Origin of the sequence: Pantoea sp. F_5, assembly GCF_008631595.1 — a bacterium.
Taxonomy (GTDB): Bacteria; Pseudomonadota; Gammaproteobacteria; order Enterobacterales; family Enterobacteriaceae; genus Pantoea; species Pantoea gossypiicola.
The window spans coordinates 171,839-284,018 of record NZ_VWUO01000002.1; the positions used below are offsets into that span (position 1 = coordinate 171,839).

The 112,180-nt window shown below is 56.2% G+C and carries 102 protein-coding genes and 2 pseudogenes (1 of these 104 only partly in view); 66 read left to right on the forward strand and 38 right to left on the reverse strand.

Annotated features, from left to right (window positions below; all coding sequences use genetic code 11):
* From F3I44_RS03315 to F3I44_RS03335, 5 genes and pseudogenes are all read left to right on the forward strand, one after another.
* On the forward strand, positions 1 to 429 hold the end of the coding sequence (locus F3I44_RS03315) for a ShlB/FhaC/HecB family hemolysin secretion/activation protein (RefSeq protein WP_150019292.1). 1,290 nt of this gene lie to the left of the window's left edge; the window shows 429 of its 1,719 coding nt (coding positions 1,291-1,719); the start codon falls outside the window, past its left edge; it ends in the stop codon at positions 427 to 429.
* Positions 430 to 468: 39 nt separating this feature from the next.
* The gene (locus F3I44_RS03320) at positions 469 to 10,296 is read left to right on the forward strand and encodes a hemagglutinin repeat-containing protein (RefSeq protein WP_150019293.1); all 9,828 of its coding nucleotides are present in this window, start codon (positions 469 to 471) and stop codon (positions 10,294 to 10,296) included.
* The gene (locus tag F3I44_RS03325) at positions 10,296 to 10,679 is read left to right on the forward strand and encodes a contact-dependent growth inhibition system immunity protein (RefSeq protein WP_304621871.1); all 384 of its coding nucleotides are present in this window, start codon (positions 10,296 to 10,298) and stop codon (positions 10,677 to 10,679) included. The genes F3I44_RS03320 and F3I44_RS03325 overlap by 1 nt, the downstream gene beginning before the upstream one ends.
* Positions 10,680 to 10,958: 279 nt before the next feature.
* Positions 10,959 to 11,831: pseudogene (locus tag F3I44_RS03330) on the forward strand (VENN motif pre-toxin domain-containing protein); the annotation flags it as partial.
* A gap of 297 nt (positions 11,832 to 12,128) precedes the next feature.
* Positions 12,129 to 12,494, forward strand: a complete 366-nt coding sequence (locus tag F3I44_RS03335) for a hypothetical protein (protein ID WP_150009685.1) — start codon at positions 12,129 to 12,131, stop codon at positions 12,492 to 12,494.
* A gap of 49 nt (positions 12,495 to 12,543) precedes the next feature.
* Here the strand turns inward: F3I44_RS03335 and F3I44_RS03340 are convergent, their stop codons facing one another.
* Positions 12,544 to 12,777, reverse strand: coding sequence for a SymE family type I addiction module toxin (locus tag F3I44_RS03340; RefSeq protein ID WP_150009683.1), 234 nt, complete (start codon positions 12,775 to 12,777; stop codon positions 12,544 to 12,546).
* Between the two features lie 1,113 nt (positions 12,778 to 13,890).
* Between F3I44_RS03340 and F3I44_RS03345 the strand changes: the two genes are divergently transcribed.
* The gene (locus F3I44_RS03345) at positions 13,891 to 14,454 is read left to right on the forward strand and encodes an Ail/Lom family outer membrane beta-barrel protein (RefSeq protein WP_150019294.1); all 564 of its coding nucleotides are present in this window, start codon (positions 13,891 to 13,893) and stop codon (positions 14,452 to 14,454) included.
* A gap of 417 nt (positions 14,455 to 14,871) precedes the next feature.
* Positions 14,872 to 15,414 carry a glycine zipper 2TM domain-containing protein gene (locus F3I44_RS03350; protein WP_150009679.1) on the forward strand — a complete coding sequence of 181 codons (543 nt, stop codon included), beginning with the start codon at positions 14,872 to 14,874 and terminating at the stop codon, positions 15,412 to 15,414.
* A 132-nt stretch (positions 15,415 to 15,546) separates the two neighbouring features.
* On the opposite strand, the gene mfd is transcribed toward F3I44_RS03350, so the two are convergent.
* Positions 15,547 to 18,990 carry a transcription-repair coupling factor gene (gene mfd, locus F3I44_RS03355; protein ID WP_150009677.1) on the reverse strand — a complete coding sequence of 1,148 codons (3,444 nt, stop codon included), beginning with the start codon at positions 18,988 to 18,990 and terminating at the stop codon, positions 15,547 to 15,549.
* A 227-nt stretch (positions 18,991 to 19,217) separates the two neighbouring features.
* Positions 19,218 to 19,427: a hypothetical protein gene (locus F3I44_RS03360; RefSeq protein WP_013357479.1), complete on the reverse strand. Its 210-nt coding sequence runs from the start codon at positions 19,425 to 19,427 to the stop codon at positions 19,218 to 19,220.
* Positions 19,428 to 19,674: 247 nt separating this feature from the next.
* Between F3I44_RS03360 and lolC the strand changes: the two genes are divergently transcribed.
* The 4 genes from lolC (at position 19,675) to cobB (ending at position 23,795) form a co-directional block, all read left to right on the forward strand.
* Complete coding sequence (gene lolC, locus F3I44_RS03365) at positions 19,675 to 20,874, forward strand: lipoprotein-releasing ABC transporter permease subunit LolC (protein ID WP_150009675.1); 1,200 nt, start codon at positions 19,675 to 19,677, stop codon at positions 20,872 to 20,874.
* Positions 20,867 to 21,571 (forward strand): lipoprotein-releasing ABC transporter ATP-binding protein LolD, encoded by a 705-nt coding sequence (lolD, locus tag F3I44_RS03370; protein ID WP_013357481.1) that lies wholly within the window; start codon positions 20,867 to 20,869, stop codon positions 21,569 to 21,571. Before lolC ends, lolD begins: the two co-directional genes overlap by 8 nt.
* Positions 21,571 to 22,815: a lipoprotein-releasing ABC transporter permease subunit LolE gene (gene lolE, locus F3I44_RS03375; protein WP_150009673.1), complete on the forward strand. Its 1,245-nt coding sequence runs from the start codon at positions 21,571 to 21,573 to the stop codon at positions 22,813 to 22,815. Before lolD ends, lolE begins: the two co-directional genes overlap by 1 nt.
* A 146-nt stretch (positions 22,816 to 22,961) precedes the next feature.
* A complete protein-coding gene (gene cobB / locus F3I44_RS03380) occupies positions 22,962 to 23,795 on the forward strand; it encodes a Sir2 family NAD+-dependent deacetylase (RefSeq protein WP_150009671.1) in 834 nt (277 codons plus the stop codon).
* A 33-nt stretch (positions 23,796 to 23,828) separates the two neighbouring features.
* On the opposite strand, the gene potD is transcribed toward cobB, so the two are convergent.
* From potD to potA, 4 genes are read right to left on the reverse strand one after another with little or no spacing between them, the layout of a single operon-like run.
* On the reverse strand, positions 23,829 to 24,872 hold the full coding sequence (potD, locus tag F3I44_RS03385) for a spermidine/putrescine ABC transporter substrate-binding protein PotD (protein ID WP_150009669.1): 1,044 nt from the start codon (positions 24,870 to 24,872) through the stop codon (positions 23,829 to 23,831).
* Positions 24,873 to 24,883: 11 nt separating this feature from the next.
* Positions 24,884 to 25,657: a spermidine/putrescine ABC transporter permease PotC gene (potC, locus tag F3I44_RS03390; RefSeq protein ID WP_150009667.1), complete on the reverse strand. Its 774-nt coding sequence runs from the start codon at positions 25,655 to 25,657 to the stop codon at positions 24,884 to 24,886.
* On the reverse strand, positions 25,654 to 26,514 hold the full coding sequence (potB, locus tag F3I44_RS03395) for a spermidine/putrescine ABC transporter permease PotB (protein WP_150009665.1): 861 nt from the start codon (positions 26,512 to 26,514) through the stop codon (positions 25,654 to 25,656). Before potB ends, potC begins: the two co-directional genes overlap by 4 nt.
* The gene (gene potA, locus F3I44_RS03400; protein WP_150009663.1) at positions 26,498 to 27,613 is read right to left on the reverse strand and encodes a spermidine/putrescine ABC transporter ATP-binding protein PotA; all 1,116 of its coding nucleotides are present in this window, start codon (positions 27,611 to 27,613) and stop codon (positions 26,498 to 26,500) included. Before potA ends, potB begins: the two co-directional genes overlap by 17 nt.
* Positions 27,614 to 27,926: 313 nt before the next feature.
* Between potA and pepT the strand changes: the two genes are divergently transcribed.
* Positions 27,927 to 29,156: a peptidase T gene (gene pepT, locus F3I44_RS03405; RefSeq protein WP_150009661.1), complete on the forward strand. Its 1,230-nt coding sequence runs from the start codon at positions 27,927 to 27,929 to the stop codon at positions 29,154 to 29,156.
* Between the two features lie 74 nt (positions 29,157 to 29,230).
* Here the strand turns inward: pepT and F3I44_RS03410 are convergent, their stop codons facing one another.
* The 8 genes from F3I44_RS03410 to rluE form a co-directional block, all read right to left on the reverse strand.
* Positions 29,231 to 30,355, reverse strand: a complete 1,125-nt coding sequence (locus tag F3I44_RS03410) for a cupin domain-containing protein (protein WP_150009659.1) — start codon at positions 30,353 to 30,355, stop codon at positions 29,231 to 29,233.
* Positions 30,356 to 30,412: 57 nt separating this feature from the next.
* Positions 30,413 to 31,873, reverse strand: coding sequence for a two-component system sensor histidine kinase PhoQ (phoQ, locus tag F3I44_RS03415; RefSeq protein WP_150009657.1), 1,461 nt, complete (start codon positions 31,871 to 31,873; stop codon positions 30,413 to 30,415).
* Between the two features lie 2 nt (positions 31,874 to 31,875).
* Entirely contained in the window at positions 31,876 to 32,544 is a 669-nt protein-coding gene (phoP, locus tag F3I44_RS03420; protein ID WP_150009655.1) for a two-component system response regulator PhoP, read from the reverse strand.
* Positions 32,545 to 32,648: 104 nt separating this feature from the next.
* Positions 32,649 to 34,019 carry an adenylosuccinate lyase gene (gene purB / locus F3I44_RS03425; protein WP_150009653.1) on the reverse strand — a complete coding sequence of 457 codons (1,371 nt, stop codon included), beginning with the start codon at positions 34,017 to 34,019 and terminating at the stop codon, positions 32,649 to 32,651.
* Between the two features lie 44 nt (positions 34,020 to 34,063).
* On the reverse strand, positions 34,064 to 34,705 hold the full coding sequence (gene hflD / locus F3I44_RS03430) for a high frequency lysogenization protein HflD (protein WP_150009651.1): 642 nt from the start codon (positions 34,703 to 34,705) through the stop codon (positions 34,064 to 34,066).
* A 42-nt stretch (positions 34,706 to 34,747) separates the two neighbouring features.
* On the reverse strand, positions 34,748 to 35,860 hold the full coding sequence (mnmA, locus tag F3I44_RS03435; protein ID WP_150009649.1) for a tRNA 2-thiouridine(34) synthase MnmA: 1,113 nt from the start codon (positions 35,858 to 35,860) through the stop codon (positions 34,748 to 34,750).
* A 42-nt stretch (positions 35,861 to 35,902) separates the two neighbouring features.
* Positions 35,903 to 36,376 (reverse strand): NUDIX domain-containing protein, encoded by a 474-nt coding sequence (locus F3I44_RS03440; protein WP_150009647.1) that lies wholly within the window; start codon positions 36,374 to 36,376, stop codon positions 35,903 to 35,905.
* A 44-nt stretch (positions 36,377 to 36,420) separates the two neighbouring features.
* Entirely contained in the window at positions 36,421 to 37,083 is a 663-nt protein-coding gene (gene rluE, locus F3I44_RS03445) for a 23S rRNA pseudouridine(2457) synthase RluE (protein ID WP_150009645.1), read from the reverse strand.
* A 104-nt stretch (positions 37,084 to 37,187) separates the two neighbouring features.
* Between rluE and icd the strand changes: the two genes are divergently transcribed.
* Entirely contained in the window at positions 37,188 to 38,438 is a 1,251-nt protein-coding gene (gene icd, locus F3I44_RS03450; protein ID WP_013357495.1) for an NADP-dependent isocitrate dehydrogenase, read from the forward strand.
* Between the two features lie 139 nt (positions 38,439 to 38,577).
* Here icd and F3I44_RS23875 read toward each other — a convergent pair whose 3' ends face one another.
* From F3I44_RS23875 to F3I44_RS24235, 4 genes are all read right to left on the reverse strand, one after another.
* Positions 38,578 to 38,739, reverse strand: a complete 162-nt coding sequence (locus F3I44_RS23875) for a hypothetical protein (RefSeq protein ID WP_223811647.1) — start codon at positions 38,737 to 38,739, stop codon at positions 38,578 to 38,580.
* A 433-nt stretch (positions 38,740 to 39,172) separates the two neighbouring features.
* Positions 39,173 to 39,652, reverse strand: coding sequence for a type VI secretion system tube protein TssD (locus tag F3I44_RS03460; protein WP_150009641.1), 480 nt, complete (start codon positions 39,650 to 39,652; stop codon positions 39,173 to 39,175).
* A gap of 239 nt (positions 39,653 to 39,891) precedes the next feature.
* Positions 39,892 to 40,257, reverse strand: coding sequence for a hypothetical protein (locus F3I44_RS24230; RefSeq protein WP_370452824.1), 366 nt, complete (start codon positions 40,255 to 40,257; stop codon positions 39,892 to 39,894).
* 15 nt (positions 40,258 to 40,272) lie between these two features.
* Positions 40,273 to 40,584: a hypothetical protein gene (locus tag F3I44_RS24235; RefSeq protein WP_370452825.1), complete on the reverse strand. Its 312-nt coding sequence runs from the start codon at positions 40,582 to 40,584 to the stop codon at positions 40,273 to 40,275.
* Between the two features lie 522 nt (positions 40,585 to 41,106).
* On the opposite strand from F3I44_RS24235, the gene F3I44_RS03470 reads away from it, so the two are divergent.
* From F3I44_RS03470 to F3I44_RS03490, 5 genes and pseudogenes are all read left to right on the forward strand, one after another.
* Entirely contained in the window at positions 41,107 to 41,304 is a 198-nt protein-coding gene (locus F3I44_RS03470; RefSeq protein ID WP_150009639.1) for a hypothetical protein, read from the forward strand.
* Between the two features lie 214 nt (positions 41,305 to 41,518).
* Positions 41,519 to 41,689 (forward strand): annotated as a pseudogene (locus F3I44_RS03475) (NADP-dependent isocitrate dehydrogenase); the annotation flags it as partial.
* 342 nt (positions 41,690 to 42,031) lie between these two features.
* Positions 42,032 to 42,229: a hypothetical protein gene (locus F3I44_RS03480; protein WP_150009637.1), complete on the forward strand. Its 198-nt coding sequence runs from the start codon at positions 42,032 to 42,034 to the stop codon at positions 42,227 to 42,229.
* A gap of 163 nt (positions 42,230 to 42,392) precedes the next feature.
* A complete protein-coding gene (locus tag F3I44_RS03485) occupies positions 42,393 to 42,590 on the forward strand; it encodes a hypothetical protein (RefSeq protein WP_150009635.1) in 198 nt (65 codons plus the stop codon).
* A gap of 300 nt (positions 42,591 to 42,890) precedes the next feature.
* Positions 42,891 to 43,901: a glycosyltransferase family 9 protein gene (locus F3I44_RS03490; protein ID WP_150009633.1), complete on the forward strand. Its 1,011-nt coding sequence runs from the start codon at positions 42,891 to 42,893 to the stop codon at positions 43,899 to 43,901.
* Here F3I44_RS03490 and F3I44_RS03495 read toward each other — a convergent pair.
* The 4 genes from F3I44_RS03495 to F3I44_RS03505 form a co-directional block, all read right to left on the reverse strand.
* On the reverse strand, positions 43,895 to 44,224 hold the full coding sequence (locus F3I44_RS03495; protein WP_150009631.1) for a DUF1493 family protein: 330 nt from the start codon (positions 44,222 to 44,224) through the stop codon (positions 43,895 to 43,897). The two genes, F3I44_RS03490 and F3I44_RS03495, sit on opposite strands and share 7 nt — an antisense overlap.
* Entirely contained in the window at positions 44,224 to 45,285 is a 1,062-nt protein-coding gene (locus F3I44_RS03500; protein ID WP_150009629.1) for a glycosyltransferase family 9 protein, read from the reverse strand. The genes F3I44_RS03495 and F3I44_RS03500 overlap by 1 nt, the downstream gene beginning before the upstream one ends.
* Positions 45,286 to 45,637: 352 nt before the next feature.
* Entirely contained in the window at positions 45,638 to 45,808 is a 171-nt protein-coding gene (locus F3I44_RS23690) for a hypothetical protein (RefSeq protein ID WP_013357533.1), read from the reverse strand.
* 163 nt (positions 45,809 to 45,971) lie between these two features.
* Positions 45,972 to 46,220: a YqjD family protein gene (locus F3I44_RS03505; protein ID WP_013357534.1), complete on the reverse strand. Its 249-nt coding sequence runs from the start codon at positions 46,218 to 46,220 to the stop codon at positions 45,972 to 45,974.
* A gap of 180 nt (positions 46,221 to 46,400) precedes the next feature.
* Here F3I44_RS03505 and F3I44_RS03510 point away from each other — a divergent pair, with 180 nt between their 5' ends.
* Positions 46,401 to 46,613 carry a DUF2767 family protein gene (locus F3I44_RS03510; protein ID WP_150009627.1) on the forward strand — a complete coding sequence of 71 codons (213 nt, stop codon included), beginning with the start codon at positions 46,401 to 46,403 and terminating at the stop codon, positions 46,611 to 46,613.
* Between the two features lie 20 nt (positions 46,614 to 46,633).
* Here the strand turns inward: F3I44_RS03510 and F3I44_RS03515 are convergent, their stop codons facing one another.
* From F3I44_RS03515 to F3I44_RS03525, 3 genes are all read right to left on the reverse strand, one after another.
* Positions 46,634 to 47,644, reverse strand: a complete 1,011-nt coding sequence (locus tag F3I44_RS03515) for a Ppx/GppA phosphatase family protein (protein WP_150009625.1) — start codon at positions 47,642 to 47,644, stop codon at positions 46,634 to 46,636.
* 22 nt (positions 47,645 to 47,666) lie between these two features.
* Entirely contained in the window at positions 47,667 to 48,224 is a 558-nt protein-coding gene (locus F3I44_RS03520; RefSeq protein WP_150009623.1) for a hypothetical protein, read from the reverse strand.
* Positions 48,225 to 48,285: 61 nt separating this feature from the next.
* Positions 48,286 to 48,615 carry a hypothetical protein gene (locus F3I44_RS03525; protein ID WP_150009621.1) on the reverse strand — a complete coding sequence of 110 codons (330 nt, stop codon included), beginning with the start codon at positions 48,613 to 48,615 and terminating at the stop codon, positions 48,286 to 48,288.
* 214 nt (positions 48,616 to 48,829) lie between these two features.
* On the opposite strand from F3I44_RS03525, the gene F3I44_RS03530 reads away from it, so the two are divergent.
* The 3 genes from F3I44_RS03530 (at position 48,830) to F3I44_RS03540 (ending at position 50,008) form a co-directional block, all read left to right on the forward strand.
* Positions 48,830 to 49,009: a hypothetical protein gene (locus F3I44_RS03530; protein WP_013357539.1), complete on the forward strand. Its 180-nt coding sequence runs from the start codon at positions 48,830 to 48,832 to the stop codon at positions 49,007 to 49,009.
* Positions 49,010 to 49,195: 186 nt separating this feature from the next.
* Entirely contained in the window at positions 49,196 to 49,579 is a 384-nt protein-coding gene (locus tag F3I44_RS03535; RefSeq protein WP_150009619.1) for a hypothetical protein, read from the forward strand.
* A 15-nt stretch (positions 49,580 to 49,594) separates the two neighbouring features.
* A complete protein-coding gene (locus F3I44_RS03540) occupies positions 49,595 to 50,008 on the forward strand; it encodes a GNAT family N-acetyltransferase (protein ID WP_150009617.1) in 414 nt (137 codons plus the stop codon).
* Here F3I44_RS03540 and F3I44_RS03545 read toward each other — a convergent pair whose 3' ends face one another.
* Both F3I44_RS03545 and ldcA read right to left on the reverse strand, forming a co-directional pair.
* The gene (locus tag F3I44_RS03545) at positions 50,009 to 50,671 is read right to left on the reverse strand and encodes an MBL fold metallo-hydrolase (RefSeq protein ID WP_150009615.1); all 663 of its coding nucleotides are present in this window, start codon (positions 50,669 to 50,671) and stop codon (positions 50,009 to 50,011) included.
* 22 nt (positions 50,672 to 50,693) lie between these two features.
* A complete protein-coding gene (ldcA, locus tag F3I44_RS03550) occupies positions 50,694 to 51,617 on the reverse strand; it encodes a muramoyltetrapeptide carboxypeptidase (RefSeq protein ID WP_190285893.1) in 924 nt (307 codons plus the stop codon).
* Between the two features lie 166 nt (positions 51,618 to 51,783).
* Here ldcA and emtA point away from each other — a divergent pair, with 166 nt between their 5' ends.
* Positions 51,784 to 52,413: a membrane-bound lytic murein transglycosylase EmtA gene (gene emtA, locus F3I44_RS03555; RefSeq protein ID WP_150009611.1), complete on the forward strand. Its 630-nt coding sequence runs from the start codon at positions 51,784 to 51,786 to the stop codon at positions 52,411 to 52,413.
* A 10-nt stretch (positions 52,414 to 52,423) separates the two neighbouring features.
* Here the strand turns inward: emtA and F3I44_RS03560 are convergent, their stop codons facing one another.
* Positions 52,424 to 53,380 carry a sugar-binding transcriptional regulator gene (locus tag F3I44_RS03560; protein WP_013357545.1) on the reverse strand — a complete coding sequence of 319 codons (957 nt, stop codon included), beginning with the start codon at positions 53,378 to 53,380 and terminating at the stop codon, positions 52,424 to 52,426.
* A gap of 183 nt (positions 53,381 to 53,563) precedes the next feature.
* On the opposite strand from F3I44_RS03560, the gene F3I44_RS03565 reads away from it, so the two are divergent.
* The 8 genes from F3I44_RS03565 (at position 53,564) to F3I44_RS03600 (ending at position 62,610) form a co-directional block, all read left to right on the forward strand.
* Positions 53,564 to 54,505: a D-ribose ABC transporter substrate-binding protein gene (locus tag F3I44_RS03565; RefSeq protein ID WP_150009609.1), complete on the forward strand. Its 942-nt coding sequence runs from the start codon at positions 53,564 to 53,566 to the stop codon at positions 54,503 to 54,505.
* 2 nt (positions 54,506 to 54,507) lie between these two features.
* Entirely contained in the window at positions 54,508 to 55,107 is a 600-nt protein-coding gene (locus F3I44_RS03570) for a DUF2291 family protein (protein WP_150009607.1), read from the forward strand.
* Positions 55,107 to 56,621: a sugar ABC transporter ATP-binding protein gene (locus tag F3I44_RS03575; protein WP_150009605.1), complete on the forward strand. Its 1,515-nt coding sequence runs from the start codon at positions 55,107 to 55,109 to the stop codon at positions 56,619 to 56,621. Before F3I44_RS03570 ends, F3I44_RS03575 begins: the two co-directional genes overlap by 1 nt.
* 2 nt (positions 56,622 to 56,623) lie before the next feature.
* Positions 56,624 to 57,730: an ABC transporter permease gene (locus F3I44_RS03580; protein ID WP_150009603.1), complete on the forward strand. Its 1,107-nt coding sequence runs from the start codon at positions 56,624 to 56,626 to the stop codon at positions 57,728 to 57,730.
* 183 nt (positions 57,731 to 57,913) lie between these two features.
* Positions 57,914 to 58,744 carry a transketolase gene (locus F3I44_RS03585; protein ID WP_150009601.1) on the forward strand — a complete coding sequence of 277 codons (831 nt, stop codon included), beginning with the start codon at positions 57,914 to 57,916 and terminating at the stop codon, positions 58,742 to 58,744.
* Positions 58,737 to 59,681: a transketolase family protein gene (locus tag F3I44_RS03590; RefSeq protein ID WP_150009599.1), complete on the forward strand. Its 945-nt coding sequence runs from the start codon at positions 58,737 to 58,739 to the stop codon at positions 59,679 to 59,681. The genes F3I44_RS03585 and F3I44_RS03590 overlap by 8 nt, the downstream gene beginning before the upstream one ends.
* A gap of 2 nt (positions 59,682 to 59,683) precedes the next feature.
* A complete protein-coding gene (locus F3I44_RS03595; RefSeq protein WP_150009597.1) occupies positions 59,684 to 61,171 on the forward strand; it encodes an FGGY family carbohydrate kinase in 1,488 nt (495 codons plus the stop codon).
* A gap of 20 nt (positions 61,172 to 61,191) precedes the next feature.
* On the forward strand, positions 61,192 to 62,610 hold the full coding sequence (locus F3I44_RS03600) for an L-fucose/L-arabinose isomerase family protein (RefSeq protein WP_150009595.1): 1,419 nt from the start codon (positions 61,192 to 61,194) through the stop codon (positions 62,608 to 62,610).
* A gap of 119 nt (positions 62,611 to 62,729) precedes the next feature.
* On the opposite strand, the gene F3I44_RS03605 is transcribed toward F3I44_RS03600, so the two are convergent.
* The gene (locus F3I44_RS03605) at positions 62,730 to 63,860 is read right to left on the reverse strand and encodes a mechanosensitive ion channel family protein (protein WP_150009593.1); all 1,131 of its coding nucleotides are present in this window, start codon (positions 63,858 to 63,860) and stop codon (positions 62,730 to 62,732) included.
* Between the two features lie 96 nt (positions 63,861 to 63,956).
* A complete protein-coding gene (locus F3I44_RS03610; RefSeq protein WP_150009591.1) occupies positions 63,957 to 64,691 on the reverse strand; it encodes a flagellar brake protein in 735 nt (244 codons plus the stop codon).
* A gap of 209 nt (positions 64,692 to 64,900) precedes the next feature.
* Between F3I44_RS03610 and F3I44_RS03615 the strand changes: the two genes are divergently transcribed.
* Complete coding sequence (locus F3I44_RS03615; protein ID WP_013357556.1) at positions 64,901 to 65,149, forward strand: GlsB/YeaQ/YmgE family stress response membrane protein; 249 nt, start codon at positions 64,901 to 64,903, stop codon at positions 65,147 to 65,149.
* Between the two features lie 65 nt (positions 65,150 to 65,214).
* Here the strand turns inward: F3I44_RS03615 and F3I44_RS03620 are convergent, their stop codons facing one another.
* Together F3I44_RS03620 and treA are read right to left on the reverse strand one after the other, a co-directional pair.
* A complete protein-coding gene (locus F3I44_RS03620) occupies positions 65,215 to 67,314 on the reverse strand; it encodes a TonB-dependent siderophore receptor (protein WP_150009589.1) in 2,100 nt (699 codons plus the stop codon).
* 191 nt (positions 67,315 to 67,505) lie between these two features.
* Positions 67,506 to 69,191, reverse strand: a complete 1,686-nt coding sequence (gene treA, locus F3I44_RS03625) for an alpha,alpha-trehalase TreA (RefSeq protein WP_150009587.1) — start codon at positions 69,189 to 69,191, stop codon at positions 67,506 to 67,508.
* A gap of 209 nt (positions 69,192 to 69,400) precedes the next feature.
* On the opposite strand from treA, the gene ghrA reads away from it, so the two are divergent.
* Genes ghrA through F3I44_RS03640 form a run of 3 tightly spaced genes read left to right on the forward strand, consistent with a single transcriptional unit; the run spans position 69,401 to position 71,714 of the window.
* Positions 69,401 to 70,342: a glyoxylate/hydroxypyruvate reductase GhrA gene (gene ghrA, locus F3I44_RS03630; RefSeq protein WP_150009585.1), complete on the forward strand. Its 942-nt coding sequence runs from the start codon at positions 69,401 to 69,403 to the stop codon at positions 70,340 to 70,342.
* A gap of 39 nt (positions 70,343 to 70,381) precedes the next feature.
* Positions 70,382 to 71,119 carry a phosphatase gene (locus F3I44_RS03635; RefSeq protein WP_150009583.1) on the forward strand — a complete coding sequence of 246 codons (738 nt, stop codon included), beginning with the start codon at positions 70,382 to 70,384 and terminating at the stop codon, positions 71,117 to 71,119.
* 28 nt (positions 71,120 to 71,147) lie between these two features.
* The gene (locus F3I44_RS03640; protein WP_150009581.1) at positions 71,148 to 71,714 is read left to right on the forward strand and encodes a molecular chaperone; all 567 of its coding nucleotides are present in this window, start codon (positions 71,148 to 71,150) and stop codon (positions 71,712 to 71,714) included.
* 128 nt (positions 71,715 to 71,842) lie between these two features.
* Here F3I44_RS03640 and F3I44_RS03645 read toward each other — a convergent pair whose 3' ends face one another.
* From F3I44_RS03645 to F3I44_RS03660, 4 genes are all read right to left on the reverse strand, one after another.
* Positions 71,843 to 72,208 (reverse strand): helix-turn-helix domain-containing protein, encoded by a 366-nt coding sequence (locus F3I44_RS03645; protein ID WP_150009579.1) that lies wholly within the window; start codon positions 72,206 to 72,208, stop codon positions 71,843 to 71,845.
* Positions 72,209 to 72,242: 34 nt separating this feature from the next.
* Positions 72,243 to 72,551: a type II toxin-antitoxin system RelE/ParE family toxin gene (locus tag F3I44_RS03650; RefSeq protein ID WP_150009923.1), complete on the reverse strand. Its 309-nt coding sequence runs from the start codon at positions 72,549 to 72,551 to the stop codon at positions 72,243 to 72,245.
* Between the two features lie 95 nt (positions 72,552 to 72,646).
* A complete protein-coding gene (locus F3I44_RS03655) occupies positions 72,647 to 74,035 on the reverse strand; it encodes a CoA transferase (protein ID WP_150009577.1) in 1,389 nt (462 codons plus the stop codon).
* Between the two features lie 46 nt (positions 74,036 to 74,081).
* Positions 74,082 to 74,966 (reverse strand): DMT family transporter, encoded by an 885-nt coding sequence (locus tag F3I44_RS03660; RefSeq protein ID WP_150009575.1) that lies wholly within the window; start codon positions 74,964 to 74,966, stop codon positions 74,082 to 74,084.
* Positions 74,967 to 75,138: 172 nt separating this feature from the next.
* On the opposite strand from F3I44_RS03660, the gene F3I44_RS03665 reads away from it, so the two are divergent.
* Positions 75,139 to 75,864 carry a glutamine amidotransferase gene (locus F3I44_RS03665; protein ID WP_150009573.1) on the forward strand — a complete coding sequence of 242 codons (726 nt, stop codon included), beginning with the start codon at positions 75,139 to 75,141 and terminating at the stop codon, positions 75,862 to 75,864.
* On the opposite strand, the gene F3I44_RS03670 is transcribed toward F3I44_RS03665, so the two are convergent.
* Positions 75,852 to 76,415 carry a class I SAM-dependent methyltransferase gene (locus F3I44_RS03670; protein WP_150009571.1) on the reverse strand — a complete coding sequence of 188 codons (564 nt, stop codon included), beginning with the start codon at positions 76,413 to 76,415 and terminating at the stop codon, positions 75,852 to 75,854. The genes F3I44_RS03665 and F3I44_RS03670 overlap by 13 nt on opposite strands.
* A 233-nt stretch (positions 76,416 to 76,648) precedes the next feature.
* Here F3I44_RS03670 and F3I44_RS03675 point away from each other — a divergent pair, with 233 nt between their 5' ends.
* From F3I44_RS03675 to F3I44_RS03825, 30 genes are all read left to right on the forward strand, one after another.
* Positions 76,649 to 78,169, forward strand: coding sequence for an aldehyde dehydrogenase family protein (locus F3I44_RS03675; RefSeq protein WP_150009569.1), 1,521 nt, complete (start codon positions 76,649 to 76,651; stop codon positions 78,167 to 78,169).
* Positions 78,170 to 79,202: 1,033 nt separating this feature from the next.
* Positions 79,203 to 79,799 (forward strand): SH3 domain-containing protein, encoded by a 597-nt coding sequence (locus tag F3I44_RS03680; protein ID WP_150009567.1) that lies wholly within the window; start codon positions 79,203 to 79,205, stop codon positions 79,797 to 79,799.
* 23 nt (positions 79,800 to 79,822) lie between these two features.
* Complete coding sequence (gene tssJ / locus F3I44_RS03685) at positions 79,823 to 80,323, forward strand: type VI secretion system lipoprotein TssJ (RefSeq protein ID WP_150009565.1); 501 nt, start codon at positions 79,823 to 79,825, stop codon at positions 80,321 to 80,323.
* Between the two features lie 5 nt (positions 80,324 to 80,328).
* On the forward strand, positions 80,329 to 81,669 hold the full coding sequence (gene tssK, locus F3I44_RS03690) for a type VI secretion system baseplate subunit TssK (protein ID WP_013357569.1): 1,341 nt from the start codon (positions 80,329 to 80,331) through the stop codon (positions 81,667 to 81,669).
* A gap of 17 nt (positions 81,670 to 81,686) precedes the next feature.
* A complete protein-coding gene (locus tag F3I44_RS03695; RefSeq protein ID WP_150009563.1) occupies positions 81,687 to 82,925 on the forward strand; it encodes a DotU family type VI secretion system protein in 1,239 nt (412 codons plus the stop codon).
* A gap of 3 nt (positions 82,926 to 82,928) precedes the next feature.
* Positions 82,929 to 86,558, forward strand: coding sequence for a type VI secretion system membrane subunit TssM (gene tssM / locus F3I44_RS03700; RefSeq protein WP_150009561.1), 3,630 nt, complete (start codon positions 82,929 to 82,931; stop codon positions 86,556 to 86,558).
* A gap of 14 nt (positions 86,559 to 86,572) precedes the next feature.
* Positions 86,573 to 87,289, forward strand: a complete 717-nt coding sequence (gene tagF / locus F3I44_RS03705) for a type VI secretion system-associated protein TagF (RefSeq protein WP_013357572.1) — start codon at positions 86,573 to 86,575, stop codon at positions 87,287 to 87,289.
* Between the two features lie 10 nt (positions 87,290 to 87,299).
* On the forward strand, positions 87,300 to 88,322 hold the full coding sequence (gene tssA / locus F3I44_RS03710) for a type VI secretion system protein TssA (RefSeq protein ID WP_150009559.1): 1,023 nt from the start codon (positions 87,300 to 87,302) through the stop codon (positions 88,320 to 88,322).
* A gap of 79 nt (positions 88,323 to 88,401) precedes the next feature.
* Positions 88,402 to 88,935 carry a type VI secretion system contractile sheath small subunit gene (gene tssB, locus F3I44_RS03715; protein ID WP_013357574.1) on the forward strand — a complete coding sequence of 178 codons (534 nt, stop codon included), beginning with the start codon at positions 88,402 to 88,404 and terminating at the stop codon, positions 88,933 to 88,935.
* The gene (tssC, locus tag F3I44_RS03720; RefSeq protein WP_150009557.1) at positions 88,932 to 90,431 is read left to right on the forward strand and encodes a type VI secretion system contractile sheath large subunit; all 1,500 of its coding nucleotides are present in this window, start codon (positions 88,932 to 88,934) and stop codon (positions 90,429 to 90,431) included. Before tssB ends, tssC begins: the two co-directional genes overlap by 4 nt.
* A gap of 547 nt (positions 90,432 to 90,978) precedes the next feature.
* Positions 90,979 to 91,461, forward strand: a complete 483-nt coding sequence (locus tag F3I44_RS03730) for a type VI secretion system tube protein Hcp (protein WP_013357577.1) — start codon at positions 90,979 to 90,981, stop codon at positions 91,459 to 91,461.
* A 49-nt stretch (positions 91,462 to 91,510) separates the two neighbouring features.
* Entirely contained in the window at positions 91,511 to 92,002 is a 492-nt protein-coding gene (locus F3I44_RS03735; protein WP_107319558.1) for a type VI secretion system amidase effector protein Tae4, read from the forward strand.
* Positions 91,999 to 92,358: a T6SS amidase immunity protein Tai4 family protein gene (locus tag F3I44_RS03740; protein ID WP_150009555.1), complete on the forward strand. Its 360-nt coding sequence runs from the start codon at positions 91,999 to 92,001 to the stop codon at positions 92,356 to 92,358. Before F3I44_RS03735 ends, F3I44_RS03740 begins: the two co-directional genes overlap by 4 nt.
* A 143-nt stretch (positions 92,359 to 92,501) precedes the next feature.
* Positions 92,502 to 92,876, forward strand: coding sequence for a hypothetical protein (locus F3I44_RS03745; protein ID WP_150009553.1), 375 nt, complete (start codon positions 92,502 to 92,504; stop codon positions 92,874 to 92,876).
* A gap of 89 nt (positions 92,877 to 92,965) precedes the next feature.
* Entirely contained in the window at positions 92,966 to 93,352 is a 387-nt protein-coding gene (locus F3I44_RS03750) for a lysozyme inhibitor LprI family protein (protein WP_223811648.1), read from the forward strand.
* A gap of 23 nt (positions 93,353 to 93,375) precedes the next feature.
* Positions 93,376 to 93,774: a lysozyme inhibitor LprI family protein gene (locus F3I44_RS03755; protein WP_150009549.1), complete on the forward strand. Its 399-nt coding sequence runs from the start codon at positions 93,376 to 93,378 to the stop codon at positions 93,772 to 93,774.
* 389 nt (positions 93,775 to 94,163) lie between these two features.
* Complete coding sequence (gene tagH / locus F3I44_RS03760) at positions 94,164 to 96,023, forward strand: type VI secretion system-associated FHA domain protein TagH (RefSeq protein ID WP_150009547.1); 1,860 nt, start codon at positions 94,164 to 94,166, stop codon at positions 96,021 to 96,023.
* Positions 96,020 to 96,811 carry a PP2C family serine/threonine-protein phosphatase gene (locus F3I44_RS03765; RefSeq protein WP_013357582.1) on the forward strand — a complete coding sequence of 264 codons (792 nt, stop codon included), beginning with the start codon at positions 96,020 to 96,022 and terminating at the stop codon, positions 96,809 to 96,811. The genes tagH and F3I44_RS03765 overlap by 4 nt, the downstream gene beginning before the upstream one ends.
* A 10-nt stretch (positions 96,812 to 96,821) precedes the next feature.
* The gene (locus tag F3I44_RS03770; protein ID WP_150009545.1) at positions 96,822 to 97,799 is read left to right on the forward strand and encodes a hypothetical protein; all 978 of its coding nucleotides are present in this window, start codon (positions 96,822 to 96,824) and stop codon (positions 97,797 to 97,799) included.
* A 16-nt stretch (positions 97,800 to 97,815) separates the two neighbouring features.
* Entirely contained in the window at positions 97,816 to 98,643 is an 828-nt protein-coding gene (locus F3I44_RS03775) for a type VI secretion system accessory protein TagJ (RefSeq protein WP_150009543.1), read from the forward strand.
* Positions 98,633 to 99,208, forward strand: coding sequence for a type VI secretion system baseplate subunit TssE (gene tssE / locus F3I44_RS03780; protein WP_150009541.1), 576 nt, complete (start codon positions 98,633 to 98,635; stop codon positions 99,206 to 99,208). Before F3I44_RS03775 ends, tssE begins: the two co-directional genes overlap by 11 nt.
* 2 nt (positions 99,209 to 99,210) lie before the next feature.
* Positions 99,211 to 101,082 (forward strand): type VI secretion system baseplate subunit TssF, encoded by a 1,872-nt coding sequence (gene tssF / locus F3I44_RS03785; protein ID WP_150009539.1) that lies wholly within the window; start codon positions 99,211 to 99,213, stop codon positions 101,080 to 101,082.
* Positions 101,079 to 102,125: a type VI secretion system baseplate subunit TssG gene (tssG, locus tag F3I44_RS03790; protein ID WP_150009537.1), complete on the forward strand. Its 1,047-nt coding sequence runs from the start codon at positions 101,079 to 101,081 to the stop codon at positions 102,123 to 102,125. The genes tssF and tssG overlap by 4 nt, the downstream gene beginning before the upstream one ends.
* Positions 102,126 to 102,179: 54 nt before the next feature.
* Positions 102,180 to 104,789: a type VI secretion system ATPase TssH gene (tssH, locus tag F3I44_RS03795; protein ID WP_150009535.1), complete on the forward strand. Its 2,610-nt coding sequence runs from the start codon at positions 102,180 to 102,182 to the stop codon at positions 104,787 to 104,789.
* Between the two features lie 27 nt (positions 104,790 to 104,816).
* A complete protein-coding gene (locus tag F3I44_RS03800) occupies positions 104,817 to 106,319 on the forward strand; it encodes a serine/threonine-protein kinase (RefSeq protein WP_150009533.1) in 1,503 nt (500 codons plus the stop codon).
* A 16-nt stretch (positions 106,320 to 106,335) separates the two neighbouring features.
* Entirely contained in the window at positions 106,336 to 108,306 is a 1,971-nt protein-coding gene (locus F3I44_RS03805; protein WP_150019295.1) for a type VI secretion system Vgr family protein, read from the forward strand.
* A 23-nt stretch (positions 108,307 to 108,329) separates the two neighbouring features.
* A complete protein-coding gene (locus F3I44_RS03810; protein WP_150016057.1) occupies positions 108,330 to 109,394 on the forward strand; it encodes a PAAR domain-containing protein in 1,065 nt (354 codons plus the stop codon).
* Positions 109,395 to 109,415: 21 nt separating this feature from the next.
* Positions 109,416 to 109,862: a hypothetical protein gene (locus F3I44_RS03815; protein WP_150016056.1), complete on the forward strand. Its 447-nt coding sequence runs from the start codon at positions 109,416 to 109,418 to the stop codon at positions 109,860 to 109,862.
* Between the two features lie 14 nt (positions 109,863 to 109,876).
* Positions 109,877 to 110,950, forward strand: coding sequence for a hypothetical protein (locus F3I44_RS03820; RefSeq protein ID WP_150019296.1), 1,074 nt, complete (start codon positions 109,877 to 109,879; stop codon positions 110,948 to 110,950).
* Positions 110,951 to 111,202: 252 nt separating this feature from the next.
* Positions 111,203 to 112,180, forward strand: a 978-nt coding sequence (locus F3I44_RS03825; protein WP_150019312.1) for a type VI secretion system Vgr family protein, incomplete at its 3' end; no start/stop codon positions are given.

The window sequence follows — 112,180 nt, forward strand, 5'->3', positions numbered from 1 at the left end:
ACGCCGTTCACGCTGGGCAATCAGCATTTAAGTTACAACATCCAATATCGTCGCCAGATGAGCAACACCCCGCTGACTCCGCAGGATGAGTTCGCGATTGGCAATCGCTGGACCGTGCGCGGTTTTGATGGTGAACGCACCTTGAGTGCCAGCCGGGGCTGGACCGTTCAGAACACGCTGGCCTGGCAGACGCCGCTGCCTGCGCAGGAACTCTACCTGGGTGCCGACTATGGCGAGGTAGGGGGCAACAGTGCCTCACAGGGTGGGCCACTGGGTCGTCATCTGGCAGGCGGCGTCATCGGGCTGCGCGGCGGCCTCACGCCCGCCGGTGTCAGTTACGACTTGTTTGCCGGTATGCCTTTGTCAAAACCGGACGGCTTCAAAACCGATCCTGTGACGTTTGGTTTTAGCGTGAACTGGAACTACTAAATCCTTTATCAATATTGCTGACAATGGACTGTGCGCATTATGAATAAACTCTGCTATCGCCTTATCTTCAACCGGGTTCGCGGCATGTTAATGGTGGTGTCCGACATCACCCGCAGCGGCTATTCGCGCGTTGCCCGCAGCCCGAAACGCACCTCACTGTCAGAGACACGGGTAAGGATCTCACCGCTCAGCTTTGCACTCTGGCTGGCGGCTGGGGTAATCAGCCTGCCAGCCCAGGCTAACATCGTGGCCGACAGCAGCGCGCCGGGCAGCCAGCAGCCTACCGTTATGGCCACTGCCAACGGTCTGCCGCAAATTAACATTCAGACGCCCAACAGCCAGGGCGTTTCCCGCAATCAGTACAGCCAGCTCGACGTCGATGCACGTGGCGCAATCCTCAACAACAGTCATCAGAACACCGCGACTCAACTGGGCGGCATGGTCGCGGCAAATCCGTGGCTGTCAAAGCAGGAAGCGACGGTCATCCTCAATGAGGTGAACAGCCGTAACCCGAGCCAGCTGAACGGCTTTATCGAAGTCGCGGGTAAACGAGCAGCGGTAGTGATTGCTAACCCTTCAGGCATCACCTGTAACGGCTGCGGATTTATTAATGCCAGCCGCAATACGCTCACCACCGGGCAGGCGCTGATCGAAAATGGTCAGCTTAAAGGCTTCGATGTGAATGGCGGCCGCATCAATATCGAAGGTAAGGGCCTCAATGACAGCGATGCGGACTACACCCAGATCATTGCGCAGTCGGTAGCGGTGAACGCCAGAGTGCATGCCCGTGAAATTAATGTGGTCACGGGCAGGAACCAGGTCGCGACCGAAGGTAACGTCACGACGGTTAAAGCGGATGATGGGACGCCACGGCCTGAGTTTGCGCTCGATGTGGCGGCAATTGGCGGTATGTATGCCAATAAAATTACTCTGACCGGGACTGAAAAGGGCGTTGGTGTGCGGAATGCCGGTGAACTGGGGGCCAGCGCCGGTGAACTGCATCTGACGGTGGATGGCCGACTGGAGAACAGCGGCACACTGCAAAGTCAGGCCGCACTGCAGATAGCCAGCAATGGCGACCAGGATAACCGCGGGAATATCGTCTCACAGCAGGATGTCACGCTGACATCCGGCGGTACACTGCGCAACAGCGGTATGGTGAGCGCGGGCAGAAACGCCACACTTTCTGCCGGTACCCTGCAGAGTAGCGCTGAAAGCACGCTGGCGGCAGGCGTTGACGGCAACGGTACACTGAGTCAGCCCGGTAATCTGCTGCTGACCAGTCAGGGCGAGCTGAAAGCTCAGGGTAAAAATCTGGCGCATAACCAGATTCAGGCGCAGGGCAGCCGGGTCGATCTGGCCGGCAGTCAGACCTCAGCCGATGCGATTGCGCTGACTTCTACGCAGGCGGATGTCAGTACCCAGGGGGCAACGGTAGCGGGCCGCATGCTCGGGATCCAGGCCGCAACAGCGCTTAACAATGACGACGGCAAACTGGCCGCTGGCAGCCTGGCCATCGCAGCCCAAAACGTCAGTAACAATCGCGGTCTGCTGCGCCAGCAGAACCGTGAAGCGCTGACTCTCTCCACCGGTTCACTGCTCAACAATCAGGGTACGCTGAGCAATGAAGGCGATACCCGGCTACAGGCACAGCACATTGAAAATCACGGTGGACTCATCGCAGGCAACGGTGATTCGCTGCAGCTTGATACGCCATGGCTGGATAATCAGGGCGGCACGGTGCAGCTGGCGGGCAACGGCGCGCTGACCCTTAATACAACCCGGCTGGAAGGCAATCAGGGCAATCTGCTGTCAGCGGGTGCGCTAACGCTTAGCGGCGACAGGATCGATCTCTCAGAGGGGCATACCCAGGCAGAGGCGCTGACGCTGACGGCGGGCACGCTGGATCACCATCAGGGTCTGCTGTCGCAGCGTGGCACAGGCGAGATGGCGATCGCGGTTTCAGGTGACGCAGACAACCGCGGTGGACGGATTGAGAGCGGCGGTAATCTGCGCATCACATCAGCCAGCCTGGATAACAGTGGCGGGACGCTACTGGCGGCGGGCAGCGGTGATCTGCAACTGCAGGTTCAGGGGACCCTGACGAACGTAAAGGGCGCGCTGCAGGCCAGCCGCAATCTGCAACTTAATAGTGCTGGCCTGAGTAACCAGCAAGGCCGCATCACTGCCATCAGCGGCGATGCCACATTAACGACCCGTCAGGCTATCGATAATGAGCAGGGCCGCATCGAAACGGGCCAGCAACTTACCCTGCGCAGCCAGGGACTGGATAACCACAGCGGAACCGTGCTCGGTGAGGGGGTAAACCTCGACACCCAACAGGGCCAGATCGATAACACCGGCGGAAATCTGGTGGCCCGGCGCGATTTGAAGATCTCCGGCGGTAAAACGGACAATAGCACCGGCCTGGTGCAGTCCGGCGGCGATCTGGCGATCAATACTCACGACAAGGCACTGATCAACCGTGACAGCGGTAAAGCCGGAATAGTCAGCGGCGGCGCACTTGCCCTCACCAGCGGCGACCTTGATAACCAGAATGGCGTAATAGCAGCGGCTTCGGCAGCCACGATCAGTAGTGCAGGTGTGACCAACGGTGACGGCACGCTGCTGTCGGATGGCGCACTCACGCTGAACAGTGGCGCATTCGATAATCAGCGCGGCCTTATCCAGTCCGGTGCATCGCTGTCGCTGGACACCCACGGCGCGCAGCTGACCAACACTGCCAGCGGTGCACAAGGGGGGATTGTGGCGGGTGGCGATCTGCTCCTCTCCACGGGCCAGATCGATGGCCAGAACGGGGTGATGCTGGGCCAGAATGTCCGCATCGACACCCATCAGCAGACCTTCGATCATCAGCAGGGGCAACTGGGCGCTAAAGGCACGCTGCAACTGGACAGCGGGATGCTCAACAACCGTGCAGGCAGGATTGAGTCGGGTGGCGATCTCAATCTGGATACCCATGGCAACGATCTCATTAACCGTGACAGTGGAGCGGCAGGCGGCCTGTTCAGTGCGGGTATCCTGAAGCTCTACAGCGGCACGCTGGATAACCTGCGCGGCTTTATCACCGGCAGTAAAGGGGCACAGATTGCGGCAGGCGACATTCACAACCAGTCCGGCACGCTGACGGGCGGTAAAGGACGGCTTGATCTCACCAGTGGCGAGCTGCAGAACCAGGGCGGTCTGTTACAGGCCGGCAGCGACATGACGCTGGACACCCAGGGCCACACCCTGATCAATCGCGACAGTGGCAGTCAGCGCGGTATCGTTGCCCTGAACAGTCTGGATCTGCGCAGTGGTGCGATTGATAACCAGACGGGCTTTATTGCCGCCGGAAACCAGGCCACGATCAATGCCACTGAGCTGAACAACAGTCAGGGACAAATCGCAGGTAATGGCGGGCTGTTGTTCAGCGGTCAGGCACTGAACAACAGTGACGGTAAACTGCAGTCGGCGGGGGATATCACCCTTAACACATCCGGCCAGACGCTGGCTAACCAGCGCGGACTAATTGCCAGTGGCGGTAACCTTCACATCGACAGTGGCGCGCTGGATAACCAGCAGGGGCAGATACAGGGCGGCACCGATCTGACGCTCAATGCGGGACAAAATGCGCTGTTTAATCAGACAGGCAAACTCCTCTCGGCAGGCACGCTATCACTGACGGCAGGTCAGCTCACCAACAGTAACGGGCTGGTGCAAAGCGTCGGTGACGGCTTACTGTCGCTGAGCCAGCAGCTGGATAACCGCAGCGGGCTGATTCAGGGCGGCCAGCAGATGACGATTACCACGCCATCGCTGATCAACCGCGATACCCGACTGAGCGGCAAAGGGATCGAAGCGGGCAGCTTAACCCTCGAAGCCGATACCCTGGATAACAGCCAGGGTGCGTTACGTGCAAATCAGCGGCTGGCATTGATCGTGCAGCAGGCGCTGGACAACGTCAGCGGGCTGATCTCCTCCGCCGATACCCTGACCATCCAGCAGAGTGCGCCAGCCCGGTCTGCTGCCTCTAAAATCCAGCAGCGTCGGATGCTGGCCATCAATAATGCGCCGGGTCAGACGCTGACTATCAACAACCAGCAGGGCACCCTGATCGCCGATCACGACGCGCAGATCAACGCCGCTGCACTGAGCGGCGACGGGCAGGTGTTATCGCAGGGTGATCTTGGCATCACCCTGGCGGGTGATTTCCACAATACCTCGGCGGTCAAAGCCAACGGCACACTGCGCCTGACGACAGCGGGTGACGTCATCAACGACGGCACCCTCGCGGCCCAGCAGGCGCTGTTCCTGACCGCACAGAACATCAACAATCAGGCAGGTGGTGAGATCAGCGGCGGACAGACCGACATCACGGCAGCGGATACCCTGAATAATCGGGGTCTGATTGACGGTGATCTGACGCATCTGGTGGCGGGCATTCTGAATAACAGCGGCACCGGTCGCATCTTTGGCGATCACATTGCCATTGCGGCTTCGCTGCTCAATAACCTCAGCGAAGAGGGCAAAGCGGCGGTGATTGCTGCCCGACAGCGGCTGGATATCGGGGCGGGCACCCTGAATAACCGTGACCATGCGCTGATTTACAGTGATGGCGATCTGCATATTGGCGGCCAGCTGGATGCGAATTATCAGGCTACCGGACAGGGGCAGCAGCTCAACAATGACGGGGCAACCATTGAGGCCGGGCAGGATGCCACGATCAGCATGGCGGAAATCAACAATACCAACCGTCATCTGACTACACAGGTCGTTACGACGGAAGATAGCCAGCACCATGACGCGGTGCTCAAAGGCCATACTGACCGCTTCGACTGGGCCAAAGTGGATATCAGCAAAAAAAATAAATATGGCGTACACACGGCAAAAATGCCGGATGGCACCAGTGGCAGCGAGTTTTATGAGTATGACTACCGAAGGGTAGTGAAAGAAACCCAGATCCAAGAGAGCGATCCGGGCAAAATCCTGTCGGGCGGCAACATGACCTTTAGCGCCGGCCGTCTCAATAATCAGGACAGTCAGATTGTCGCGGGAGCCGTGCTGGGCGGTCAGATAGGTGAGCTGAATAATCAGGCGACAAAAGGAACGCGCGTCACCACGGACGACGGGAAATCGGTACGCTGGTACGCGAAGAAGAAGAAAAAGAAATTTGGTGGGACCGAAACCTCGCAGGGCAAGGATCGGAAAACCTATCGCCCGGCCCCCGTAACGGAAACCATCGATCTGCAGACGCTGAGCTGGCAGGCGAATGCCGCGCCGCAGGGCAATGGCTATCAGACCGGCAACCGGCAGCAGCAGAACGTTACTGCGCAGGCCGACAGTATTGGCTCGCCTTCTCTTCAGCAGGCGGTTACCGCCGTGGCGCTGAGTGCCACGGATAGCGGCAGTACCTTGCTGCCCGCCGGATTACGCTATGACAGCACACTGACGCTGGACAAACTCGGCAGCCTCAAAGACCGGCCGCTGCTGTTACCTGCCGGGCAGCAGTTCTCGCTGACGCTGCCCGCGACGGTGGTCGACGGACAGACGATTACGCCGGTGATCCGCGCTGTCTCACCGGACATCCGTCTGCCGGATAACAGCCTTTATCAGTTGCAGCCTGGCAGTGGCAGCCCCTATCTGGTCGAGACCGATCCGCGCTTTGTGAATCAGAAACAGTGGCTCAGCAGCGACTATATGCAGAATGCCCTGACCACCGACAGCAGCCGGATTCTGAAGCGGCTGGGTGATGGTTATTACGAGCAGCGGCTGGTACGCAATCAGATTATTCAGCTGACCGGCAACCGCTATATCAGCGGGTATGGCAGCGATGAAGATCAGTATCGCGGGCTGATGAATAATGGGGTAGCCTTTGGCAAAGCCTACAACCTGGAACCCGGCGTGGCGCTGACCCCGGCACAGATGGCACTGCTCACCAGCGACATCGTCTGGCTGGTGAACCAGACCGTAACGCTGGCGGATGGCACACAGCAGACCGTGCTGGTGCCGCAGGTTTATGCCAAGGTAAAACAGGGTGACTTAACCGGCGACGGCGCGTTGATCGGGGGCGGTAGCGTGGCGCTGAACGCCCGTAACGACATCACCAACAGCGGGACCATTCAGGGACGCGATGTGACGCAGCTGACGGCGCAGTCGCTGACCAACAGCGGTTACATCAGCGGCAACACCGTTAATCTTACCGCCCGTCAGGATATCACTAACCTCGGCGGCACCCTGCGTGGCGACAGTCAGCTTACGCTGCTGGCGGGGCGCGACATCACCAGCCAGTCCACGCTGCGCGGCGACGGCACCGACCGCTGGATCGATCGTCCGGCCGGTATCTACGTGCAGGGCAGTGACGGTGCGCTGACACTGAGTGCACTGAACAATATCACTCTGGCTGCCAGCGATATCGGCAACGCCGGAGAGAAGAGTACCACGACGATTCAGGCGGGCAATGACCTGACGCTCGGCACCCTCAGCACGCAGCACAGTGAAGACGACAGCTGGAACAGCAGCAACTACCGTCGCCTGTCACAGCAGAGCGACGCCGGGACACGCATCAGCGCCGGTGGCGCACTGCAGCTGAGTGCCGGACAGGATATCCGCGCGACCGCCGCTGACGTCACGGCCGGCAGTGCGCTGACCGCCAGTGCCGGACGCGACATCGTGCTCAGCGAGGGCAACAGCCGGACCGATCTCACCGAACACAGTAAGCAGTCCAGCAAAGGGCTGCTGTCGGGCAGCAGTCTGGAAACTCACGACGAGCTGCACAGCAGCGAGGCGCTCAGCACCACGCTGAGCGGTGACAGCGTCCGGCTTCAGGCGGGCCGCGACATTGCCGTGACCGGCAGCAACGTCGCCGGTACGCAGGATGTGGCGCTGACGGCGGGCCGCGATCTCAGCATCACGACCGCCACAGAAACGAATAATGAAGTGCATCAGCGCGAGGAGAAAAAATCGGGCCTGATGGGTACCGGCGGCATCGGTTTCACCGTGGGTCAGGCGATGCAGAAGAGCAGCACCGACGCCAGCGGTGCACTTAACCGGGGCAGTACGGTGGGCAGCAGCGATGGCAGCGTGATCCTCAGCGCCGGTAATCAGCTTACCGTGCACGGCAGCGACGTCATCGCCGGTAAAGATCTCTCCGTGAGCGGCAGCGACGTGACCGTCAGCGCCGCCGAAAACAGCCATACCGTGCTGACGAAGACCGAGCAGAAACAGAGCGGCCTGACGCTGGCGCTGTCCGGGACGGTGGGCGCGGCGCTGAACACGGCGGTTCAGACCGCCCGCACCGCCGATGAGAGCGATGATGGCCGGCTGAAGGCGCTGCAGGGGACCAGGGCGGCGCTGACTGCGGCGCAGGCCGCGCAGGCTTACCAGATGGACGGCGCGCAGACCGACGCGGCGAACGCCAGAAACACCGCTTCGGGCCTCAAACCGGGTGATAAAGGCTATGACGAAGGCTCCACCAGCTCGGTCGGGATCAGTCTTTCTTACGGCAGCCAGTCATCGAAAAGCGAGACCCGCTCCGAAAGCCGCGAGGCGCAGGGCAGCACGCTGGGTGCGGGCGGTAACCTGAACATCACCGCCACCGGCGCGCAGCCGGGCAGCGCGGGCGATATCCTCGTGCAGGGCAGTCAGCTGCAGGCGGGGGGCGACCTCGGGCTGACGGCGAAAAACGACATCAGCCTGCTCTCGGCGCAGAACAGCGAGCGCACCGACAGCACCAACAGCAGCAGGGGCGGCAGCGCCGGTATCGGGCTGACTGCCGGATCGGGCGGCTACGGCATCAGCGTGTCGGCCAGCGTCAACGCGGGCAAAGGCCGCGCAAACGGCAACGGGCTGACCCACACCGGGACCACGCTCACGGCGGGCAACGGGCTGAGCCTGAACGCCGGGCGCGACACCACGCTCACGGGCGCTCAGGTGCGCGGCGACAGCGTGAAGGTCGACACCGGCCGCAACCTGACGCTGACCTCAGAGCAGGACAGCGACCGCTACGACAGTAAGCAGCAGAACGCCAGCGCGGGCGGCAGCTTCACCTTCGGCTCGATGACCGGGTCGGCGAGCGTGAACCTCAGCCAGGACAAAATGCACAGCAACTGGCAGAGCGTGGCCGAGCAGACCGGCATCTTTGCCGGTAAGGGCGGCTTTGACGTGACCGCCGGTGAGCACACCCAGCTTAACGGTGCGGTCATCAGCTCCACCGCCAGCGCGGATAAAAACCGGCTCGACACCGGCACGCTGGGCTTCAGCAACATAGAGAACCACGCGGACTACAAAACCGAACACCAGAGCGTGGGGATGAGCACCGGCGGCAGCATCGGCAGCCAGTTTGAGGGCAACATGGCGAACGGCCTGCTGGCGGGGCTGAACGGCAGCGGCAGCGCCTCGTTGGTGACGGAGTCGGCGGTAAGCGACGGCACGATTGTTATCCGCGATAAGGCGAAGCAGACGCAGGACGTGTCGGCGCTGAGCCGCGACGCAGAGGGGGCGAATCCGGGGCTGGATAAAATCTTCGATAAGGATAAAGAGCAGCGGCGGATGGAGACGGCGCAGCTGCTGGCAGAAATCGGCAGCCAGGCGGGCGATATCGCGCGGACGCAGGGCGAGATAGCGGCGACGAAGGCGGCCACGGAGAAGATGAAGAACATCTCGCCGGACCAGAGGAAGGACGCCGAAGCGCAGTGGCGCAAAGCGAATCCGGGTCAGGAACCCACCACGGCCGACATCACCGGTCAGGTGTACCAGACGCTGTACAACCGGGCGATGCTGGACAGCGGAATAGGAACCGGCGGGGCAGTGCAGCAGGGTATCAGCGCGGCGACGGCGGCGATACAGGGGCTGGCGGGGGGCAACATCGCCCAGGCCGTGAGCGGCGCGGCCGCGCCGTACCTGGCGGAACAGATACATACGCTGACAACCACGAAAGGCCCGGACGGCAAGGACGTGGTGAACGTTGAGGCGAACCTGATAGCGCACGCGGTGGTGGGCGCGGTGACGGCATACGCATCGGGCAATGCGGCACTGGCCGGTGCCTCGGGCGCTGCGATGGGCGAATATATCGCGCAGCAGATGTATCCAGGTGTTAAGCGCGAGGACCTGAGTGAGGAGCAGCGCCAGACGATAAGCGCGCTGGGCACTCTGGCGGCGGGCCTGGCGGGCGGCATTGCCGGAGACAGCGCGGGCGGTGCGGTGGCGGGCGCGCAGGCGGGTAAAAATGCGCTGGAAAATAATAGTCTTCTCCTGCCTAGGCCTGTGCCGGTACCCGTTCCGGGATTGCCATTGAGTCCTGGTGATAAGGTAGTTCTGAATGCGAATAACAAAATTGCATCGGAACTGGATAAGACCCTGAAAGGGTCAGGAACTGAGGCGGATACGCCACCGATTACTGATGGTCGTGCAATCGTTGAAGCGCGTGATGAGGCTGCCAAATCGCGCGATCCAAATGTGGCGAAGGATCTGACGGATGCTGAGAAAGCGGAGCTGGGAGGAACCGGATCAGGAAGTGTAACACCACCACCTCCAGAAAATGATCCTAAGCAGCAAAATGAAAAACCTGTACAAAAGCTCAATCAGAAGCAAGAAAGTGCTATCCGGAAAATTGATAATACAATAAAAAATGCCCTGAAAGATCATGATATAACTGGGACACTTAAGGATATGGATGGTAATCCAGTCCCTAAAGAAAGCGGAGGGCATTGGGATCATATGCAGGAAATGCAGAATACGCTCAGAGGATTGAGGAATCATGCGGATACGTTAAAGAACGTAAATAATTCCGAAGCGCAAGCTGCTTATGGCAGAGCAACGGATGCCATTAATAAAATAGAATCAGCTTTAAAAGGACATGGGATATAATGACTTTTCGTGAATTAATAGGAAATATTAATATAGCTAAAGATTTAAGTCAGAAGTCTCCGCTTGAACTCTGGTTCGAAGGTGTAATTGATACACCTATTGAAGAGCTAACTGTGGAAGATCTATGTCGTGCAATTCGGCAGGAAATATGTATAGCTCAATTAATGCCGCGAGTTTTGGAGATTTTAAAAAATGATCCGCTAGCTGGAGAGTATTACGATGGTGAACTAATAGCTGCAATATCGACGATAAAAGAAAATGAGCTAAAAGATCAGGTGGATATTTTTACCCAAATACAGAAAATTGTAAACCAACTACCTCCCTCAGAAATTAATGACGACTTGAGGAGGGATATCCTAAATATCAATAAAATAATCACATAGCTCATCCCGGCTAGCCAGCCGGGATTTGTAGCATTAAGTCACTAATTCAGTGGGTTTCTCCAACTGAAACCGGAGCATAACAGGACAGCGATAATTTCCGGCTGTTTATTACTTTTAATACAGAGTAATACTCAAACCGGTAAACCTATGGTCACCGATAATTACTTCAACGTTATCCGCTGCTAAGTTCGCGTCCACATCTTGCTACTGTTACTTACCTGACTCAACGGACAGATTCATCAGACGCTGTAGAACCAGGCGATGCTGGACAGCGGAATGGGAACCGGCGGGGCGGTGCAGCAGGGTATCAGCGCGGCGACGGCGGCGATACAGGGGCTGGCGGGGGGCAGCGTGGCGCAGGCCGTGAGCGGCACGGCCGCGCCGTACCTGGCGGAGCAGATACATACGCTGACGACCACGAAAGGCCCGGACGGTAAGGATGTGGTGAACGTTCAGGCGAACCTGATAGCGCACGCGGTGGTGGGTGCGGTGACGTCATACGCATCGGGCAATGCTGCGCTGGCGGGTGCATCGGGCGCGGTGATGGGCGAATATATCGCGCAGCAGATGTATCCGGGGGTTAAGCGTGAGGAGCTGAGTGAGGAGCAGCGCCAGACCATCAGCGCGCTGGGGACGCTGGCGGCGGGCCTGGCGGGCGGCGTAGTGGGTGACAGCACGGCGGATACGGTGGCGGGGGCGCAGGCAGGACAGAACGCGCTCGAGTTCAACTCGCTGAGCGGTGACCAGGCGCGGGCAACGGCGAAACAGGCCGCTGAATCCCTGAAATATCAGGTCAGGGAAAAGCTGGGTGAGGGTACAACTTCTTCCATCGCCAACGGCATTATCAATGCTCTTGCCGATACCGGTGATGCGGCATTAGGTGGAGCGGATTACGCTGCTGACGCAGCAATGGCGCTGGCCTCATGTGCTACCGGGGACAGTTACTGCGGTACGGCGCTTAATGACCTGGCCGGTAAAAATCAGGCGGTGGCAGACAGCGTGAAGGCGCTGATGAGCAGTGATAACTGGTCTGCGGTAAAAGACATGGTTGTGCAGGCATCGGAAGGTAATCAGGCGGCGCTGGAAGCGACTGGCGGGATGCTGGCCGGGATTATATTGCCGGGTAAAAAAGTCCCACATGTGCCTAATGCTGGAGCCGTAGGAAATATCGGCGAGTTTTTTAAACAGTCTGGCTTTGGCAGCGAAATTAAAGAATTATCTAAGAAAACTAGTAAGCAATATCAGGGGCAAGCTGTCTATAAAGCAAATAAATCGGTCGGTGATTATATTAAAAAGGGTGATCAATTTTACCTAGATGCTAAACATAAAGATCATATTGAGGTTTTTGATAGTACAGGGACAAAAGTAAAAGCAGTCCTTAATCTTGATGGTTCGTTTAATGATGCAAAAAACTAAGGCAGCCAGAGCTGAAGGACGGAGGTTACCCAAATGATTAATATTAGTATGCTTGATAAATTCAAAGATGCTTATCTGGAGTTATTAAAACAGAGGTCATCAGAAGAGCTTGATGCAGACGATATTTACTTATCAGAAGATTATTCAATTGTTGAAAGCATTCAGAGAGATATAAATAATCTTAACTTGACAATTGAACTTTTTTTTAATGCGAAAGAAAATAATGACGAGTTAGCAATACAGGCAGCGTTGCTACGTATATCAACTTTCTTATCAGGAATATATGGCGTTTTTTATCAGGCAGGGGAGGATGTTGATAGATTTACCCTGCTTCCAAACACAGAAGATTTTCCTGAAAACTATAAGATCCCAGAGCATTACAACTATCCTTTCAAATAGTAAAAACCCCAGCCAACTGGTTGGGGTTTTTACTTTATAAGTCAGACGGTTATCCTTCAGTCGCCAGCCGGATGATCAACTGTCCCGGCCCGGTAACCACCTCGATCTTCTGCCCGGTCGTAAATCCCAGCGTTTCCAGCCAGCGACCTTTAATGGTCAGTTGTGGCAGCGGGTTCGGCTGGCCTTTATTAGGCCGGTATCCCACTTTGTAATAATGCACCTGCGATTCGCTGGCGGTAGTTGTGGGTATGCGCGTCTCTGGCTTATGATGCGTATCAGCCATGATCAACTCCTTATCAGTTGGTTGTGGTCAGCGGGCTGTCGGTGTTCCACCACCTTCAGCCCGCGCTAAAAAATCTCTCGTTATGTGCTTCCTGTTCCGTTTTTACCTGTTCAAATATACACCTTCCGCCGTGTAAACTCGCTGAAAGCGAAGTAGTAAACTGCGAGCCGTCTCTGATAAACGGATTCTTTTTTTCCGATCTGCATTTTGCTTATCCCTTCTTTATATCGCCTTACGGAATATTCTTTCCCGGCTGAATATCACACTATGATTCCGCATTAACCAGCCCTCCTTCTGTCTTACTGATTACGCCTTGCCTCCACAAAAGTCGGTAATAAAGGCTGCGACGTGATGCAGCTGTAACATGACTGCGGATGAGCACATCCGGCAGAAGGGATCATTGACAGCCTCCATAGCTACAGTAAATAAAAATCGTTCCGGCATCAGATTGCAGAACTCCGGCAACATTGGGAACTATGTGTACTGTACAACAGAGCACACTGGTGGGAGCATAAGCATTGGCAGTCGGTTTCAGTCAGCATTTTTGAATAAGTGCAGGTGTAACTCGCCAATTGCTATTTTCCATACAGGTCAATTTAAATAGATCTGTAACTCAGAGTCTGAATAAAGGGGAACCTTGCGGTCAGATTTAGAATCCGTGTTAATAGCCGGTATAAAACCTTGTGGTTTCTGGATGTATTAGCGATAATATTTTCGGTGATTTTCCTTTTTTGTGGCGATGCGATCTTGATACCTCTGATTATTTTTGGTCTAATGATGCCCTGAAAATGGATTAATAAATAAAGTACATTAGTTATTCAGGTGGTGAAATCCCTGACTTAACTCAAATTAAATGAACGAAATGCCATTGTGAACGAGTGGGATTTAAATCCCAGATTTCCACAGGTCAGCCTGTTTTAAAACATCCGGGTATAAACAGATGCACTCCGACCCTATCTGAGCATAAGGCGCGGAGCGCTACAGGAAATTCCTGGCCGGTACAGGCGGATTGATAAAACGATAACCAGTCCGTCGGGTATGGGTGATTCAGGGAACGAAGTCCTGCGATAAGCGCAGGGAAATAATGTTAAATTATGAAAAGGAATTAACCAGATGACCTCTAAATTAACGATGCTGGCATTACTGTGTGGCGGTATGTTCGTGGGCAGCAATGCGCTGGCTGATAATCACACTGTCTCGATCGGCTATGCTCAAAGCAAAGTTGATGACTTCAAAAATATTCGCGGTGTCAATGTTCAGTATCGCTATGAGTGGAACTCTCCTCTCAGCGTTATTGGTTCGTTCAGCTATCTGAAAGGCGATCAAAGTTTTTCTGAGCGTGAAGATTTTTATGGCGATGTCAGCGGGTATGACGGCAAAACTAAAGTGAAATATTATTCACTGATGGCTGGTCCGGCCTATCGCATCAATGACTATGTCAGCTTCTATGGATTGATCGGTGTTGCCCATACTAAAGTGGATGAGCACGTGACTTATCTCGGAGCTTATTCCGAAGAATATAGCGAAAATAAATCCTCTTTTGCCTGGGGCGCAGGTATTGTTGTGAATCCAGTCAGCAACCTCTCTGTGAGTGTTGGCTATGAAGGTACTCGCGTGAAATATAACGAAGATGTTGCTATCAATGGTTTCAACATCGGTATCGGCTACCGTTTCTGATTTGATGTTAAAACCCGCAACCCTGGCCGGCAGGCCAGGGTTGTTCTGCGTTGCTATCACAGCCCGAAAAATTATCTTCTGCGCGACATCGGCTCAGACATTATCCTGATTTGTAAAAATGACAGAATTGCTTGTTTAAAATTTCCTGCGACCACGGTTACTCCATTGATTCTGATAATTTTATGCACGCTAACAGAGTGCTGCTAATCCTGCTCTCTCCACCTCAGAACTCTCCTAAAAACTGGCCCTGATAGCAAAGTGACCAATTTCCTCCATTTATCTGATGTTGCATTTTCGGTCCATCTGTAAAACTTCATCTCAACAAACACGGCGCGTCGCGCACGCCGGTTATACCTCAGTTAACGAGGATGCTTTAACAGCAGGATTGCGCGGTAACACTTTCAGGAGGAACTTCCTGTGAATAAATCAATGTTAGCGGGTATCGGTATTGGTGTGGCAGCAGCACTGGGTGTTGCCGCCGTAGCAGGCATGAACGTGTTTGATCGCGGTCCTCAATACGCTCAGGTACTGGCTGCAACGCCAATCAAAGAGAGCATTAAACAGCCACGTCAGGAGTGCCGTAATGTCACACTGACGCACCGTCGGGCCGTACAGGATGAAAACCGTATTGCTGGCTCTGTATTAGGTGCAGTGGCAGGTGGAGTGCTGGGTCACCAGTTTGGTGGCGGTCGTGGTAAGGATGTTGCGACGGTAGCAGGTGCATTGGCGGGCGGGTATGCAGGTAATCAGGTCCAGGGCGGACTGCAGGATCGTGATACCTACACCACAACCGAACAGCGCTGCAAAACAGTGTACGATAAACAAGAGAAAAAACTGGGATATGACGTGACCTATAAAATAGGCGATCAGCAGGGTAAAATCCGTATGGAAAATGACCCCGGCACGCGTATTCCACTGGATCGCAATGGTCAGCTGATTCTTAACGGTGACCAGGCGTAATTGGGCAAAGCTTTGCCGCACTCGCGGCCACACAGCACGACGTAATGAAAAAGGCGCATCTTAAGGATGCGCCTTTTTTGTCATCTCATTCCCGCGCTTACCGACCCGCTCAGTAAGGCGCGGGCAGGGGCGTTACGCCTGATGCTCAGCCAGTTGTGAAACGAAGCCCTGTACCCAATCCATACGGATTTTTCTTTCCGACAGTTCGCGGGTAAACCGCAGGCGTGTTGGCCCATCCAGTTTCCACTGCTGCGGCTCTTTCTGCAGCAGACTAATCAGCCATGCTGGATCGACCTTGTTCTGCGGCGCAAAGTCAAAATAGCCGCCTTTGTCGCTCGCTTCGATCTTACGCAGACCGACCGCGCGGGCTTTCAGACGGATTATCGCCACATCCAGCAGGTTACGTGCAGGGTCAGGCAGCAGGCCGAAGCGGTCGATCATCTCAACTTTCAGCTCCTGCAACTCCTCTTCAACCTCCGCGCTGGCGATGCGCTTATAAAGTGAAAGACGGGTGCTGACATCCGGGATAAAGGTCTCGGGCAGCAGCGCTGGCATGCGAAGTTCCACCTCTGTCTGGTTGCTGGTGAGATCCTCCAGTGACGGCTCGCGACCCGCTTTCAGCGCATCAACAGCATTCTCCAGCAGCTCCATATAGAGCGTGAAGCCCAGCGTCTCCATCTGTCCGCTCTGCTCATCACCCAACAGCTCGCCAGCCCCGCGAATCTCCAGGTCGTGGGTTGCCAGCGCAAAACCGGCGCCCAGATCTTCGAGTGAGGCGATCGCTTCCAGGCGTTTATGCGCATCTGCGGTCATCGCCTTCGGATGCGGCGTCAGCAGCCAGGCATACGCCTGATGATGCGAACGACCGACGCGACCACGCAACTGATGCAGCTGCGCCAGGCCAAAGTGGTCGGCCCGCTCGATGATGATGGTGTTTGCGGTCGGAATGTCGATCCCGGTTTCGATGATAGTGGTACAGACCAGCACGTTGAAACGCTGATGATGGAAATCGTTCATCACCCGCTCCAGCTCACGCTCACGCATCTGTCCATGGCCAATCGCCACCCGCGCTTCCGGCACCAGATCGCTGAGACGCTGCGCCGCTTTCTCTATATTTTCAACGTCGTTATAGAGGTAGTAGACCTGTCCGCCACGCAGAACTTCACGCAGAATCGCTTCGCGGATCACCACGTCGTCATATTCACGGACAAAGGTTTTCACCGCTAAACGGCGGGCAGGCGGGGTAGCGATAATGGAAAGATCGCGCATGCCACTCATGGCCATATTCAGGGTGCGCGGGATCGGCGTGGCGGTCAGGGTCAGGATGTCCACATCGGCACGCATCGCCTTGATGCGCTCTTTGTGACGCACCCCAAACCGGTGCTCTTCATCGACAATCAGCAGGCCGAGATCGTGCCACTTGAGGTCACTCATCAATAGTTTGTGGGTGCCGATCAAAATGTCGATCTTACCCTCGCTGGCCTGTTCCAGCACCTGCGCCTGCTCTCTGGCGGTACGGAAGCGGGAAAGCATCTCAATGCGAACCGGCCAGTTGGCGAAGCGGTCACGGAAGTTGTCGTAGTGCTGCTGTGCCAGCAGGGTAGTCGGCACCAGTACGGCCACCTGTTTGTGGTTCTCGATGGCCAGAAACGCCGCGCGCATCGCCACTTCTGTTTTACCAAAGCCCACGTCACCGCACACCAGTCGATCCATCGCCAGCGGCTGACACATATCGCTCAGCACGGCGTTGATCGCCTGTGCCTGATCGGGGGTGGTCTCAAACGGGAAGCTTTCACAGAAAAGCTGATACTGCTCACGATCATGCTTAAAGGCAAAGCCGGTTTTGGCGGCGCGCTGGGCATAGATATCCAGCAGCTCAGCCGCTACATCGCGTACTTTCTCCGCCGCTTTCTGCCGCGCGCGTGACCAGGCGTCACTGCCCAGTTTATGCAGCGGGGCGTTATCGTCAGCCCCGCCCGCATAGCGGCTGATCAGGTGCAGCGATGAAACCGGCACATAGAGTTTGGCGTCGTTGGCGTAGGAGAGCATCAGGTATTCCGCCTCAATGCCGCCTGCTTCCAGCGTGGTCAGGCCGATATAGCGGCCCACGCCGTGCTCCAGATGTACGACGGGCTGCCCAGGATGCAGCTCCGCCAGGTTACGGATCAGAATGTCGGGGTTGATGGTGCGACGGGTATCCTGACGGCGACGGCTGACGCGTTCGCCCAGCAGATCGCTTTCGCAAATCAGCGCCCGGTTACCCTGGGTATCGATAAAACCGCGCTCGCTGGCACCGATCATCAGCGTGAAACGATCGTCGACGGTTTCATCAAAACGATGCACTGGCTGAGGACGCAGTTTAATCCGTGCCAGCAGCTCCTGCAGACTTTCGCGGCGGCCTTCACTTTCGACCGAGAAGACCACGGCACCGCTGAAAGTCTCAATAAACTGCCGCAGATGGTCGAGCGGCGCTTTCGCCTGCGCCTGAACGGCGAGGTCTGGCAGCGGGGTGTAACCGAGATTGGTATTCGCGGCTTTAGCGGGCAGCACCTCATTGGTCATCTGGATGCGCGGCCAGGCTTTCAGTTCACCCATTAACGCGTCGGGACGCAGCCACAGGGTGACCGGTTCCAGCAGTGGACGCATCGGGTCCACGCGACGATTCTCATAGCGCGCCTCAGCATCCTGCCAGAAGCGGCTGGCGCTGCCTTCGAGGTCGCCGCAGTTCACAATCAGGGTGTTGTCAGGCAGATAGCTGAACAGGCTGGGTAACGGCTGCTCGAAGAACAGCGGCTGCCAGTATTCGATGCCCGCGGGCAGCGTGCCTTTGCTGACCTGCTGATAGACGTGCTCCGACTCGCGGCGCACATCAAAAATTTCGCGCCAGCGGCTGCGGAACAGCTCAATGGCGGCTTTGTCGCTGGGAAATTCATGCGCAGGCAGCAGGTTAATTTCTGCCACCGCTTCCAGCGTGCGCTGATTATCGACGTCAAACAGGCGCAGGCTGTCGATCTCATCATCGAAAAAGTCGATGCGATAGGGCTGATCGCTGCCCATCGGGAACAGGTCGAGCAGGGCGCCGCGCGTGGCGTATTCGCCGTGCTCCATCACCTGATCGACATGACGATAACCCGCCTGCTCAAGCTGATCGCGCAGCCGGTCGCGTGACAGCTTTTGTCCCTGCTTCATTACCAGCGCATGACCGTGCAGGAAACTGTGCGGACAGACGCGCTGCATCAGGGTATTGACCGGCATGATCAGCATACCGCGCTGCATCACCGGCAGCTGGTAGAGGGTCGACAGTCGCGCAGAGATAATATCCTGATGCGGCGAGAAGCTGTCATACGGCAGCGTCTCCCAGTCGGCGAGGTGGACCACCGGCAGATCAGTAAACTGGCGGATTTCATCCAGCAGACGCAGGGCGGTTTGGGTATCGGGGGTAATCATTAATACCGGGCCAGCATGACGTTCGGTAATGCTGGCACACTCTACCGCATGCGCAGCGCCGATGAGCTGGCCGAGCTGGCGGTGGTCGCCGGATTTAACGGGCAGGGTATAACGAGTCTGTTCGGGCATGGGATCTCGGGGTTGCTCCATTTTTCCAGGACGTAATCATTCCATATTATGTCAGGGGGATCACCTGTGCGGCACAATTTTCCTGCCGCGCCGCGCTGAACCCGGAGATCGGTCAGCCATTACCGGGCGTCGGCGGTAATACAGCGGATAGAGAGAGGATAGACGAGTCTGGCGAGGGATCAGAAAAAACCGCCGTCGCTCTGCAGCGACGGGGTTAAACGGGCATTCTATTTTATGGATTGCTGTGTGTAATACATGCGTGGGCGGTCGATATTTGCCCAGGATAACTCCTGCTCAGGATGATAGCTGAGGTTGCCGTCATCCCACTTTACGTAGTAGCCGGCTGGCGCGCTTCCCTGCTCAAAGACGTTGATGATTTCGCCTCTGATTTCCCCGGATTGATGTTTAACGATGCTGCCTTTGGGAAATTTCAACATGGTCGCTACCTCTATCGCTGTGCGATAAATTACCTCTTATCCTGTTACAGAGTGTAGTCTACGCGCCAGGGCGCTGGATAATCAGCCAATAAGCGATGGCTTTATCGTCTATTCTGCGGCTTTGGTCGTGGATGTGACGTATCCTGACGCAACTTTGCTGCCGACTCAGAGGGTTAGAGGTTTCATAAAGCGAGCCGCTCCTTTATCATCCCACTACCTATTTTCAGGCAACGGCTTACTGGATTCCATGTATCAACCTGTCGCGCTATTTATCGGTCTGCGTTACATGCGCGGACGAGCATCGGATCGCTTCGGTCGCTTTGTCTCCTGGCTCTCAACGATTGGCATTACGCTCGGCGTGCTGGCGATGGTCACTGTTTTATCGGTGATGAACGGTTTTGAGCGTGAACTCGAAGGCAATATTCTTGGCCTGATGCCTCAGGCGCTGATCACCAGCGACAAAGGCAGTCTCAACCCCCAACAGCAACCCGCTGACTCGCTGAATCTGCAGGGTGTCAGCCGCATCGCGCCGCTGACCACCGCCAGTGTGGTGCTGCAAAGCCCGCACAGCGTCTCGGTTGGCGTGATGCTGGGCATTGAGCCGGATGAAAAAGATCCGCTGACGCCCTTTCTGGTGAACACCCAGCAGAGCGTGCTGCAGGCCGGGCAGTACAATGTGATCCTCGGTGAGCAGCTGGCGTCACAGCTTGGCGTTAAACGTGGCGATCAGCTGCGTCTGATGGTGCCGTCGGTCAGCCAGTTTACCCCGATGGGACGCGTGCCGAGCCAGCGTCTGTTTACCGTGGCGGGCACCTATGCTGCCAACAGCGAAGTCGATGGTTATCAGATTCTGGTTAATCTTCAGGATGCGTCGCGCGTGATGCGCTATCCGGCCGGGAACATTACCGGCTGGCGACTCTGGCTGGACAAACCGCTATCGGTTGACAGCCTGAGTCAGCAGACGCTGCCTGCGGGTCTGGTCTGGAAAGACTGGCGTGAGCGCAAAGGCGATCTCTTCCAGGCGGTGCGCATGGAAAAGAACATGATGGGCCTGCTGCTGAGCCTGATTATCGCTGTGGCCGCCTTTAACATCATTACATCATTAGGCCTGCTGATCATGGAGAAGCAGGGCGAAGTGGCGATCCTGCAAACCCAGGGCCTGACGCGCCGGCAAATCGTGGCGGTGTTTATGGTGCAGGGTGCCAGCGCCGGGATTATCGGCACGCTGCTCGGCACCCTGCTCGGTGTGCTGCTCGCCAGCCAGCTCAACAATTTAATGCCGGTGATTGGCCTGTTCCTCGATGGTGCCGCGTTGCCGGTTGATATCAATGTGTGGCAGGTGGTCACCATCGCCCTCAGCGCGATGATTGTGGCGCTGTTGTCTACGCTCTATCCTTCGTGGCGCGCTGCCGCCGTTCAACCTGCTGAGGCTTTACGTTATGAGTAACACTCCTTTGTTGCAGTGCCGCGATCTGTGCAAACGTTATCAGGAAGGCAGCGTGCAGACCGATGTGCTACGCAATGTGGCTTTCAGCCTCCAGCCCGGTGAACTGACGGCGATTGTCGGCAGCTCCGGTTCCGGTAAAAGTACGCTGCTGCATCTGCTGGGCGGTCTGGATGCGCCGACGTCGGGCGATGTGGTGTTTGATGGTCAGTCGCTGAACGCCATGTCCTCGTCGGCCAAAGCAGAGCTGCGTAACCGCGAGCTGGGCTTTATTTATCAGTTCCACCATCTGCTGCCGGACTTCAGCGCGCTGGAGAACGTGGCGATGCCGCTGCTGATTGGCAAAATCGCGAAAGCGGAAGCGCAGGAACGCGCCCGTGAGATGCTGGCTGCAGTCGGTCTGGACCATCGTGCCGCGCACCGGCCGTCTGAACTGTCCGGCGGCGAGCGTCAGCGCGTGGCGATCGCCCGTGCGCTGGTCAACCGTCCACGGCTGGTGATGGCGGATGAGCCAACCGGTAACCTGGATGCGCGCAACGCCGACGCCATTTTTGAACTGCTGGGCGAGCTGAACGTCCGTCAGGGCACCGCCTTTCTGGTGGTGACGCACGATCTGATGCTGGCAAAACGCATGACGCGTCAGATGGAGATGCGTGATGGTCAGTTAAGCGATCAGCTTACGCTGGCAGGAGCGCTGTAATGGGTTCGTCGTTATCCCTGTTGCTGGGCCTGCGCTTTAGCCGTGGTCGCCGTCGTGGCGGCATGGTCTCGCTGATTTCGGTGATCTCCACCATCGGGATTGCGCTGGGCGTGGCGGTGCTGATTATCGGTCTCAGCGCCATGAACGGTTTTGAGCGTGAGCTGAATAACCGCATTCTGGCAGTGGTACCGCACGGTGAAATCGAGGCGGTGAATCAGCCGTTTCAGCACTGGCAATCGATGATCGCCCCGATTGAAAAGGTGCCCGGCATTGCCGCCGCCGCCCCCTACGTTAACTTCACCGGCCTGATTGAGAGCGGAGCCCGGCTGGAAGCGCTGCAGGTCAAGGGCGTCGATCCGGCACAGGAGCCACGCCTCAGCGCGCTGCCACAGTTTGTCGCCGATAACGCCTGGTCCTCTTTTGCCGCCGGTAAGCAGCAGATCATTCTGGGCGGCGGCATTGCTGAATCGCTGAAGGTGAAGCAGGGCGACTGGATCACCATCATGATCCCCAACAACGATGGCGATAACAAACTGCTGCAGCCAAAACGCATCCGGCTGCAGGTCAGCGGTATCCTGCAACTCAGCGGCATGCTCGATCACAGTCTGGCACTGGTGCCGCTGGCCGATGCGCAGCACTATCTGGAAATGGGCGACAGCGTGTCCGGTATCGCGCTGAAGATGACAGACCCGTTCCAGGCCGTGAAACTGGTGCGCGATGCCGGTGAAGCGACCCGCTCCTATGTCTATATTAAGAGCTGGATTGGTACCTACGGCTATATGTACCGCGACATTCAGATGATCCGCGCCATCATGTATCTGGCGATGGTGCTGGTAATTGGTGTCGCCTGCTTCAACATCGTTTCCACGCTGGTGATGGCGGTGAAGGACAAGAGCAGCGATATTGCGGTGCTGCGTACCCTTGGCGCGAAAGACCGCCTGATCCGTGCCATCTTTATCTGGTACGGGCTGCTGGCGGGCCTGCTGGGCAGCGTCAGCGGCGTGGTGGCTGGCGTGCTGGTGGCGCTGAACCTGACCTCACTGGTGCGTGGGCTGGAATCGATTACCGGTCATCATCTGCTGGCAGGAGATATCTACTTTATTGATTTCCTGCCCTCGGAACTGCACTGGATTGACGTGTTCTCAGTACTGATTACTGCCATTCTGCTGAGTCTGCTGGCGAGCTGGTATCCCGCCAGACGCGCCAGCCGCATTGACCCGGCTCGGGTATTAAGCGGTCAGTGATAAAAATGCGGCGCGAGTGATTTCGCGCCGCATCTGTTTAAGACCTTTGCTGTTGGGTCATGCCCTCAGCAACCGTTACTATCGGGTGAGGTTAACCCGGAATCTGTTCAGAGCAGCTCGCCGCAGCTGCTACGCCAGGAGATTTTATGCGAACACCACGTCGCCGCATACGACTTGCCCGCCTGAAGAAAACCCGGAGAAAAGTGCATCAGCGCTTTCGCCAGCGCATTTTTGAGCGCGATCGTCAGGCCGAACTGGCCGCCCATCCTCTGCCGCACGTTGTGGTGCTGACGGGCGCAGGCATCTCAGCGGAGTCCGGCATCCGGACCTTCCGCGCGGCTGACGGCCTGTGGGAGGAGCATCACGTTGAAGACGTTGCCACGCCCGAGGGTTTTCAACGCGATCCCGCGCTGGTGCAGCGTTTTTATAACGCGCGTCGCCAGCAGCTACAGGAAGCGGACGTCCAGCCTAATGCAGCCCATCTGGCGCTGGCTGAGCTGGAGCAGGTGTTAGGCGATAATTTCCTGCTGGTCACGCAAAACATCGACAACCTGCATGAGCGAGCCGGTAACAACCGGGTGCTGCATATGCACGGTGAACTGCTAAAAGTGCGCTGTGTCACCAGCGGTCAGGTGATTGAGTGGACCGGCGATATCACCCCTGACGATCGCTGCACCTGCTGCCAGTTCCCCTCTGTGCTGCGGCCGCACGTGGTCTGGTTTGGCGAGATGCCGCTGGGTATGGAGCAGATTTACCAGGCACTGGAACAGGCTGATTACTTTATCGCTATCGGTACCTCGGGCCATGTTTATCCGGCCGCGGGCTTTGTTCATGAGGCCAGACTGCAGGGCGCGCATACCGTTGAGCTGAACCTGGAGCCGAGCCAGGTCGGTAACGAGTTTGCCGAACGGCATTACGGTCTGGCGAGTGAAGTGGTGCCGGAGTTTGTCCACAAGCTGTTGCGTGGATTGTATAAGTAAGCGGGGCGGCTAATACCGCCCCTTTAATCAATTTTAGCGGCCCGCTTTAAGCTGCTGGAACAGGGTTTCATACTGAAGGCTGGCGTCGCCAACATCATCCTGCCATTCACCGTGCTTAATCACGTCAGCAGGCGGATAGAGTGATGGATCGTTCGCCACGGCGGGTGGCAGCAACGCCTTCGCTGCGAGATTCGGTGTAGGATAGCCGATGGTTTCCGCCACTTTCGCCGCGACGTCAGGACGCAGCAGGAAGTTAATCAGCTTCAGCGCGCCTGCCTTGTTCTTCGCGTTAGCCGGGATCGCCAGGTTATCCATCCAGAAAATGCCGCCCTCTTCAGGCCAGACGATCGCTAACGGCGTGCCCGCCTGACGTGCGACATACGCCGAGCCATTCCAGAGCATGCCAAGATTCACTTCGCCTTCCATATAAGGATTACCCGGATTATCAGAGTTGAAGGCCAGCACATTGGGCATCAGCTTTTTCAGCTCAGAATAAGCGGCTTTGATCTGCTCAGGATCGCGGGTATTGCCGGAGTATCCCAGCTTGCGCAGCGCCATCTGGAACACTTCGCGCGCGTCGTCAGTCAGCAGCAGGCTCTGTTTATATTCCGGCTTCCACAGGTCGGCCCAGCGGGTGACGCTTTTCACGTCGATCTCATCGGGGTTGACACCGATTGCCGTCGCGCCCCAGATATAAGGAATCGAATAGTTATTGTCAGGATCGAAGGGTTTGTTCAGCAGGTCGGAATCCAGGTTGCTGAAGTTGCTGAGCTGGCTCTTGTCGATCTTCTGCAGCATTCCTTCGTTTCGCATTTTTGCCACGAAGTAAGTTGACGGCACGACCAGATCGTAAGCGCCATCTTTCCAGGTTTTCAGCCTGGCGTACATGCTCTCATTGGATTCATAGGTCGAATAGATCACTTTAATGCCGGTCTCTTTCGTGAACTGCTCCAGCAGCCCCGGCGGCACATATTCGGTCCAGTTGTAGAAATAGAGGGTGTTACTGTTGTCTGCCTGTGCCACGTTCATACCCAGCAACAGCGCACCTGCCGCCAGCCAGTGAGATCTCTTTTTCATCCTCAATCCTCTTATTTATTTCTGTCACGCAGCAGCCACTGACTGGCCGCGACCAGCAGCAATGACAGCAGCATTAAAATAGTGGCCAGCGCATTCACTTCCGGTGAGACGCCAACTTTTACCATCGAGTAGATCTTCAGCGGTAAAATCTCAAACGTCGGACCGGTGACAAAGGAAGAGACCACCACATCATCCATCGACAGGGTAAAGCTCAGTAACCATCCGGCGGCGACGGCTGGCATCGCCAGCGGCAGAATGATTTTGCGCAGAATGGTGATTTCGCTGGCCCCCAGATCTTTGGCTGCCTCCAGCATGCGCACATCAAAGCCTTTCAGACGTGAGTAGACAGTAATCACCACAAACGGCAGGCAAAATGTAATGTGGGAAAAAAGCAGTGACCAGAAGCCCAGTGAAATGCCCAGCAGCATAAACAGCACCAGCAGGGAGATAGCCATCACAATATCCGGCGACATCATCACCACGAACAGCATGCCACTGACAAAGGGCTTGCCCCGAAAACGGTAGCGAAAGAGTGCGACAGCGGTGAGTGCGCCGATCAGTGTGGCACAGCTGGCTGAGAGCACGCCCATGATCAGCGAGTGCTGCGCCGCCTGAATCAGACTGTCATTGTTCAGCAGCAGGCTGTACCACCGGGTCGTGAAACCCTGCCAGTTAATGCCAAAGCGGGAGACGTTAAACGAATTCACGATCAGAATAACAATCGGTATGTAGAACCAGGCGTAAATAATCGCCATAAAACTGCCGCGTAACAGGCGTGCCATCATCCTAAATCCACCCGATTATTCAGCAGGCGCGCCGCGCGCCAGTAAATCAGCAACAGCAATCCCATCAGCAGTGTCAGCACAATGCTGGTAGCCGCGCCAAACGGCCAGTCGCGGATGTTGAGGAACTGGCTTTTGATGACGTTGCCGATCAGCAGATTCTTTGCGCCGCCCATCAGATCGGCAACGTAAAACAGCCCCATTGCCGGGATCAACACCAGCAAACAGCCCGCAATGATGCCCGGCATGGTCAGCGGCAAAATAATACGGAAAAAGGTTTGCAGCTTACCGGCACCGAGGTCGCGCGCCGCTTCCAGCAGCGGTTTATCCAGTTTCTCCAGGCTGGAGTAGAGTGGCAACACCATAAACGGCAGCAGAATGTAGATCAGCCCGAGGATCACCGCTTCCGGGGTATACATGATGCGAAACGGTTTATCGATCAGCCCCAGCGACAGCAGGAAATCATTCAGCCAGCCACGGGGGCTGAGGAAAATTTTCAGGCCGTAAATACGGATTAGCGAGTTGGTCCAGAAAGGTACAATCAACAGAAACAGCATCAGCGGACGCAGGCGCGGCGTGAGTTTTGTCAGACACCAGGCAAAAGGATAGCCGAGCAGCAGACAGCCGAGAGTCGCAATCAGCGCCATGTTCAGCGAGTGCAGCAGCACCTGCGCATAAAGCGGGTCGAGCAGCCGGGTATAATTACTGAAGGTCAACACCGCGCTGACGAAGTGGGCATCATCGCGCGTCAGAAAACTGGTAACAAAAATCATCAGATTGGGCACAAAGACGAACAGCACCAGCCAGCCGACGATCAGTGCGATGACCCCCTTCTGAAAACTATTACGCGTCAGCTTCATACGGCAGTACCACCTCCCATCCCGGCACCCAGCTCACGGCCATCTTCTGATTAAGTGAGTGATCAACGTCCGGGTCATCCTCATTAAAGAACTCGCTGACCGTAACCAGCTTACCGTTCTCCAGCTCTACCGCAGACTCCAGCGTCATGCCTTTGTAGTTACGTTCGCGCACATAGCCAATCAGGCCATCTGATGCGCTGTCATCATGCATCTCCTGCACCCGCAGATCCTCCGGACGCAGCAGAACATGCAGCCGGTCACCCACACTGACCGGGAAAGTACAGTGGATCTCGCACTCGCGTCCCTCTACCCGGGCCCGCACGTCTGGCGTGCTGTCGCTGGCGAGTACTTCAGCGTCAAAGACATTAATTTCGCCGATAAAGCGGGCAACAAACAGATTTTCGGGCTCTTCGTAGATTTCGCGTGGGGTACCATCCTGCACTACTTTGCCATCACGCATGACCACGATGCGATCGGACATGGTCAGCGCCTCTTCCTGATCGTGGGTGACAAAGACAAAGGTAATGCCGAGCTTACGCTGCAGGGCTTTGAGCTCGTTCTGCATCTGACGGCGCAGCTTATAGTCCAGCGCCGAGAGCGATTCGTCCAGCAGCAGCACTTTGGGACGGTTTACGACCGCGCGGGCAATCGCCACACGCTGTTGCTGGCCGCCGGAAAGCTGATGCGGGCGGCGATCGGCAAAGTGTTCCAGCTGCACCATCGCCAGCGCATCTTTAACCCGGCTCTCAATTTCTGCCGCCGGGGTTTTCTGCATCCGCAGGCCAAAGGCGACGTTTTCAGACACGGTCATATGGGGAAACAGCGCGTAGCTCTGAAACACGGTGTTGACGTGACGGTGTTCGGCCGGCGTATCAGTAATGTCCTGATCATCTAGTGAGATACGGCCGCGATCAGCCGCTTCCAGCCCGGCAATCAGGCGCAGAATGGTGGTTTTGCCACAGCCCGACGGGCCGAGCAGGGTGATGAACTCACCGTGATGGATGGTCAGGTTAAAATCATCAATGATGGTCTTACCATCAAAAGCTTTACTGATGCCAGAAAGCGTAACCAGCGCCTGCTGTGCGCGTGTTTGCGTCATTTTAGTCTCAGTCTGTCTAAGGTCGAACAGGTTACAGCATAGCTGCTCAGTGCAGCCAGCCAGCAAAGAGGGGCGGATGATACCTGAAAAATAAGGCATTGCCATGTTTTGCCCGTCTGGTCGCGGCAATTCGACCGGCTGTTAACAACATTGCGAGGTTTGCCGCAACAATCACGTAATCAGGCGTTTTTTTCGGGCTTATTCCTTTCCCAAAGGTCACCGACAGCGCTAACCTGTCTGCAAATGATTTTACGCAACGTTGTGACCAGCGGGTCTGTGAATAATACCGGACGTCACTTTTAAAGGATGGGATATGGAACAGTTACTTGAGCGCTTTTTAAGTTATGTGGCAGTTGAGACACAGGCTAAGCCGCAGGCGCGCCACGTGCCCAGCAGTGAAGGGCAGTGGACGCTGGCGCGTCAGCTGCAGGAGGAGCTGCTGGCCCTGGGTTTTGTTGATGTCACCCTGAGCGATCACTGTTGCGTCATGGGCACGCTGCCCGCCAATGTTGACTGGCCGACGCCAGTTATCGGTTTCATCTCCCACATGGATACCTCGCCTGATTTTACAGCGAAACATGTGAATCCGCAGATCATCGAAGATTATCGCGGTGGCGACATTGCGCTGGGTAATGGCAACGAGGTCCTGTCACCGGTCATGTTCCCGGTGCTGCACAAGCTGATTGGGCATACCCTGATTACTACTGATGGCAAAACCCTGCTGGGCGCGGATGATAAAGCGGGTATCGCCGAGATCATGACGGCGATGGCGCAGCTGGCTGACAGCGATACGCCACACGGCGCGATCCGCGTCGCCTTTACTCCTGATGAAGAGATTGGTCGCGGCACCTCACACTTCGATGTGGAGGCGTTTGCCGCCGACTGGGCCTACACCATTGATGGCAGCGATCTGGGTGAGTTTGAGTATGAGAACTTCAATGCCGCCTCGGCTACGGTCAAAATCGTCGGTAACAACGTGCATCCAGGCTCCGCCAAAGGCGTGATGGTCAATGCGCTGGAGCTGGCTAACCAGTTTCATGCGGCCGTACCGGCCAGCGAAAAACCGCAGTACACAGACGGCTATGAGGGCTTCTACCATCTGCATCAAATCAAAGGCAGCGTCGAGCACGCCGAGATGCTCTACATCATTCGTGACTTTGAAACAGAGAGTTTCGAACAGCGTAAACAGACGCTGCTGCAGATCGCTGCAGAGATCAACAAAACCCTGCACCCTGACTGCTCGGTCACTGTTGAGATCACCAACAGCTATCGCAACATGCGTGAAAAGGTTGAGCCGTTTCCGCATATCATTGACCTGGCTTTGCAGGCGATGCGTGACTGCGGCATTGAACCCGTGGTGAAACCGATTCGCGGCGGCACCGATGGGTCATCGCTGTCGTGGAAAGGGTTACCTTGCCCGAACATCTTTACCGGGGGCTATAATTATCACGGCAAGCATGAGTTCGCGTCGCTGAATATCATGGCGAAGTCAGTGGAAGTGATTGTGCGTCTGTCAGAGCTGGCCGCGCAGAAAAAGGATTAAATTAAAAAAAGGCTCTCTTGCCATGACGGCAGGAGAGCCTGATTCAGCCGCAGCGCACTGTTACGCGCTGCGGGTTATTCCTCGCCGAAGTACCAGTATCCGGCATTCACCAGACCGGCGATTTGCGCCAGTACGGCCGGATCATCCAGCGCATCGCCCAGATCCTCCAGTGTGATGCGATAGTGATTCGCCAGAACTGCCATCACATCAGGGCGTGAACACTCAACCCGCTCACCATTGATATAAACAGCATCACCAATCGTCAGGACACGCAGGCCACCCAACCGGCTCAGCGCATCGCCCTGTTGCAGCGCATCATAAATTTCATCAGGCTGATAAGGCGGTTCCGGCGGCGCGACGTCGAGTTCGTGGCGTGACTGCGAAATGAATTCGCCGAACCACTGCTCAAACTGCGCCGGCTGATTGACTACATCCAGCATCAGCTGGCGCACGCCTTCAATTTCCTGCGGCAGGATCTGCGACGGGCAATCACGTGCAGGCACATCCGGATCGCTGAAGCGCAGGCTGCCCAGCTCATTGGCCAGGGCATAGTCTGCAAAGCCGCTGATTAACTCGCGACCGCTGGGGGCGCGGAAACCCACGGAGTAGTTCAGTGCGTTTTCCAGCGAGTAGCCTTCGTGCGGGAATCCCGGCGGAATGTAGAGAATATCGCCCGGCTCCAGCTCTTCATCGATGATGGCATCGAACGGTTCAACCTGCAGCAGGTCCGGGTGCGGGCAGTGCTGCTTCAGCGCCACTTTTTCACCGACGCGCCAGCGACGGCGGCCAGTACCCTGAATAATAAAGACATCATACTGATCAAAATGAGGGCCGACGCCGCCGCCAGGCACAGCAAACGACACCATCAGGTCATCAACACGCCAGTCAGGCAGAAAGCGGAAAGGGCGCATCAGCGCGGCAGAGGGTTCATGCCAGTGATTAACCGCCTGGACCAGCAGTGACCAGTTGTTCTCTCCCAGATGATCATAGCTCTCAAACGGGCCGTGGCTGACCTGCCATTTGCCGTCCTGATGGCTGACCAGGCGGCTGTCCACCTCGTTTTCCATTGCCAGTCCGGCGAGTTCATCCGGTGAAAGGGGATCGGCAAAGTTTTTAAAACCACGCTTCAGCACGACCGGGCGTTTCTGCCAGTAGCGCTGAATAAAATCGGGCCAGTTAATATCGAGCTGATAGTCCATACAAGGGTTCCGCTTAGGGCTGTAAATGCCAGCTAGTATAACAGTCCTGAGGGTTTTCTACTCGCGGTGATGTTCGACTTCCTGGCGCTGAAAAACCACTTCCATACGAGTTCCGCCCAGCGCACTGCTGGTGGCGATGACATTGCCATCATACTGTTCCAGTATGTCGCGCACCACCGCCAGACCTAAGCCCTGTCCTGGCCGCAGCGTATCGGCACGCTGACCCCGGACAAACACTAAATCGCGCTTGCTCTCGGGAATACCCGGACCATCGTCGTCAATATAGAGATGCAGTGCATTTTCGCTTTGAAAAGCGCTGACTTCGATAAACTCCAGGCAGTACTTGCAGGCGTTATCGAGCACGTTGCCCAGCACTTCCATAAAGTCATTCTGGTCGCCAATAAAGGACAGCTCCGGTGAGATATCCAGCGTTATCGCCACGCCTTTGCGCTGATAGACTTTATTCAGTGCCGAACAGAGCTTGTCGAGCAGACCGGAAACGGAATGGATATCGCGCTGCAATGGGTTGTGATCGGCCTGCATACTGGCGCGATGCAGGTAGTATCCCACCTGCTGTGAGATGCGGCTGATCTGCTCCAGCATGACCGGTTCTGCCTGCTCCACCGTCAGCTCTTTACCGTTGCGCAGCGAGCGCAGCGTACTCTGCAACACGGCCAGCGGCGTTTTCAGGCTATGGGTCAGATCAGAAAGGGTGGTGCGATAGCGGGTATAGCGCTGCCGCTCATTGGTCAGCAGCAGATTGAGGTTGCGCACCAGACTGCGCAACTCCTGCGGCGGATTATCGTCCAGGTTTTCGCGCTGACTGGTTTCCAGCTCGCGCACCTGCTGAGTCAGCGCACCGATTGGCCGCAGACTCCAGTGCGCGGCCAGCCACAGCAGCGGAACAATCAGTATCAGGTTGGCCGCCAGCACATAGCTGAACCACGACCAGACCACGTCCGAGTGCTGAAGCTCCTGTGGAATAGAGTCGACCACCACGATGGTGAGCGCGGGCAGATTCGTCGTGGCATCGTAACGGTTAACGGCAACCGAATGGGTAAAGGTATCGTTGCTGTCCGTGTCCCAGTCATTAAGCCGTTGTTTAGCGTTGAGATTGTTCCCCATCGCGACCATGCTGGTGCGGTTGCTGGTATCGATCTCGTAGAAATCAGGCTTCAGCAGCCATTCGCGGCGGATCTTTTTGCGAATATCCGGCACGTCGCGTTGCTGCCACAGCAGCTTGCCGTGCTCATCGTAGATGAAGACCAGCGTCGGAAAATTCAGCGTCATGCGTTCCGGCTGAGCGATGGTGAGCTTATTGTCATGCCATTGCGCCAGCGTAAAGAACAGATTGCTCTCGCCGCGCATCACCCGATAGGTATTTTTATCGAAACTCACCACATAGCCAATGACTGCGACCATGCCGTAAGAGAGTGAAAGGAACAGGACTATCGCTGCGGAGGCCAGCAGAAAGCGGGCGCGCAGCGAAATAGGGCGGTAACGGTTAAACCAGGACATGGTCAGAGATCAAAGCGGTAACCCTGGCCACGCACGGTGGCGATGACTTCAGTGGGGTGCAACGCCAGAATCTTTTTGCGCAAACGGCCCATCAGGACGTCGATGGTGTGGCTTTCGCGCAGTTCAGCGTCAGGATAGAGCTGCAACATCAGCGAGTCTTTGCTCACCACTTTGCCCGCGTTACGGATAAGCGTCTCGACAATGGTGTACTCAAAGGCGGTGAGTTTCACCGGCTCTTCATTCACCGTCAGCTCACGCCGTGAGAGGTCGACCTGAAACGGGGCCATATCGATGATTTGCGACGCATGACCGCTGTTACGGCGCATCAGCGCCTGCAGGCGTGCCGCGACTTCTTCAATATGAAACGGTTTAGTCACGTAATCATCCGCACCGGCTTCCAGCGCTTCGACTTTCGCCTGCCAGCCCTCACGGGCAGTCAGGACCAGAATGGGCTGACGCACAGCATCACTGCGCCAGCGGCGAATCAGCGACATGCCATCTTCATCCGGCAGGCCGAGATCCACCAGCGCAATATCGGGCAGATGTTCCCGAAGAAAATAGTCAGCTTCTTTGGCGTCTTCGGCGGCATCGACCTGATGGCCCATGTCACGTAACTGGACGGCGAGATGATGGCGCAGCAGGGCATTGTCTTCAACAACCAGAACACGCATAGAAATTCCTTACACTCTGTTTGAGTCAACCTGCAGAAAGTATACGCGAAATGTATTAAACAAGATGTTAACGCAGACCGGACTGTGCCGGTCTGCGGCGGGCATTATTTCAGATCGTCAACCATCTGGATAGCGCGACCAATATAGTTTGCAGGCGTCATCTGCTTCAGACGCACTTTTTCCTCATCCGGTAGCGCCAGGCTGTCGATAAAGGCCTGCATACCGGCAGCATCCACGCGTTTGCCGCGCGTCAGCTCTTTCAGCTTCTCATACGGCTTCTCAATGCCATAACGGCGCATCACCGTCTGGATCGGTTCCGCCAGTACTTCCCAGTTGTGATCCAGCTCGTCCAGCAGGCGGTCACGGTTCACTTCCAGCTTAGAGATGCCTTTCAGCGTCGCCTGATAGGCGATCAGCGCATAACCGACGCCCACGCCAAGGTTACGCAGCACGGTAGAGTCGGTCAGGTCACGCTGCCAGCGTGAGACCGGTAGCTTGCTGGCCAGATGCTGCATCACGGCGTTCGCCAGGCCCAGATTGCCTTCGGAGTTTTCGAAGTCGATCGGGTTAACTTTATGCGGCATGGTTGAGGAGCCAATTTCACCCGCAATGGTTTTCTGTTTGAAATGGTTCAGCGCCACATAACCCCAGATATCACGATCGAAATCGATCAGGATGGTGTTAAAGCGGGCGATACAGTCGAACATCTCAGCGATATAGTCGTGTGGTTCAATCTGTGTGGTGTAGGGGTTCCAGGTGATGCCCAGTGAGGTGACGAAGTTCTCGCTCAGCGCATGCCAGTCCACTTCAGGATAGGCAGCAATGTGGGCATTATAGTTACCGACTGCACCATTGATTTTGCCCAGCACTTCAATCTGCTTCAGCTGACGTAACTGACGCTCCAGACGGTAGGCGACGTTGGCCATCTCTTTACCCATGGTCGATGGCGTCGCCGGCTGGCCGTGGGTGCGGGAGAGCAGCGGAATGTCGCGGTATTCACTGGCAAGACCTTTCACGGCGCTGATCAGCTGGTCCCAGTAAGGCAGGATCACGTCACGGCGGGCCGTTTCCAGCATCAGGGCGTGCGACAGGTTGTTGATATCTTCAGAGGTGCAGGCGAAGTGGATAAATTCAGAGACGGCATGCAGGGCAGGGATATCAGCCACTTTCTCTTTCAGGAAATACTCAACCGCTTTCACATCATGGTTGGTGGTGCGCTCAATCGTTTTGATGCGTGCTGCATCTGCTTCTGAAAAACCGGCGACAATTGCATCAAGGAAAGCGTTTGCGTCGGCATCAAATGCAGGAACTTCCTTGATCTCTGCGGTCGCGGCCAGTTTTTGTAACCAGCGAACTTCAACCTCAACGCGGAATTTCAGCAGACCGAACTCGCTGAAAATCGCACGCAGCGGGCTGACTTTATCGCCGTAACGACCATCGACAGGTGAGACGGCGGTCAGAGAGGATAATTCCATCAGTGCAACTCCTGAATCATTTAGCAGTGTTTTGCCGCACCGACTTAGTAAGTCAGTGGCAGCCGGGATAAGAGGGTTTTCGCTTCACGCAGCAAACGCTGACGCGAGAACATCAGTTGCAGTCGACCACCGCCGACCTGCTGCCACAATACGGCCGCGCGGATACCGGCTAACAGGGTAGCACGCACTTTACTCTGCACCTGCGTATTCTGCAGCACCGCAGGCGAACCGGTAACCTGGATACGCGGGCCAAGCGGACTGATCACATCCACATAGATGCCCGCCATCGCGCTGAGGATAGTGTCTGACTCCAGTTCATAATGTGCCAGCTGGCGATCCAGCTGCGTAATGCGCTGTGCCAGCGTTGCCATGGCGGATTTACTGGCGCTGAGTTTGCGCTCCAGCACCATCATACTCAGGGTGTAACGCGTCAGTTCAGCCCCTGCGCCCTGGCGACTACTGCTGTTCAGCACCGCCATCAGCGTTTCGAGTCCCAGGCGCAGGTTGGCTTCATTGTTGCCGAATACCGCCAGCGTGGAGCCAGGATTCAGATCCAGCACGCTGCGCAGCGACACGGACAGCGCCTCAGGCTGGCAGTGACCCTGCTGAGCCAGCTGCTGCACGAGATGGGCGGACTGACAGATGCCCGCCAGCGCCAGCGTGATTTCCTGATAATTTTTCGCCACGGTTACTCCTGTTTACGCGTCATCAACGCGGGCTGAGCCCGCTTACTCCGCCACTAATGGCAGACGCTGTTCGATAATACCGCCACCGAGGCAGACGTCGCCAAGGTAAAAGACTGCAGACTGGCCTGGCGTGACTGCAGCAACCGGCTCGTCGAAACGCACCGCAATCCGGTCGTCGCCCTGAGGAATAATCTCACAGGGAATGTCGGTCTGACGATAGCGGGTTTTCACGGTGCAGCGGAGCGAAGCGGTGATTGGCTGACGATCAACCCAGTGCAACTGCTGCGCAATCAGGCCAACGGACATCAGACGCGGATGATCGCCACCCTGGGCGATAATCAGACGGTTACGCGCCACGTCTTTGTCGACCACATACCAGGGATCATCTTTGCTCTCTTTCAGCCCGCCGATACCCAGACCTTTACGCTGTCCCAGTGTATGGTACATCAGCCCCTGATGTTCACCGACGATCTGGCCTTCGGTAGTTTCTATCTCGCCAGGCTGAGCCGGAAGATAGCGCGCCAGGAAGTCGCGGAATTTGCGCTCGCCGATAAAGCAGATGCCGGTCGAATCTTTTTTCTTTGCGGTGATCAGGTCCAGCTGTTCCGCAATGCGGCGCACTTCCGGTTTTTCCAGCTCGCCGACCGGGAACAGACTCTGTGCAATCTGCTCGTGACTCAGGGTATAGAGGAAGTAGCTCTGGTCTTTGTTGCCATCCAGACCGCGCAACAGCTGGCTCTGACCATCGACGTCCTTGCGGCGCACGTAGTGACCGGTAGCGATGAAATCTGCGCCCAGGTCTTCCGCTGCGAACTCCAGGAACGCTTTGAATTTGATCTCTTTGTTGCAGAGAATGTCGGGGTTAGGTGTGCGGCCCGCTTTGTACTCTTCGAGGAAATGCTCAAAGACGTTATCCCAGTATTCCGCAGCAAAGTTAACTTTATGCAGCTTCATACCGAGCTTGTCGCACACAGCCTGTGCATCCGCCAGATCGTCCGCGGCGGTACAATACTCCTCGCCATCGTCCTCCTCCCAGTTCTTCATGAACAGGCCTTCAACCTGGTAACCCTGCTGTTGCAGTAACCAGGCGGAAACGGAAGAATCGACACCGCCGGACATACCGACGATCACTTTTTTCTGGCTGTTGTCAGACATGACACGCTCGCATTACGATAAAAAAACAGGCGGCGCATTCTATCATGCAGAAGGCAGGCGCGCACCCTCGTGAAACGGCCACCGGAACGGGCTGACCAGATGTAGCGGATAGCGCGTGCCCTGTTGCCACAGGCGCACGCTTTCAGCGACCAGTGGCGAACGCAGGTTAGATGCAGTGAGAATCTGCGCTGGCGGCAGCCACCAGCAGCAATCGATGTCGCTATCCTGCGGCTGAGTTGGCGTTTTCCCCGCCAGATCGACGCCAAACAGAAAACGCACAAAAGGCGTACTGTCGGGCGCGATCCACTGGTTTATCCCGATGAAATAGTGCATCGGTGCCGCAATACCCGTCTCTTCATAGAGTTCACGTTCGGCTGCTTCCAGCAGCGTTTCATCCGCTTCGAGATGTCCGGCAGGCTGATTCCAGGTAGGACGACCGTTGATCGTCTCTTCCACTACCAGCAGTTCACCCTCTGCCTGGACCAGACAGGCGACAGTAACATGAGGTTTAAACATCACTTCTCCGCAATTGTTAACCTGAGGTTATAAAAAATCGATTTTCAGGTGGGGCTATCGCTGATTTCACGCCACGTACCCGGAGCCAGATCGTCGAGCGAATAGCGCCCCATGGCGTAGCGAATCAACCGTAAGGTGGGAAAGCCAATATGCGCTGTCATCCGGCGTACCTGACGATTGCGGCCTTCATACAGTGTGACTTTCAGCCACTGCGTCGGAATATTTTTGCGCTCACGGATTGGCGGCTGGCGCGGCCAGAGCCACGCCGGCTCAGCCACTTTTTCCACGCCAGCGGGCAACGTCATGCCATCTTTCAGATTAACCCCTTCGCGGAGAGGCTGAAGATCCGCCTCCTGAGGCTCGCCTTCCACCTGCACATAATAGACCTTACCCGTGCGTTTGCCGGGCTGCGTCAGCGCGGCCTGCAGGGCACCGTCGTTGGTCAGTACCATCAGGCCTTCGCTATCACGGTCAAGGCGACCCGCGGCATAAACGTCTGCGACGCTGACAAAATCTTTCAGGGTGCGGCGGCCCGCTTCATCGGTGAATTGCGGCAAAACGTCGAACGGTTTGTTAAACAGAATGACACGTCGTGGAGCAGCAGGGCGGGCAGGCGCACGTCGCACATCACGCGTCGGGCGGCTGAATCGTTTATCCTGGTGAATTCGTTGAGTTGTTTTTCGCATGGGCTTTGCAGTCAGAAACATTCGGCGCATTATAACGTGAAATTGCGGTGATTGGCGTGACGGAAATATTCAAGTAGTATTGACGCGCATCTTACAAATCATTAACAAACGCCCAGGAGAGGTTAATGGAAAGCAAAGTAGTAGTTCCGGCGGAAGGTCAGAAAATCACCCTGAATCAGGGCAAGCTTACCGTACCAAACAATCCGGTCATTCCTTACATTGAGGGTGACGGTATCGGTGTTGATGTTTCCCCGGTGATGCTGAAAGTCGTCGACGCGGCGGTGAAGAAGGCCTACAACGGCGAGCGTAAAATCTCCTGGATGGAGATTTACACGGGTGAGAAGTCAGTTGAACTCTACGGTCAGGACGTCTGGCTGCCACAGGAAACGCTCGACTTAATCAAAGAATATCGCGTGGCCATTAAAGGCCCACTGACCACCCCGGTCGGCGGCGGTATTCGTTCACTGAACGTAGCACTGCGTCAGGAGCTTGACCTCTACGTCTGCCTGCGTCCGGTACGTTACTACAAAGGCACGCCAAGCCCGGTTAAACGCCCTGAAGAGACCGACATGGTGATCTTCCGTGAAAACTCCGAAGATATCTATGCGGGTATCGAGTGGAAAGCGGGCTCTGCCGAAGCGGACAAAGTAATCAAGTTCCTGCGCGAAGAGATGGGCGTGAAGAAAATTCGCTTCCCTGAGCAGTGCGGTATCGGCGTTAAGCCGTGTTCAGAAGCGGGTACCAAACGTCTGGTCCGCGCGGCAGTTGAATACACCATCACCAACGATCGTGATTCACTGACCCTGGTTCACAAAGGCAACATCATGAAGTTCACCGAAGGCTCTTTCAAAGACTGGGGATACCAGTTAGTGAAAGACGAGTTTGGCGGCGAACTGATCGACGGCGGCCCGTGGATGAAGTTCAAAAACCCGAACACCGGCAAAGAGATCATCGTTAAAGATGTGATCGCGGATGCGTTCCTGCAGCAGATCCTGCTGCGTCCGGCTGAATATGACGTTATCGCCTGTATGAACCTGAACGGTGACTACATCTCTGATGCCCTGGCGGCGCAGGTTGGCGGTATAGGTATCGCACCAGGCGCGAACATTGGTGATGAGTGTGCACTGTTCGAAGCAACCCACGGTACTGCGCCTAAGTATGCCGGTCAGGATAAAGTGAACCCAGGTTCAGTGATCCTGTCTGCAGAAATGATGCTGCGCCACCTGGAGTGGTTCGAAGCGGCTGACCTGATTGTTAAAGGTGTTGAAGGCGCTATCGCTAACAAGACCGTGACTTACGATTTCGAACGCCTGATGGATGGCGCTAAACTGCTGAAATGTTCAGAGTTTGGTGACGCGATCATCGAAAATATGTAATCAGTTTTACGAAACATATAGCCAACACGAATGTAAAAATCGTGTTGGCTTTTTTTTCTGACTTTTTTCTGCAAAACTCCAGCAAAACCCTTCTGCTAAACTGAACATTAATCGTACTGTTTTATACCGCCACGACCAGTCAATCTTTGCCCTTGTCATCGTTGTATTTATCGGTCTGCGTCTGGTTTTTTATGACCAGGTAGTGCTGTATGTCCATGCCCTGTTCACGATATAACCGCTCAGCCAGTGAGCGCTGCTCGTGGAATGTTGGTGGGGTGTCATTCTCTGTCAGGCTTGTCATTTTACGTGCTTTGATGAAGCCGGTAGTGATGGAGCTGATAGTTAGCGCTTCGCAACGTTCTGCCTGTGATGTTGTGTGATGATGGTGAATCACAAGTACGAAAGCTCTGATACTGAGGTTGAGGGTTAACCAAAAAAATAGTTGCTATGAATTAGCAAATAATCCTTTTTTACAGAGCCTTATGTCAGTCGATCTGTTTAACCGATCAATTCTGGAGAATTGATCGGTTAAATAAGTCGGAGCAAAATTAAAGATGAGTATATTTTGAACATGGTTAGAGAGAGCCTGATATATGAGTAGGAAAACAACGTGAAATTAATATTATTTGGGTGTGTGATAGGGTGGATAAGAATATTTTTAATAATGAGATTTTATAGAGTTTTCTTAATTTTATCTGCCAACACCAGCCCGGCTATTGCCGGGCTTTTTTTGTTCAATATGTGGCTCGTTGATTCCATGTGTCGCGGTAAATTACATTACCCTCCGTATACTTCCATGTAATCGCCTCATAACGTAATTCGAGCGTTTCGAGATGAGTACTACTCATACCGTTAGGGGCCAGATACGGCGCAACCGTTGTAAATTTTACGTTTTCCAGAATGATATTGAAATATTCTGCTTCGATGCCAGATTCCAGAATACGATACATTCGGATTATCGCTTTCTTCATGGTGCGGCCTTCGCAGACAGCGCGGTATAGGAGTGGCGTTGTTTGATCAAACTCTTTAACTATTGTAATGGGGTTGTGTACACGCGTACCTGTTAATTTTCCCCAGCTGGGATCTACAGGGATAGTTACGCCGTGTGAGAATGATTTTAATTCAATTGAGCCTAACCTTAATGGCATCTGGCGACTACCAACAATTGGTGATCCGTTTTCATCTTCTAGCCATAAATGAGCTGGTGTAGACATGTTATTTCCTTATAAAAAATTAAAGTTCTTGTTAGCTATTAATTTACCATTTAAAAAGTATGGGGAAAAATATTACCACTAGCACGATAAAGGCGGGTATGGGCCAATAAGGGCCGTCTGGAAAAATTTGTATAAAGAAAACCGAAAAAGTAAGAACCAGAAGGGGAGGCCCATAAAGTTCAATCATTGATTTAAAAATTCTTCTAAATATTCTGGTTATGAAATTTATCATCATTTATTTACCGAATCATATTAGTAATGATTTTTGTGATTTCATCAACAGAAGGCGTGGCATTTCTAAGTGCCCCTGAATTATCAAATAAAGAGTCGATAAGAAAATACATCATTTCCAATTCATTTGCATAAAGCACGGTGTAATATGCAGGCAGAGTTTGACGAAGCCGGTTTGCACTATCAGCTGCTTTTTGCACAACTCCATACACCCCAGCGGCAGCAACAACTACGCCAGCACTGCGTCCGACAAGTGCGCTGATATTAAGACTGGCTTTCATGCCTACAGCAACCGCCGCCGTTACTGCGAGGGTAAAGCCTTGCTGTGTTAAATGGCTGGCGGCAATATGAATATTTACCGCCATCAGAGACATTTTAATTCGCTCCAGTTAAGCGTTCGTTTTGTATTTAAATATCTCGTCGAAATATATTTTTAGCATGTCATTCACAATATTTCTGGAGGTAATTAGTTTATTAACTGCTTTAATAAACCTTAAATCCTCCGTTTTTTGCTGCCGACAAACGTCCTGATATTCATCCGTAAAGCATGATAAGTAATACAACGCTCTTTGTGCACCTGCACCTATAGTATCAATCTGGTTTGAGACTGCTTCTTTGACGCCTAAAAGAGCGTTGTCGAGATTTTTAGCTAAAATGTCATTTCCTTGTAAAAATCCTATTACTTGGTTGCTGTATTGCATTAGCCATTTCCTATGATCAATCCATGATTAGTGTTTTCAAATTATTAAAAAAATCTTTATATGTAAATGCGTTAATCGTTTCAGTGGTGCGTTTGATCAATATAATTTGGAAGATGTGCTGAAATTTTGTGATCAATTTAACACAGCGTTTAAATGGTTTTCTTTAAAGAGGAGTCGGAATATGAAAATGGATTTGAAGAAGTTATTTATAAGGCAGCATAGCATAACATGGCTATGGGCGAGGGTGCCTGGCAGCTGGTGGCCAGAGGTGAAACGGTGACGCTCGAGGCAATCGCCAGCAGGGTTGTGGCGCTATAAGAGCGCCGCGATGATCTGGCTGCCAGCATTGCCCCGTCACTCCTGCTGCAAGAATTAAAAACTCATCCACCGCCCTGAAAATTCAATCACTTTAATTGTTATTCAACGTTATTGCCTTGTGATTTCTTTGCTTAAAAAACGCACTGTCAGATGAGGTCGAATCTGCTTCTTCGTATTGTGACATCTCTTACAAAAGGAGGTGTTATGGAAGATAAATATACAAAAGATGCAATCCACATCTGTCGGTTGATATTTGGTCAAGCGGTACTGGAATTGCTTAGCGATGATCAACTGGTAACCAATGTTGCCCTGGAAGATAAAGTGAAGAAAATGCTTCCCGACTGCAAGCCCGAACTGGTTTACGATGTGGCTATGAAGTTGCTCAAGCATAACATTCACTAAAACGTGAGGCTGTTTAAAAAATCCCGGCAGCGTCAACTGCCAGGCTGACCACAAATAGCCCGCTCAATGGCGGGCTGGATTATCAGTGAATTCTTCTGCAAAACCCTAATCAATTCACTAATCTATATAGCCTAATCCCTCACATAAAAAACAGTTTGAAGCACCTGGTTAAGTTTTTTATCTCACTAAATCAATAGATTAACCATCTGATATTAAGGTAAGGCTGCGCCACCTGGAGTGGTTCGAAGCGGCTGACCTGATTGTTAAAGGTGTTGAAGGCGCTATCGCTAACAAGACCGTGACTTACGATTTCGAACGCCTGATGGATGGCGCTAAGCTGCTGAAATGTTCAGAGTTTGGTGACGCGATCATCGAAAATATGTAATCCGCTTAAGCCAGCATAGCGTTAAACGCTATGCTGGCTTTTTTGTATCCGCTTTTCGCACTTTTCCATTCTCTCCTCCTTCGCCTCTTCAGCCATGACGTATTCAGCATTGATGCTCTGCTGGCTCAGTAAAATAACGGGCGATGAGCGTCCTCTGCAACGTATGACTGAATGGCTTTTCCCTGTCCGTACCCAGAAAAATTCTTACCTGCGGCTGAGCATTTTAATATTTATGCAAATTGCATTATCCGATGCCACTGCAAAAGAAACCGTAAACGCAAAACGGACATCTTTCCATGGCTGATTATCGTTACTGTAATACCTCACTCATAAGGAGGATTTATGGAAACAAAATATACGAAAGACGCGATTTACATCTGTCGGCTGATGTTTGGCCAGGCTGTACTGGAATTACTGGCAGATAATCAGCCAGTAACTAACCGCACGCTGGAAGCAAAAATAAAGGTAATGTTACCTGATGCGCAGCCTGCGCTGATTTACAAGGTTGCTCTCGATTTGTTAAATGAGAATATTAGTTAATATCCTGTTTGTCTGATAAATGCCCGGCATTTAACATGCCGGGCATGGTTATCGGTACGAGACAGCTCATTCATTTTTGTAACGTGTGCCGCAAAATAAACAGTTCAGCATGATCCTGCTGCAGCAGGGGTGTACTCTTCTGCCGATACACAGGGAGAATATTATGGATGATGAGGCTGTAAGTGATGCCATTGCGGCATGCCGACTGCTGTTCGGTCAGGCTGTGATGGAAATTGTGGCTGAGAATAAGCCGGTAACCCGCGAGGCCATTACTGAAAAAATTCACCGGATGTTCACCGGCATTGAGCCTGAACCTGTTATGAGGCTGGCCATCAGCCTGCTGGAAAATAGCGCCAGCTAACGTTACTGGTAATATAACCATCATGTCAGGCCGCCATGAGCGGCCTTTTCTCATTCTTAATGCTGATACCCCAGTACGGGTTCTGTTAAAACAATCATCCGGCTGATGCGTCAGGTATTTCACTTGCCTGAAAAACACTCATCGTCCTTCAACATTACGGCGACCATTGAACCTACCTCGATCTGCGCTGACTAATTTGCTGACTTATGCCGTTACGTTAACGCTTCAGAGACGTTAATTGTGCGAGTCTCACTTTTATTCAGCCAGAACGGCGTAGCCTGTGCTCAGAGGATGTCAGACATGCGGGTTTTAATTATTTGTCGGGATAATATTGGCGATACCTTGCTGACCACGCCGCTCATCAGTGCGCTGGCGCAGTCGGGTCAGTATCAGGTTGATGTACTGACCAACAACTACGCTGCACCCGTGTTGCAGCATAATCCCGATATCCGGCAGCTCTTTTATTACACGAAATTGCATCACCGTGAGGCAGGGCAGGGACGACTGGCCTGTGTGTTGCAGCGACTGAAGCTGATGCTGAATCTGAAAAAGCAACGTTACGACATCGTGATTCTGGCCAAAAGCCGCTGGGATCAGCATGGTCTGAAGTGGGTTAAAATCGTGCGTCCCGCCAGAGTAATCGCGCTGGGGCAGCAGTCGCATCCGCTGATCACAGAGTTATTACCACCACCCAGCCAGTCACCCTGTCATATCAGCGAAACCCTGTTTAGTCTGGGACGGGATTTGCATCTCAGCGCCACCGCGCCAGGCAAACTGACCCTGCAGCCGGATACGGCTATGGCGGCCAGCCTGCGAGACACCCACGCCATTGATTCCACTCTTCCGGTCTATGCACTTCAGATCAGCGCCCGTAAGCCAAGCCAGCAGTGGGAAGCCACGCGGTTTGCCGGGCTGGCGGAGAAGATCGCGGCGCATCATCCCTGCCAGATCATGCTGCTCTGGTCACCTGGCAGCCGCGACAATCCGCGTCATCCGGGGGATGATGAAAAAGCGCGTGAAATCATGGCGCTCTGTCCGCACCTGCCGATAAAGGCGGTGGCGACTACCAGCCTGCCGCAGCTGATTGCGGCTATGTCGTTGTGTCAGGGGCTGGTGAGCAGCGATGGCGGGGCAATGCACATCGGTGCCGCACTGGGGCTGCCGGTAGTGGCGCTGTTTGGCGACAGCGATCCGGCGTGCTGGCATCCGTGGCAGGTTAACTATCAGGTGCTGCAACCGGCGTCACGTGAGGTCAACGCGCTGAGCAGCCGCGAGGTCTATGACGCCTTCGCCCATACGATTATTCAGTAATCTGCTTCAGGCCAGCGCCCCCGGCTGGCCGCTTCACATAGCATCGCGACCGTTACGGGATAATATCCGCCAGATTTAAATCCCTTCATCAGTGTCATACGCCGCGGGAGCGTCGCCGGAAAATAGCGGGCATCATCATAATGCTCAGAGCAGACGTTGAACGTGGCAAAAAAATCATTCATCAGAATCGCGAACTCCACCTCATTCAGCGGCAGCTGCTGCAGATGAAAACCTGCCCGATCCACTTTCCGGAACCTGCCCAGGGCGGTTGGCTGATTGTGGTATTCAATCAGCGCAATAATGGCGTGAGAAAGATCGTTCATTACCCCACCAGTCTGGCCACGGCCTGCTCGACTTCTTCGGCCTTGATCGACGCCATAGGATGCTGTGACGCCGTTTTATCCGGTCGATGAATAACAATATGACGATCGCTGTCCTGACAGGGGCCGGTATAGCGTGGATTGGCGGTAGAGAACAGGCTGACCGTTGGCGTCTGTGCCGCCACGGCGATGTGCAGTGGGCCGGTATCGCCGGTGACCAGCAGGTCCAGCGTGCGGATCAGGGTGATCAGGCCGCTGAGATTCGTTTTGCCCGCCATTGGCGTCACACGCTTACGGCAGTGCAGCGGCAGGCTCTCGATAAATTGTTTCTCAAGCGGCTGCTCAGCGGCTGTACCGGTAACAATAATTTCAGCGTCAGGCCAGCGTTCGAGCAACGCGGTCGCCAGCTGGCTGAATGAAGTCAACGGCCAGCGGCGAATATCTTTCGAAGCACCTAACTGAAAACCGATACGGCGATGGCTCACCGTTGCAGCAGGACAATTATTTATCTCGGGCAGATGCATCCGGGTCTGCTCTGTCTCTGCACCCAGCGCTTCTATCAGTTTCAGCTTACGCTTGATGGTGTGGTCGTCGAAATAGCCTGAATAGTGATCAAGATATTTATTCAGCACAGGCGATTCGCTGCCGTAATGATCGCGCACAATCGCCTTACTCCCGGTCAGCACCGAACTCATAATATCGTAAGGAAAATGGGCGTGTAATATCACTGACAGATCAGGTTTCTGGCGACGCAGTTTGAAAAATAGCGGCAGGAAATTAGCCACTTTGTTATCCCAGATATAGATCTTATCGAACCAGTTATAACGGCTGACCAGGTCCTTATTTTTCTTACTGGAAACCAGAATAAATTTGCTGGTGGGAAAGCGATTTTTCAGGCTCCAGATAGCCGGTGTATTCATCAGAAAATCGCCCAGAGCCGTAGTGGAGTAAATCACGACTGTGCCGGGTTTCAGCGCCTGCAAGGCCTGCGGTTTTGTTCTGCCTGAAAATCGAGAATAAAGCGTTAAAATTCGGTCTATCAGATAAATCTTTTTTTTCTTCACGTCTGAATTCTCTTGAACGTATCAATACTATTAAACAAAAGGTGTTGTGCATTATTAGAGGGTATTTTTACGTCTAAAGTTCAGCAGGGAGGAATGTTTTTTATCGTTCGTAGAATATTTGTTTAAACTGTTTCCACAATTTTAGTGTTGTTTATTCAGGATATATATACAGAATTGTGTAAAAGAGGTAGGCAATTATTGAAAAGAGTTGAGATGATTGTTATAAAAATAACATTTAAGGATTTTTTAATTCCGTCCTTAATTACTAGCAGGTTAACTAATAGCGGATTTATTTTACGGGTGCTATTCAATATAAATAAACAAACCCCGGCACGTGTGCCGGGGCAGGGTATTACGACTGAGGCTGACCCACCGGGCCTGAACCCAGGGTGCCGCCAGGAGAAGACTGGCCACTTGGCGCATGGGGACGGCCATCTTCTTTAATCGCGTCGCTCTTATGTGAGCAGCCCGCCAGAGAGGTTAAGGTCGCTGCAACCAGCAGCAAAGCAGGAATCGTTTTCATGAGGTCACCTTGATGTTGTCAGAAAGAGAACGTAATTAAGACTGAAGACTCACCGTGCGCTGGCCTGTTAAGGCGTATCTTTCAGATGTTTCTCAGCATGCGGTCAGCTAAAGCCAAAAAAAACGGAAGCCCGTGGCTCCCGTTCTGTTGACGTGTGGCGGTATTACTTGCGACCCAGCAGGAAGCCAATAAATACGCCAACGCCTGCAGCAATGGCCAGACCGGCAGCAGGATTGGACTGAACCTGATCGCGAATGGTCTCAGCAGCATCACGTGCAGCATAGCTTGCCTGGTTGGTGTAACGACGCGCTGCGCCTTTAGCCTGATGCTCAGATGAACCGGTTGCTGCACCCCATTGTTCCTGAACTGCGCCAGCGGCTTCTTTTACTTTATCTTCGATTTTTCCTGACATTTAAATGCTCCTTGGTTTTGAGTAAGACTCTCAAAGCGTAGCAAAGATAGTGAGTTCTGCTCCGCCAGCGCCCGATAAGGGCCTAAAAAATCATTTCTGGCTGTTAATGGCGCTGCATTTGCGGGCCCGCCATTTCCTGTCTAGCCTTTTGAGAAGAAAGTCACAGACGGAGGAGAAACGATGAAACGTGATGCACTGAATGATGATGACTATGATGAAGTCTGCCGCGTTATTGGCGATGCAGTCATTGTGCTGATGGAGCGCGGTCATGACACCCGGCGTGGCGAAATCTACGACCTGCTTAAGCGTACCCGCCAGCAGCGCGCCCACAGTGAACGGGATGAGCAGCGGATGCTGGATCACGCTATCCGGCTGGTTAAATCTGACGTGTAGCGAAGTGTGGAAGCGTTGCGCTATTGCAACAGCACGCCCTGAATCAGGCTGGTCTCAACAATCTCCACCTCATCCATTTTCAGCGCCTGCATATAACCTTCCACCAGTAACAGGTTACTCACGTCAGTGGCGCGGTAGTCACCCTGCAATTCGCTGTCGCCTTTCCAGACCTGCTGCTGCGAGAGCTGGCTCAGGGTCGCCAGCGTATAGCGGTTGAGTTTACCCGGTAACTGATTGCGAATCGAAAAACCGTGCACGCCTCCGATCCCAATCACCCGACGACCGGCCACATCCTGTTTGATCTGCGGACTGACTTCGTTAGTCGCGTAAAACTGCACAAAGCGCAGCACCGACTGCCGCCAGGAACCAATCGGGTTGGGCGATTTAGCCTCCGGGCTGTTCTTCAGCACCGTCAGGATAAAGTTTTTCAGCGTCACTGAGGCCAGTCTGCCCTGGTAAATATCCGCTACCGGCTTGCCCGCCTGCTGTCGCCATGCCGTCATCTGCATTGACCCACCGCCAATATCCCAGACCAGCAACTGCTCATCCCGGACCATTGGATCCTTAAGCGCGGCTTTGGCAGAGAGAAAGCCGAGCATCGCTTCCTGCTGCTGCGAAATAATGCTGATTTGTGCACCACTCTGGCGCTGCAACTGTTCAATTACGGCCTGACCGTTGCTGGCATTGCGAAACACCGCCGTCGCCACGCCGCTGATTCGCTGTGGATGAAAGCGCTGTGCGTGCGCTACCAGCTGCTGCAGTGCGGCGGCACCTTCGTGGGTGACTGCCGGACTCAGCTGGTTATCCGCTGAATGGGCTAATGCGTCGTTCCAGGCCACGGCGCGCTGATCCTGATACAGCACTTTTTCGATGCGCTGCTGGCAGACATTGACGCGCGCCACCGCAATTTTGGTGGTACCGGAACCGATATCCAGACCGGCACGGATTTGCTGGCAGCGATCGGCCTGGGCCGCCGCGGCAAAAAACAGCGAGCAGAACAGCGTGAAAACTGACAGCGCAGCAGAACGCATAGCGACTCCTGGATAAAGGGGATCAGAGAGAACGGCCGGCGATGCAGGCCGGATAAACGCTCACCAGAAAATGACGCAGGTGATCAAAACACCATTCGGCATCATCCGCCTGCGGGCAATAGAACTGAATGGTAATCTTTTCATAGTCGCGCTGACGCTGGCGCAGCGGCGACCAGCTCCAGTCAAGTACTGAACGGGCATAGTTGACCAGTGTTCCGGCGGGCAGTTGATGTTGCTGCTCCTGTCCGGTCAGGTAATGGTGAAAGCTCGCTTCCAGCTGCAGAGCTTCCTGGTGATCGTGCTGCGGCAGGTCGGGACGAAAAGCCACATCGATAAAACCACAGACCGCATCTTCCTGCTGCTGCCAGTCACAGGCCAGGGTCATAAACAGCCCCTCCTGCAGATTAACCTCCTCGACCAGTCGCCGCAGATTCGCTGAGCGATTCAGCACGACGATCTCTTCAAGACGACCGGTTTCCAGCGTCAGATCAAAGCCACAGGGATTAACAGAGCCATCCGCATTGCGCGTAGCGGGGAAGGGGAAGTCAATATAACCGTTGTTATCCAGACGCTTTTCCATCGGGGAGCCCTGCTGCTTGACGTTTCCTGACAATAAACGATCTGGCAGCAGGATTCATCCCTTATGGACAGGTCCAGGTGATTTGGGTGTCCTGGTAAGGATTAATCAGGCGGAACTGCTTATCTGACAGGCGCTGCGCATAGTAACCTTCACGCGTCACAGCGGAGGGGACATATTTAAACCGATCCAGCGACTGCAACGGGCCACTGTTAACGCTGACATTGTCTCGTGTCACGGTAAAGCTGTTAACCAGGTCAAAAATCACGCCCTGTGTCTGTCCCATCGACTGACCATAAATTGTCGAGACCTCACCCGGACATTCCACCCCTTTCGGGCCAGATGAACATCCAGTCACCAATGCGATGAGGATAAAAATGCTGAGTCGCATCATGATTTTCTACCTGCTTCAATCCCTGGGAGTCTTGTGGCACAGAGTCTATCCTGTTGCACCACCAATCACTCAATTATAGCAGTTTCCGCTACGCTTCCTGTTTGTGATTTGTTTAATCGTTAAGCAACAGGAATGTAAAGGGGTGACTTTGCTTAGCAATAAACGGTATTCTTGGCTCCTTTGCGCACCACTTAGGCAAATCCAGGGATAAATGATGAAAGAAGAAGAAGCAAGTCTAATGATTATTCGCCACGCGATTGACGAACTGGAAGCCGATAAAAAGCAACAGGTGCTCGCCTGCTCAGCGAATATTCGTGCAGCCATGCAGGCTTATGATAGCGAAAATGCCGGGCTGGCGCTGATGTTAGTGGCCGCCGAGGTGGCCGCCGAATAGGCATAATCCGGCCAGGCGGGCACGCTGTCAGGCTGGCCGGATTACTTTATCTTTTCTCAACTTTCAGCTTTTTTCGCACGCCGATTCTACCTTTTAATGGTCTTAGTCACGCTCGCCTCACGCCTCTCATCTGGTTTTTATATGTTAAGCTAAGAAAATTCTCAATGAAATCAGTGGAGACACAGCATGAAGGCAGCGTTAATTGCCCTGGGCCTGCTGGCCTGTCATATCGCACCCGCCTGGAGTGAAACCGAATTTCAGCTTAACTGTCCCGGACGGCCGACCATGACCGTTTCGCGTGCCGAATATGGTTTAACCACCCTGATGTGGCCGGAAAATCACTTCCAGATTGCCGCCGGTCAGCAGCGGACCCGCTTAGAAGCGGGCGATCAGGTGGCGATTACCCGCTTTCGCAATGGCGATCAGCTGATTGTGAACCAGCGCAGCCAGGCAACCTTCTTTGTTTACCGCGACACCGATAAACTGCTGCCCTGCAGCCGCAGCGAAAAACGCGATGTGGATGCATTAAGCCTGGAGCGTTACGACGATCGTCAGCGTTCCGACAGTTAATCCTCTGGAGCCACTATGCAACCTGAGATTACCGACAACGTTACCGCGCAGGATCTGGATGAGGTCAGGCTGGGTCTCAACGCCTTCAACAGCAAATTTATTGATGTGAATACGATCAGGTCAATTGGGGTGTTTATCCGTGACGAACAGGGCAAAAAGCTGGCCGGGCTGACCGGCTCAACCACCGGTAACTGGCTGCGGATTGATATGCTCTGGGTGAGTGAGGCGCAGCGCGGACAGGGGGCAGGCAGCAGGCTTATACAGGCTGCCGAGCAGGAGGCGCGGGATCGCGGCTGCCGCTATGCACAGGTGGATACCGCCAGTTTTCAGGCGCGGCCGTTTTATGAAAAACTTGGCTACACCCTGCGGCTCACGCTGGCGAACTACATGGATCATCATCAGCGGCACTATCTGACCAAAGAACTGTAATCAGAACAGCGGATTTTCCCGCAGATCCAGGGGATGCTGTTCAGCTTCATCAATGGCAGCCAGCCAGCTTTGCAGCGTCACTTTTTTCCAGGAAAGATGGCCGCGCGTGGTGCTCATCAGTACCACGTCGGGGCGCAGCGAGCGGTAAAATTCCAGCGTCTGACTCAGTTCAGCCGGATTACTGTCCGGCACCAGCACCGTGATCCAGTTGTCATGAGAACGGGTTACGGTATCGCCGACAAACAGATAGGTCAGCCCCAGCGGCGAGGTGTAGAGAAAGCTGCAACTGCCCGGCGTGTGTCCGGGCGTTGGCAGCAGATGGAAATCGCCGAAGTGCGTCTCCGGCTGCGAAAAGGTGTCATCAGGCTCCGCAAAACGGCTGATGGGGCCTAATGAGCGGCTGTGGCAGTAAAGCGCGCTGCTAAACCGCTGCTGGATCACCGCCGTACCAGGCGCGGATTCGTGCCAGTGGGTCAGATAGTGACGGATCACGCCGCCGGTATCGGCAATCACTTCATGATCGAGCGGGTTCTCTACGCGGCCAATCAGCAGATTGCCGCGCGGGTGACGCAGCATAAAGCCATGCATCATCAGGTCATTAACGGCATCTTCCACCGGGAATTCCGGGGTTGAGATCCACAAATCGTCATACAACGGCTTCAATGTCGATCTCCTGAAACGCTCTCTATTTCCGCAGGACGGGATGCCCGGTCGCCTGCAAATGGGCGTTGCCCTGGCTGACCGCTAATCGTGCGCTGGCACCCAGCGGCAGTGTGACGGTGTCGGCGGCATGACCAAAATCTAATCCACAGATCACCGGAAGACCGGTAGTGTCACGCACGCGCTGCCAGACGGTACTGAAATCAAACCCATTGTCATATTCCGACAGGGCCGTGCTGGTGAAGCTGCCGGTGACGATTGCCCGCTGACGTGCCAGAATGCCGCTCTGCTCCAGCTGAATCAGCATGCGTTCAATACGAAACGGATGTTCATTCACGTCCTCTATCACCAGAATACCGTTCTCAATCTGCGGCATCCACGGCGTGCCGATCAGTGAGCAGATCATCGCCAGATTCCCGCCCCACAGCGTACCCTGCCACTCGCCCTGGTCTGGCGTTTCGCTCTGCCAGTTCACCTCTACTGTAGGTGATGTCAGTGCCTGCCAGAAGTGGTGCAGGGTAAATTCAGATAAGGTCGCGGCACCGAAATTACCCGCCAGCATCGGCGCACTAAAGGTAATCAGGCCGACCTGCGCCAGCAGAGCCAGCTGAATGGCGGTGAAGTCGCTGTGGCCGCACAGCGCCAGCGGCTGATTCAGCAGACGGCGCTGCAGGGCGACGTAGTCGATGGACGCCAGTAACCGGCTGGCCCCGTAACCGCCGCGCACCGCCAGCACCACGTCGGGCAGCGTAGTGAGGCTGGCAAGCTGGTTGATATCCGCCAGGCGTTCAGCATCCGTTCCGGCGAAGCGCTGAAAACGGCGGGTAATCACCTGATCATTCTCCACCTGATGGCCCGCCGCACGCAGACGCGCAATGCCCTGCAGCGCCGCAGGCTGATTGTGACAGTAACCGGAGGGGGAGATAAGACGAACTGAACGTGAAATCATCATACTTTCCTGCTGTTAGCGCTCATGACTGACGGCGATGATGGCGAAAACCTCCGCTGAAGTCACGGTGCGTGCCACATAATCGTCTATTTAGGATAAACGGTAATTTTGCTCTCAGGCTGCCTGGGTATGATAGCATTCGCCACAACCGCGATGAGACGAAAAATTGCTGAAAATCCGACACCTTATACTCTCGGCGTTACTCCTGACTGGCTGTGCCAGCGAGCCACCGCACCATGCCGTTAAGCAGCGCAACACGCCGTTAACGCAGGCACCGCCTTCCAGCGTCAATGGCACCTGGGCCATGTTTACCGAAGATGCCGCCAGTCATTATGGCGTTGATGAGAAGTTGATCAGCGCCATTATCAGTGTCGAATCGGGTGGAAATCCGGGCGTAGTGAGCCGTTCCAATGCGGTAGGGCTGATGCAGATCAAAGCGTCGACTGCGGGGCGAGAAGTCTATCGCACGCTGGGCCGCAGGGGCCAGCCGTCGAATGCCGAGTTGCGCGATCCGGCCAAAAATATTGATATTGGCACCGCCTATATCCGCATCCTGCAGGACTCTGCGCTGTCGGGCATCCGCGATCCGCTGACCCTGCGCTACGCCACTATCGTCTCTTATGCCAACGGTGCCGGTGCGCTATTGCGAACATTTTCCCGCGACCGCGAGCGGGCCATTGCGATGATCAATGCCATGTCACCGGATGAGTTCTATCAGCATGTGCAGAACAAGCATCCGGCGGCGCAGGCACCGCGCTATCTCTGGAAAGTCACTACCGCTTACCGCACCATCTGACCCGTTTTGACTACGCCTGCGGCGTGAGCAGCAGCCGCGCCGTGGGATAGTCGATAATCAGCACCTTGATATAACCGCCCAATAGCGCACCGCGAATCGCCTGCGCTTTCTCCCGTCCGCCAGCCAGCCCGACGACCTGTGGGCACTGTTTCACCTGCGCCAGTTCCATTCCTATCACCGGATCTTCTTCAGCTTTCAATACCGGCTGGCCGCAGGCGTCAAAATAGTGCAGGCAGATATCACCGACCGCACCGCGTGCCGCCAGCGTCTGCAGCATTTTGCCATCGTAGTAGTTGCCAGAATTGCGCAGCAGCGCCGACGGCTCCAGATCGCCGATGCCGACAATCGCCAGATCGACCTGCTCAAATTTACTCAGCACTTCGGCAACCTCGGCATTGGCCGACAGCCGCTGGCGATCGCTGACCGAATGCTCAATCGACTGCGACGGCAGTAGCCAGGCGGGGCAGTTCAGCAGCGCCGCCAGATTCTGGGTCAGAATGGTGGCCTGTACGTTGCCGTTGGCGCCGACGCCGCCCAGCAGCTGGATCACGCCCTTACAGGCGCTGTTGAGCGGATGCAGCGCATCCACCATCGCCCGGATAGTGCCGCTCCACGACGAAATACCGATCAGCTCATCGTTACGCAGTCGTGTCTCCAGGTAGTGAGCGGCCGCCGAACCAATCGCCTGCTTAATCTGCAGTGACGACGCCTGATCCGGCACATCCACCACAATCGCCTGCGGCAGGTTGTAGGTCTGCTCAATCGCCTTTTCCAGTTCCGGATAGACGTTGGCCGGTGGCACCACGCTGATCTTGACCACACCCTCTTTCACGCTGCGATTAAGAATGCGTGAGACAAACGACTGCGATAGGGTTAGCGACTGCGCGATCTCTGACTGCTTTAGTCCTTCGACATAGTAAAGCGTGGCAATCTTCACCATCAGTCGCTGTTCATCCTGTTTTGCCATCGGTTTTTCCCTCTCTGAATCTGCCCGGTATTGTTAACCAGGATGATCAAAATCACAACGCAGGCTAATTTGTGATCGTTTTCGCTTTTTAACGATCGCGCATTGGACGGCGCGTCAGCGCAGGCGCATAGTCATTATGCATATAAAATCGCGTATGAATATATATTCAAGCGGAGAAAAATAATGACTCGTCCTCTGATTAAACTGACCCTGCTGGCTTCGATGTTCGCTTTTTCTGTAACGGCGCTGGCGGCAGAGCAAGGCCTGCTGGCGATTATTACCCCATCCCATGACAACCCGTTTTTCAAAGCCGAGGCAGAGGGTGCATCAGCCAAAGCTAAAGAGCTGGGTTACGCCACGCTGGTGGCGTCGCACGACGATGACGTTAACAAGCAAAACCAGCTGATTGAGACCGCGATTGCGCGCAAAGCGAAAGCGATCATTCTGGATAACGCCGGCGCGGATGCCACCGTCGGGCCGGTGCAGAAAGCCAAAGATGCCGGTATCCCGACCTTTCTGATTGACCGTGAGATCAACAAAACCGGTATCGCCGTGGCGCAGATTGTCTCCAATAACTATCAGGGTGCGCAGCTGGGTGCAGAGAAATTTGCAAAGTTGCTGGGCGGCAAAGGCGAGTACGTTGAACTGCTGGGCAAGGAGTCTGACACCAACGCGGGCGTGCGGTCGCAGGGCTATCACGACGTGCTGGATGACTACACCGACCTGAAAATGGTGGCGCAGCAGAGCGCTAACTGGAGCCAGACCGAAGCCTTCAGCCGCATGGAAACTCTGCTGCAGAAACACCCCAACATCGTTGGTGTGATCTCCGGTAACGACACCATGGCGCTGGGCGCAGAAGCCGCGCTGAAAGCCGCCGGGAAAACCTCGGTAATCGTGGTGGGCTTTGACGGCAGCGACTACACCCGCGATTCGATCCTCAACAAAGGCAACATCAAAGCGACGGTACTGCAGCCGGGCTGGGATCAGGCGCAGATGGCGGTCACGCAGGCGGACTACTACCTGAAGAACGGCAAAGCGCAGAAACAGGAGAAGCAGCTGATGGACTGTGTGCTGATTGACGACAGCAACGCCGCTAAGCTGAAAAACTTCAACCTGGCGAAATAACCATGAAACGGATACTGGCGGTATCGATCGGTATGGCGCTGCTCAGCGCCTGCACCGTGGTGGATCTGGATGCGGACGGTAACCCGATTCTGCCGAAAGATCCGCACGCGAAGCCCAGCTATACCACCCGGACGCCACAGCAGATTGCGGAGGAGACCTGGCAGCCGCGGGTAATGACCACCGCGAACAGCCACGCGCTGAGCTGGGCCGACATGGAGGCGAAAAGTCAGACGGTTAAACCCGGCGGGCGTGAAAGCGTCTTCGTACGGGCCAGCGGGACGGCCAGCGCCTTTGATGAGAGTAACCCGCGTGAACGCACGCTGACGCTGACGATCAACGGTAAACCGGTGGCAGTCAGCGTCGGGCCGGTGCTGCGCAGCAACGCTATTCGCGACGCCGCCGGGTTCCGTTTCGAGGAGTTTACGAATCAGGTGCAGTACGCCCAACTGACGCGGGCGCTGAACCGTCACGCAGTGAAGCAACTGCCGCCGCTGGATGCCAGCTGGGTCAACCAGTCGGTGCAGGCGCTGCTGGCGGTGAGCATCGGTCACGACAGCGTTGAAGAGGTGGTGGCGGTTGAGCTGAAGCGGGGGACACCCTGATGCACGATGAGATCATTCTGCGGGCCGAGCAGATATCAATGCTGTTTCCCGGCACGCTGGCGCTGGATCGCGTCGACTACCGGGTCTGGCGCGGCAAAGTTAACGTCATCATCGGTGAAAACGGGGCGGGAAAATCAACCCTGATGAAGATTCTGGCCGGGGTACAGCAGCCCACCGCCGGTTCGCTGTTCCTGAATGGCGAGCCGCTGACGCTGAGCAGCCCCCGTGACGCTGCCCGGCACGGTATCGGCATGGTGCATCAGGAGCTGAATCTGTTTGAAAACCTCACGGTGGCGGAGAATCTGTTTCTGGGCCGGGAGATCCAGCGCGGCCTGTCACCCATCAATGAGGCGGAGCAGGCACGCCGCACCGCCGCACTGATGGCACGACTCGACCAGCCGATTTCGCCCACTGAGCGGGTCGGCAATCTCAAAGTGGGTCAGCAGCAGCTGGTGGAGATCGCCAAAGCGCTGGCGGAAGATGCAGACATTCTGATCCTCGACGAGCCGACCTCCGCGCTGAGCAAAACCGAAGTGGAGATCCTGTTCCGGGTGATCCGCGACCTGACGCAACAGGGCGTGACCCTCATCTATATCTCCCACCGGCTGGAGGAGCTGATGGCAATTGGTGACGTGATTACCATTCTGCGTGACGGACGTTTCCAGGCGGAAGCACCGGTCAGCACCATTGATGTGCCGTGGATCGTGCGCGAGATGCTGGGCAGTGAACCGGTCACGACCTTTTTGCCGGATCGGCGTGAGTCTGGCGCGCCGGTGCTGGAGGCAGAGCATATTACCTGCGTCAGCCCCAACGGCAATACGCTGGTGGATGACGTTAGTTTTCAGGTGCGGGCTGGGGAAATTGTCGGGATCTACGGCCTGATGGGCGCGGGTCGCACTGAACTGTTTGAGTGTCTGCTCGGCAGCCAGCGCCACTATCTCGGCAGGCTGTGGCTTGACAGTAAACCGCTGCCAACCCGTCTGCCGACCGCCGATCGCATCCGCATGGGCATGAGCCTGGTGCCGGAAGATCGCAAACGCGCCGGGATTTTTCCGGTCTCCTCGGTCGCCAGTAATCTCACCATCGCCAGCCTGTGGCGGCGGCTGTCGCACCGTTTTGCCATTGCGCATCAGGCGGAGCAGCAGGCAGTGAACCAGACGGTGGGCAAACTGGCGATCAAAATCTCTTCGCCTGATGTCGCCATCAGTGCACTCAGCGGCGGCAACCAGCAGAAAGTGGTGATTGGCCGTGCGCTGCTGACCAACCCACGTCTGCTGCTGCTGGACGAGCCGAGCCGCGGCATTGACGTCGGGGCTAAAGCCGAGGTGTTTCGTACCATGGTGGCGCTGTCACAGCAGGGCATAGCCGTGCTGTTCTCCACCTCAGACCTGAAAGAGATTATGGCGGTAGCCGATCGCATCCTGGTGATGTCGGGCGGCAAACTTACGGCTGATCTTCCCCGCGACCAGGCGGAAGAGGCAGCGCTGGTGAAAGCAAGTGCGCAGGGGTTCTGAGCATGAAAAGCAATAACAGCGTCGCGCTGAACACACTCCCGGCTAAAGCGTTCAGTTCACGCGAAAGCATTCTGCTGCTGCTTCTGAAACTGCGCACCTTTATTGCGCTGATTCTGATTGTCGGCTTCTTCGCCATCACCGTGCCGGACTTTCTCGCTACCGGCAGCCTGGTGATCATGGTGAAACATATCGCCATCAACGCCTTTCTGGCGCTGGGCATCACCTTTGTCATTATCACCGCAGGCATTGACCTGTCGATTGGGGCCACCTTAGGGCTGTGCGGCATGATCGCCGGCTGGCTGATCACTAAAGGGATTGTGCTGCCGATGTTTGGCATCGCTATCTTTCCCAGCGTCTGGGTCATTGTGCCGGTGGTGCTGTTGGTCGGCGCGCTGATTGGCGCGGGCAACGGCTGGATCATTACCCGTTACAACGTGGCCCCCTTTATCTGCACCCTCGGCACCATGTACATCCTGCGCGGCGCGGCAATGCTCACCTCCGGCGGCGAGACCTTTCCCGGTTTGCAGGGTAATCCGCTACTGGGCAATACCGGTTTCGACAGGATTGGTGCGGGGACGTTTCTCGGGCTGCCGTATGCCATCTGGATGATGGTGCTGCTGGCGATGGTCATCGCCTATATCGCCCGTCGTCTGCCGTTTGGCCGTCAGGTCTATGCCATCGGCGACAACGAGCGTGCCGCTGAACTTTCGGGGGTGAAAACCCGGCAGGTGAAAATTCTGGTCTACACGCTGTCGGGCTTCTGCGCAGCCATTGCCGGCATTGTGGTCTCATCGCAACTGGTCGCCAGCCATCCGGCTAACGGCACCGCGTTTGAGATGAACGCGATTGCCGCCGTGGTGCTGGGCGGCACCTCGCTGGCGGGCGGACGCGGCACCATTGTCGGCACGTTGATTGGGGCGTTCGTCATCGGCTTTCTGGCAGATGGCCTGATCATGATGGGCGTCAGCGAATTCTGGCAGATGGTTATTAAGGGCATTGTCATCATCATCGCGGTCATTATCGATCAGACGCAGAGCCGGATGCAGCAGAAGGCGGCGGTGGTGGCACAGAAAGCATTAATCGAGGAGGGCTCACCGGCAAAATCCTGAACGCGCTGAGCCAGGCAGGCGGGACTGCTGCATGTTTCTGCTCACGGGGATGGCCTGCCCGGATTAACGGGCAGAGGGGCAGACAAAGGGGAGTGCCAGTGTAAGGCACACCTTTTCTGGCAGAAATTTTTTTAACCGATTTGAATATATATTCATAACCGACTTAAAATTCAGAGGTAGTGTATGAATCCTTTCAATCTTCCTGTCGAAGACCTTGAGCGTCGGGCACGTGCTATCCGTCGTCGCATCATCCAGCTAAATGCAGGTAGCCCGGCAGGCGGTCATACCGGTGCCGATCTGTCGCAGGTGGAGATCCTCACCGCGCTTTACTTCCGCATTCTGAACTGCGCCCCGGATCGTACTGACGACGATCAGCGTGACATCTATATCCAGTCCAAAGGGCACGCGGTGGGCGGCTATTACTGCGTGCTGGCGGAAGCGGGCTACTTTCCAGCCGACTGGCTGGCAACGTATCAGCATGCCGACTCACATCTGCCCGGCCATCCGGTGCGGCAAAAAACGCCTGGCGTTGAACTGAATACCGGCGCGCTGGGACACGGCCTGCCGGTGGCGGTGGGCATCGCTATCGCAGCGAAAAAAGATAACAGTTCGCGTCGCATCTTTGTGGTGACTGGTGATGGTGAGCTGGCCGAAGGCAGCAACTGGGAGGCGGCACTGGTCGCGGCGCATTACGGCCTCGACAACCTGATCATCATTAATGACAAGAACAAGCTGCAACTGGCCGGCGCGACCCGCGACATCATGAACACCGATCCGCTGCCGGAAAAATGGCGCGCTTTTGGCCTCGAGGTCACCGAGTGCAACGGCAATGAGATGGCGGCGGTCGTCGACACTATTGAAAACCTGCCAAAGAACGGCAAGCCGCAGGTGATCGTGGCACATACCGAAAAGGGATTTGGTATCTCCTTTATTCAGAGCAAAGCCGAATGGCATCACCGGGTGCCGAAAGGCGAAGAGATCGCGCTGGCACTGGAGGAACTGAAAGATGAGTAATGCACAACATTTAGCAAGCGTCATGGTGACGGCTTTCATTGACGCGGTGAATCGCGGCGTGGATCTGGTGCCGGTGGTAGCTGACTCCACCTCTACCGCCAAAATCGCCCCCTTCATCAAAGCGTTTCCCGACCGGCTGATCAACGTCGGCATCGCCGAGCAGACGCTGGTGGGCACAGCGGCCGGGCTGGCGCTGGGCGGCAAAGTTGCGGTGACCTGTAACGCCGCGCCGTTTCTGGTATCACGCGCCAATGAGCAGGTGAAAGTTGACGTCTGTTACAACAACACCAACGTCAAACTGTTCGGGCTGAATGCCGGGGCCAGCTATGGCCCGTTAGCCAGCACCCACCACAGCATTGATGATATCGCGGTGATGCGCGGTTTCGGCAATATCGAGATCTATGCGCCTTCCTGCCCGCTGGAGTGCCGCCAGATCATCGACTACGCCCTTGAGCATGTCGGCCCGGTCTATATCCGTCTGGATGGCAAAGATCTGCCGCAGCTGCACGACGAAAACTACCGGTTCAGGCCGGGTGTGATCGACCTGTTGCGGGAAGGCAGCGACATCGCGTTGGTGGCCATGGGCTCAACGGTTCACGAGGTGGTTCACGCCGCTGAGCAACTGGCTGAACAGGGCATTTCAGCCGGTGTGATCGCGGTTCCATCGATTCGTCCCTGTGATACCCAACAGTTGAGTAACCTGTTAAATCACTACCCAGCGGTGATTACCGTAGAAGAGCACAACGTCAATGGTGGTGTCGGCAGCCTGGTGGCCGAAGTGCTGGCGGAAGGCGGCTGCGGCATCCCGCTGTTACGGCTCGGCATTCCGGATGGCGAATATGCGATTGCCGGCGATCGCGCCTCGACCCGCGCCCGTCATGGCATTGATGCCAGCAGCGTAGTTAACAGTGCAGCACGCATCTGCGCAGGAGCATAAACATGGTGGGACCCCTGATTCTGGCGATCGACGAAGGCACCACCAACGCCAAGGCGATTGCGGTGGATCGCAGTGGCCGCGTCGTGGCGCGCGGCAGCCAGAGTTTAACCCTGCAACATCCTCAGCCCGGACTGGCGGAGCAGGACCCTATGGCAATCTGGCAGGCGGTAAAGCAGGCAATCATCCAGTGTCTGTCAGCCTGTGTTGGCGCGCCTGTCGCGGCCGTGGCGATCAGCAATCAGCGCGAGTCGGTGCTGATCTGGCAGCGGTGTGATGGTCAGCCTCTGACACCACTGGTGAGCTGGCAGGATCGCCGCTCTGAATCATTCTGTCGCGATCTGCATCAGGCGGGCAAAGCGCCACGTATCACCGGCTTAACCGGGCTGGCCGTTGATCCGATGTTTCCGGCCGCCAAGCTGACCGGGATGCTGGCCGCCATTCCCGACGGCGCAGCGCGGGCCGCAGCCGGTGAGCTTTGCATCGGCACCGTCGATAGCTGGCTCAGCTGGCAGCTCAGCGCAGGCGAGATATTCGTTACCGATCACGCCAACGCCGCCCGTACTCAACTTTACAGCCTGCATCTCAATGACTGGGACGACGAGCTGCTGACGCTGTTTCAGCTACCGCGCGCCGCACTGCCGCGTATTACCTCTTCCGCCAGCCAACAGGGCGTGGTCGCGGTACGTGACATTCCCGGCTTAGCGCCCGGCACGCCCATTCTGGCACGCATCGGTGACTCCCATGCTGCGCTGCAGGCGCAGCGGCGCGGCGAGTCAGAAGTGGTGAAAGCCACCTACGGCACCGGCTCTTCACTGATGATGTCGATGGCGACGCCGCTGCTGACGGAAAATGGCCTCAGCACCACCGTGGCCTGGCACGACGGCACGCTGCGTTATGCCTTTGAAGGCAATATCACCCACACCGGTTCCGGTGCTGCCTGGCTGGGCAAACTGCTCGGCGTGCAGGATCCGCGCGCGCTGACCGACATGGCGCAGCGCTGCGACGACAATCAGGGCATCTATTTTGTCCCGGCGCTCTCCGGCCTGGGCGCGCCCTGGTGGGATCTGCAGGCGCGCGGCATGGTGTGCGGACTGACGGACGCCGCCACGCCCGACGTACTGGCACGGGTCGCGCTGGAGTCGATCGTCTGGCAAATCGCCGACGTCTTTTTTGCAATGGAGCAGGCCAGCGGCCAGCAGCTCCCGGCACTCTGTGTGGATGGCAGCGCCACGGAAAACAGCTGGCTGATGCAGCTACAGGCGGATGTGTTACAGCGGCCGCTGCAGCGGGTGCCGACCGCCGAGGTCTCCGCGCTGGGTGCGGCGCTGCTGGCGGGCAAAGTACTGGGATGGTGGCAGCAGGGCAGTGATATGCAGGCGCTGCAGGGCGGCAGCGTCATCATGCCGCGTGAAAAGCACGCGCGGCGTATGCAGGAAAACTATAAAGGCTGGATCGACGCTGTTGCACGCTGTCGTTATCAGCCACATTAATCCTTAACCGGAGCAGAGCCATGTCAACACTTCCTCAGCAGTTAACCTTCGGTGTCATTATTGGCAACCGGGGTTTTTTCCCCAGCTATCTGGTGGGCGAGGCGCGCCAGCAGGCGGTTACGCTGTTTGAAAAGATGAACATCAATACGGTGATGCTGGATGAAACCCAGACCAATCTGGGGGGCGTCGAGACACGACAGGAGGCCAAAACCTGCGCGGCGCTGTTTCGCCAGCATCGCGAAGCGATTCACGGCATTGTGGTGCTGCTGCCTAACTTTGGTGATGAAAAGGCCATTGCCGAGGCGCTGCGTCTGGCCGGGCTGAATGTGCCGGTGCTGGTGCAGGCGGAAGAGGACAACCTGGATAAAATGGGGCTGGCGACCCGACGCGACAGCTTCTGCGGCAAAATCTCGCTCTGCAACAACCTGCGGCAATATGGCATTCCGTTTACCCTGACCCGCCAGCACGTCTGTGCCCTGAGCGGCGAAGTTTTTCAGCAGGATTTACAGCGCTTCAGCCAGCTCTGCCGGGTAGTGAATGCGATGCGGCGGGTGCGTGTCGGCGCGATTGGTGCGCGGCCCGCCGGATTCAACACCGTGCGCTACAGCGAAAAGCTGCTGGAGAAGATGGGCATCGCGGTAGAAACCCTGGATCTATCGGAGATCTTCACCCGCACCAACCGGCTGCGCGATGACGATATTCGCGTGGCAGAGAAGCGCGAGATCCTGGAAGCCAACGCCGATGCGCGCGGTATTCCGGGCGACAAACTGGTGACCATGGCCAAACTGTTTGTGGTGATCAGCGAGTGGATTAGCGACAACGATATCGACACGACTGCCATTCAGTGCTGGACGTCGCTGCAGGAAAACCTGGGCATCAACGTCTGCTCAATCATGAGCGTGATGTCGGGTCAACTGATGCCAAGCGCCTGTGAAGTGGACGTGATGGGTGCGCTGTCGATGTATGCACTTGCCAGCTGTTCGCTGAGTCCTGCTTCACTGGCGGACTGGAACAACAACTTTGGCGACGAGCGGGACAAATGTGTGCTGTTTCATTGCGGGAATTTTGCCAGCGCCAGCCTGGAGTCACCGACCATGGGCACGGCGGACATTATTGGCACCACCGTGGGCAAAGAGAACACCTGCGGCGCGGTGCATGGCCGGATGAAGCAGGGCGATCTCACCTATTTTCGCCTCTCGACCGACGACTTCAGCGGCGAAATCAAAGCCTATGTGGGCGAAGGGATGTCGGTCACCGATCCGCTGGACACGGTCGGCTGTCGCGCGGTCATTCAGGTGCCGCAGCTGGAGACGCTGCTGGCGTGGATCTGCCGCAATGGCTTTGAGCATCATGTCGCGATGAACCACTCGGCCACGGCCGGTGTGCTGCAGGAAGCATTCAGAGAGTATCTCGGCGTAAGTTGTTACCGGCATCAGTAAACGATGAGAGTGAATCGCAGAGCGTGATTAGAGCGAGGTGGGACAGCCGATGCGATCACGGTTCTTACCGCATCGGCTTCATGGCCCGCCATCCTCAGGAGAGGAGGGCGGGCATGGGCTTAGCGCGCCATTCTGCGCACTTCGCCATCGTCACTTTCCACGGCAACCAGATCCACCGGCGGCAAATTACCCCCGCTGAACTCAACCTGACGGATCGGGAAGGCGAAGCGGATGTTACGCTCTTCCAGCGCCGCCATGAGTTGCAGGTTAATCTCCTGCTGAATATCCATGTACTTGTTGTAATCTGCATCCAGCACAAAATAGACCACTTCAAAAGTCAGCTTTGAATCCTCAAAAGCCAGGAAGTGGGCGCGGTCAAAACGAGTGGTCTCAACGCCCTGGATAATCTCTTTCACCAGCGGGCTGATCTCGCGCACCTGCTCAGAAGGCGTGGCGTAGCTGATGCCAAACTTAAACACGATGCGGCGCTGCTGCATACGCTTATAGTTGTGGATGGTCTGCTGCAACAGAATGGTGTTTGAGCAGACGATCTGCTCACCACTCAGGCTGCGCAGTCGGGTGGTCTTCAGGCCGATATGCTCGATAGAACCGGCTATATCACCAAAGACAATGAAATCGCCATGCTCGAACGGCTTATCGAAGCCTATCGCCAGCGACGCAAACACATCGCTCAGCACGGTCTGAATCGCCAGCGCAATCGCAATCCCGCCGACGCCCAGGCTGGCGACCAGTGCGGTAATGTTGATACCCATATTCGACAGAATGGCCAGAAACATCATGATCCAGACCACGACCCGCAGCAGAATCCCAAGGATTACCGTCGTCACCGGGTTCCGCACGTGCAGCGGATCGCGCAGCAGACTTTTCAGCCAGAGCCGGATGCCGCAGTCGATCCACAGCGCGAGCTGTACAATCAGCGCCAGGAACCAGCCGTGTGCGATGGTCACGCTCCAGGACGCGGGCAGATCCACAAATTTCAGGGCAATCAGCAGTGAAAAGATCAGCAGCAGAGTCTGGCTGGTGCTGCGCAGTATCTCCACCAGAATCGCGGTCACGCGGACATGACGATGTTCGCTGTAAAGCGCAATCCGGTTGGAGATAAAGCGAATCAGGGTACGTAATATCCAGTAAATCACCAGCGTGGAAACGACTACGATGGCGCTGTTGAGCCAGAATTCCTGATTAAAAAAGAGGGAGTGAAAACGACGTGAAGAGAGCCAGTTTTCCATTGGGGAAGATCTCCTTGCTGGTTTCCGGTTTGTAAGAAAACAAGCAAGAAGCATAGCCTGGATGCGGCCCACCTGTGTGGCGCATCCAGAAAGCGGTTACTGGAAGCGGGTTGATTTATCGCGAGCCAGACGCTCAAGGGCAAAAATAATCTGCTGAAGCTGCCGCTCCTGCGCCGGGGTCAGCGTGGCAAAACGAAAGCTCAGTCGGGGAGTAATACGGGTTTCGTTCTTGCGGGTCACCACGCAACGCTCGCCAATATGCAGCAGCTTCACCGGCACTTCAAAAATACCATACTCGCCCAGCTCGACCCGGAACGGATTGAAGCTGTCGCCGTTCTGTAAGCCTTCCGGCAGCGGCTCATCCACCAGCACGCCGATGCCGCCCAGTGACAGATCCTGTAAACGCAGGCGCGTTTTACTGCCATCCGGCCACAGGGTATGACACCAGAACTGCGGCTCCAGCGGCGCGCAGACGCGGAAAAACTCACGTCGCTGAATCTGCCACAGCAGCTCCGGCAACGGTGCGCTGAAGGCGGGCAATCCTTCAAACTCCACCCTTTCCAGTGAAGCGAGGCTGAACTCTACCTTCGCGCCATAGGTTTCAGCGGTAATGCTGAGATCGTCGCTGGTCAGGGCGTATTCGTTATCCAGATTATTACTGCCCAGGTCAAACAGCAGGCGATCTTCATCGGCAGCCAGCATCCGGCTGATAAACTGCCCGCGCGCGAAGCGCACCAGTAGTGGCGTCTGCAGGCGCAGCAGATCTTTCATCACGCCCAGAACCGCCAGCGTGCCACGTTTTAAATATTGTTCCTGGTCGGCTTCTTTCACGTCCTGCTCCGCTAGGGGTTACTGTATTTATGCTTTTTTTTTGCCTCATCCCGGTTATCGGCGCGGCAAAAAAAAGCTTTAGTCGCTGAATTCTTAAAAAATAGTGTGACCCGTGAGGCGTTTTTCAAAAAGCTGACTATACTTATCGCGGTAAACCGCTTGATAAATCAGGCGTTCACGCTTTAATCATAAAAAGGAAGGAGCAACAGATGGGTATTATTTCCTGGATCGTCTTTGGCTTAATCGCGGGTATTCTGGCGAAGTGGATTATGCCGGGTAAAGACGGTGGCGGTTTCATTCTGACTATCGTTCTGGGTATTATCGGTGCCGTAGTGGGTGGCTGGATCAGTACGCTGTTTGGCTTCGGCCGCGTCGATGGGTTTAACTTCGGAAGCTTTGTGGTCGCTGTTATCGGTGCCATCGTAGTGCTGTTCGTATACCGCAAAGTACGCAGTTAACCGTAACGGTTTCAACAGAAAAGGGGACGAAGCGATTCGTCCCCTTTTTTATCTTTTACGTTTAATCAGAAGTCGTAACCGACGGTCGCCATCACGCTGCGTTCTGCACCCCAGTAGCAGTAGCCCGTACCGTAACAGCCCGCCACATAAGTACGATCGGTCAGGTTGTTAGCATTGACCTGAACCCAGGCCCCTTTCAGGCTGCTGTTCCAGACGCCAAGATCGGCCCGCACTGACGCATCAAACAGCGTCACAGACGGCACGCGCGTGGTGTTTTCATTGTCCGCCCACTGTTTGCCGATGTAACGCACGCCTGCGCCTGCACTCAGACCGTAATCAAACTGATAGTGACCCCAGAGCGCTGCCATGCTGTTGGGGGTGACATACGGCGTATGCCCGCTGTTGCCATCCACCGAATCTTTAAAGCGCAGATGATTCAGCGTATAGCTCGCCACGGTGCTCAGACGCGGGGTGAGCTGGTTGCGCGCTTCCAGCTCGATACCCTGTGAGTGAACTTTGCCTGAGGGAGTAAAGGTTCCGTCCTTAACGTTGCGGTTCGCCACATCTTTCTGCGTCAGGTCATAGACCGCCACGCTATAGAGATCGCGGGTGCCATTTGGCTGATATTTCACCCCGGCTTCATACTGCTCAGCAGTGGTCGGCTTTAGCAGATTATTGTTGGGATCGGTGAGCGCGGTCGGGGTAATCGCCTGGCTCCAGCTCACGTAAGGCGAGATACCGTTGTCGAACGCATAGAGCAGGGCGGCGCGTCCGCTGATGTGATCATCCTGACGGCGATCGCTGCCGCTGTTTTCGGCGACGATGCGGTCATAACGGCCGGAGAGATCCAGATGCCAGCGGTCCAGCTTCATCTCATCCTGCAGATAGAGGCCGGTCTGGTAGTAACGACGGGTGTTTTCAGCCCAGCTCTGAGAAGGCATTTCGCCCACCTGCTCGCCAGTCAGCGCATTAAGCTGGTTCGCCGCACCGGAAGCCTCACTGATCTCATTTTTATAACGATGATACTCGGCACCTACCGTGACGCGGTGTTCCAGTTCGCCCGTATTAAATTCTGCCTGTAAACGGTTATCGGTGGACCAGGCGGAGAGCGAGGAGCGCTCGCCAGAGTAATAGCGGTTAAGCAGATCGGGATTCACGCTGTCCCAGCCAATCTGATAGACCTGATCGAGATCGACATTGGAGTGACTGTAGCTGCCGGTTGAGGAGAATGACCAGACGTCGTTAAAGCGATGGGCGAAGTCGAAGCTGTAGATCTGCTCGCGACGCTTGAACTGATCGAGGTCGCTGTTGCCCTCATAAAAGCCATTGCTCAGCTTGTAGCCGTTGTGTTCGGTGAGGCTGCCGTCGCCCGGTACGGAACCGTGGTAACCGCCTGAAGGATCTTTCTGCAGATAGGCTTTCAGGATCAGATGGGTATCTTCATCCGGCTGCCACATCAGCTGCGGCATCAGTGCATATTTCTCTTCACGGGTGTGATCGTATTGCGTATCGCTGTTGCGGGTTACGCCGGTCAGGCGAAATGCCCATTGGTCGTTGATCGCATTGGTGTAGTCAAACATCGTGCCGGTGGTGCCATTGGTACCCGCCTGCAACTGGATATGGCCCTCTTCGCTGAACTGAGGACGTTTGGTCACCATATTCACCAGGCCGCCTGGCACCGTCTGGCCATAAAGGGCAGAAGAGGGACCTTTGATCACGTCGATGCGCTCAAGGAAGGCGTTATCCACCTGCAATACGTTGAAACTGCCGCCGTCGCTCATCAGCCGCATGCCGTCGAGGAAGGTGTTATCGACATCGCCGCCGTGGAAGCCGCGCAGCGCAATGGTGTCGTAACGGGTCGCGGCACCGCCAAAGTTGGTGAAGACGCCGGAGCTGTAGCCCAGCGCCTGGTTCAAAGTCAGCGCGCCCTGATCCTGCATCTGCTGGCGGGTGACCACGGATATCGATTGCGGCGTGGTGATCAGCGGACGGTCGCTTTTGGTTGCGCCCTGGCTGGTCGTCGCCAGATAGCCCTGGGTAGGTGAAGTCGAGTCTTCCTGCGGTTGTGCAGTCACCACCATATCGGCAGCGAAACTCAGAGCAGGCGCGGTCAGCGCCAGGGTGCAGAGGCGAATATACCCTCTCAGCGACAGTGACAGTTTCATCGGAGTTCCTTTCATAGCAAAGATTAAGGCAGGTGAGTAAAGTTATTAATAAGTAATCTCATTATCATAATGAGAATTATTACCTTTTGTAAATTGGCTGCAATTTTGCCTGTTGATGTAAGAAGGTCAAGTAAAATTCGCTGAAAAGGCGTGCGGATACCTCCGGCGAGGCCAGAGGTATCCAGAGTGGATCAGTTTTGCGAGGCAGACGCCTGCGGAATATCGTGGGCGCTGTTACAGGTCTTATCTTTCGGGCAGTACTTATCGAGCAGTTTCAGCGTGACGCCGTTGGTCCAGCCAAAGCCGTCCTGCAGCGGATACTCACCGCCGCCACCGCCACCGAGATTTTTGCCGTCGACGACATATTTCTCCACCAGCTTATGCTCGCGGTCATAGGTCGTCTGGACGTTTTGCAGGAAGCGTAAGCCTACCTCTTTCGCCAGTTTTGGCTGGTTGTAATGCTCCAGGCCTTCCACGGCAACCCACTGCAGCGGTGCCCAGCCATTTGGTGCATCCCACTGCTGGCCGTTGTTCACGGTGGTGGTCACCAGACCGCCGGGCTTCAGCAGCTGCTTTTCAACTGCGCTGGCAGTGCTTTCAGCCTGCTTATCACTGGCGACCTGCAGATAGAGCGGGAACAGCGCGGCAGCCGTCAGCTGCGGATGAACCTGCTTTTTCTGCCAGTCATAGTCGGCATACCAGTTCTGTTTACTGTCCCACAGATAGCGGTTGATCGCCGCCTGGCGCTTCTCCGCACGATCGGCGTACTGCTTCGCCAGATCGCTCTGCTTGTTCATCTGGTAGCCTTTCGACAGGGTCTGCTCCAGATGGAACAGCAGGCTGTTCAGGTCAACCGGTGCAAGCTGAGTGGTACGGATTGTCGACAGGTTGTGCGCGTCGGTAAACCAGCGTGAGCTAAAATCCCAGCCCGATGCGGCACCGGAACGCAGATCGCGATAAAGTTCAGCTTTATTGCGCTGCGGCGCTTTCTGCGCGGTGGTTATATCATCCATCCAGGATTCGGTGCGTGGTACATCGCGCGCATCCCAGTAGCGGTTGAGCAGGGTGCCATCTGCCAGCTTAATCACCCGCTTGCTGGCTGCACCCGCCGCGACGTTATCGCTGTCGGCCATCCAGTAGTCGTACTCTTTCTGCAGCTGCGGCAGGTAGTGGGTATAAGCTTTGCCGTCATCGTGCGTCGCCAGCAGGTCGACCATCAGGCTGAAGAACGGCGGCTGTGAACGGCTCAGGTAGTAGCTGCGGTTGCCGTTGGGGATATGCCCATAACGGTCGAGGAGTGAGGCGAAGTTATCCGTCATATCCTGGACTTTATCCCAGTGTCCGCTCTCGGCCAGCCCCAGCATGGTGAAGTAGCTGTCCCAGTAATAGACTTCGCGGAAACGCCCGCCCGGCACTACATAGGGCTTAGGCAACGGCAGCAGCGAGTCATACTGACCGGCGCTGCTGGTGGTGCGCGTCAGCACCGGCCACAGGCCATCAATGTGCTCACGCAGGTTTTGTCCGGTGGGCGGCACATATTTGTCGCCCGCAGCGGGCAGGGTAAAGTTAGCGTCAACAAAACGTTTGAGATCGAAATTGCGCTGTTTCTTCTGCATCTGCCAGTCGGCAAGAATCGACGCGGGATCAAATTTCGGCACCGCATCGGCAAAGGTCTTCTGATCGGGATAGAACTTTGCCTGCTGCACGGCATTAAACAGCGGCCCTAAACGAACGTCCGGCGGCTGCGGCTGATTATTCAGCATGCGGCTGTTGTCGTCGGCATGGGCGGTGAAAGCAGGTACGCTCAGCAGCAACGTGAGCAGAAAGGGCGCATAACGCTGACGCCGTGAGTCGGCGTTTACCTCAATTTTTGTCATCGGTTTTTCTCCTTGTCCGAAATGCGGCCGCGCGTAACGCATTGACCACAGGACCAACTTTAGACCTTATCTGCCCACTTCACCCTGAAGCGAGCCGGAAATGTGAAGCCACGGGAATTATTTTTATGGAAAAAACCGCTTTTTCACGCGGGTTTTTTCTTGCTCTCACCTCACTTTTCCCCGACGCTGAAAGAAAAAAGGAGAGCAGGATGGAGATCATCTGGTATCACCCGTCGCAGTCTGCAGCGGCCTGGATTAACGGTTTACAACAGCGTCTGCCACATGCGCGTGTACGTGCCTGGCAACCAGGCGACAACGGACCAGCAGATTACGCGCTGGTCCGTTCACCCCCCGCAGAGATGCTGCAGGGGCGCGCCACACTGCGCGGCGTCTTTGCGCTGGGTGCAGGCGTTGACGAGATTCTGAAACAGTTGCAGCAGCACCCTGAGATGCTGCCCGACAGCGTGCCGCTCTACCGGCTGGAAGATACCGGAATGGCGCGCCAGATGCAGGAGTACGCCGTTCATAGCGTACTGAACTGGTTCCGTCGTTTTGACGACTACCGTCTTCAGCAGCAGCAACAGTGCTGGCAGCCGCTGCCCGCTTACCCGCGTGAAAGCTTCACCGTCGGGATTCTGGGCGCGGGCGTGCTGGGACAGAGCGTGGCGGAGAGCCTGAAACCCTGGGGATTCCCGTTACGTGTCTGGAGCCGCTCACCCAAAGAAATCGACGGCGTGACCAGCTTTGCCGGACGCGATGCGCTACCTGCGTTTTTGCAGGAGACGCGTGTGGTGATCAACCTGCTGCCGAGCACGCACGAGACGATCAATCTCATCGACCAGCACTTTTTAGAGCAGTTGCCGCACGGCGCGTTCTTCCTCAACATCGCACGTGGCGCGCAAGTGGTGGAAGCGGACCTGCTGGCTGCGCTCAATAGCGGGCAGTTGAAAGCGGCCGCGCTGGATGTATTTCAGGTTGAACCGCTGCCCGAAGCGCATCCGCTCTGGTCACATCCGCGCGTCACGATCACGCCTCATAATGCGGCGGTAACCTTGATCGACGAAGCTATCGATTACATCGCCCGCGCCATCACCCAGGATCAGGCAGGCGAGCCGCCGCAGGGCAGAGTTGACCGTCAGCGCGGCTATTAATGAACCGGCCCCGTCAGGGGCATTCAGCAGGAGAAGAGGATGTATCCGGTAGATCTGCATATGCACACCATCGCCAGTACGCATGCTTACAGCACGCTGCACGACTACGTGACCCAGGCGAAACAAACCGGCATGAAGCTGTTTGCCATTACTGACCACGGCCCCGACATGGCTGACGCGCCGCACTACTGGCACTTCATTAACATGCGCGTCTGGCCGCGCGTGATTGATGGCGTGGGGATTCTGCGCGGTATCGAAGCCAACATTAAAAACCAGCAGGGTGAGATCGACTGTTCCGGCCCGATGCTCGATGCGCTGGATTTAATCGTCGCCGGTTTTCACGAGCCGGTTTATGCGCCGCGCGACAGAAAGCATCACACAGACGCGATGATCGCCGCCATGGCGGGTGGACTGGTTCATATCATCAGCCATCCGGGCAACCCGAAATTCCCGGTCGATATCCCGGCGATTGCCGAGGCCGCAGCGCACTATGACGTGGCGCTGGAGCTGAACAACTCCTCCTTTACCCATTCGCGTCCGGGCAGCGAACCTAACTGCCGCGCTATCGCCGCCGCCGTGCGCGATGCCGGGGGACGACTGGCGTTTGGTTCCGATTCCCACACCGCGTTTACGCTGGGCCATTTCGATCACTGCCTGCGGATTGCCCGCGAAGTGGATTTTCCTGAAGATCGGGTGTTAAATGTCACGCCGCGTCGCCTGCTCGACTTTCTGGAAATGCGTAGCGGCAAACCTATTGCTGAACTGGCTGACTTTTAATTTATTTTGCCTCAAGGAAATCTGACTCATGAATGAGTTTTCCATTCTGTGCCGCGTGATCGGCTCACTGTTTAATCGTCAGCCGCAGGACCCGCTGCTGGTGCCGCTGTTCACGCTGCTGCGTGAAGGCAAACTGCAGTCGCAGTGGCCGCTGGAGCAGGATGAGCTGTTGACGCGTCTGCAACAGAACAGCGATCCGCAGGCGCTGGCCGCCGATTACAATGCGCTGTTTGTCGGCAGCGACTGTAATGTGCCGCCTTACGCCTCACAGTGGCCGGAAGGCAAAACGGAGCCGGAAGTACGTGCATTCTTAACCTCACGCGGCATGCCGCTGAGCGATGCGCCTGCTGACCATTTTGGCGTGCTGCTGCTGGCCGCATCCTGGCTGGAGGATCAGTCAGCGGAAGATGAGAGCGCAGCGCAGCTGGCCCTGTTTGAAGAGTACCTGCTGCCGTGGTGCGGAACGTTCCTGGGCAAAGTGGAAGCGCATGCAACCACGGCGTTCTATCGCACGCTGGCGATGCTGAGCCGCGAAGCGATTCAGGCGATGTACAACGAACTGCTCGAGAGCAGCGAAGAAGCGCCAGACGCCTGATTCACTACTGCGCCGGGTGTGAACCTGGCGCACATAATTAAATCATCTTAACGGCCGGGATCTTGAGAAAATTCTCCGGATACAGCGTGATTATCCGCTGAAACCTGAATCGCGTTTATTCTGAAGGTTTACAGGATCAGTTGCTCGGGTCGGCAGCCATAGAGTTTTGCGAGACGCTCACGCGTCTTTTTCTGCGGCTTACTGTCGGGTCGTTCCAGTTGAGAGATCGCACTCTGCGTGGTGCCTAGCTGTTGAGCCACATCCTGTTGGCTTAAACCCCGCAATATACGCCATGCCGCCTGAAGGCTCACTTCCTGCTCAATCATAATCCCTGTAACGTCATGCGGGATCGTCTCATCATCGTGCTCGTCAGTTTCTACGGGGATCGTTTCCCACGCGTCATCGCTGGCCGAGAGCAGCTTTTCATATTCCGCCACCGGCAAGACCACATACTGAGGTTTGCCTGCTTCATCATAGATGTACTGTTTTGACATAGTTTATCCGGGACTCTGTAAGTCGATGCAGGGGTTATGGATGCGAGTGGTTATAGATGAAACCGCCGGGCATCAATAGACTCTGGTAAGTGACTGACGTTCTTCGGGCTACCTCTGTAATTTCCAGAATCACCGGTTCGCCTCCGGTTAATGTAAAAAGGACGCGGTAGTTGCCAATCCGCAACCGGTAGTGATTATCGCTGCCCTGCATTTTTTTAATATCTAATGTGACGACCGGGAAACTGACCAACTCACCTACCTTCTGGTAAATGATTTTCTGGTAACGTTTATCGATTTTCATAAGATGCTTCAAAGCCCGCCTGGACCAGTCCACCCTGACCATTCCGCACCCCATCTTAATGAACATCGTCCCTGAGTCATGGGCAAATGATAAGATATCAATCTAATGTCATCAAGATGGTTTTTCTAATTATCTAATTATTGGTTCCACCACCTCGCCGGGTGTGAACCCGGCGCACAGCCCGGTGTCGCGCAGAGCTGCGGGGTGCCGGGCAGCCAGGCGGCTGCCCTGAGCCTGACCCCAAACCCCCATGGCGTTAACTCGTAACAGGGCAGGTTATCCTTAACCTGCGGCACAATGCCGGAACCCGCGTGCTCACCGGTGGGATGTTGCTGCAACAGCCACGCGGTGCGTGCCAGCGACAGCCGCACCTGGCTGCCATCTCCTTGCGTAACGCGTCGCCGTAATCCTTCCAGCACGGCGGCCGCCAGCAGATAGCCCGTGGCGTGATCCAGCGCCTGCACCGGCAGCGGAACCGGTTTGTCGCTCTGCTGCCACTGCATGCCGCGTTCAGCAATGCCGCACCCCATCTGCACCAGACTGTCAAAGCCCCGGCGATTGCGCCACGGCCCCTGCCAGCCCCAGGCATTCAGACCGGCATCAACCAGACCGGGTGAGAGTGACTGAAGTGTCTCTGCATCAAACCCCAGCCGTTCCAGCGCATCCGCCCGGTAGCCATGCACCAGCACGTCCGCTTCACGCAGCAGCTGGATAAACTGATCGCGATCGGCGGGCTGGGTCAGGTCGAGCACCGCCCGACGTTTGCCGCAGCTCATCTCCTCATCCAGCGTCGGCTCCTGCCAGCCGGGCGGATCGATGCGCAACACACTGGCTCCCAGGCTGGCCAGGAACCGCGTGGCGACCGGCCCGGCAATAATCCGTGTCAGATCCAGTACCCTGATGCCCAGTAACGGACGCGCTTCGGCCAGCGGCCACGCCGGAGCAGGTGCCGCGAGTGTTGTTTTCCAGCTAAACAGCGGCTCATGCTGCACGGCCTGGCCCTGCGGATGCAGCTGCCAGGCGGCGGCACTGCGCATTTCAGCGGCGCAGCCACCGGCATCAATAATCGCCTGCTCCAGTTCGCTGGCCTGCCACTGTTGCACCTGCTGTGCCAGCGCCGCGCGATCGGCGTGCGCGCCCAGCACCTGCTCCATCGCCTGCCGGTGATGCGCGGCGTTGGTGTGCAGGCGGATCCAGCCATCGCGGCTGCGATAGTCACCAGCAAACGCATCCCACATCGCGGGCGCAGCACGGTTCAGCGGAATAAAGCTCTGCTGAAACCAGCGCGACGCCAGGCGTACATTGACGGCGACAGGCGGAGAGCGATATTCAGGGCAGGATGCGGCGATCAGTGCGGCGGTGGCCTGGGTTGCCAGACCGATGCTGGTGGCTGCCAGTTCACTGACGGCAAAAGCAGAAGCGAAGGTGGCGCGATCAAGGAAGGCAGGAAGAGGCAAGGCGTCGTCACGACCCCGCAATCCCTGCTGCATCTGCTGCCAGAGCGCGGCGGCAAGCTGTGAGTCCATGTTGTGCTTCCTGAAAGGGGTGATTTCTCAAGCATAGCACGCAGGATCAACGTCGCCGCAGGCGCGGGAAGCGGGCATGCATCCGCAGGTTTCGCAGGTTGAGCACCGCAATAGCCGTGCCCAGAATCACCAGCGATGCCCCGATAATCTTGAAGCTGTTGAGGCTGTCACCCAGCACGATAATCCCCATCACCACCGATAAAACCGGCGTCAGCAGCGAGTAGGGCATGATCAGATTGACGTTATATTTCTTCAGCAGCATATACCACAGCGTATAGGCCACAATCGACGAGGCGATGGCGCTATAAAGAATGGCAAACCAGCCGCGCCAGCCCGCATGCTGCAGCGCATAAAGCTGATGGGATTCCATCACCAGACTGGAGCCACCGACGATGGGAATCGCCAGAAACGCAATCCAGCCGGTCATGGTCAGCGGTTTAATCGGCGGTGACTTTTTCACTATCAGGTTACTGACGGCCCAGCCGGTGGCGCTGCACAACAGCAGACAGAGCACCCACCACGAGGGAATCGTCGGACTACCCGACAGCACCACCACGCCGCTCAGCGAAATCATAATACCCAGCAGCTGCACCAGCTTCAGCTTCTCTTTCAGTACCACCATCGCCAGCAACATCGCAATCGGTGTGCCCAGCTGCACCACAATCGCGCCGGTACCGGCATCGGTATAGCGCAGGCCGACAAACAGCAGCGAGAAATGCATAAAGCCGAAGGTAAAAGCCAGCCACAGCAGCCAGGGCAACTGCTGACGGTTAATACGGCAGAACGGCACCAGCACGATGGCGACGACCACAAAGCGCATAAACGTCAGAAACAGCGGCGGCAGCTCCAGCAGGCCCCATTTCACCGCCACGTTGTTGAAGGCCCAGATAGAAACCACCATCAGAATCAGAAAAAAATGCCGCACAGCCACGATAATATCCTTTTGATGATTTTTGCTTAGCCCGCTAATGATGGCACGAACTGCGGCACTCCAGCCAATCGCAGTGAGAAATTTTCTGCGATGGCGGTGCAGCCTGATGAGACTTTCGGGCGCGATGCTGGCAGACTGATTTGAAACGACTTCTTAAAGGAACCGATTCGGTATGACCTATACGTCCGCCTTACCCCTTGCGTTGATTCAGCTTGAAGTCCCGCCTGCAAACGTCGTTTCAGAGATTGGTGAACAGCCGCGCTGGTTTATTGATGCACTGAATCTGCAACCCGATGAGTACCTGATTGTGCGGCCCCATCTGGGCGAAGCCTTACCCGATTTTGACAAGATTTCCGGCGCGATCCTCAGCGGTTCCTGGGCGATGGTCACCGATCACGCCGACTGGAGTGAGCGCAGCGCCGCCTGGGTCAGAGCGGCGATTGATCAGGGTCTGCCGCTGCTCGGTGTCTGTTACGGCCATCAGCTGATGGCCTATGCGCTGGGCGGTGAAGTGGCAGACAATCCCAACGGCTGGGAACGAGGTCTGTTACCCATTCGCTGCTCTGATCAGGCCCAGTGCGACCCGCTGCTGCAGAAGCTGCCCGCCGACTTCAGCGTCTGGCTGTCGCATCGTCAGTCGGTTGTCAGCGCGCCGTCCGGGGTGCAGGTGCTGGCGGCTTCTGCGCGCGATGGTTGTCAGATTGTGCGTTATTCACCGCAGGCGCTCTCGGTACAGTTTCATCCCGAGTTTTCACGGCACATTATGAGTGTCTGTACGCCGCCAGGCTGCAAAGAGGATGGGGCCAACGAGATTGAGGGCAAAGACTGGGCGCGCGAGTTGCTGGTGACGTTCTGGCAACAGACGCGCCCGGCAGTGGATCGTGCTCAGGGCGCGTAGTGACGCGTGCAGCGATAGACCCAGGCGGGTGGCACGTTTTTCAGCACCCGCTGGCGCTCCCAGGTGAAGTAACGCGACAGATCCGGCTGGGTCAGCGAGGTGTACTGAAACTGGACAAAAACGCCGTCCGGGCCAAGGGCGTTATAGACCGCTCGCAGAATGGCTTCACGCAGTTCGGGCGGTAATGAGAGCAGCGGCAGGCCGGAGAAGATCACGTCATAGTTGCCGTTCAGATACTCCGCAGAACAGGTACGCACGGTCATGCGCGGATCCTCCAGCGCGGTTAGCTTGTCTGCCAGCGTAGTGCTGATTTCAAAGGCATCAAGCGTGGCGTCGGGTGACATCTGTGCCAGTATCTGTCGGGTCAGTACGCCATCGCCTGCACCAAGTTCCGCGATGCGTGACGCTTCAGGCCATTTCACCGATGTAATCATCGTCCGGCACAACGCCTCTGACGAGGGGGTAATGCTGCCCATCTTGCGCGGATTGCGGATAAACTGATGCACGAAATTGGCTTTAGCGCGCATCTGGGTAAAAGCTGAAGCCAGCATGCTTATCTCCGGAATGAATTCATCCTCAGGTTGACCCCCTTTGTGCCGCACAAGTTTCTCGCTGACTACGCTTTCGGGGAAAAGTCGGAATTTTCTCTAAGCGCAGCGTAAACGCCTATTCCTTCGGGGCGGTCACAGTTTCCGGTTAACAGACCTGACAGGCTCACAATGATCCTTCATGTTAATAATAAGTTTCATCATTGTTACGTCAGTCACCTGTCAGGAGAATGATCATGCGTTACGCTGCCCCCGGAGAACAGGGTTCTCTGATTACGCTACAGAAGAATTATGGCAACTTCATTAATGGTGAATTCGTCGCGCCGGTGAAGGGTAACTACTTTACTAACACCTCGCCGGTAAACGGCTCGGCGGCCGGTGAGTTTCCGCGCTCAGACGGAGCCGATGTGGATAACGCGGTGGCCGCCGCAGCCGCCGCAGCGGATGCATGGGGCAAAACCTCACCGCAACAACGCGCGCTGCTGCTACTGAAAATTGCCGATCGGCTGGAACAGCATCTGGAGACCATGGCGGTCTATGAAACCTGGGATAACGGTAAACCGGTGCGCGAAACGCTGGCGGCTGATATGCCGCTGGCGGTCGATCACTTCCGCTACTTTGCCGGTTGCGTCCGGGCGCAGGAGGGCAGCGCGGCAGAGATTGATGAGTTCACCGCCGCCTACCATTTCCATGAGCCGCTGGGCGTGGTGGCGCAGATTATCCCCTGGAACTTCCCGTTGTTAATGGCGGCCTGGAAACTGGCCCCGGCGCTGGGCGCAGGGAACTGCGTGGTGCTGAAACCGGCTGAACAGACGCCGCTGTCGATCACCATCTTTGTCGATCTGATTAAAGATTTGCTGCCACCGGGCGTGCTGAATGTGGTGCACGGCTTTGGTAAAGAGGCGGGGGAAGCGCTGGCGTCCCATCCCGGTATCGCCAAGGTCGCCTTTACCGGCTCTACCGCTACCGGCGGGCACATTCTGGAGCTGGCCGCCAAAAGTCTGATCCCCTCGACGGTCGAACTGGGTGGCAAGTCACCGAACATCTTCTTTGAAGACATCATGCAGGCGGAGGAGAGCTTTATTGAGAAAGCGGCCGAAGGCGTGGTGTTGGGCTTCCTGAATCAGGGTGAAGTCTGTACCTGTCCATCGCGTGCGCTGGTGCAGGAGTCGATCTACGAGCCGTTTATGGCGGCGGTGATGAAGCGGGTAAAAACCATCAAACGCGGTGACCCGCTCGACACCGATACCATGGTAGGCGCGCAGGCCTCGCAGCAGCAGTTCGATAAAATCCTCTCTTATCTTGAGGTGGCACGGCAGGAGGGCGCAGAAGTGCTGGTGGGCGGCGGCGTAGAGAAGCTGGATGACTCACTCAATAGCGGCTACTACATCCAGCCAACCCTGCTGAAAGGTAACAACAGCATGCGGGTTTTCCAGGAGGAGATCTTTGGCCCGGTGATCGGCATCACTACTTTTAAAGATGAGGCGGAAGCGATCAGCATCGCCAACGACTCGATTTATGGCCTGGGTGCCGGCGTCTGGACCCGCGATATCAACCGTGCCTATCGGGTGGGCAGGGCAATCAAAGCGGGGCGCGTCTGGACAAACTGTTATCACCTCTATCCGGCGCACGCTGCCTTTGGCGGGTACAAAAAATCGGGCATCGGGCGTGAAACCCATAAAATGATGCTCGATCACTATCAGCAGACGAAAAACCTGCTGGTCAGCTACAGCATCGAACCGCTGGGCTTCTTCTGATGATCGCTTAATGCGGCACGCTCTCTCACTAAACCACGCTACGGCGTGGTTTTTTTATGCTCTGTCGGCTGTGAGCTGCTGATTAAGCGAGCCGGTAAAGCACAATTAATCAGTCTGTTCTTAAAGCGGGCCTGTCCTGCTTCACGCTTCGCTTATTGCGTCTTAATCGCTATCCCTTCTCTGTCTGCGCCACGCCAGGCGCATGGCTGCTTAACCATCTGATAATCAGGCATTTATCGCGCTGCTGGCTGACGCAAAGCGCTGAGTATGGCTGCCTGCGCGACATGAACTTCTTTTGATTTGGCTTAAATCAGAACCATTTAAAACATGAGTGCTTTTAATGCCATTCTCAGAATAAACTTATTTATGTGCAAAAATACTTCATACTTTCGCATGTTGCTAAGATTAGTCCTAACCGAGTGCTTAAAAGTAACTCCTATTTGTATTAACTTAATTAGATAAACTTTACTTAAGTAAATTCTTGTGAAAGTGGGCCGTTGAAATTTTGTCAATCTTCTGTAAACTCGCAGCTAATATTTACACATGGATTGTAATTTCAGACCTACGGGCAGGATCTACCTGACTCGTGCGGTAGCTATGAAATTTCTATAAAGTTATAAAGCATTGAAAATAAAGCAATATAATGAAAATTATTCGGGCGTAATGTGTCATTTCTTACTGCCGGATAATTGACTCACTGTTATCGGCTTAATTCAATGCGACGGTTTTTCGACCAGGGATGGCATAAGGAAAGCTTGGGTTTACCCCACCTTATTAAATTTGCCGGGAAAAAATTGATCATGTTTCTGATCGTTGTTTGCCAGGTCAGATTCCTTCCTTTTCCCGTTTACGTCCCCGATGTTGCTTTTTTATACTTAACTTTTGCTGATCGGTTAACGCTTCGCAGCAAGACGCTTAGGCGCTTTTTGTTTAAGGATTATTTTTTAATCTGGCACTAAGTGGCTTCCTGCGCAGATGACATCTCTGATTTTCATTACTGACACCCGGCCTCTGGCCACTCTCCAAGGTATGAATGGAACACAACATGAAAAAAATGGTGAAGCTCCGCGTTGCGTTAGGCCTGATGTTTGTTTTTTCAGTCGCCGGTTGTAAAACCCCGCCAAAAATGACCGATGACACCCTGGTCACCACCACGGTGGACGGTGTGGCGATCAGTCACCGTTATGCCGTAAAACTGCCAGCGCAATTCAGCCCGGTCAATGAAACCTATCGCGCGCTCTATCCCGGCTCGGTGATGAGCCAGCCAGGTTACGGCGGCAAGGTGGTAGAGACGCTGAAAACCGGCGAAAGCTACACCGTGATTGGTCAGGTCGAGAACAACTGGCTGGCGCTGGGTGAACCTGCTCAGGCCGCAGCAGAAGCTAAGCCGGACAGCGCCACCGCTGCCGTGAAAGATGCTGCTCATCCTGCCCCGCCGCAGGCAACCGTCCAGCTGACAGGCTATGTGCCATTCCGCGCCGTGGTGAAAAGCGCACTCTACGACCAGACCGTTAAAGCCGATCAGCCGAAACGCCGCGTGCGCAGCAGCAAGAAAAAAACCTGCGTCGCGGTTAACGGTGACAGCACCGCCTGTCAGAACAGCACTAACGGAACCTGGATCATCAACTAATCGCACTGAGCAGGGAGGGCTGGATGATGAGAACAACACAACTGCGCGGTGGGCTGATCGTACTGCTGGTGTGGCTGCTGGCGGCCTGCAGTAGCAGCAACAGCACGCCGCCGGTGGCTTACTACAACCTGGATGTGCAGGGGCAGAATCAGCTGAACGGCGGTGCGCCGCTGAAGGTCCGTGTGGTGTTACTGAGTTCCGATGCGGAGTTCATGTCAGCAGACTTCTACTCCCTGCAAAACCAGTCCGCAACGGTGCTGGGCAGTGCGCAGCTTAACACCCAGCAATTCTTCCTGACGCCAGAGCAGCGCAGCAAAACGCTGCGGATTAAGAGCCTGCCTGAGGCGCGCTTCATCGGCATCATGGCGGAATATCAGGCGCTGGATGGCAAGGTGTGGCGACTGTCGCTGCCGGTTCCCGAAGCGGAGTCGCCCTCATTCTGGGCATTCTGGCAACGTGACGATAGCGAGCTGAATGCGCGCATCGTGGCGGGAATGAATGGCCTTCGCGTGGAAAAACAGTGATGCCGATGAACAGAGCCGAAAAGGTCGTCTGGACCGAAGGGATGTTTCTGCGTCCTCACCATTTCCAGCAGTCAGAAAATTATCTTCTCAGCACCCTGCGTGAATGGGGTCAGTCACAGCGCGTCTACACCTGGGGCTTTTACGATCTTGAGTTTGATGAAGCGCTGCTGCGTCAGGGCAAACTGGCACTGAGCGCGGCCAGCGGCTGTCTGCCAGACGGCACGTTTTTCGCCTTCAGCCAGCCACAGCATGGCCCGGCACCGCTTGATCTGCCGGCCTCAGTAGACCGCAGCAAAGTGGTGCTGGCGATACCGACCCGGCGCAATGGCCGCGAAGCCGTCGCCTTCCAGGAGTCGCAGGATTCTCTGGCGCGCTATCTGGCCTGGGAAGCGGAAGTGGAAGATGACAACGCCCAGGCCGTGGGCAGCGCGACGGTACAGTTCGGCAAGCTGCGCCTGCGGCTGATGCTGGAGCAGGATCTGACCGCCGAGTGGACCGCAATGGGCGTGGCGCAGGTAATAGAAAAACGCAGCGACAACCATATCCGGCTCGACAGCGACTACATCCCGCCGATGCTGACCCTGAACAGCAGCCGTCCGCTGCAAAACATGTTTAACGACCTGCACGGGCTGATCCAGCAGCGCAGCCAGCAGCTGAGTCAGCGTGCACCCGGCACCGGCCGCTTCAACAGCGCCGACATGGTCGATTTTATGCTGCTGGCGCTGCTCAATCGTCAGCTTGGCCTGCACAGCCATCTGCAACATCTGCCGCTGCTGCATCCTGAAACCCTCTATAGCCACTGGCTGCAACTGGCCGCAGAGCTGAGTACCTGGACGCCCGCGCGCGCGCCGGAAGGACTGCCGCTCTACGATCATGATGACCTGCATAACTGCTTCAGCCGTCTGTCGCTGCTGCTGCGTCAGGGTCTGTCGCAGGTGATGGAGGAGAGCGCCATTCAGCTGCCGCTGACGCAGCGTTCGCACGGCCTGAACGTCGCAACCGTGCCGGAGAGCAGCATGGTGCATGAGTTCGGCTTTGTGCTGGCGGTGAAAGCCAGCGTGCCGGCCGACACCCTGAAAACCCATTTCCCGGCCCAGATGAAAGTCGCGCCGGTCAGCAAAATCCGCGATCTGGTGCAGCTGCAGTTGCCGGGTCTGGCTCTTCGGGCGATGCCCGGCGCGCCGCCGCAGATCCCGTGGCATGCCGGATACAGCTATTTCGAACTGGATAAGAACAGCGAGCTATGGAAAGAGATGGAGCGCTCAGGCGCTTTTGCGCTGCACCTTGCCGGTGAGTTTCCGGGCCTGAACATGGAGTTCTGGGCCATCCGCAGTCAGTCAGAATAATAAACTGAGCACGCAGCATGATGCAGGAACAACAACATTCACACAGCGATCTTGCGCCGGATGCCAGCCACCAGAATGTGCTGGTCGCGGCGGCCAACCCCCTGATTAACACGATTCCACAGATCCGCCATTCGGTGTCGCATGAAGACCCGGCGCAACTGCGTCAGCAGCTGATCGACCAGATCCGCCGCTTTGAGCTGAGCTGCCAGCAGTCGGGCCTCGGCTACGAAGTGATCATCGGCGCGCGCTACTGTCTCTGTACCGCGCTGGATGAGGCGGCGGCGCTGACGCCGTGGGGCAGTCGCGGCGTCTGGACCAGCAACGGTCTGCTGGTCACCTTTCACAACGAAACCTGGGGCGGCGAGAAGTTTTTCCAGTTGCTGGCGAAGCTATCGCAAAACCCAAGACGTCACATTCTGATGCTGGAGCTGATCTACTTCTGCCTGCTGCTGGGGTTCGAAGGACGCTACCGGGTGCTGGACAATGGCCGCTCGCAGCTTGAGACCATCAAACAGCGCCTGCTGCAGATGATCAAAAGCGTGCGCGGCAGTTACGCCGCGGCGCTGTCACCGCATCCCACCGATCAGCCGGTGCTGCGCAAGCTGTGGCGGCCGATGATCCCGCTGTGGGCCTGCGCCGCAGTCGCCGGGCTGGCCGCCTGTCTGTTCTACATCGTGCTCAACTGGCGTCTGGGCGATTACACCTCGCCGGTGCTGGCCCGCATCTATCAGACGGCGCTGCCGGAAGTGAAGATCGGCAACCCGGCACCGCCTCCGCCTGCCACGCTCAACCTGCGCGCCTTCCTGAAGCCGGAAATTGATGCCGGACTGGTGGCGGTGCGTGATGAAGCGGACCGCAGCGTGGTGACGCTGAAAGGGGATGGGCTGTTTGCTTCGGCGGCGACCGAGGTGCGCGGCGGCTACATTGACGTGATCCAGCGCATCGCGGCGGCCATGAACAATGTGAGCGGCCAGATTCAGGTGATTGGCTACAGCGACAACGTGCCGATCCGCAGTGCGCGCTTTGCCTCTAACTTTGAGCTGTCGCTGGCGCGCGCCCGTTCGGTGCAGACCCTGCTGCAACAGCAGCTGACGCAGCCGTCACGGGTGAAAGCGGAAGGGCGCGGCGAGAGCAATCCGCTGGTGCCAAACACCAGTGCAGAGAATCGCGCGCGTAACCGTCGTGTTGAAATCACGTTACTGGTTGCGCCGGATGCGAAGCATGCCGAACTCAACGGCCTGGCGAGAGGGAACTGATCCATGCTGAATATTCTGTTTGCAGTGCTGACCAGCCGCCTTGCGTGGGGCTTTGTCGGCATCACTGCGCTCTCATTTATTATCTGGGTGATTGGCCCGGTCTTCTCTATCGTGGATTCGCGGCCGCTTGAGCCAGAACAGAACCGCATGATCAGTATCGCGCTGCTTTATCTGGTCTGGGGCCTGGGGCAGGCGATCCCGCGGCTCTATAATTACTGGCTTAACCGCAAGCTGATGTCGAGTCTGGAAACCGGCAAAAGCGATGCGCCGGAAGCCGATCGTCAGCGTCTGACCAGTGAAGAGCAGGTGCTGGCGGGCCGTTTCTCCGAAGCGACTGAAATGCTGAGAAAGGCGCACTTCCAGCGCCACAGCAGCAAAGGGACGCCGTTCTGGGCGCAGCGCTTTGGTCGTCAATTCCTCTATCAACTGCCGTGGTACATGATCATCGGCGCACCCGGTGCCGGTAAAACCACCGCGCTGGTCAACTCGGGCCTGCAGTTCCCGCTGGCGGATAAGTTTGGTAAGTCGGCCCTGCGCGGCATTGGCGGCACCCGCAACTGCGACTGGTGGTTTACTAACGACGCGGTGCTGCTCGATACCGCCGGGCGCTACAGCACCCAGGAGAGTCAGCAGGAGCGCGATGCCAGCGAATGGCACCATTTCCTCGACCTGCTGCGTAAATATCGCGGACGTCAGCCGATCAACGGCGTCATCGTCACGCTGAGCGTCTCCGATCTGCTGAGCCAGTCGCCCGAGGCGCTGCGCAACCAGGCGCTGGCGCTGCGTCAGCGCCTGATGGAGCTGCACGATCGTCTTGGCATCCGTTTCCCGGTCTACGTGCTGGTCACCAAAGCGGACCTGCTCAAAGGCTTCCGCAGCTACTTCGCCTCGCTGGATAAAGCGCAGCGTGAGCAGATCTGGGGATTTACATTCCCGTGGGCGAAAGCATCCGCTGCTGATTTTGAGCTGAACAGCCAGTTCCAGCAGGAGTATTCACTGCTGCAACAGCGACTCGATGCCGGACTGGCCGATCGCCTGCTGACGGAGAGCGACGCGCAGGCGCGGGCAGAAAGCTATCTTTTCCCGCAGGAGTTTGCTGCGCTGCGTCCACTGCTGGCCGACGCGCTCGACACGCTGTTTGCCCGCTCCGATTTTGAAACCCAGTTCGCACCCCGCGGCATCTACTTTGCCAGCGGCACCCAGGAAGGTCTGCCGTTTGATCGGGTAATGGGCGAGCTGAACCGCGCCCTGAATCTGCCAGGCCAGCAGGCGGGCGAATCGGGCAGCTGGGATCAGGTCGATAAAGACGCCCCGATTCCGCAGAACAAAGGGCAGAGTTTCTTCCTGAAAGGCGTGCTGGAAAACGTGGTTTTCCAGGAGTCGGGTCTGGCGGGCAGTAACCGCTGGTGGGAGCTGCGCAATCGCGCCGGACTCTGGTCGGGCTATCTGGCGCTGCTGTTGCTGCTACTGGTCGCGGGCGGACTGTGGCTCACCAGCTACAGCAAGAACAAAGCCTATCTGCACGAGATGGCCGCTAAAGCGCCGCAGGTGGAGCAGCTGGGCGACCAGCTTCAGAAGCAGGTCAACGGCGATCTCTTTGCGCTGGTGCCTTATCTCAACACCCTGTTGCACCTGCCGGAAAGCGCCGACTTCTCGCTGGAATCGCCGCCGCTGACCCGCCGTATGGGCCTTTATCGTGGCACCGAGGTCAGCGATGCGACGCGTGCGCTCTACGACAAAGCGCTGAAGCAGCTGCTGTTGCCGCAGGTAGCGCAGAACATCACCCGCTGGCTGCGCAATGACAATGGCAGCGACGCTGACTACAGCTATGAAGCGCTGAAGGCGTATCAGATGCTCTACCAGCCGAAGCACTACGATGGCAAGTTCCTGCAGGCGTGGCTGATGCTTAACCTGTCGCGCGAGCTGCCGCAGAACGTGACACAGCAGCAGGTAAAACAGCTGGCGTGGCATCTGCAACAGCTGCTGGAGACGCAGATTCACTCGTCGCCGTATGCGAAGGATGACGCGCTGGTAAAGCGCGAGCAGGCGCTGATTAATCAGATGCCGCTGTCACAGCGCGTCTATGGACGGCTGAAGCGCCTGCTGCAACGTGATGACAGCCTGCAGCCGGTGACGCTGGCGGCGCTGGGCGGTCCCCAGAGCGAGCTGGTGTTTTCCCGTAAAAGCGGTAAATCGGTGAATGATGGTGTTGCGGGGCTCTATACGCCGGAGGGCTACTGGCAGCATGTGGACAAGCAGATGGGGCCGGTCACGCAGGCACTTTATCAGGACGATCTCTGGGTGCTGGACGGCGCTGCGCCGCCGCAGAAAAGTGAGCAGACCGATCTCGCGGTGCGTCAGCTCTATGTGCAGGACTATATCCGCCAGTGGGAGCAGTTCCTGAGCGATATCCAGCTCAACAGCAGCGCCGATCTCTCGCAGCGTATTAACACCGCGCGCTTGCTGTCGGGCAACCACTCGCCGCTGCGCCAGCTGGTGATCAACCTCAGTAACCTGCTGACGCTGAACCGGGCGCAGCCCGATGAGAAAACCGCGCAGGCGGCAAAGCCGTCGGATAACAGCGCCACCCGCACCCTTGAAGCGCTGTTTACCTCGCCTGAAGCGGCTGCGGCGCGTGGGCAGGCGGCAGCGCAGGCGTCACCGGAGCAGGCGGTTGCCGTGCATTTTGCGCCTGTGCTTGAGCTGGCTCAGCCATTACAGCAGGGCAGCAAGGTGCTGGCGGTGGATGACTTCCTGCATCAGATTGACGATCTCTATCGCTACCTCACGGCGGTGCAGGATGCCGCCAACAGCGGGATGCCGCCACCGGCCAGCGATGCGATCAGTCGTTTGCAGGCCAGCGCCGGACGTCTGCCCGGTTCGCTGCAGAATATGGTCTCCAGTATGGCGGTCGGGGCCAGCAGCGATGCGCAGCGTCGCGACATGGATAACGTCCGTAAACGCATCACCATGGAAGTGGGCAGTTTCTGTCGTCAGGCGATCGCCGGTCGTTATCCGCTGGTGCGCTCCGCGCGCAGTGAAGTCACACCCGACGATCTGGCACGGATGTTCGCCCCCGGTAGCGGCATGATGGACAGCTTCTTCCGCGACAACCTGGCCAGCAAAGTCGACACCACCAACGCCTCATGGCGCTTTACGCCGGGTATCGACGGTAAAACGCTGCCGGGCGGCGAAGCGCTGCTGCGTCCTTTCCAGCAGGCGCAGTCAATTCGTGATGCGTTCTTTGCCAACGGTGCGACTACGCCAGGCTTCCGCGTCACGCTGCGCACCGTAAAAATGGAAAACGACATTCTTAACCTGACGCTGGATGTGGATGGACAGCAATTGCGTTACTCCCACGGGCCGCAGGCAGTACAGATGGTCAGCTGGCCCGGTCCGGGCGGCACCAGCCAGGTACGGATGCAGCTGGGCCTGACCAACGGCACCACCTCAACGCTGGTCACCAGTGGGCCCTGGGCACTCAATCGCTTCTTCGATCGCGCCCGTGTTACCGCGGCCGGCGGCCTGACCCGCGAAGCCACGTTCAGCGTGGAGGGGCATCAGGTCACGCTGTCGTTCACCCCTGGCAGCATTCGTAACCCGTTCCAGCTTCCCGGCTTTAGCTGCCCCTGAAACAGGACCCGACAATGACTCATTACGCTGCACCCTGCTGGTACGGCAAATTGCCCAGCGCGGGTGACTTTGTGAAGCGCCGCTTTCCTGACGTCCTCTATCGCCAATGGTCCAGCTGGTTTCAGGTGGGCCTGCATCACTGGCAGAGCAGTCAGGAGGGGGATAACGCGCCGTCGCGCCCGTTCCTCAACGCGCCGGTCTGGAATTTTGTGGTGCCGCCGATGCTGGGCAGTCAGCTGATCCAGATGGGCTGCCTGATTGCGGCACGGGACAGCGTGGGACGTAACTACCCGCTCTGCGCGCTGCGTCACTTCACCCCCGCCGAGTGGTCGCCGGCCCTGCTGGCACGCTCCGGCGAGTGGTATCAGCAGGTGGGCAATACGCTGCTGCGGGTGGTGCAGGGCGGCGGGTCGCCGGAGCAGCTGGATCAGGCACTGATCAGCATTCCGCAGCCGCAACCGCCGCAGGAGACGGGTGAGCCGTCAGATATCCTCAACGTTATCGGGCATGGCGATACGCCTTCCACACTGAACTGGACGCTGCCGGGCGAGAACTTCGACCCGCAGTTTTACACCAGTTTCTGGTGGACCAATCAGAGCGACGGGTTCCCGCTTTATACCCAGGTCCATAGCGGTAACTTCACCGCGCAGCTTTTTTCATTGCTGTTTGATCCGGCCGGTGGGGCAAAGCCGGGACGAAACGGACTTTATCCCCCGATGTTTGAATCCTGAGGCGACACCCATGACGATGAATACAGAGGCTTTGCTGGCTCCGGTCAGTGATGACAATCCCGGTGGCGATAACCTGGAGTACGACGCTGATTTTCAGGCGATGGAGCAGGCCAGTGCCGGTAAAGCCGAACAGCAGTTCGGCAACACCATCATTCCGGCCGAACCCGCCGACTGGAACAAAGTTGAGAAGCTGGCGATAGCGCTGCTGGCCCGCAGTAAAGATTTACGGGTGATGCTGGCGCTGACCCACGCCTGGACGGAGCTGAAAGGGCTGCCGGGCTATGCGCAGGGCCTGAAGCTGATTGAACAGGCGCTGCTGCTCTACTGGGAACCGCTGTGGCCCCGGCTGGAAGAGTACGGCGAGCAGGACCCGTTCTACCGCATTAATGCCCTGGCGCTGCTGGGTGACAAGACGGAACTCAGTGGCGCGGTGCGTCAGTGCTGGCTGCTGCGCTACCCGTCCGACGGCATCACGCTGCGCGATGCGGCCGCCCTGTGCGACGGCAGCAAAACCGAGGTGGCGGACTACCCTGGTGGCCTGCCGCGTCTGATCGATGAACTGGCGCGCGGCGACCAGCCCGGTATTGAGGCGGTGCTGCAGATTCATGAGCGGCTGCAGACCATCTGTGAAACCGTGGCCGAACGGCTGGGCGACGCGGCGGTGCCGGAACTGGCCCTGCTGCGCAGACAGATTGCGCTGATCGCCGAACGCTGCCAGGCCACCGACATCAGCCAGTTGATTCCTGCCGCAGCGGCGGAACAATCCGCAGAAGCGGCGGCCCCGGCGGCGGTCGCAGCGGTGCCGCGCGCGGCCGCGGACTGGCGCACGGTACAGATCAGTTCCCGCGCCGATGCCCAGCTGATGCTGGAGAAAGTGAAGCTCTATTTTACCCAACATGAGCCGAGTCATCCCGCTCCGCTGATGATCGACCGGGTGCAGCGCTTAATCGAGCGCGACTTCCTGGAGATCATCCGCGAGCTGGCACCCGATGGCGTGCATCAGCTGGAAACCATTTTCGGACGTCGCGACTAAGCAGGCGTGACCCACTCACACAGCGGGACCTGCGCGCCTGCTGTGACACATTATCCGCGCATCATTGATGGAGAAAACCATGGCAACAAGCAAATCCAGTGGGCAGAAGTTCATTGCCCGCAATCGCGCGCCTCGCGTTCAGATTGAATATGACGTGGAAATTTATGGCGCGGAACGCAAAATCCAGCTGCCGTTTGTGATGGGCGTGCTGGCGGATCTGGTGGGTAAACCGCTGGAGCCGCAGCCGGGCATCGACGACCGCAAATTCCTTGAGATCGACATCGATAACTTCGATGAGCGCATGAAAGCGCTGAAGCCACGCGCCGCGTTCCAGGTAGACAACACCCTGAATGGCGAAGGCAAGCTCAACATCGATCTCACCTTCGACAGCATGGATGACTTTTCGCCGGATGCCGTGGCCCGCAACGTTGAGCCGCTGAGCAAGCTGCTGGAAGCCCGGACCCAGCTGGCAAACCTGCTGACCTACATGGACGGCAAAAACGGCGCAGAGGAGTTGATTGGTAAAGTGCTGCAGGACCCGACGTTGTTACAGGCCCTGACCCATCTGCCGAAGCAGGATGAGGCCACTGAAGGTAAGGAGCCGCAGGCATGACGCAGACTTCACAACAACCCCAGTCGCAGGGCGCAGCCAGTTTCAGTCAGGATGAGTTCAGCGCGCTGCTGAACAAAGAGTTCCGGCCGAAAAGCGACCAGGCACGCGCCGCGGTCGAAAGCGCGGTAAAAACCCTGGCGCAGCAGGCGCTGGAGAACACCGTCACCGTTTCCAGCGACGCCTATCGCACCATTCAGGCGCTGATTGCGGAGATCGACGAAAAGCTGTCGCAGCAGGTTAACCAGATTATTCACCATCCGGAGTTTCAATCGCTGGAGAGCGCCTGGCGCGGCCTGAGCTATCTGGTGAACAACACTGAAACAGACGAGATGCTGAAAATTCGCTTTATGAGCATCTCCAAACAGGAGCTGGGCCGCTCTCTGAAGCGCTACAAAGGTGCTGGCTGGGACCAAAGCCCGCTGTTCAAGAAGATTTACGAACAGGAGTATGGTCAGTTCGGCGGCGAGCCGTTTGGCTGTCTGGTGGGCGACTACTACTTCGACCACAGCCCGCAGGATGTTGAGCTGCTGGGTGAGATGGCACGCATCGGTTCGGCGGCACACTGTCCGTTTATCACCGGCAGCGCGCCGGAAGTGATGCAGATGGAGTCCTGGCAGGAGCTGGCGAATCCGCGCGATCTGACCAAAATCTTCCAGAACACCGAATATGCCGCCTGGCGCAGCCTGCGTGAGTCGGAAGATGCACGCTATCTGGGTCTGGTGATGCCGCGTTTCCTGGCGCGTCTGCCTTATGGCATTCGTACCAACCCGGTCGACAGTTTCGATTTTGAAGAGCAGACCGACGGTTCCGATCACGGCAACTACACCTGGAGCAATGCGGCGTACGCGATGGCCGCCAACATCAACCGCTCCTTTAAGGAGTATGGCTGGTGTACCGCAATCCGCGGCGTGGAATCGGGCGGGGCGGTTGAGAACCTGCCGTGCCACACCTTCCCGAGCGATGATGGCGGCGTGGACATGAAGTGTCCGACCGAAATCGCCATCAGCGATCGTCGTGAGGCCGAGCTGGCTAAAAACGGCTTTATGCCGCTGGTGCATCGCAAAAACTCTGACTTCGCCGCCTTTATTGGCGCGCAGTCACTGCAGAAGCCGACGGAATATCACGACGCCGATGCCACCGTCAATGCCCGTCTGGCCGCGCGTCTGCCTTATCTGTTCGCCTGCTGCCGCTTTGCGCATTACCTGAAGTGCATCGTGCGCGACAAGATTGGCTCCTTCCGCGAGCGCGATGAGATGGAACGCTGGCTGAACGACTGGGTGATGAACTACGTCGATGGCGATCCAGCTAACTCCTCGCAGGAGACCAAGTCACGCAAGCCGCTGGCCGCTGCCGAGGTGAATGTGGAAGAGCAGGAAGACAATCCAGGCTATTACGCCGCGAAATTCTTCCTGCGTCCGCACTACCAGCTGGAAGGTTTAACCGTTTCGCTGCGTCTGGTCTCTAAGCTGCCGTCACTGAAAAATGACAATGCTTAAGGGCTGAGTCGTAAGGTTATCAGGCGCGAAAAGGTTTTGCGCCTGATGCCTCACAGAAAGATTGCTGAGGTGAATGTCAGGGAGGATAAAAGAATGGTTAAAAAATTAGCTCTGTATTTACTCCGTTATCTGCTGGTTTTTATTTCAGCCCTGATTTTATTCACATGCGCAGGTTATTACCTCTTCGTCTTTGACTGGAATGTCACGATGATGGGGTAAATAATTAACGGCATTCTGATTACTCTTTCAGTCACTGCATCATTAGGTTTTTATTGGGCAGCGGATAAGCTAAGAAGAATTTATTGAGCGCTTTTCTGCTTCCTGAATAACCGGTCAGAACCTCAATTTCTCATCATGACAATTGATTAAATACATTGCCCGGTCTGGTGCCCGGCAATGCACTATCTGAAATATGGTTTATGACGATATTTCAGAAGCAAGGCAAAGGTAAAATATGGACTGTTTTATTCAGCCCCATGCTTTTCTTTTTGCCATATCCTTGCTTTTTTTGAAAGCAATCATCTCAACCAATAAAGAGTGAAAGATAATGGCTATTGATATGTTTATGAAGGTCGACGGTGTCACCGGCGAATCTAAAGACTCTAACCACACTGGCTGGACTGATATTACCTCTTTCTCATGGGGTGCTTCTCAGCCAGGCAACATGTCTGTGGGCGGCGGCGGCGGTGCGGGTAAAGTTAACTTCAACGACCTGCACGTGAATGCACTGATCGACAAATCCACCACTGCGCTGCTGAAGAACTGCGCAAGCGGTAAGCATCTCACTAAAGTTGAACTCTCTATCTGTAAAGCGGGCGGTTCTCAGGTCGAGTATGCGCGCATCACCCTGGAAGACGTTCTGGTGACCGCGGTGAATTACAATGGCTCCGACAACGGCGATACCCTGGGAATGACCTACTCCTTCCAGGCATCCAAAGTGAAGCAGCAGTACTGGGAGCAGAGTTCTTCCGGCGGCAAAGGCGCAGAGAGCAGCGCCGGCTGGGACATCAAAGGCAATAAAGAAGCTTAATATTGCTCGGCAGCCTCCCCTCAGGGGAGGCTTTAAAAGGAGTTTTGCTATGGCACATTTAAGACCTCAATTTTCAGCTGCCTGGAACCGCTTCTCAGAAGTTAATGTTTCCGTCGAGAAGGTTGGAGAAATATTGGGTGGAAAAGTAGAAGCAAATATCGCCGCCGGAATTTTCGAGAATGCCTGCCCAATCAGAATGAGCTATGTTCTTAATTACACTGGTGTTCCTGTTCCCGCAAACAGTCGTTATGCGACCGTAACGGGTAAAGACAAAAAGCGTTATATGTTTCGCGTCAACGATATGATGGACTTTTTAGTCGGCGCGTTTGGTCAGCCAGACCTGACAGTAAAGTCACCAAAACCCGGTTCATTTAACGGTAAACAGGGGATTATTGTTTTTCAGGGGAGTGGCTGGAGCAATGCCCGTGGGCACGTGACACTCTGGAACGGCAATATCTGCTCTGATACCTGTCACTTCCTGGGTGGCGCAGAAAATGGTAGTTTTGTTCCTGATGTTGCCTCCCTGTGGATACTGAAATGAAAAAATTCCTGATGTTACTGGCTCTGACACTATCTCCTGCAGTGCTGGCGATAACGCCTCCGGCGCCAGACTCCTTTAAGCAACCGCAGATTTTCAGCAACTGGCTTCTGAACCGCTGTGCAGGTAAAGCTTCGACTGACAAGGCCTTCACCGATGATGCCTTTAAAAGCGCATCAGCCTGGTTAGAGGTAAGCCATCTCCCTGTTGAAGCCTTCAGTGATGGCGATAAATTAATCAATGCGTATTTGAAGATGGAGCTGACCGGCTCGGTATCAGGTAACTTCAATATGATGAAATGCACATTACTTTCGCAAAGCCAGGATGCTGAGGCTCTCTATGATAAATACAAAAAGTAATTTTCTTTTTTGGTAGAGCTCGAAGGATATTACAGCGTTAAACATCAGCAGTGAATTATCAAAGGAGATATGTTTAGTTAAATGGAATCGCTCATTACACCTGACGTTAAGCAGGACAGTGACTCTTGCAAGGAAATTTCCACATGATGAAAAAAGTCATTCATTTTATTATCATAGTGCTAATGAGTCTGCCTTTATTGTCTTTGGCGAAGTCGGTTTCACACTTCGAAGGAAAAAAATTCAGAGCGGATATTACCTATGACTGTGAGGAAGGTAACGTCAGTTGTGATAACGTTTCTCTTAAGTCAACAAGAGTAAAAGATAATTCATCGATAGTTCTTAAAGGTGAAACGATCAATACCAATTGCCCTGATGTCTGCGACTTCAGGGGCTATCGCTTCGCTAAAGGTCAATATGATTATTCATTTTATCCAAGCCAGAAGGGCGAGAGTCTTTGGGATTATATCGTGACATTCAAGGGTAAGGTTATTGCTCAGGATGTTGGGATAATGAAATAGAAAAAATTATATAAATCCGATGTTATTGAGCGTGCGCTTGTACTCAGGAATAAGAGATAGCACAGGTGAGAATTTTAATGAGATCTTGTTTGTCTTTATTTTTGTGTATCATGGCTGTTTATGTTTTTCCCGTCCACGCAATGAGTGATTGTTCAATCGGTAATAATGGTCAGAAGGTTTATTCCTGTCTCCAAAAAAACAGAAACGAAACTGAGCTTCATTTGAATAAAAAATATAAACTCGCTAAGGCCAGAGTTGAAACGCTTTTTAAAGGTGATGATAAAGAGTTAAGGCAATATATGGATACGTTGACTGAAGCTCAACGAGCCTGGCTGAAGTACCGGGATAATGACTGTAAACTGGCTTCGTATGCTGCAGATAAAGGAAGTGATTTAAGTAACGCTAATATTAGTAAGTGCACTTCTGAGCTTAACGAGCAAAGAATCAAAAAATTGAAGTTGATTCCCTATCATTGATAGCAAAAATTGCTGAGCAAAGAATGAAGAAAATCTATGAAGTGGCTTTGCTCGCTTTTTCTATTTCCATGAGTGCTTCAGCGCTCGCTGAAAGTCCCTGTGCAAAACAGCCTTCAGACGGTGCGCTGTTCCAGTGTACTGTTCAGCAGAAGAAGCTAGCGGAAGATGACCTGAACAAAGAGTACCAGACGGCTAGAAAACGTATTGTGCAGATGTATGGCACGCAGAAAAAACTGGCTGACGACTATGTCGCTACTCTGGTGGATGCCCAGCGCAACTGGCTGAAGTATCGTGATGGTCAGTGCAGGCTGGAAGCCTTTGCCGGCGAAGAAGGCAGTAATGCGCATGCGGTGGCGACCAACCTCTGTGTTATCCGCATCGACAAAGAGCGTACTGCTATTCTTAAGCAACTGCCTTACTGATTATATCGTCGTGCTCAGCCTTTTCAGGCTGGATACGATTTTCTCTATAAAATAACTCTCTATATTACGCTGTTACAATTTTATTCATTTTCAGTAAATAATTCCGTGTCGATTGAATTTAAACCGGTTATTTACAATTAATGTTCATGATAATTAATCTCGGTCTGTTTGAATTGTTTTCCTCTTCAATTCATTGAGGATTAATGTGATGGCGAAATGTCGTCATTAAAAGAAATAAGGCAGGCCTGCTATTTAAGTAAATAAATAAACTCAGCGAAAAAAATAATAAACCCCAACCCCAAAATTAAACTCCCCGCTCCCTATACCCCGCGCCTTTCCCCGAAAGGTGCGCGGTATAGATGCCGAACAGCTAACCGCAGGAATCCGTTATGCGCTTTACGATAATAACGACTAAACCCGGCCAACAGCCGCCGCAAACTCATTGTGATTTTTTCCCGCCCGGCGGCACCATTGGTCGCGGTGTGGATAACAACCTAGTGCTGCCGGATGACGACCGAACGCTCTCCCGGTTGCAGGCCATTGTGCACATCACCGCGAACGGTGAGTGTCGCCTGACTAACCGTGGCAATGTGACGCGCGTGCTGCTCAACGATATTCCGCTGGAACGCGGTCGTCAGGTTGAGCTGCAGGATGGGGACATTCTGGGCATCGATGATTATCAGCTGCTGGTCAGCGATCTCAACAGTGCACAGCAACCGCAGGCTGAAAGGGCGGTTCTGCGTCCGGAGCCGGTCCAGCCTGCCGCGGCTCCTCGTGAACCTGTAGCCGAAAAAGCCAGCACCACCGCCGCCATCCCCAGCGAAATCTGGGACAGCCTGGCGAAAGAGTTCTCGATTTCCGACGATCTCTCTAAACGCAAAGCCGTGCCGGAAATGCCGGATGCCCATCCGCTGACCGCGCCCGCTATGCCAGACCGCAATCCGGAAGATCCACTGGCACAGCTGATCAACGATGCGCCGCTGGATTACGGTCAGCAGCCCAAAAACAGCAGCCTGTTTGACGACGGCGATGCGCTGTTCGCGCAGCAGAGCATTTTTGACGACCGCACGCCGAGCACGCTGTCAGCTCAGCAGCCCAGCGCGCCAAAGCAGTCTGAAGCGCCCACCGCTGAACTGGATCCACTGAGCCTGTTCGACGGCGAGAGCAGTGCGGATGTGCGCAACCATGATGATCCCTTAGGACTGATGATGGGGAACGCGGTGCCGCTGGCGCAGCCGGAGCCAGCGAAACCGGCGACGCTGCATGTGCCGCCTCAGCCAGAGACAAAGCCTGAGCCGGTTGCCGCACGCTCACCTGAGCAGGCTCCCGTCAGTGTGAACGAAATGGATCACTCACCGCTGTTCAACGGCATCGACTTACCCGTTGATGACCAGCCTCATAGTGAGGCCCCGCGCCAGACGCTGCTGGCGGATGAGGCGGAATCCGGTCAGACAGATGCGGTTAATCCGCAAAACGACTACGGCGGCATTACGCTGCCGACACCCCAGGCGGTGCAGCGTACTCCCTCACCGACGCCTAAAGGGCGGCTGCGCATTGATCCGGTTGCCTCGGGTCACCAGCATGCCGCCGCCGTGCAGCCCTCCACATCCAGCCAGAGCAGCGGCGACGCCCTGAAGGGCGAACTGCTGGACGCGCTGCTGGAAGGCATGGGTCTGCGCGATCTGCAGCCAACGCCGCAGTTTGACCGCGAGCAGATGCTGCAGTTTGGTCAGATGCTCAGCATGTTCTCGCAGGGCACGGTCGCACTGCTGTCATCGCGCTCGATCCTTAAGCGCGGCGTTAAGGCCGACATGACGGTGATCCTCGACGACGCCAATAACCCCTTCAAGCTGCTGCCATCGGGCAAAACCGTCCTGATGCAGATGTTCGGCAGCCGGATGCCGGGCTTTATGCCACCGCGTCAGGCGGTGCGGGATGCGCTGATCGATTTGCAGGCGCACCAGCTGGGCATGATCGCCGGTATCCGCGCCATCATCGCTTCAATGCTGCAATCCTTTAATCCGGAGCAGCTGGAAGAGGAGGCGCGTCAGGCGGGGTCGGTTTCCCGTATCGGCCTGCCGGGCAGCCGCAAGGCGGCACTGTGGGAGCATTTTGTTGAGCGCTACGGCGAGACGGCGGGCGAGATCGAAGACGATTTCCACACCCTGTTTGGCGAAGCGTTTCTGCACGCCTATGACCTTGAAGTTAATCAGTATAAAGACTCACAAACCCACACGGATGACGCATGAATATCACTATTGCCTCGACGTCGAATCAGGGCGATCGCGCCAGTAATCAGGATCAGATCGGTGATGTCATCGGTAAGCGCTCCGCCTGTTTTGTGGTGTGCGACGGTGTGGCCGGGTTTCCCGGCGGCGACAGGGCGGCTGCGATCGCCCGCAGCAGCCTGCTTGAAGCGTTTGATGGGGATGCGCACCTCAATGCGCAGTCGATTCGCAACTACGTTAATCACGCGAATCACGCCATACGGCAGCAGCAGAAAGCCAGCAGCGAGCACAGCCGGATGGGAACCACGCTGGTCAGCCTGTTCATCGACCGCGACTACCACCTTGCCTGCTGGGCGCATGCCGGTGACAGCCGCCTTTATCTGTTCCGCCGCGGCTATCTCTATCTGGTCACCACCGACCACAGCCTGGTACAGCAGATGAAAGATGCCGGGCATCGCACCGAAGGCATCAACAGCAATCTGCTCTATTTTGCGCTGGGAATGGGTGATGAGCAGCGCGACGCCAGCTACAGCGACGTGGTCGGGATTGAGGATGGCGATGCCTTTCTGCTCTGCACCGATGGTTTCTGGCACGGTGTGACGCTGGAGCAGATGCAGCAGTCACTGCACATGGTGAATACGCCGGAAGAGTGGCTGACGCTGATGCAGCAGATCATCAAAAACGATCAGTCAGATCAGGGGCAGCAGGATAATTTCAGCGCACTGGCCGTCTGGATTGGATCGCCCCAGGACACCACTTTGCTGCACTCGCTCTCTGAAGCGGCGCAGTTCTTCCCTTTGCGAGATTGAGAACGCCAACATGAAATATGGATTACTGGGTCTGGCTGCGCTGCTGCTCAGCACGCACGCTTATGCTGAAAACTATCGCATCGTTCAGTCCCCGGCACAGAAACTGGATGTCTGGATTGATGACGTCAAAAACAATCAGCTGTCGAGCTGGTGTAACAGCACCATTAACCTGCGCATCGTCACGCTGGGTGAGAAAAACCCAACGGTCTTAAAAGAGTTTCTGCCACGGGTGGCTGGCCTGATGGCGTCGCAGTGTAAACCGCTGCAGCAGCTGCACTGGCAGCTGACCGATACAGCGGGCAGTGAAATCGCTACCGGCAGTGCCGCCCGGGCGCAGCAGTGGAAGACCGTGGTGACGCCGTCTGCGCCGCCTGCACAGCAACAGCCAGCCACGGCTGCCGTGCCTGCGGACCCATTGGTCAATGCCGCCCAGGCGGATACCTCGCCATGGCTGCAGTTCAGCCTGCTCGACGGCTGCCATTTCCGCACCTGGTGGCAGCATCCGGCGCAGGGCAGCGCAATGTTTGTGCCGGCTAAGCAGGGGCTGGTTTGCGGTTCCGATGGCTGGCTCAGCGGACACAGTCGTCTGACGCAGCAGGGCAACGGCGCACCGGCAACCGTCGGCGTGACCTTCCTGCAGGGCTTCCCGGTGATGGGGCTGAGCAGTCAGTCATCTACCGCTGAACTGCATATCACCACGGTCAACAGCGAGCGCATGGTGCTGAGTAACGAGAAATCCCCGGACAGCTGGCTGGTTCTGCCGTTCAGCAACCGCTTTAACGGCTGGCAGGCGACCCGTCAGGTGGTGGTGCTGATGCCCGCCAGTGAAGCCGCTGATGAGAGTGCTTTGCAGGCACGTCTGCAGGAAGTCCGTAAAGTCTGGTCACCGTGGGTCAGCGGCAATACCACGCTGAGCGTGCAGCTGGTGGAAAAACTGCACCCTGAACTGAAAGATCCCGCCGCTGCGGTTTATCGCACCCTTTACTGACGCAAAAGGAGCTTGCATGGAATCCTTACAACACCGTCTGGCTAACGCCACGCTCAGCGAGACGCTGGCTGATGTGACCCGCCAGATTCAGGCCAATCCGGCGAACGCCGACCTGCGGGCTGCCTTTGTGCAGCTGCTCTGTCTGGCGGGCAACTGGATGCGTGCGCAGACGCAGCTGCAATCCTGGCTGGCATTAAGCCCGCAGGCGCAACCGACCGTCAATCTGTTGCAACAGGCGATTGCCGGTGAGCTGCAGCGTGACGCCGTGCTGCGTGGCGAGGCACAGCCGGTGCTGCCGGGCAGCGCGTGGCACTGGTGCGATACGCTGCTGGCCGCGTTGCAGGCCGAAACCGCGGGCGATGTCGCGCGCGGCAGCGCACTGCGGGCTGACGCGCTGGAGCTTGCTGCCGTTAATCCCGGCACCGCGACCGGGCAGGATCAGCCCGCCGCCTTCAGCTGGCTGATGGATGGCGACAGTCGTTTCGGGCCGGTGTGTGAAGTGATCAATCAGGGCCGTTATTACTGGATCCCGTTTGCCGCCATTCGTGAGATGCAGTTCCAGGCACCCGCCAGCGTCACCGATCTGGTGTGGCGTCATACGCGGGTGCAACTCGTGGATGGCAGCGAGCAGGTGTGCCAGATCCCGGCGCGCTATCCGCTGCTGGCGGGTGCGGAAGAGCGTTTTCTGCGCGCCAGCGTCACCGAATGGCAGCCGCTGGGCAACGACCCGGACCAGTTTATCGGCCAGGGACAAAAAATGTGGCTCAGCGACAGCGCAGAGTTCTCGCTGCTGAGCCTGCACAAGGTCGCGTTTGATAACGTTGAGTCCGCCGATGAGCCATGATTCAGGCACGCACAACGACGGCTATGTCCAGCTGCATGGCGGCTTTCGTGCGCGCAAAAAGCGCGATGCGTTAACCGCCCGCGACAAGCTGCAATCCTCTCTGCTGGATCGCCTGACCGACAACGCGCCGGACAAGCAACAGGAGCCGGAGAACAGCATGCTGATCAGCCACAGCACGCTGCGCCGCCACGTGCTGCGCGATCTGCAGTGGCTGTTTAACACCATCAACAATGAAGCGCAGCAGGATCTGGGCGGTTTCGATCAGGTACAGCGCTCGGTCTGGAATTTCGGCGTAGCGCCGCTGGCCGGACAGAACGTCTCCGATATCGAATGGCAGGATATGCAGCGCAAAATGACCAACGCCATTCTGCACTTCGAACCGCGCATTCTGCCGCAGGGACTCCAGGTGCGCTGCGTCAGCGATCTCAGTTCGCTCAGTCTGCACAACGTACTGTCGATTGAGATCAAAGGGCGGCTCTGGTGCGTGCCTTATCCGCTGGCGTTTCTGTTCCGCACTCAGGTTGATCTGGAGAGCGGCCATTTCGAACTTCAGGATGCAGGGTAATCATGGACAGCAATCTGCTCGACTACTACAACCGTGAACTGGCTTACCTGCGTGAGATGGGGGCGGAGTTCGCGACGCGTTACCCGAAAGTGGCAGGGCGTCTTGGCATGCATGGCATCGACGTGGCAGACCCTTATGTCGAGCGGCTGATGGAGGGATTTGCCTTCCTGACGTCGCGCGTGCAGCTGAAGATGGATGCGGAGTTTCCGCGCTTCTCGCAGCGCCTGCTGGAGATGATTGCGCCATCCTATCTCTCACCAACCCCGTCAATGGCGATTGCTCAACTGACGCCGGACAGCCGCAAGGGTGACATCACCCAGGGCTTTCGCGTGCCGCGCGGCACCATGATGGAGAGCCAGAACCTGAAAAAAACCGGGGTGACCTGCAGCTACACCACCGCACACGATGTGGTGCTGCATCCGCTGCGCATCAGCGAAGTCACTCTCGGCGGCGTGCCCGGCGATCTGCCCACGGGGGAGCTGAAACTCAGCGGCCTGGGCGCGGCCAGTGCGCTGCGCATCCGCATCAGCTGCGAAGGGATCTCCTCGCTGAGTCAGCTCCGTGTGGATGACCTGATGCTGTTCCTGAGCGGCCCCGATATTCAGGCCCTGAAACTGCTGGAGCTGCTGATGCAGCACCGGGTGGGCATCGTGTTGCAGTCCGCAGAGCAGCGGCCACAGCGTCAGGTGCTGACGGATGAGGCCCTGCAGCAGGAGGGTTTTGCGCCGGAGCAGGCGCTGCTGCCGGACGATCTGCGCAACTTCGACGGCTATCGTCTGTTGCAGGAGTATTTTGCGTTTCCGGCGCGCTTCCAGTTTATCAGTCTCAGTCAACTCGGCCCGTTTCTGCGCCGCTGCGACAACGCCACCGCATTCGACATCATCATTCTGCTCGATAAAGCGGACAGCGCGCTGGAAAGCGTGGTCGATCACAGCCATCTGGCGCTGCACTGCACGCCGGTCATCAATCTGTTCCCGAAAACCGCCGAGCGTCTGAAGGTCAGCGACAGCCAGCATGAATATCATCTGGTGGTGGATAACATCCGGCCGCTGGATTACGAAGTGCATTCGGTGCAGCGGCTGTTCGCCACCGTAGAAGGCCAGCGGGAAGAGCAGGTTTTCCGTCCGTTCTGGAGCACCTTCAGCGGTGACCAGGGTGATTACGGTGCTTACTTCTCACTGCGGCGTGAACAGCGCACCCTGTCAGAGCAGGCGCAGCGCTACGGCACGCGCACCGGCTACATCGGTTCCGAAGTCTTTTTGTCGCTGGTGGATGAACATCACGCGCCGTGGCGCGATGACGTGCGCTATCTCTCCGCCGAGGTGATGTGCACCAGCCGCGATCTGCCGCTGATGCTGCAGCAGGATCAGGGCAACTTCGTGATGCCGGACTCGATTCCGGTGTCGGAGCTGAAACTGTGCAAAGGGCCGACCCCGCCGCGTCCGGCGCTGGCGGAAGGCCTTTCGGCCTGGCGGCTGATCAGCCATCTGCAGATGAACTACCTCAGCCTGATGGACAGCAGCGACGGGGAAGGTGCGGCGGCGCTGCGTCAGCTGCTAAGCCTCTATGCCAACCTCGCGGAAGCGCCGGTTGCCCGCCAGATAGATGGCATCCGCCACTGTACGCTCAGCGCGGTGAACCGCCGCGTGCCGGAGCCAGGTCCGGTGGTGTTTGCCCGTGGTATCAGCATCACGCTGGAAGTCGATGAGCAGGCGTTTTCGGGTGCCAGCCCGTGGCTGTTTGGCAGCGTGCTGGAGCGGGTCTGTAGCCGCCTCGTGGCGCTGAACAGTTTTACGGAGTTCACCCTGAACAGCCAGCAGCGTGGGGAAGTGGGCTACTGGCCACCGCGCATGGGCCGGAAAGCGCTGATATGAGTGGCGAAAAAGTCATTACGCTGCCGCGGCTCACCCGTCTGCCGGATGATTTCTGGCAGAAGGTGATGGCCGCACCGTGGCGCTACGATCTGTTCCAGCTGCTGCGGCGGCTGGATGCGCAGGGCGGTCAGCGTTATCCGCTGGGCCGTGCGCCGCTGCCGAAGTTCGAATCGGTGCGCATCGGTCAGACGCCGTCACTGGCGTTTGCGCCCGCCACCATCGCCAGCGCCACGCCACGTGAAGAGTCGGGACGGCATGAGCTGTCGATTTACAGCTTTGGCTTGTTTGGTCCCAACGGCCCGCTGCCGACCCATCTGACCGAATATGTGCACGAACGGATCGTGCATCATCAGGATCACAGCCTGTCGGCATTTGCTGACCTGTTTCATCATCGCGCCACGCTGCTGTTCTATCGCGCCTGGGCGGATGCGCAGCCGACGGTCTCCCTGGATCGGCCCGACGACAGCCGCTTTCTGAACTATCTCGCCTGCCTGGGCGGCATCGGTTTACCGGCGCAGCAGCAGGCCAGCTCGCTGAGCCTCCATGCCCGGCTGATGCTGGTGGGCCATCTCAGCCGTCACGGTCATGATGCTGAAGGGCTGGTCCGCATTCTGCGCCACTACTTTGGCGTGCCGGTGCAGCTGACGCAGAACCTGCCGCACTGGCTGACGCTGGACAGCCGCGATCAGGCCCGGCTGGGCGCGGGACGCCATATGCCCCGGCTGGGTGCCTCTGCTTTTCTCGGCGTGGCAGTACGCGACGTGCAGCACCGTTTCCGCCTGCATCTGGGGCCGCTCAGCGCCGCGCAGTATGCACATTTCCTGCCCGATGCCCCCGGCGCGCAGGAAGTGCGCGACTGGGTACGTCACTACCTCGGCATCGAAATGCAGTGGGATCTCAGCCTGATCCTGGCCGCAGACGCGGTGCAGGGTGTAGCGCTGGGCGGCGCTGCCCGGCTTGGTTACACCAGCTGGCTGGGGCAGATGCCGCAGCCGCAGGATCGCGAGGATTTTATATTTGAGGTTGAGGCTGCCCCGCGCTAGCCCAGCCGCTTTCCCTGTTACACAGCCTGCGTCTTTCATTGAAGAGAGCCCCCTATGTCAGAAATCAGCCGTGCCGTGCTATTCGGCAAACTGGATACGCTGTTATTTACCTCGCTGGAAAGCGCCACCGCCTTTTGCAAACTGCGCGGCAATCCCTATGTTGAGCTGGTGCACTGGCTGCATCAGCTGATGCAGCAGCAGGATGGCGACTTACAGCAGGTCATCACACATTTTTCACTGGATGAAAAGGCCCTGACGCAGGACATCGTTGCCGCGCTGGATCGCCTGCCGCGCGGAGCCAGTGCGGTCTCCGACCTCTCTGAGCATATCGACAGCGCCGTCGAGCGGGCGTGGGTTTACGCCTCGCTGAAATATGGCGCGACCCGCATCCGAGGCGGCCATCTGCTGATCGGCATGCTGAAAACCTTCAACCTGGCCAGCGTGCTGAAAGGCATTTCCGGCCAGTTCAGCCGCGTCAACGCCGATGCCCTGCTGGAGCAGTTCGACTCACTACTCAGCAATAGCAAAGAAACGCAGCAGGCGCTGAGCGCCCCGGTGAACGCCGCTGGTGCTCCCTCTGCCGCCAGCGGCACGACGCTGGAACAGTACGGGCAGGACCTGACTGCGCGCGCGCGTGAAGGCCGCATCGATCCGGTGACCGGCCGGGACGACGAGATTCGTCAGATGGTGGATATTCTGATGCGTCGCCGTCAGAACAATCCTTTGCTGACCGGCGAAGCGGGTGTCGGAAAGACTGCGGTGGTCGAAGGTCTCGCGCTGCGTATCGCGGCGGGCGATGTGCCTGCGCCGCTGCGTGATGTGCAGCTCTGGCTGCTGGATATCGGGCTGCTGCAGGCCGGTGCCGGGATGAAAGGGGAGTTTGAAGCGCGACTGCAGGCGCTGATCAACGAGGTGCAGTCCAGCCCGACGCCGATTGTGCTGTTTGTGGATGAGATCCACACCCTGGTCGGCGCAGGCGGTCAGCAGGGCACCGGCGATGCCGCTAACCTGCTGAAACCGGCGCTGGCGCGCGGCCAGCTGCGCACCATCGGCGCGACCACCTGGGCCGAATACAAAAAGTACATTGAGAAAGACCCGGCGCTGACCCGTCGCTTCCAGACCGTGCAGGTGCAGGAGCCGGATGAAGCCAAAGCGATTCTGATGCTGCGCAGCACCGTCAGCGCGCTGGAGAAACATCATCGGGTGCTGCTGCTGGATGATGCGGTCAGTGCGGCGGTGAAACTCTCCCATCGCTACATCCCGGCGCGTCAGTTGCCCGATAAAGCCGTGGCGCTGCTGGATACCGCCTGCGCCCGCGTGGCGGTCAGCCAGGGCGCGCAGCCTGCGGCGCTGGAAGATTGCCTGCACCGTCTGGCTGCGCTGGAGATTGAAGCAGAGATCATTGAACGCGAAATCAGGGTCGGCCTTGGTGACATCACCCGCCAGCAGGCGATTGCCGCAGAGCGCACTGCCCTGGAAGCTGAACGCGATGCGCTGCAACAGCGCTGGCTGGAAGAGCGCGAACTGGTCGAGACCCTGATTGCGCTGCGCGCCCGCTGTGTGACCGAAGAGGATGCGGCGCTGCGTGAACAGCGTGATGCAACGCAGCAGCAACTCACTGCGCTGCAGGATGACACCCCGCTGCTGTTTGCCGCCGTCGATGCGGGCGTCGTCGCTGCCGTGGTGTCGGACTGGACCGGCATTCCGCTGGGCCGGATGGTGAAAAATGAGATCGACGCCGTACTCAATCTGGCGGACACCCTGAACCAGCGCGTTATTGGCCAGCGTCACGGTCTGGATCTGATCGCGAAGCGGGTTCGCACTACGCGCGCGCGTCTCGACAACCCCAACAAACCGGCGGGCGTCTTTATGCTGTGCGGCCCGTCCGGCGTCGGGAAAACCGAGACCGCGCTGGCGCTGGCCGAGTCGCTGTATGGCGGCGAGCAGAACATTATCACTATCAACATGAGTGAGTTTCAGGAGGCGCACACCGTCTCGACGCTGAAAGGTGCCCCGCCGGGTTACGTCGGCTACGGCGAAGGCGGCGTACTGACCGAAGCCGTGCGACGTCGTCCCTACAGCGTGGTGCTGCTGGATGAGATTGAGAAAGCGCATCCGGATGTGCATGAGCTGTTCTTCCAGGTGTTCGACAAGGGCTGGATGGAGGATGGCGAAGGGCGTCACATCGACTTCCGCAACACCATCATCATTCTGACCTCGAATGTCGGCACGCAGTTGATCAGCGCCATGTGCGCCGATCCTGAACTGATGCCCGATCCCGATGCCCTGAGTACCGCGCTGCGTAAGCCGCTGCTGGAGGTGTTCCCGCCTGCGCTGCTGGGTCGTCTGCTGGTGGTGCCGTATTACCCGCTCAGCGATGACATGCTGGCGGAGATTGTGCGGCTGCAGCTGGCGCGTATTGTGCGTCGTCTGGCCGAGAACCACGGCATTGAGGCGCAGATTGACGAGTCGGTAGTGAGCCAGATCGTCCAGCGCTGTACAGAAGTAGAGTCGGGTGGTCGCATGGTCGACGCCATCCTCACCAACACGCTGTTGCCGCAGATGAGCCAGATACTGCTCAGCGCCCACGCCCGCGATGAACGCTATCGCCGCGTTGAGGTGCGTTGTGAGCAGGGCGAATTTGTCTGCCAGTTCGCTGTTTAAAGCCCAGTCATCAGAGAGTTTTCGAATATGTCGGAACATGATCAACCCCTGAATGTCCCCAACGCCCTGCCGCTGGGTTACCGCTTCAATGAGTTTGAGATTAAAGAGGTCATCGGCGGTGGCGGCTTTGGCATCGTCTATCGCGCCTGGGATCACCAGCTTGAGCGTGATATCGCCATCAAAGAGTTCATGCCTGCCTCGCTGGCGGTGCGCAGCGATGACCTGAATCTGGTGCTGCGCAGTGAGCGCTTCAGCAAAACCTTTCATGCCGGGCTGAACAGCTTTATTCAGGAGGCACGGTTGCTGGCGCGCTTTAACCATCCGAACCTGCTGCACGTGCTGCGTTTCTGGGTGCAGAACGACACCGCCTACATGGGCACGGTGTTCTACAGCGGCACCACGCTCTCGAACTTCCGTGAACGTCATCCGCAGTCGGTAAATGAGGCCTGGATCCGTCGCATGCTGCCGCCGCTGCTGGGGGCGATCAAAACCATCCATGAAGCGGGCTATCTGCATCGCGATATCTCGCTGGATAACATCCAGATCCAGAGCAGCGGTGAGCCGATCCTGCTGGACTTCGGGTCGGCGCGTAAAACCATCGGCAACCTGTCGGATGAGAGCGAGACCATGCTGCGTCCCGGCTATGCGCCGATTGAGCAGTACAGCGACAACGACGAGAGTGAGCAGGGCGCGTGGACCGATATCTACGCGCTGGGCGCGGTACTGCATACGCTGATTACCGGTGCGCCACCGCCGGTGAGCGTGGTGCGCAGCATCGAAGATAACTATCAGCCGCTGGTGCAGCGTCGTCTGGCGGGCTACTCGACGGCGCTGCTCAGCGCCGTGGATCGCGCGCTGGCGCTGAAACCGGAAGACCGTCCGCAGAGCATTGATGATTTTGCTGTGCTGATGGCACTGCCGGAGCGTGAACCGGAACCGCTGCTCAGTGCAAAAATGAGCGGGCCGGGCACCATGCTGGTGCCGATCGAAGAAGAAGAGATCATCCCGCCCGGCTCGCCGCTGAAAACGCTGCTGGGACACCGCTTTGCACTGCCGGGTCTGGTGGCCGCGGGCGTGCTGGTCGGCCTGTGCGCCGGTCTGCTGATGTCGCGTGGTGATGACCAGACAACGTCGGCTGAGACCGCGCAAAACAGTGCGCCTGCCGTCACCGTCGCGCCGGTTAATCAGCCGGTGGCTGCGCCACCGACGCAGCCTGACACCCCGCCGGATACCGTTGCCAGCGCGCAGGCTCAGACTGCTGAGCCTGCGCAGACCGCCGCACGTGAACCCGATCCTCAACCGGCACCGCCACCCGCACCAGTCGCCCAGGTCTATATCCGTCTGCAGCAGGGTGAACGCGTTCAGGTCAACGGTCAGCCGCAGGCGCTGGTCCCGGCGGTGAATGGCTTCGCCACACTGCAGCTGGCACCGGGTAACTACACCTTTGCCATCAGCGGCCAGAGTGGCACCCGCCAGCAGACGCTGAACATCAGCGAAGAAGGTGTCTGGTTGCTCGATCCACACAGTTAATAGTCAGGGATTACTTATGTTCTCACGCATTACTGCACAGCTGCCGGCGGACGGCCTGCTGTTCCACACGCTCACGGGCACCGAGACGCTGTCCCGTCCGTTTGTGCTCACCGCTGAACTGCTGGCCACCGACGCGCGCATCGACCGTCACGCCCTGCTGGGCAAGCCGGTCACCTTTTCGCTGCCGACCGATGGCCTGATGAGCGCGCTGAGTCCGCGCTACCTCAACGGCAAAATCACCCGGGTAGCCGTGCGCAGCCAGGAGCTGAGCGGCACCCGCTACGCGGTCTACCAGCTGACGGTCGAGCCGGACCTGTGGCCGATGCGGCGCGACCGCAACCTGCGCATCTTCCAGAGCCAGACGGTGCCGCAGATTGTGCAGACGCTGCTGAAGGAGTATGCGGTTAACGTTGAGACGCGCCTGGCGGGCAACTACCGGGTGTGGGAGTACTGCGTGCAGTATCAGGAGAGCAGCCTGGACTTTATCAGCCGCCTGATGGAGCTGGAGGGGATTTACTACTTCTTCCGCCACGAGGCGGACAAACACACGCTGGTGCTGTGCGACGCGCCGGACCAGCATCAGGCGTTTCCGGGCTATGAGACCATCGCCTATCACGTCACGCAGTCGGGTGGCGTGGTCACGGAAGAGGGCATCAGCCAGTGGTCGCTGGCGGAGAGCGTGACGCCGGGCATCTACAGCACCGACGACTACGACTTCCGCAAGCCGAACGCGTGGATGCTGCAGGCGCGCCAGAACCCGGCGTCGCCGGTGCCGGGCTCGGTGGACGTCTACGACTGGCCGGGCCATTTTGTTGACCACAGCCACGGCGAGTCCTACGCGCGCATCCGCCAGGAGGTGTGGCAGGCCGAGCACCACAGCGTCAGCGGGTCGGGCACGGCCACCGGCATCGCGCCGGGCTTTACCTTCTCCATCATCAACGCGCCGCACTTCAGCGACAACGGCGAGTACCTGGTCACTTCGGCGACCTATGACTTCGCCGAGAACAGTTACGCCAGCGGCGACACCGGCGACAGCCGTCACAACATCCACTTCACGGTGCTGCCGTCGTCGGTAACCTACCGCACGCCGCCGGAGACGCCGTGGCCGAAAACGCACGGCCCGCAGACCGCGAAGGTGGTCGGGCCGAAAGGCGAGTCCATCTGGACCGACCGCTACGGCCGGGTAAAGGTGAAGTTTCACTGGGACCGGCTGGCGAAGGGCGACGACACCAGCTCCTGCTGGGTGCGCGTCTCCAGCGCCTGGGCCGGTCAGGGATTCGGCGGGGTGCAGATCCCGCGTGTTAACGACGAAGTGGTGGTTGACTTCATCAACGGTGACCCGGATCGTCCGCTGATCATCGGCCGCGTGTATAACGAGGCGAGCATGCCGCCGTGGGCGCTGCCGGCGGCAGCGACGCAGATGGGTTTTCTGAGCCGTAGTAAAGATGGACACAAAGATAATGCCAACGCTCTCAGGTTTGAGGATAAAGCAGGACATGAACAGATCTGGATTCATGCTGAAAAAAATATGGATACAGAGATTGAACATAGTGAGACACATGACGTCGGCGTTGACCGTAAAAAAACTATCGGACAGGATGAGCATGTCACGGTTAAGCGTAACCGGGATGTCAATACAGGGGTAAATTCAACCAGTAATACAGGAAGTCAGCACAAAATAAACGTCGGTAAAAATCAGACTGTGCTAACCATGGACAAAGAGGGTAACGCTCTGCTGGAAGCGACAGCCTCTATTAAACTAAAAGTGAATAATAATTATATTCTCATTACACCCTCGAGCATTGAAATTATCGTCTCTGAGGGAGCGCTTAAGGCAGAAAGTATTACTGAAGCCTCCTTCAAAGGCACGCAAATTACGAAGCTGGGTGGAGGAATAAATTCCGAACTTAAAGCGAATGACACGATAAATATCAGTGGAACTAACCTGACGGATATTAAAGGTGCTGTGGTTAAAGTTAATAGCTGATTTCTTATTAAGGAAAAATAATCATGGGGCAGCCTGCCGCCAGAGCGATCATTGATATCAGCGCACATACTGGTCCAATACAATCAGGAAGTCCGGATGTGATTATCGGAGGGTTTCCGGCAGCAAGAAAAGGCGACACGTTATCCTGTTCCGAGCATGGCAACGGCTTAATTGTCGGTGGTTCTGGCACCGTTTTCGTCAATGGTATACCACTTGCACGCAAAGGAGATAAAACGCATTGTAATGACGGAGGTGAACTTCCGTCATCAGGCTCTAAACCTGCTGCGCCACATTACTGGGGCGGATCATTGGCAAAAAAGGCGGGTGAAGATGGGATGCTACATGATGAAATTTACGATGCCCGCGTACTTGGTGCTTATGCCAGTCTGGAAGATAAAAACCTCAATGGGGATTTTGATACGGCATCGGCTGGTTTTGCGTTATCCGACATTACTCTGGGCAACCTAAAAAGCCAGGATCTCTTACGCGGAGAGATGCGTACGAAAGTCGCCGTTGCCAATGCCACTGGTTCATTATATGGAGGTGGTAATGATATTTATGGCCTAAATACGAATGCGACCGCGACAGGCATACAGTATGGGGGCTCGGCTGCTGCAGGGAAAGAGGGGACTTTGTATGGAGGAGTATCTGGTGATGTCACTATTGGCACCGCAGAGGCAAAAGCCGTTGGTGAAATATATAGTGGTAACAAAGGTCGATATGGATTTACGCTTGAAGGTGGAGCCGAAGCAAAGGGAGTAAAAGGTGAAGTGTCAGGAAATATTGATATCTTAGGCATAGTTTCTGGCGAGGCTAAAGCAGATGCTAGCTTAGGTTCTGTGGGGTTATCTGGTGGAGGAAGTTTGTTCTGGGAGACCACAGACTCCTCAGCGAATTTAAGGGTTGCAGGTGGAGTCGCAGCGCTGATTGGTCTTAAAGGTGATGCAAGTTTGAAAGTAGCCTTTAAGCCGGTTCTGGACTTCTTTGACTCTCTGTATGGTGATGATGAAGTTGTTCAAACACCTAAACAGCCAGGCGGCGAAGGGACAATCAAAACCGGTTGTGTTACTGTTTTGATCGGCGATTAAATCCTTGGAGATAACTACAAAATGAAATGGTCAGGTTTTATTTTTTTTATTATTATTGCTTTAATTTATATCTGGAATGGAAAGGATGTCTTTTCAAGAAAGGAGTGGGTATCTTTTTTTAAAAAGTTTCTCGCCGTTCTGATTGGTGCTTTTATTTTGGTGGTTATTCTTGTGGGCTTATCTAAATATTTGCATTTGATCGATAGAGAAAGTGCAAGGGCGCTATCAGTTATTATACCTGCTTCTGTCATGACGATGTTGATTTCAAAATTATTTGTCATTTCTCTTTTTGCTCTATTCAGATTTATAATGCGATTCCATCATCGTTATAATACTTCTGAAAATTACTCGAAATTATCATTCATTGGTAATTCTTATGGAGCAAGGCTGAGCTTGTTTGTCAAAGTAATTGCTTCGTTTGGATGCGTTATTATGTTTTATGGAATCTGGTTTGGCAGCACGGTCTGAGTTAAAGAGGTTGTATGAATACTGAGAATAATTATGCCTTTCCCGTAGTATCAAACTATACCGACGAGGAGGCCCGGTCAAATTACTGGAAGTGCCAGTACACTTCTGCTGATAAGAAAATGCTTCACTATTGGGTGGTTCTGCCCAACCGCGTCAAGCCTGCGGAGTTGAAGCTGCAAAATATTGCTGAAGTTGGCCTGATTAATATCGGGCGCTATTCGACGAATGATAATCTGCCTTATATGGAAGTCTGGGCCGCTTATGAACGTTGCCAGTGGGAAATGAACCCTTCAGATTGGTTGTTCAATAAGCTAGAGTTAATGGGCGAAAAAATAATAAATAAACGATTAATTGTTAATCCGGCCGGGAATGGAGTTTTCGCAGACGTACTCACTCTTAAAACCCACTCTTCAGGTGACGAAGTTGTTTCACGCTATACTGTTCAAAAGGATTATAATCCCGAGGAAAGTGGTGGGAATTATTTTCTGATAAAAGCCGCTTGTGCATCTCGAGATTATCCTCTACTGGCAAATGATATTTATTTTACTGTGGTTAACTGGGATTTAATGCATCGCAGTAATCTTGCCTTTGCTGAACTCCTTCAGACTGTGAGCCTAAGTGATAACAACAGTAGTGGTTTTAAAATTCCTGAGTCCTGGCAAGTAAAACCTCTCAGTGAAACACGACTGGTAATTGAACATACGTTGAACGGGCTCAACTCTGGTGTGATTAATCTCTGCTTCTATTCACAAGAGATGTTATTTACAGAGCAGGATGTTTTTAGCGTGTCAATTAAGCGATTTCATGATCATCAGCCTGCCGTTAAGTTGACAACTGACACTCTTAAAACTATTCCGAACGAGTTTAATGCTTTCTTTGGAGAAACTCTCGCTACCTGTGCGGGAGAGATTGTAAGCACTGAGGAAAAGATAAGCGCCTTTTATCAGTGCTATGTTTTTAGTGTGGGGCAGTTATGGTGCTATGCAGAATTAGTTGGCAAGCATCGAAATCACAAAAGCTATTCTTATGAGGCTAATAAACGTTGCCTTGAGATTATCCTTTCCTCATTCCATCTTGAAAAGTTCTGATCCGTAAAATGAAACTCATGTTGAAACATGAGTTTCATTTTGACGTTTTAGATAAAAGTATAACCGAAATTATCATTAATACACTGTCTCTTAAGAGCGTACCTTATCTTTTTATATCAGGATAGCTTTGTTAAAACTATTCTATCCTTATAGCCATTACCTCCCATAAGAAGCTGTTTTAGTAAAAACCCTTAATCCCTCCACTTTTACTGGCACGCTTTTTCGTCAGTTGTACTCGTACGGAAAATCTCTATGTTCTCACGCATTACTGCACAGCTGCCGGCGGACGCCCTGCTGTTCCACACGCTCACGGGCAACGAGACACTGTCCCGTCCGTTTGTGCTCACCGCTGAACTGCTGGCCACCGACGCGCGCATCGACCGTCACGCGCTGCTGGGCAAGCCGGTCACCTTTTCGCTGCCGACCGATGGCCTGATGAGCGCGCTGAGTTCGCGCTACCTCAACGGCAAAATCACCCGGGTAGCCGTGCGCAGCCAGGAGCTGAGCGGCATCCGCTACGCGGTCTACCAGCTGACGGTGGAGCCGGACCTGTGGCCGATGCGGCGCGACCGCAACCTGCGCATCTTCCAGAGCCAGACGGTGCCGCAGATTGTGCAGACGCTGCTGAAGGAGTACGCGGTTAACGTTGAGACGCGCCTGGCGGGCAACTACCGGGTGTGGGAGTACTGCGTGCAGTATCAGGAGAGCAGCCTGGACTTTATCAGCCGCCTGATGGAGCTGGAGGGGATTTACTACTTCTTCCGCCACGAGGCGGACAAACACACGCTGGTGCTGTGCGACGCGCCGGACCAGCATCAGGCGTTTCCGGGCTATGAGACCATCGCCTATCACGTCACGCAGTCGGGTGGCGTGGTCACGGAAGAGGGCATCAGCCAGTGGTCGCTGGCGGAGAGCGTGACGCCGGGCATCTACAGCACCGACGACTACGACTTCCGCAAGCCGAACGCGTGGATGCTGCAGGCGCGGCAGAACCCGGCGTCGCCGGTGCCGGGCGCGGTGGACGTCTACGACTGGCCAGGCCATTTTGTTGACCACAGCCACGGCGAGTCCTACGCGCGCATCCGCCAGGAGGTGTGGCAGGCCGAGCACCACAGCGTCAGCGGGTCGGGCACGGCCACCGGCATCGCGCCGGGCTTTACCTTCTCCATCATCAACGCGCCGCACTTCAGCGACAACGGCGGGTACCTGGTCACTTCGGCGACCTATGAC

Excerpts from the sequence above, each read along its gene's own strand:
- F3I44_RS03320 (WP_150019293.1), top strand. The coding sequence starts at position 469 with ATGAATAAACTCTGCTATCGCCTTATCTTCAACCGGGTTCGCGGCATG.
- F3I44_RS03325 (WP_304621871.1), top strand. The coding sequence starts at position 10,296 with ATGACTTTTCGTGAATTAATAGGAAATATTAATATAGCTAAAGATTTA.
- F3I44_RS03335 (WP_150009685.1), top strand. The coding sequence starts at position 12,129 with ATGATTAATATTAGTATGCTTGATAAATTCAAAGATGCTTATCTGGAG.
- F3I44_RS03340 (WP_150009683.1), bottom strand. The coding sequence starts at position 12,777 with ATGGCTGATACGCATCATAAGCCAGAGACGCGCATACCCACAACTACC.
- F3I44_RS03345 (WP_150019294.1), top strand. The coding sequence starts at position 13,891 with ATGACCTCTAAATTAACGATGCTGGCATTACTGTGTGGCGGTATGTTC.
- mfd (WP_150009677.1), bottom strand. The coding sequence starts at position 18,990 with ATGCCCGAACAGACTCGTTATACCCTGCCCGTTAAATCCGGCGACCAC.
- F3I44_RS03360 (WP_013357479.1), bottom strand. The coding sequence starts at position 19,427 with ATGTTGAAATTTCCCAAAGGCAGCATCGTTAAACATCAATCCGGGGAA.
- lolC (WP_150009675.1), top strand. The coding sequence starts at position 19,675 with ATGTATCAACCTGTCGCGCTATTTATCGGTCTGCGTTACATGCGCGGA.
- lolD (WP_013357481.1), top strand. The coding sequence starts at position 20,867 with ATGAGTAACACTCCTTTGTTGCAGTGCCGCGATCTGTGCAAACGTTAT.
- lolE (WP_150009673.1), top strand. The coding sequence starts at position 21,571 with ATGGGTTCGTCGTTATCCCTGTTGCTGGGCCTGCGCTTTAGCCGTGGT.
- cobB (WP_150009671.1), top strand. The coding sequence starts at position 22,962 with ATGCGAACACCACGTCGCCGCATACGACTTGCCCGCCTGAAGAAAACC.
- potD (WP_150009669.1), bottom strand. The coding sequence starts at position 24,872 with ATGAAAAAGAGATCTCACTGGCTGGCGGCAGGTGCGCTGTTGCTGGGT.
- potC (WP_150009667.1), bottom strand. The coding sequence starts at position 25,657 with ATGATGGCACGCCTGTTACGCGGCAGTTTTATGGCGATTATTTACGCC.
- potB (WP_150009665.1), bottom strand. The coding sequence starts at position 26,514 with ATGAAGCTGACGCGTAATAGTTTTCAGAAGGGGGTCATCGCACTGATC.
- potA (WP_150009663.1), bottom strand. The coding sequence starts at position 27,613 with ATGACGCAAACACGCGCACAGCAGGCGCTGGTTACGCTTTCTGGCATC.
- pepT (WP_150009661.1), top strand. The coding sequence starts at position 27,927 with ATGGAACAGTTACTTGAGCGCTTTTTAAGTTATGTGGCAGTTGAGACA.
- F3I44_RS03410 (WP_150009659.1), bottom strand. The coding sequence starts at position 30,355 with ATGGACTATCAGCTCGATATTAACTGGCCCGATTTTATTCAGCGCTAC.
- phoQ (WP_150009657.1), bottom strand. The coding sequence starts at position 31,873 with ATGTCCTGGTTTAACCGTTACCGCCCTATTTCGCTGCGCGCCCGCTTT.
- phoP (WP_150009655.1), bottom strand. The coding sequence starts at position 32,544 with ATGCGTGTTCTGGTTGTTGAAGACAATGCCCTGCTGCGCCATCATCTC.
- purB (WP_150009653.1), bottom strand. The coding sequence starts at position 34,019 with ATGGAATTATCCTCTCTGACCGCCGTCTCACCTGTCGATGGTCGTTAC.
- mnmA (WP_150009649.1), bottom strand. The coding sequence starts at position 35,860 with ATGTCTGACAACAGCCAGAAAAAAGTGATCGTCGGTATGTCCGGCGGT.
- F3I44_RS03440 (WP_150009647.1), bottom strand. The coding sequence starts at position 36,376 with ATGTTTAAACCTCATGTTACTGTCGCCTGTCTGGTCCAGGCAGAGGGT.
- rluE (WP_150009645.1), bottom strand. The coding sequence starts at position 37,083 with ATGTTTCTGACTGCAAAGCCCATGCGAAAAACAACTCAACGAATTCAC.
- icd (WP_013357495.1), top strand. The coding sequence starts at position 37,188 with ATGGAAAGCAAAGTAGTAGTTCCGGCGGAAGGTCAGAAAATCACCCTG.
- F3I44_RS23875 (WP_223811647.1), bottom strand. The coding sequence starts at position 38,739 with ATGACAAGCCTGACAGAGAATGACACCCCACCAACATTCCACGAGCAG.
- F3I44_RS03460 (WP_150009641.1), bottom strand. The coding sequence starts at position 39,652 with ATGTCTACACCAGCTCATTTATGGCTAGAAGATGAAAACGGATCACCA.
- F3I44_RS24230 (WP_370452824.1), bottom strand. The coding sequence starts at position 40,257 with ATGTCTCTGATGGCGGTAAATATTCATATTGCCGCCAGCCATTTAACA.
- F3I44_RS24235 (WP_370452825.1), bottom strand. The coding sequence starts at position 40,584 with ATGCAATACAGCAACCAAGTAATAGGATTTTTACAAGGAAATGACATT.
- F3I44_RS03470 (WP_150009639.1), top strand. The coding sequence starts at position 41,107 with ATGGAAGATAAATATACAAAAGATGCAATCCACATCTGTCGGTTGATA.
- F3I44_RS03480 (WP_150009637.1), top strand. The coding sequence starts at position 42,032 with ATGGAAACAAAATATACGAAAGACGCGATTTACATCTGTCGGCTGATG.
- F3I44_RS03485 (WP_150009635.1), top strand. The coding sequence starts at position 42,393 with ATGGATGATGAGGCTGTAAGTGATGCCATTGCGGCATGCCGACTGCTG.
- F3I44_RS03490 (WP_150009633.1), top strand. The coding sequence starts at position 42,891 with ATGCGGGTTTTAATTATTTGTCGGGATAATATTGGCGATACCTTGCTG.
- F3I44_RS03495 (WP_150009631.1), bottom strand. The coding sequence starts at position 44,224 with ATGAACGATCTTTCTCACGCCATTATTGCGCTGATTGAATACCACAAT.
- F3I44_RS23690 (WP_013357533.1), bottom strand. The coding sequence starts at position 45,808 with ATGAAAACGATTCCTGCTTTGCTGCTGGTTGCAGCGACCTTAACCTCT.
- F3I44_RS03505 (WP_013357534.1), bottom strand. The coding sequence starts at position 46,220 with ATGTCAGGAAAAATCGAAGATAAAGTAAAAGAAGCCGCTGGCGCAGTT.
- F3I44_RS03510 (WP_150009627.1), top strand. The coding sequence starts at position 46,401 with ATGAAACGTGATGCACTGAATGATGATGACTATGATGAAGTCTGCCGC.
- F3I44_RS03515 (WP_150009625.1), bottom strand. The coding sequence starts at position 47,644 with ATGCGTTCTGCTGCGCTGTCAGTTTTCACGCTGTTCTGCTCGCTGTTT.
- F3I44_RS03520 (WP_150009623.1), bottom strand. The coding sequence starts at position 48,224 with ATGGAAAAGCGTCTGGATAACAACGGTTATATTGACTTCCCCTTCCCC.
- F3I44_RS03525 (WP_150009621.1), bottom strand. The coding sequence starts at position 48,615 with ATGATGCGACTCAGCATTTTTATCCTCATCGCATTGGTGACTGGATGT.
- F3I44_RS03530 (WP_013357539.1), top strand. The coding sequence starts at position 48,830 with ATGAAAGAAGAAGAAGCAAGTCTAATGATTATTCGCCACGCGATTGAC.
- F3I44_RS03535 (WP_150009619.1), top strand. The coding sequence starts at position 49,196 with ATGAAGGCAGCGTTAATTGCCCTGGGCCTGCTGGCCTGTCATATCGCA.
- F3I44_RS03540 (WP_150009617.1), top strand. The coding sequence starts at position 49,595 with ATGCAACCTGAGATTACCGACAACGTTACCGCGCAGGATCTGGATGAG.
- ldcA (WP_190285893.1), bottom strand. The coding sequence starts at position 51,617 with ATGATTTCACGTTCAGTTCGTCTTATCTCCCCCTCCGGTTACTGTCAC.
- F3I44_RS03560 (WP_013357545.1), bottom strand. The coding sequence starts at position 53,380 with ATGGCAAAACAGGATGAACAGCGACTGATGGTGAAGATTGCCACGCTT.
- F3I44_RS03565 (WP_150009609.1), top strand. The coding sequence starts at position 53,564 with ATGACTCGTCCTCTGATTAAACTGACCCTGCTGGCTTCGATGTTCGCT.
- F3I44_RS03570 (WP_150009607.1), top strand. The coding sequence starts at position 54,508 with ATGAAACGGATACTGGCGGTATCGATCGGTATGGCGCTGCTCAGCGCC.
- F3I44_RS03575 (WP_150009605.1), top strand. The coding sequence starts at position 55,107 with ATGCACGATGAGATCATTCTGCGGGCCGAGCAGATATCAATGCTGTTT.
- F3I44_RS03580 (WP_150009603.1), top strand. The coding sequence starts at position 56,624 with ATGAAAAGCAATAACAGCGTCGCGCTGAACACACTCCCGGCTAAAGCG.
- F3I44_RS03585 (WP_150009601.1), top strand. The coding sequence starts at position 57,914 with ATGAATCCTTTCAATCTTCCTGTCGAAGACCTTGAGCGTCGGGCACGT.
- F3I44_RS03590 (WP_150009599.1), top strand. The coding sequence starts at position 58,737 with ATGAGTAATGCACAACATTTAGCAAGCGTCATGGTGACGGCTTTCATT.
- F3I44_RS03595 (WP_150009597.1), top strand. The coding sequence starts at position 59,684 with ATGGTGGGACCCCTGATTCTGGCGATCGACGAAGGCACCACCAACGCC.
- F3I44_RS03600 (WP_150009595.1), top strand. The coding sequence starts at position 61,192 with ATGTCAACACTTCCTCAGCAGTTAACCTTCGGTGTCATTATTGGCAAC.
- F3I44_RS03605 (WP_150009593.1), bottom strand. The coding sequence starts at position 63,860 with ATGGAAAACTGGCTCTCTTCACGTCGTTTTCACTCCCTCTTTTTTAAT.
- F3I44_RS03615 (WP_013357556.1), top strand. The coding sequence starts at position 64,901 with ATGGGTATTATTTCCTGGATCGTCTTTGGCTTAATCGCGGGTATTCTG.
- F3I44_RS03620 (WP_150009589.1), bottom strand. The coding sequence starts at position 67,314 with ATGAAACTGTCACTGTCGCTGAGAGGGTATATTCGCCTCTGCACCCTG.
- treA (WP_150009587.1), bottom strand. The coding sequence starts at position 69,191 with ATGACAAAAATTGAGGTAAACGCCGACTCACGGCGTCAGCGTTATGCG.
- ghrA (WP_150009585.1), top strand. The coding sequence starts at position 69,401 with ATGGAGATCATCTGGTATCACCCGTCGCAGTCTGCAGCGGCCTGGATT.
- F3I44_RS03635 (WP_150009583.1), top strand. The coding sequence starts at position 70,382 with ATGTATCCGGTAGATCTGCATATGCACACCATCGCCAGTACGCATGCT.
- F3I44_RS03640 (WP_150009581.1), top strand. The coding sequence starts at position 71,148 with ATGAATGAGTTTTCCATTCTGTGCCGCGTGATCGGCTCACTGTTTAAT.
- F3I44_RS03645 (WP_150009579.1), bottom strand. The coding sequence starts at position 72,208 with ATGTCAAAACAGTACATCTATGATGAAGCAGGCAAACCTCAGTATGTG.
- F3I44_RS03650 (WP_150009923.1), bottom strand. The coding sequence starts at position 72,551 with ATGGTCAGGGTGGACTGGTCCAGGCGGGCTTTGAAGCATCTTATGAAA.
- F3I44_RS03655 (WP_150009577.1), bottom strand. The coding sequence starts at position 74,035 with ATGGACTCACAGCTTGCCGCCGCGCTCTGGCAGCAGATGCAGCAGGGA.
- F3I44_RS03665 (WP_150009573.1), top strand. The coding sequence starts at position 75,139 with ATGACCTATACGTCCGCCTTACCCCTTGCGTTGATTCAGCTTGAAGTC.
- F3I44_RS03670 (WP_150009571.1), bottom strand. The coding sequence starts at position 76,415 with ATGCTGGCTTCAGCTTTTACCCAGATGCGCGCTAAAGCCAATTTCGTG.
- F3I44_RS03675 (WP_150009569.1), top strand. The coding sequence starts at position 76,649 with ATGCGTTACGCTGCCCCCGGAGAACAGGGTTCTCTGATTACGCTACAG.
- F3I44_RS03680 (WP_150009567.1), top strand. The coding sequence starts at position 79,203 with ATGGAACACAACATGAAAAAAATGGTGAAGCTCCGCGTTGCGTTAGGC.
- tssJ (WP_150009565.1), top strand. The coding sequence starts at position 79,823 with ATGATGAGAACAACACAACTGCGCGGTGGGCTGATCGTACTGCTGGTG.
- tssK (WP_013357569.1), top strand. The coding sequence starts at position 80,329 with ATGAACAGAGCCGAAAAGGTCGTCTGGACCGAAGGGATGTTTCTGCGT.
- F3I44_RS03695 (WP_150009563.1), top strand. The coding sequence starts at position 81,687 with ATGATGCAGGAACAACAACATTCACACAGCGATCTTGCGCCGGATGCC.
- tssM (WP_150009561.1), top strand. The coding sequence starts at position 82,929 with ATGCTGAATATTCTGTTTGCAGTGCTGACCAGCCGCCTTGCGTGGGGC.
- tagF (WP_013357572.1), top strand. The coding sequence starts at position 86,573 with ATGACTCATTACGCTGCACCCTGCTGGTACGGCAAATTGCCCAGCGCG.
- tssA (WP_150009559.1), top strand. The coding sequence starts at position 87,300 with ATGACGATGAATACAGAGGCTTTGCTGGCTCCGGTCAGTGATGACAAT.
- tssB (WP_013357574.1), top strand. The coding sequence starts at position 88,402 with ATGGCAACAAGCAAATCCAGTGGGCAGAAGTTCATTGCCCGCAATCGC.
- tssC (WP_150009557.1), top strand. The coding sequence starts at position 88,932 with ATGACGCAGACTTCACAACAACCCCAGTCGCAGGGCGCAGCCAGTTTC.
- F3I44_RS03730 (WP_013357577.1), top strand. The coding sequence starts at position 90,979 with ATGGCTATTGATATGTTTATGAAGGTCGACGGTGTCACCGGCGAATCT.
- F3I44_RS03735 (WP_107319558.1), top strand. The coding sequence starts at position 91,511 with ATGGCACATTTAAGACCTCAATTTTCAGCTGCCTGGAACCGCTTCTCA.
- F3I44_RS03740 (WP_150009555.1), top strand. The coding sequence starts at position 91,999 with ATGAAAAAATTCCTGATGTTACTGGCTCTGACACTATCTCCTGCAGTG.
- F3I44_RS03745 (WP_150009553.1), top strand. The coding sequence starts at position 92,502 with ATGATGAAAAAAGTCATTCATTTTATTATCATAGTGCTAATGAGTCTG.
- F3I44_RS03755 (WP_150009549.1), top strand. The coding sequence starts at position 93,376 with ATGAAGAAAATCTATGAAGTGGCTTTGCTCGCTTTTTCTATTTCCATG.
- tagH (WP_150009547.1), top strand. The coding sequence starts at position 94,164 with ATGCGCTTTACGATAATAACGACTAAACCCGGCCAACAGCCGCCGCAA.
- F3I44_RS03765 (WP_013357582.1), top strand. The coding sequence starts at position 96,020 with ATGAATATCACTATTGCCTCGACGTCGAATCAGGGCGATCGCGCCAGT.
- F3I44_RS03770 (WP_150009545.1), top strand. The coding sequence starts at position 96,822 with ATGAAATATGGATTACTGGGTCTGGCTGCGCTGCTGCTCAGCACGCAC.
- F3I44_RS03775 (WP_150009543.1), top strand. The coding sequence starts at position 97,816 with ATGGAATCCTTACAACACCGTCTGGCTAACGCCACGCTCAGCGAGACG.
- tssE (WP_150009541.1), top strand. The coding sequence starts at position 98,633 with ATGAGCCATGATTCAGGCACGCACAACGACGGCTATGTCCAGCTGCAT.
- tssF (WP_150009539.1), top strand. The coding sequence starts at position 99,211 with ATGGACAGCAATCTGCTCGACTACTACAACCGTGAACTGGCTTACCTG.
- tssG (WP_150009537.1), top strand. The coding sequence starts at position 101,079 with ATGAGTGGCGAAAAAGTCATTACGCTGCCGCGGCTCACCCGTCTGCCG.
- tssH (WP_150009535.1), top strand. The coding sequence starts at position 102,180 with ATGTCAGAAATCAGCCGTGCCGTGCTATTCGGCAAACTGGATACGCTG.
- F3I44_RS03800 (WP_150009533.1), top strand. The coding sequence starts at position 104,817 with ATGTCGGAACATGATCAACCCCTGAATGTCCCCAACGCCCTGCCGCTG.
- F3I44_RS03805 (WP_150019295.1), top strand. The coding sequence starts at position 106,336 with ATGTTCTCACGCATTACTGCACAGCTGCCGGCGGACGGCCTGCTGTTC.
- F3I44_RS03810 (WP_150016057.1), top strand. The coding sequence starts at position 108,330 with ATGGGGCAGCCTGCCGCCAGAGCGATCATTGATATCAGCGCACATACT.
- F3I44_RS03815 (WP_150016056.1), top strand. The coding sequence starts at position 109,416 with ATGAAATGGTCAGGTTTTATTTTTTTTATTATTATTGCTTTAATTTAT.
- F3I44_RS03820 (WP_150019296.1), top strand. The coding sequence starts at position 109,877 with ATGAATACTGAGAATAATTATGCCTTTCCCGTAGTATCAAACTATACC.